At 69.3% G+C, this 115,343-nt stretch carries 93 protein-coding genes and 1 pseudogene (1 of these 94 running past the window's edge); 43 read left to right on the top strand and 51 right to left on the bottom strand.

The window, feature by feature from the left end:
- Nucleotides 1-71: 71 nt before the first annotated feature.
- Both ABZX02_RS08615 and ABZX02_RS08610 read left to right on the top strand, forming a co-directional pair.
- Entirely contained in the window at nt 72-656 is a 585-nt protein-coding gene (locus ABZX02_RS08615) for an NAD(P)-binding domain-containing protein (protein ID WP_355296200.1), read from the top strand.
- Nucleotides 653-1,678 (top strand): LLM class flavin-dependent oxidoreductase, encoded by a 1,026-nt coding sequence (locus ABZX02_RS08610; protein WP_355296198.1) that lies wholly within the window; start codon nt 653-655, stop codon nt 1,676-1,678. The genes ABZX02_RS08615 and ABZX02_RS08610 overlap by 4 nt, the downstream gene beginning before the upstream one ends.
- Nucleotides 1,679-1,711: 33 nt before the next feature.
- Here ABZX02_RS08610 and ABZX02_RS08605 read toward each other — a convergent pair whose 3' ends face one another.
- From ABZX02_RS08605 to ABZX02_RS08590, 4 genes are read right to left on the bottom strand one after another with little or no spacing between them, the layout of a single operon-like run.
- Nucleotides 1,712-2,248 carry a hypothetical protein gene (locus tag ABZX02_RS08605; RefSeq protein WP_355296197.1) on the bottom strand — a complete coding sequence of 179 codons (537 nt, stop codon included), beginning with the start codon at nt 2,246-2,248 and terminating at the stop codon, nt 1,712-1,714.
- Nucleotides 2,249-2,264: 16 nt separating this feature from the next.
- Nucleotides 2,265-3,434 carry an ABC transporter permease gene (locus tag ABZX02_RS08600; RefSeq protein ID WP_355296195.1) on the bottom strand — a complete coding sequence of 390 codons (1,170 nt, stop codon included), beginning with the start codon at nt 3,432-3,434 and terminating at the stop codon, nt 2,265-2,267.
- A complete protein-coding gene (locus ABZX02_RS08595; RefSeq protein ID WP_355296193.1) occupies nt 3,431-4,222 on the bottom strand; it encodes an ABC transporter ATP-binding protein in 792 nt (263 codons plus the stop codon). The genes ABZX02_RS08600 and ABZX02_RS08595 overlap by 4 nt, the downstream gene beginning before the upstream one ends.
- Nucleotides 4,219-5,253: a peptidoglycan-binding protein gene (locus ABZX02_RS08590; protein WP_355296192.1), complete on the bottom strand. Its 1,035-nt coding sequence runs from the start codon at nt 5,251-5,253 to the stop codon at nt 4,219-4,221. Before ABZX02_RS08590 ends, ABZX02_RS08595 begins: the two co-directional genes overlap by 4 nt.
- Nucleotides 5,254-5,332: 79 nt before the next feature.
- Here ABZX02_RS08590 and ABZX02_RS08585 point away from each other — a divergent pair, with 79 nt between their 5' ends.
- From ABZX02_RS08585 to ABZX02_RS08565, 5 genes are all read left to right on the top strand, one after another.
- Nucleotides 5,333-6,028, top strand: a complete 696-nt coding sequence (locus ABZX02_RS08585; protein WP_355296190.1) for a response regulator transcription factor — start codon at nt 5,333-5,335, stop codon at nt 6,026-6,028.
- Nucleotides 6,018-7,727 (top strand): HAMP domain-containing sensor histidine kinase, encoded by a 1,710-nt coding sequence (locus ABZX02_RS08580; RefSeq protein WP_355296189.1) that lies wholly within the window; start codon nt 6,018-6,020, stop codon nt 7,725-7,727. Before ABZX02_RS08585 ends, ABZX02_RS08580 begins: the two co-directional genes overlap by 11 nt.
- Before the next feature lie 35 nt (nt 7,728-7,762).
- A complete protein-coding gene (locus ABZX02_RS08575) occupies nt 7,763-8,554 on the top strand; it encodes a glycoside hydrolase family 20 zincin-like fold domain-containing protein (protein ID WP_355296187.1) in 792 nt (263 codons plus the stop codon).
- Between the two features lie 201 nt (nt 8,555-8,755).
- Nucleotides 8,756-9,403: a response regulator transcription factor gene (locus ABZX02_RS08570; protein ID WP_355296726.1), complete on the top strand. Its 648-nt coding sequence runs from the start codon at nt 8,756-8,758 to the stop codon at nt 9,401-9,403.
- Entirely contained in the window at nt 9,400-10,632 is a 1,233-nt protein-coding gene (locus tag ABZX02_RS08565) for a HAMP domain-containing sensor histidine kinase (RefSeq protein WP_355296186.1), read from the top strand. Before ABZX02_RS08570 ends, ABZX02_RS08565 begins: the two co-directional genes overlap by 4 nt.
- 299 nt (nt 10,633-10,931) lie before the next feature.
- Here ABZX02_RS08565 and ABZX02_RS08560 read toward each other — a convergent pair whose 3' ends face one another.
- Nucleotides 10,932-12,428, bottom strand: a complete 1,497-nt coding sequence (locus ABZX02_RS08560; protein ID WP_355296184.1) for an aromatic amino acid ammonia-lyase — start codon at nt 12,426-12,428, stop codon at nt 10,932-10,934.
- A gap of 63 nt (nt 12,429-12,491) precedes the next feature.
- Here ABZX02_RS08560 and ABZX02_RS08555 point away from each other — a divergent pair, with 63 nt between their 5' ends.
- Genes ABZX02_RS08555 through ABZX02_RS08530 form a run of 6 tightly spaced genes read left to right on the top strand, consistent with a single transcriptional unit; the run spans nt 12,492 to nt 20,539 of the window.
- The gene (locus ABZX02_RS08555; protein WP_355296182.1) at nt 12,492-14,036 is read left to right on the top strand and encodes an NAD(P)-binding domain-containing protein; all 1,545 of its coding nucleotides are present in this window, start codon (nt 12,492-12,494) and stop codon (nt 14,034-14,036) included.
- Nucleotides 14,023-15,441: a fatty acid--CoA ligase family protein gene (locus tag ABZX02_RS08550; RefSeq protein ID WP_355296180.1), complete on the top strand. Its 1,419-nt coding sequence runs from the start codon at nt 14,023-14,025 to the stop codon at nt 15,439-15,441. Before ABZX02_RS08555 ends, ABZX02_RS08550 begins: the two co-directional genes overlap by 14 nt.
- Entirely contained in the window at nt 15,426-16,964 is a 1,539-nt protein-coding gene (locus ABZX02_RS08545; protein ID WP_355296179.1) for an NAD(P)-binding domain-containing protein, read from the top strand. Before ABZX02_RS08550 ends, ABZX02_RS08545 begins: the two co-directional genes overlap by 16 nt.
- The gene (locus tag ABZX02_RS08540; RefSeq protein WP_355296177.1) at nt 16,961-17,956 is read left to right on the top strand and encodes an alpha-hydroxy acid oxidase; all 996 of its coding nucleotides are present in this window, start codon (nt 16,961-16,963) and stop codon (nt 17,954-17,956) included. Before ABZX02_RS08545 ends, ABZX02_RS08540 begins: the two co-directional genes overlap by 4 nt.
- Nucleotides 17,950-19,245 (top strand): cytochrome P450, encoded by a 1,296-nt coding sequence (locus ABZX02_RS08535; RefSeq protein ID WP_355296175.1) that lies wholly within the window; start codon nt 17,950-17,952, stop codon nt 19,243-19,245. The genes ABZX02_RS08540 and ABZX02_RS08535 overlap by 7 nt, the downstream gene beginning before the upstream one ends.
- 16 nt (nt 19,246-19,261) lie before the next feature.
- Nucleotides 19,262-20,539 carry a cation:proton antiporter gene (locus ABZX02_RS08530; RefSeq protein WP_355296173.1) on the top strand — a complete coding sequence of 426 codons (1,278 nt, stop codon included), beginning with the start codon at nt 19,262-19,264 and terminating at the stop codon, nt 20,537-20,539.
- Here the strand turns inward: ABZX02_RS08530 and ABZX02_RS08525 are convergent.
- The 3 genes from ABZX02_RS08525 to ABZX02_RS08515 form a co-directional block, all read right to left on the bottom strand.
- Entirely contained in the window at nt 20,511-21,629 is a 1,119-nt protein-coding gene (locus tag ABZX02_RS08525) for a glycosyltransferase (RefSeq protein ID WP_355296171.1), read from the bottom strand. The genes ABZX02_RS08530 and ABZX02_RS08525 overlap by 29 nt on opposite strands.
- A 65-nt stretch (nt 21,630-21,694) precedes the next feature.
- The gene (locus ABZX02_RS08520) at nt 21,695-22,558 is read right to left on the bottom strand and encodes a hypothetical protein (protein WP_355296169.1); all 864 of its coding nucleotides are present in this window, start codon (nt 22,556-22,558) and stop codon (nt 21,695-21,697) included.
- 52 nt (nt 22,559-22,610) lie between these two features.
- Nucleotides 22,611-24,263, bottom strand: a complete 1,653-nt coding sequence (locus ABZX02_RS08515) for a choice-of-anchor B family protein (RefSeq protein ID WP_355296167.1) — start codon at nt 24,261-24,263, stop codon at nt 22,611-22,613.
- Nucleotides 24,264-24,399: 136 nt separating this feature from the next.
- Between ABZX02_RS08515 and ABZX02_RS08510 the strand changes: the two genes are divergently transcribed.
- From ABZX02_RS08510 to ABZX02_RS08500, 3 genes are all read left to right on the top strand, one after another.
- The gene (locus ABZX02_RS08510) at nt 24,400-25,845 is read left to right on the top strand and encodes a phenylacetate--CoA ligase family protein (RefSeq protein ID WP_355296165.1); all 1,446 of its coding nucleotides are present in this window, start codon (nt 24,400-24,402) and stop codon (nt 25,843-25,845) included.
- A 133-nt stretch (nt 25,846-25,978) separates the two neighbouring features.
- On the top strand, nt 25,979-26,404 hold the full coding sequence (locus ABZX02_RS08505; RefSeq protein ID WP_355296164.1) for a peptidase inhibitor family I36 protein: 426 nt from the start codon (nt 25,979-25,981) through the stop codon (nt 26,402-26,404).
- A 180-nt stretch (nt 26,405-26,584) separates the two neighbouring features.
- The gene (locus ABZX02_RS08500; protein ID WP_355296162.1) at nt 26,585-27,508 is read left to right on the top strand and encodes a helix-turn-helix domain-containing protein; all 924 of its coding nucleotides are present in this window, start codon (nt 26,585-26,587) and stop codon (nt 27,506-27,508) included.
- Here the strand turns inward: ABZX02_RS08500 and lnt are convergent.
- The 5 genes from lnt to ABZX02_RS08475 all read right to left on the bottom strand — a co-directional run bounded on the left by lnt (nt 27,485) and on the right by ABZX02_RS08475 (nt 33,567).
- A complete protein-coding gene (gene lnt / locus ABZX02_RS08495; RefSeq protein WP_355296160.1) occupies nt 27,485-28,954 on the bottom strand; it encodes an apolipoprotein N-acyltransferase in 1,470 nt (489 codons plus the stop codon). The two genes, ABZX02_RS08500 and lnt, sit on opposite strands and share 24 nt — an antisense overlap.
- Nucleotides 28,941-30,371, bottom strand: a complete 1,431-nt coding sequence (gene mptB / locus ABZX02_RS08490) for a polyprenol phosphomannose-dependent alpha 1,6 mannosyltransferase MptB (protein ID WP_355296159.1) — start codon at nt 30,369-30,371, stop codon at nt 28,941-28,943. The genes lnt and mptB overlap by 14 nt, the downstream gene beginning before the upstream one ends.
- A 100-nt stretch (nt 30,372-30,471) precedes the next feature.
- The gene (locus tag ABZX02_RS08485; protein ID WP_355296157.1) at nt 30,472-32,073 is read right to left on the bottom strand and encodes a sigma-70 family RNA polymerase sigma factor; all 1,602 of its coding nucleotides are present in this window, start codon (nt 32,071-32,073) and stop codon (nt 30,472-30,474) included.
- Between the two features lie 94 nt (nt 32,074-32,167).
- Nucleotides 32,168-32,938 carry a glucose 1-dehydrogenase gene (locus ABZX02_RS08480; protein WP_355296155.1) on the bottom strand — a complete coding sequence of 257 codons (771 nt, stop codon included), beginning with the start codon at nt 32,936-32,938 and terminating at the stop codon, nt 32,168-32,170.
- 47 nt (nt 32,939-32,985) lie between these two features.
- Complete coding sequence (locus tag ABZX02_RS08475) at nt 32,986-33,567, bottom strand: TetR/AcrR family transcriptional regulator (RefSeq protein WP_355296153.1); 582 nt, start codon at nt 33,565-33,567, stop codon at nt 32,986-32,988.
- Nucleotides 33,568-33,620: 53 nt separating this feature from the next.
- Between ABZX02_RS08475 and ABZX02_RS08470 the strand changes: the two genes are divergently transcribed.
- Nucleotides 33,621-34,643, top strand: a complete 1,023-nt coding sequence (locus ABZX02_RS08470; RefSeq protein ID WP_355296151.1) for an alpha/beta hydrolase-fold protein — start codon at nt 33,621-33,623, stop codon at nt 34,641-34,643.
- Entirely contained in the window at nt 34,640-35,116 is a 477-nt protein-coding gene (locus tag ABZX02_RS08465) for a GNAT family N-acetyltransferase (RefSeq protein ID WP_355296149.1), read from the top strand. Before ABZX02_RS08470 ends, ABZX02_RS08465 begins: the two co-directional genes overlap by 4 nt.
- Here the strand turns inward: ABZX02_RS08465 and ABZX02_RS08460 are convergent.
- Nucleotides 35,109-35,948, bottom strand: a complete 840-nt coding sequence (locus ABZX02_RS08460; RefSeq protein ID WP_355296147.1) for a helix-turn-helix transcriptional regulator — start codon at nt 35,946-35,948, stop codon at nt 35,109-35,111. The two genes, ABZX02_RS08465 and ABZX02_RS08460, sit on opposite strands and share 8 nt — an antisense overlap.
- Nucleotides 35,949-36,049: 101 nt before the next feature.
- Between ABZX02_RS08460 and ABZX02_RS08455 the strand changes: the two genes are divergently transcribed.
- Nucleotides 36,050-36,796 carry an SDR family NAD(P)-dependent oxidoreductase gene (locus tag ABZX02_RS08455; protein WP_355296145.1) on the top strand — a complete coding sequence of 249 codons (747 nt, stop codon included), beginning with the start codon at nt 36,050-36,052 and terminating at the stop codon, nt 36,794-36,796.
- Nucleotides 36,797-36,806: 10 nt separating this feature from the next.
- Here the strand turns inward: ABZX02_RS08455 and ABZX02_RS08450 are convergent, their stop codons facing one another.
- Genes ABZX02_RS08450 through ABZX02_RS08440 form a run of 3 tightly spaced genes read right to left on the bottom strand, consistent with a single transcriptional unit; the run spans nt 36,807 to nt 38,484 of the window.
- Nucleotides 36,807-37,697 carry an NmrA family NAD(P)-binding protein gene (locus ABZX02_RS08450; protein ID WP_355296143.1) on the bottom strand — a complete coding sequence of 297 codons (891 nt, stop codon included), beginning with the start codon at nt 37,695-37,697 and terminating at the stop codon, nt 36,807-36,809.
- The gene (locus ABZX02_RS08445) at nt 37,694-38,194 is read right to left on the bottom strand and encodes a PaaI family thioesterase (RefSeq protein WP_355296141.1); all 501 of its coding nucleotides are present in this window, start codon (nt 38,192-38,194) and stop codon (nt 37,694-37,696) included. The genes ABZX02_RS08450 and ABZX02_RS08445 overlap by 4 nt, the downstream gene beginning before the upstream one ends.
- On the bottom strand, nt 38,194-38,484 hold the full coding sequence (locus tag ABZX02_RS08440) for a putative quinol monooxygenase (RefSeq protein ID WP_355296139.1): 291 nt from the start codon (nt 38,482-38,484) through the stop codon (nt 38,194-38,196). The genes ABZX02_RS08445 and ABZX02_RS08440 overlap by 1 nt, the downstream gene beginning before the upstream one ends.
- Nucleotides 38,485-38,572: 88 nt before the next feature.
- Here ABZX02_RS08440 and ABZX02_RS08435 point away from each other — a divergent pair, with 88 nt between their 5' ends.
- Genes ABZX02_RS08435 through ABZX02_RS08425 form a run of 3 tightly spaced genes read left to right on the top strand, consistent with a single transcriptional unit; the run spans nt 38,573 to nt 40,096 of the window.
- Nucleotides 38,573-39,076 (top strand): helix-turn-helix domain-containing protein, encoded by a 504-nt coding sequence (locus ABZX02_RS08435; RefSeq protein ID WP_355296138.1) that lies wholly within the window; start codon nt 38,573-38,575, stop codon nt 39,074-39,076.
- Nucleotides 39,073-39,735: a GNAT family N-acetyltransferase gene (locus tag ABZX02_RS08430; RefSeq protein WP_355296136.1), complete on the top strand. Its 663-nt coding sequence runs from the start codon at nt 39,073-39,075 to the stop codon at nt 39,733-39,735. The genes ABZX02_RS08435 and ABZX02_RS08430 overlap by 4 nt, the downstream gene beginning before the upstream one ends.
- A gap of 4 nt (nt 39,736-39,739) precedes the next feature.
- Complete coding sequence (locus tag ABZX02_RS08425) at nt 39,740-40,096, top strand: hypothetical protein (RefSeq protein WP_355296134.1); 357 nt, start codon at nt 39,740-39,742, stop codon at nt 40,094-40,096.
- On the opposite strand, the gene ABZX02_RS08420 is transcribed toward ABZX02_RS08425, so the two are convergent.
- The 7 genes from ABZX02_RS08420 to ABZX02_RS08390 all read right to left on the bottom strand — a co-directional run bounded on the left by ABZX02_RS08420 (nt 40,093) and on the right by ABZX02_RS08390 (nt 48,417).
- On the bottom strand, nt 40,093-41,016 hold the full coding sequence (locus tag ABZX02_RS08420; protein ID WP_355296132.1) for an SDR family NAD(P)-dependent oxidoreductase: 924 nt from the start codon (nt 41,014-41,016) through the stop codon (nt 40,093-40,095). The two genes, ABZX02_RS08425 and ABZX02_RS08420, sit on opposite strands and share 4 nt — an antisense overlap.
- 21 nt (nt 41,017-41,037) lie before the next feature.
- Entirely contained in the window at nt 41,038-41,646 is a 609-nt protein-coding gene (locus ABZX02_RS08415; RefSeq protein ID WP_355296130.1) for a TetR family transcriptional regulator, read from the bottom strand.
- A gap of 10 nt (nt 41,647-41,656) precedes the next feature.
- Complete coding sequence (locus ABZX02_RS08410) at nt 41,657-43,057, bottom strand: fatty acid desaturase (RefSeq protein WP_355296128.1); 1,401 nt, start codon at nt 43,055-43,057, stop codon at nt 41,657-41,659.
- Between the two features lie 63 nt (nt 43,058-43,120).
- Nucleotides 43,121-43,489, bottom strand: coding sequence for a hypothetical protein (locus ABZX02_RS08405; RefSeq protein ID WP_355296126.1), 369 nt, complete (start codon nt 43,487-43,489; stop codon nt 43,121-43,123).
- Complete coding sequence (locus tag ABZX02_RS08400; protein ID WP_355296124.1) at nt 43,476-45,470, bottom strand: hypothetical protein; 1,995 nt, start codon at nt 45,468-45,470, stop codon at nt 43,476-43,478. Before ABZX02_RS08400 ends, ABZX02_RS08405 begins: the two co-directional genes overlap by 14 nt.
- Nucleotides 45,471-45,514: 44 nt before the next feature.
- Nucleotides 45,515-47,812, bottom strand: a complete 2,298-nt coding sequence (locus ABZX02_RS08395; protein WP_355296122.1) for a VIT domain-containing protein — start codon at nt 47,810-47,812, stop codon at nt 45,515-45,517.
- Nucleotides 47,809-48,417 carry a MerR family transcriptional regulator gene (locus ABZX02_RS08390; RefSeq protein WP_355296120.1) on the bottom strand — a complete coding sequence of 203 codons (609 nt, stop codon included), beginning with the start codon at nt 48,415-48,417 and terminating at the stop codon, nt 47,809-47,811. Before ABZX02_RS08390 ends, ABZX02_RS08395 begins: the two co-directional genes overlap by 4 nt.
- A gap of 132 nt (nt 48,418-48,549) precedes the next feature.
- Between ABZX02_RS08390 and ABZX02_RS08385 the strand changes: the two genes are divergently transcribed.
- The 3 genes from ABZX02_RS08385 to ABZX02_RS08375 all read left to right on the top strand — a co-directional run bounded on the left by ABZX02_RS08385 (nt 48,550) and on the right by ABZX02_RS08375 (nt 51,330).
- Nucleotides 48,550-49,599 carry a hypothetical protein gene (locus tag ABZX02_RS08385; protein ID WP_355296119.1) on the top strand — a complete coding sequence of 350 codons (1,050 nt, stop codon included), beginning with the start codon at nt 48,550-48,552 and terminating at the stop codon, nt 49,597-49,599.
- On the top strand, nt 49,596-50,120 hold the full coding sequence (locus ABZX02_RS08380; RefSeq protein ID WP_355296117.1) for a GNAT family N-acetyltransferase: 525 nt from the start codon (nt 49,596-49,598) through the stop codon (nt 50,118-50,120). The genes ABZX02_RS08385 and ABZX02_RS08380 overlap by 4 nt, the downstream gene beginning before the upstream one ends.
- Nucleotides 50,121-50,202: 82 nt before the next feature.
- On the top strand, nt 50,203-51,330 hold the full coding sequence (locus ABZX02_RS08375; protein WP_355296724.1) for a BMP family ABC transporter substrate-binding protein: 1,128 nt from the start codon (nt 50,203-50,205) through the stop codon (nt 51,328-51,330).
- 472 nt (nt 51,331-51,802) lie between these two features.
- Here the strand turns inward: ABZX02_RS08375 and ABZX02_RS08370 are convergent, their stop codons facing one another.
- Both ABZX02_RS08370 and ABZX02_RS08365 read right to left on the bottom strand, forming a co-directional pair.
- The gene (locus ABZX02_RS08370) at nt 51,803-52,369 is read right to left on the bottom strand and encodes a hypothetical protein (protein WP_355296115.1); all 567 of its coding nucleotides are present in this window, start codon (nt 52,367-52,369) and stop codon (nt 51,803-51,805) included.
- A 57-nt stretch (nt 52,370-52,426) separates the two neighbouring features.
- A complete protein-coding gene (locus tag ABZX02_RS08365; protein ID WP_355296113.1) occupies nt 52,427-52,756 on the bottom strand; it encodes an integrase core domain-containing protein in 330 nt (109 codons plus the stop codon).
- Between ABZX02_RS08365 and ABZX02_RS08360 the strand changes: the two genes are divergently transcribed.
- The 3 genes from ABZX02_RS08360 to ABZX02_RS08350 all read left to right on the top strand — a co-directional run bounded on the left by ABZX02_RS08360 (nt 52,736) and on the right by ABZX02_RS08350 (nt 55,412).
- Entirely contained in the window at nt 52,736-54,028 is a 1,293-nt protein-coding gene (locus ABZX02_RS08360) for a hypothetical protein (RefSeq protein WP_355296112.1), read from the top strand. The genes ABZX02_RS08365 and ABZX02_RS08360 overlap by 21 nt on opposite strands.
- A gap of 146 nt (nt 54,029-54,174) precedes the next feature.
- On the top strand, nt 54,175-54,654 hold the full coding sequence (locus tag ABZX02_RS08355; protein WP_355296111.1) for a hypothetical protein: 480 nt from the start codon (nt 54,175-54,177) through the stop codon (nt 54,652-54,654).
- Between the two features lie 251 nt (nt 54,655-54,905).
- Nucleotides 54,906-55,412 (top strand): NUDIX hydrolase, encoded by a 507-nt coding sequence (locus tag ABZX02_RS08350; protein WP_355296109.1) that lies wholly within the window; start codon nt 54,906-54,908, stop codon nt 55,410-55,412.
- Nucleotides 55,413-55,444: 32 nt separating this feature from the next.
- Here the strand turns inward: ABZX02_RS08350 and ABZX02_RS08345 are convergent, their stop codons facing one another.
- The 12 genes from ABZX02_RS08345 to ABZX02_RS08290 all read right to left on the bottom strand — a co-directional run bounded on the left by ABZX02_RS08345 (nt 55,445) and on the right by ABZX02_RS08290 (nt 72,807).
- Entirely contained in the window at nt 55,445-55,849 is a 405-nt protein-coding gene (locus ABZX02_RS08345; protein WP_355296107.1) for a hypothetical protein, read from the bottom strand.
- A 54-nt stretch (nt 55,850-55,903) separates the two neighbouring features.
- On the bottom strand, nt 55,904-56,197 hold the full coding sequence (locus tag ABZX02_RS08340) for an acyl-CoA dehydrogenase family protein (RefSeq protein WP_355296105.1): 294 nt from the start codon (nt 56,195-56,197) through the stop codon (nt 55,904-55,906).
- Nucleotides 56,194-56,748, bottom strand: a complete 555-nt coding sequence (locus tag ABZX02_RS08335) for an integrase core domain-containing protein (protein WP_355296103.1) — start codon at nt 56,746-56,748, stop codon at nt 56,194-56,196. Before ABZX02_RS08335 ends, ABZX02_RS08340 begins: the two co-directional genes overlap by 4 nt.
- A gap of 12 nt (nt 56,749-56,760) precedes the next feature.
- On the bottom strand, nt 56,761-57,096 hold the full coding sequence (locus ABZX02_RS08330) for a hypothetical protein (RefSeq protein ID WP_355296101.1): 336 nt from the start codon (nt 57,094-57,096) through the stop codon (nt 56,761-56,763).
- Nucleotides 57,097-57,440: 344 nt separating this feature from the next.
- Nucleotides 57,441-58,424: a hypothetical protein gene (locus ABZX02_RS08325; protein ID WP_355296099.1), complete on the bottom strand. Its 984-nt coding sequence runs from the start codon at nt 58,422-58,424 to the stop codon at nt 57,441-57,443.
- Complete coding sequence (locus tag ABZX02_RS08320) at nt 58,421-61,777, bottom strand: SMC family ATPase (RefSeq protein ID WP_355296097.1); 3,357 nt, start codon at nt 61,775-61,777, stop codon at nt 58,421-58,423. The genes ABZX02_RS08325 and ABZX02_RS08320 overlap by 4 nt, the downstream gene beginning before the upstream one ends.
- Nucleotides 61,778-61,794: 17 nt before the next feature.
- Nucleotides 61,795-62,955 (bottom strand): exonuclease subunit SbcD, encoded by a 1,161-nt coding sequence (sbcD, locus tag ABZX02_RS08315; RefSeq protein ID WP_355296095.1) that lies wholly within the window; start codon nt 62,953-62,955, stop codon nt 61,795-61,797.
- 18 nt (nt 62,956-62,973) lie between these two features.
- Entirely contained in the window at nt 62,974-64,725 is a 1,752-nt protein-coding gene (locus ABZX02_RS08310; RefSeq protein WP_355296093.1) for an ATP-binding protein, read from the bottom strand.
- A 15-nt stretch (nt 64,726-64,740) separates the two neighbouring features.
- Nucleotides 64,741-67,554 (bottom strand): DEAD/DEAH box helicase, encoded by a 2,814-nt coding sequence (locus tag ABZX02_RS08305; protein ID WP_355296091.1) that lies wholly within the window; start codon nt 67,552-67,554, stop codon nt 64,741-64,743.
- Nucleotides 67,529-68,836, bottom strand: coding sequence for an ATP-binding protein (locus ABZX02_RS08300; RefSeq protein ID WP_355296089.1), 1,308 nt, complete (start codon nt 68,834-68,836; stop codon nt 67,529-67,531). Before ABZX02_RS08300 ends, ABZX02_RS08305 begins: the two co-directional genes overlap by 26 nt.
- On the bottom strand, nt 68,833-70,947 hold the full coding sequence (locus ABZX02_RS08295; RefSeq protein WP_355296087.1) for a TerB N-terminal domain-containing protein: 2,115 nt from the start codon (nt 70,945-70,947) through the stop codon (nt 68,833-68,835). The genes ABZX02_RS08300 and ABZX02_RS08295 overlap by 4 nt, the downstream gene beginning before the upstream one ends.
- 483 nt (nt 70,948-71,430) lie before the next feature.
- Complete coding sequence (locus ABZX02_RS08290) at nt 71,431-72,807, bottom strand: hypothetical protein (protein ID WP_355296085.1); 1,377 nt, start codon at nt 72,805-72,807, stop codon at nt 71,431-71,433.
- Nucleotides 72,808-72,984: 177 nt separating this feature from the next.
- Between ABZX02_RS08290 and ABZX02_RS08285 the strand changes: the two genes are divergently transcribed.
- The 3 genes from ABZX02_RS08285 (at nt 72,985) to ABZX02_RS08275 (ending at nt 78,074) form a co-directional block, all read left to right on the top strand.
- Entirely contained in the window at nt 72,985-73,425 is a 441-nt protein-coding gene (locus tag ABZX02_RS08285; RefSeq protein WP_355296084.1) for a hypothetical protein, read from the top strand.
- A 2-nt stretch (nt 73,426-73,427) separates the two neighbouring features.
- Nucleotides 73,428-74,006, top strand: coding sequence for a hypothetical protein (locus ABZX02_RS08280; protein WP_355296082.1), 579 nt, complete (start codon nt 73,428-73,430; stop codon nt 74,004-74,006).
- A 144-nt stretch (nt 74,007-74,150) separates the two neighbouring features.
- A complete protein-coding gene (locus ABZX02_RS08275; RefSeq protein WP_355296080.1) occupies nt 74,151-78,074 on the top strand; it encodes an AAA family ATPase in 3,924 nt (1,307 codons plus the stop codon).
- A 20-nt stretch (nt 78,075-78,094) separates the two neighbouring features.
- Here ABZX02_RS08275 and ABZX02_RS08270 read toward each other — a convergent pair whose 3' ends face one another.
- On the bottom strand, nt 78,095-79,054 hold the full coding sequence (locus ABZX02_RS08270) for a recombinase family protein (RefSeq protein WP_355296079.1): 960 nt from the start codon (nt 79,052-79,054) through the stop codon (nt 78,095-78,097).
- 297 nt (nt 79,055-79,351) lie between these two features.
- Between ABZX02_RS08270 and ABZX02_RS08265 the strand changes: the two genes are divergently transcribed.
- The 3 genes from ABZX02_RS08265 to ABZX02_RS08255 all read left to right on the top strand — a co-directional run bounded on the left by ABZX02_RS08265 (nt 79,352) and on the right by ABZX02_RS08255 (nt 86,519).
- A protein-coding gene (locus tag ABZX02_RS08265; protein WP_355296078.1) for an IS3 family transposase occupies nt 79,352-80,517 on the top strand; the annotation gives its coding sequence in 2 pieces (ribosomal slippage) (nt 79,352-79,636 and nt 79,639-80,517; 1,164 coding nt in all).
- A gap of 39 nt (nt 80,518-80,556) precedes the next feature.
- Nucleotides 80,557-82,290, top strand: coding sequence for a 3'-5' exonuclease (locus tag ABZX02_RS08260; protein WP_355296076.1), 1,734 nt, complete (start codon nt 80,557-80,559; stop codon nt 82,288-82,290).
- Nucleotides 82,291-82,745: 455 nt separating this feature from the next.
- Complete coding sequence (locus tag ABZX02_RS08255; protein WP_355296074.1) at nt 82,746-86,519, top strand: hypothetical protein; 3,774 nt, start codon at nt 82,746-82,748, stop codon at nt 86,517-86,519.
- 230 nt (nt 86,520-86,749) lie between these two features.
- Here ABZX02_RS08255 and ABZX02_RS08250 read toward each other — a convergent pair whose 3' ends face one another.
- From ABZX02_RS08250 to ABZX02_RS08240, 3 genes are all read right to left on the bottom strand, one after another.
- On the bottom strand, nt 86,750-88,057 hold the full coding sequence (locus tag ABZX02_RS08250) for a hypothetical protein (RefSeq protein WP_355296072.1): 1,308 nt from the start codon (nt 88,055-88,057) through the stop codon (nt 86,750-86,752).
- Nucleotides 88,045-90,318 carry a Piwi domain-containing protein gene (locus ABZX02_RS08245; protein ID WP_355296070.1) on the bottom strand — a complete coding sequence of 758 codons (2,274 nt, stop codon included), beginning with the start codon at nt 90,316-90,318 and terminating at the stop codon, nt 88,045-88,047. The genes ABZX02_RS08250 and ABZX02_RS08245 overlap by 13 nt, the downstream gene beginning before the upstream one ends.
- 890 nt (nt 90,319-91,208) lie before the next feature.
- Nucleotides 91,209-91,391: a hypothetical protein gene (locus ABZX02_RS08240; protein WP_355296068.1), complete on the bottom strand. Its 183-nt coding sequence runs from the start codon at nt 91,389-91,391 to the stop codon at nt 91,209-91,211.
- 142 nt (nt 91,392-91,533) lie between these two features.
- Between ABZX02_RS08240 and ABZX02_RS08235 the strand changes: the two genes are divergently transcribed.
- A complete protein-coding gene (locus ABZX02_RS08235) occupies nt 91,534-94,290 on the top strand; it encodes a BTAD domain-containing putative transcriptional regulator (protein WP_355296722.1) in 2,757 nt (918 codons plus the stop codon).
- 295 nt (nt 94,291-94,585) lie between these two features.
- On the opposite strand, the gene ABZX02_RS08230 is transcribed toward ABZX02_RS08235, so the two are convergent.
- Nucleotides 94,586-94,978, bottom strand: coding sequence for an integrase core domain-containing protein (locus ABZX02_RS08230; RefSeq protein ID WP_355296721.1), 393 nt, complete (start codon nt 94,976-94,978; stop codon nt 94,586-94,588).
- A gap of 330 nt (nt 94,979-95,308) precedes the next feature.
- Nucleotides 95,309-96,025 (bottom strand): integrase core domain-containing protein, encoded by a 717-nt coding sequence (locus ABZX02_RS08225; RefSeq protein WP_355296066.1) that lies wholly within the window; start codon nt 96,023-96,025, stop codon nt 95,309-95,311.
- Nucleotides 96,026-96,522: 497 nt separating this feature from the next.
- Between ABZX02_RS08225 and ABZX02_RS08220 the strand changes: the two genes are divergently transcribed.
- Nucleotides 96,523-96,810, top strand: coding sequence for a hypothetical protein (locus ABZX02_RS08220; RefSeq protein WP_355296065.1), 288 nt, complete (start codon nt 96,523-96,525; stop codon nt 96,808-96,810).
- A 6-nt stretch (nt 96,811-96,816) separates the two neighbouring features.
- On the opposite strand, the gene ABZX02_RS08215 is transcribed toward ABZX02_RS08220, so the two are convergent.
- From ABZX02_RS08215 to ABZX02_RS08205, 3 genes are all read right to left on the bottom strand, one after another.
- Complete coding sequence (locus ABZX02_RS08215) at nt 96,817-101,484, bottom strand: hypothetical protein (RefSeq protein WP_355296063.1); 4,668 nt, start codon at nt 101,482-101,484, stop codon at nt 96,817-96,819.
- A gap of 228 nt (nt 101,485-101,712) precedes the next feature.
- Nucleotides 101,713-102,291, bottom strand: a complete 579-nt coding sequence (locus tag ABZX02_RS08210) for a hypothetical protein (protein ID WP_355296061.1) — start codon at nt 102,289-102,291, stop codon at nt 101,713-101,715.
- A gap of 2 nt (nt 102,292-102,293) precedes the next feature.
- A complete protein-coding gene (locus ABZX02_RS08205; protein ID WP_355296060.1) occupies nt 102,294-102,734 on the bottom strand; it encodes a hypothetical protein in 441 nt (146 codons plus the stop codon).
- 357 nt (nt 102,735-103,091) lie between these two features.
- Here ABZX02_RS08205 and ABZX02_RS08200 point away from each other — a divergent pair, with 357 nt between their 5' ends.
- The gene (locus tag ABZX02_RS08200) at nt 103,092-103,343 is read left to right on the top strand and encodes a hypothetical protein (protein ID WP_355296058.1); all 252 of its coding nucleotides are present in this window, start codon (nt 103,092-103,094) and stop codon (nt 103,341-103,343) included.
- A gap of 281 nt (nt 103,344-103,624) precedes the next feature.
- A complete protein-coding gene (locus ABZX02_RS08195; RefSeq protein ID WP_355296056.1) occupies nt 103,625-105,628 on the top strand; it encodes a tetratricopeptide repeat protein in 2,004 nt (667 codons plus the stop codon).
- A gap of 236 nt (nt 105,629-105,864) precedes the next feature.
- Here ABZX02_RS08195 and ABZX02_RS08190 read toward each other — a convergent pair whose 3' ends face one another.
- Together ABZX02_RS08190 and ABZX02_RS08185 are read right to left on the bottom strand one after the other, a co-directional pair.
- Complete coding sequence (locus ABZX02_RS08190; RefSeq protein ID WP_355296054.1) at nt 105,865-106,575, bottom strand: integrase core domain-containing protein; 711 nt, start codon at nt 106,573-106,575, stop codon at nt 105,865-105,867.
- 454 nt (nt 106,576-107,029) lie between these two features.
- A complete protein-coding gene (locus ABZX02_RS08185) occupies nt 107,030-108,244 on the bottom strand; it encodes a saccharopine dehydrogenase NADP-binding domain-containing protein (protein ID WP_355296052.1) in 1,215 nt (404 codons plus the stop codon).
- A gap of 811 nt (nt 108,245-109,055) precedes the next feature.
- Here ABZX02_RS08185 and ABZX02_RS08180 point away from each other — a divergent pair.
- Nucleotides 109,056-110,012, top strand: a complete 957-nt coding sequence (locus tag ABZX02_RS08180; protein WP_355296050.1) for a hypothetical protein — start codon at nt 109,056-109,058, stop codon at nt 110,010-110,012.
- Between the two features lie 181 nt (nt 110,013-110,193).
- Entirely contained in the window at nt 110,194-110,583 is a 390-nt protein-coding gene (locus tag ABZX02_RS08175) for a hypothetical protein (protein ID WP_355296048.1), read from the top strand.
- A gap of 263 nt (nt 110,584-110,846) precedes the next feature.
- Here ABZX02_RS08175 and ABZX02_RS08170 read toward each other — a convergent pair whose 3' ends face one another.
- The gene (locus ABZX02_RS08170; protein ID WP_355296046.1) at nt 110,847-111,677 is read right to left on the bottom strand and encodes a serine protease; all 831 of its coding nucleotides are present in this window, start codon (nt 111,675-111,677) and stop codon (nt 110,847-110,849) included.
- Nucleotides 111,678-111,926: 249 nt separating this feature from the next.
- On the opposite strand from ABZX02_RS08170, the gene ABZX02_RS08165 reads away from it, so the two are divergent.
- From ABZX02_RS08165 to ABZX02_RS08155, 3 genes and pseudogenes are all read left to right on the top strand, one after another.
- The gene (locus tag ABZX02_RS08165) at nt 111,927-112,667 is read left to right on the top strand and encodes a transporter substrate-binding domain-containing protein (RefSeq protein WP_355296044.1); all 741 of its coding nucleotides are present in this window, start codon (nt 111,927-111,929) and stop codon (nt 112,665-112,667) included.
- Nucleotide 112,668: 1 nt separating this feature from the next.
- Nucleotides 112,669-113,622, top strand: coding sequence for a cation diffusion facilitator family transporter (locus ABZX02_RS08160; RefSeq protein WP_355296042.1), 954 nt, complete (start codon nt 112,669-112,671; stop codon nt 113,620-113,622).
- A 171-nt stretch (nt 113,623-113,793) separates the two neighbouring features.
- Nucleotides 113,794-114,342, top strand: a pseudogene (locus ABZX02_RS08155) (winged helix-turn-helix domain-containing protein); the annotation flags it as partial.
- A gap of 211 nt (nt 114,343-114,553) precedes the next feature.
- On the opposite strand, the gene ABZX02_RS08150 reads toward ABZX02_RS08155, so the two are convergent.
- Nucleotides 114,554-115,343 carry the 3' portion of a PP2C family protein-serine/threonine phosphatase gene (locus ABZX02_RS08150; RefSeq protein WP_355296040.1) on the bottom strand. 425 nt of this gene lie beyond the right edge of the window, so only the last 790 of its 1,215 coding nucleotides appear in the window; the start codon falls outside the window, past its right edge; it ends in the stop codon at nt 114,554-114,556.

Below are 115,343 nucleotides of genomic sequence, written 5' to 3'. Positions count from 1 at the left end.
CCCCGCGGAATAAACGGGGGCTGGTCCGGTTAAGCTAGGTGACACATCAACTAGCGAGACCGGGTGGGGTTGTGAAGATCGCAGTTCTCGGCGCGGGCCACGTGGGCCCCGTCCTCGCGCGCCTCGCCCTCGCGGCGGGTCACGAGGTGGCCATCGCGGGCTCCGGCGATCCCGCGCGGATCGAGATGATCACCGAGTTCCTGGCGCCCGGCGCCGTCGCGCGGACGGCCGCCGACGCGGTCGCGGACGCCGAGCTCGTGGTGCTCGCGATCCCGTGGCACCGCTTCCCCGCACTCGACCCGGGCCTGTTCGCGGGCAAGGTCGTCGTCGACGCGATGAACCACTGGCCGCCCGCCGACGCGCCGCTCGGCACGAGCGAGCAGGTCGCGCGCCGGCTCGTGGGCGCCGACGTCGTCAAGACGCTCAACCACGTCGCCTACCAGGACATGGAGCCCGCCGCCGGACGTGCCGTCGGCCTGGCCGGGGACGCGCCCGCCGCGGTGAAGGCGGTCGCGGAGTTCCTGGAGAGCACCGGGTTCGACCCGGTGCCGATGGGGTCCCTGGCCGCGGGACGGCTGCTCGAACCCGGCAGCCCGCTGTTCGGTGTCGCGGCCCGCAGGTACGAGTTCGAGACCTTCCTCAAGGAGCAGTCATGACCACCACCACGTTCGGCCTCGACACGTTCGGCGACGTCACGCACGACGCCTCCGGGGCCCCGCTGACGCACGCGCAGACCATCCGCGACCTCGTCGAGCAGGGCGTGCTCGCCGACCAGGTGGGGTTGCAGTTCTTCGGCATCGGCGAGCACCACACCCCGGACATGCCGCTGTCGGCCGCCGACGTCGTGCTCGCCGCGATCGCCGCCCGCACGTCGTCGATCCACCTCGGCTCGGCGGTGACGGTCCTCAGCTCGGACGACCCGGTCCGCGTGTTCCAGCGGTTCTCGACCCTGAACGCCGTCTCGGACGGCCGCGCCGAGATCATCCTCGGCCGCGGGTCCAGTGTGGACTCGTTCCCGCTGTTCGGCTACGACCTCGCGGACTACGAGGACCTGTTCGAGGAGAAGACGCACCTCTTCGCGGAGCTGCTCAAGGGCGGCAAGATCACGTGGGAGGGCAAGACCCGTGCGGCGCTGCACGAGCAGGACGTCGTGCCGTACACCGAGCCGTTCCCGACGTGGATCGGCGTGGGCGGCAGCCCGCAGTCGGTGGTGCGCGCGGCCTCGTACGGGTTCAACCTGATGCTGGCGATCATCGGCGGGCACCCCGGCCGGTTCGCGCCGTTCTCGGAGCTCTACCGGCACGCGCTGGAGAAGTTCGGGCACGGGCCGCTGCCGATCGGCATCCACTCCCCCGGCCACGTCGCCGACACCGACGAGCAGGCGCGCGAGGAGTTCTGGCCGCACTACCTCGACGTGATCGGCCGGCTGGGCAAGACGCGCGGGTTCGCCACGCCGACGCCGGAGTCGTACGCGCACGAGGTGGGGCCGCACGGCGCGTTGTTCGTCGGGTCGCCGGAGACGGTGGCGGAGAAGATGGCGCGCACGATGAAGAAGCTCGACGCGAGCCGGTTCGACCTGAAGTACGGGATCGGCGGGCTGTCGCACGGGTCGCTGATGCGCACGATCGAGCTGTACGGCACGAAGGTCGTGCCATTGGTGAAAGACATGCTGGCGTGACGGAGCGGGGCCGCGCGTGCGGCCCCGTCCCGGTCACTTCTTCGACGCGGCGATCTCGCACGACTTGGCGTGTTCGAGCCCGAGCGAGATCGACGCGGCGTCGTTGTTCGGCCCGCCCAGCGCGTAGCTGATGATCTCCGCGCCCGGCTCGTTGTGCACCTCGACGTAACGGACGCCCTTGTCCCGCAGGCATTGCACGACCCGGTTGGCGAAGTCGAGCGCCTCCGGGTTGGCCGGGTCCTTCTCCCACGGCGGCAGCGGCGTCTTCGACTCGCACGCCTGCAGCGCCTTGTCGAGCTCCTCCTTGGTGGGCTGGGGCTGCCCGCTCCCCTCGGCCGCGCGGCCTTTCTTGTCCAGCCCGAAGCCCGCCATGCAGCGGTCGTACGGCGCGTTGAGGGCCTCGAGGTCCGCGTCGGTCATATCAAGCCGCTCGCGGGGTCGTTGTTCCTGGGGTGCCGAGGCCGGGGCGGTGCTGCTCGGCGGCGTCGAGATCGACGCGACCTGGGGCGGTGCCTCGGGCTTCGAGCACGCGGCGAGGAGCAGCAGGAGCGCGGGAAGCGCCTTCTTCATCGGGGGTTTCCTTTCGTCACGCGGCGAGCGCCTGCGTCGGCGTGAGCCGGGCGGCGCGGATGGAGGGGTAGAGGCCGGCGGCGGCGCCCACGACGAACGCGGCGAGCACACCGGCGGCCAGGACTTCGAGCGGGATGACGAGGGGCCAGCGGTGCAGGGTCGCGTACCCCGCGACCCCCAGCGCCCCCAGGGCCGTGCCCGCCAGGCCGCCCAGTCCGGAGAGCAGGACGGCCTCGGTGAGGAACTGCGCGCGGATGTGCCCGCGGGTCGCGCCGAGCGCACGGCGCAGGCCGATCTCGCTGCGGCGTTCGAGCACGGAGATCACCATCGTGTTCGCCACGCCGACCCCGCCCACCAGCAACGCGACCCCCGCGAGCCCGAGGAACAGGGCACTGTAGGAGTTCTGCGTGGCGCGCTTGGCCGCCAGCGCGTCCGACGGCCGGCTCACCTGCACCAGGCCGGGGATCTCGCCGAAGAGGGTCGCGGGCAGGACCGCCCGCACGTCCTCGATGGACTCCTCACGCGCCTTCACGTACACGACGGTCGGATGGCCGTCGAAGCCGAGCTGCGAGCGGGCCGCCTCCCAGCCGACGAGCACCGAGCGTTCGAGGTCGGGCGCGAGCGGCATGGGCGCCAGTACGCCGGTGACGGTGAACCACCTCTCCCCCACGAACACGGCGGGCTGCTCGCCGACGTCCGGGATGCCGAGCCGCTGGGCCGCGACGTGCCCGAGCACGACGTTCGGGAAGTCCGGCCGCGCCAGGAAGTCGCCGCTGCGGACGTGTCCGTTGACCGTCTCCAGCAGGCCCGGGGTGGCGGCGAGGACGGTGATGTCGGAGCTGTGGCCGGGGTCGAGGAGGTCGTTGCGGCGGACCCGGGTGTGCGTGTTCGCGACGGCCGCGGCGGCGGTGACCGGGCCGATCCGCCCGACCATGGCGACTGCTGACTCGGGCAGCCGGACCGGGTCGTCCTGACGCGGGGAGGGTTGGGCGCGCAGGAGGTTGGTGCCGAGGGCCGTGAGCTCGTCGAGCAGGGCCTGCTGGCTAGAGGCGGGGATGCCGGTGACGACCACGACGGTGGCGATGCCCAGGGCGATGCCGAGTGCGGAGAGGGCGGCGCGGAGGCGGCGGGTGCGCATGCCCTGGGAGCCGACGGAGAGGAGATCGAGCGGGGAGAGGCGGGTCATCGGTCGCCTCCGGTGTGGATGCGCGGGAGTTGCACGGTGCCGGCAGGGTCGGAAGCGAGTGAAGGGGTGGCGGGACCATGGTTGGCTGGGCTGCTTGCGGCTCTCGCCGCCCCACCGCGTCCCGTGTCCGCCACGATTCGCCCGTCCCGCAATTCCACTCGGCGTGGCAACGATGCGGCGATGTCCCGGTCGTGCGTGATCAGCGCGATCGTCGTCCCCTGCCGGTTGAGCTCCCGCAGCAGCTCCAGCACCGCGTGCCCGGTCGCCGTGTCCAGCGCCCCGGTCGGTTCGTCCGCCAGCACCAGGGCAGGGTTGTTCACCACCGCGCGGGCGATCGCCACGCGCTGGCGTTCGCCGCCGGACAGCTCGGCCGGGCGGTGGTCGGTCCGGTGGGCCAGGCCCACGCGGTGTAGTGCATCCTCGGCGAGGGCGCGGCGGTCCTTGCGGCGCACGCCGGCGTAGAGCAGGCCGGTCGCGACGTTCTCCACGGCGGTGAGGGCGTCGGACAGGTGGAACTGCTGGAACACGAACCCGATCCGGCTGCCTCGCAGCGCGGACAGGCGGCGGTCGGGCAGGCGCGAGACGTCCTGGCCGTCCACCTCGACCGTGCCGGACGACGGGAGGTCGAGGGTGCCCACGAGGTGCAGCAGCGTCGACTTGCCGGAGCCGGACGGGCCCACGATCGCGACCAGCTCGCCCGCGTCCACCTGCAGCGACACGTCGTCCAGGGCCGTGACGCCGCCGGGATAGCTCTTGGTCACCGAGCGCAGCGCCAGTACCGGGGTCACTGGGCCGTCACCACTTCCAGGCCGTCGACCACGCCGTCGCCGGTGATCTCGACCTTGTCCTGCGAGTACAGGCCCGTCCGCACGGCCTTCAAGGTGCCCGACGGCAGCTGCACGGCGTAGCCGCCCTCCTTCAGGGCGACGAGCGCTGCCAGCGGCACGGTCAGCACGCCGGTGCGGCTCTCGGTGGTGATCGTCAGGCGGACGGGGGCGGTGTCGAGGTCGCTGACGGACGCCGGGTCGTCGGGGGTGATCACGACGTCGAGCTTCGCGGCGCCGCCGTTCTCCGGGGGAACGGGTGACGGCGTCAACGTCGTGACCTTGGCCGGTACCGGGCGGTTGTCCGGGCGGACGATCTGCACCGGCATGCCCGCCTTGAGCGCGCCCGCCTCGGTCACCGGCACCTGCAGCGTGACCAGGCGCGTGGTCGGCGTGATTTCGAACAGCTCCTCCGCGGCCGGGGCGCCGAGCTGGGCCTTCACCGTGCCGACGCGCATCGGGCGGTCGAGGACGAGCACGCGGCCGGGGGCGAGGGTGCCGGTCTGCTCCACGCCGAGGGTCTTCTGCCACTTCTTCAGCGCGTCGGCGACGCGCTGGGTGAACTCGGCCTTCGCCGGGTCCTTCGGGCGGGTGCCGACGGCGTGACCGAGGGCGGCGAGGTTGTCCATGACCACCGCGACGTCGGACCCCTTGAGGCCGGGGGCGTCCAGGGTGCGGAACAGCGGTGTCGTGCCGAAGAACACGACCACGGGCTGGTCGTCGACGCGGTAGAGCTCCTTGCCCAGTTCGGTGGTCTGGCCGGGGGCGGGCAGCTTCGTGACGGTGCCGGCGGCGCCCTTGACCGGGCGGGCGGCGCCGAAGCCGAGCTGGCCCGGGAGCGTGCGGGTGTTCGCGAGGTCTCCTCGTTGCACCGTGGTGGTCTTCACCGCGGGAGGCGGGGCCGCGGCGGGCTCGGCCGGCCTGCCGCGCACGACCAGCACGACCGCGAGGACGACCACGACGAGCACCGTGGCCGCGATGACTGTCTTGCGCATGCCGTGGATCTTCGGAGGCACTTGTGAGGATCCTGTGACGAACCGGTGAGAGCGGCGAGGGCGTCCCTATGATCGGCCGGTGAGCGCTCTCATCCTGGTCGCGGAGGACGACGAGAACCAGGCCGAGCTGGTGCGCCGCTACCTGGAGCAGGACCACCACCGGGTGCTGGTCGTCCACGACGGACGCGACGCGCTCGACGTCGCCCGCGCGCACCGCCCCGCCCTGGTCGTGCTCGACCTGATGCTGCCGGGCCTCGGCGGCCTCGACGTGTGCCGGGCGTTGCGCGCGGACTCGGACGTGCTGGTGCTGATGCTGACGGCGAGGTCCACTGAGGACGACCTGCTGCACGGGCTCGGGATCGGCGCCGACGACTACATGACCAAGCCGTTCAGCCCGCGCGAGCTGGTGGCGCGGGTGCGGACGCTGCTGCGGCGCGTGCCGGCCGCCAAGCCGAAGCCCGTGCTGAGGGTCGGGCCGATCGTCGTGGACCAGCTGCGGCACGAGGTGACCGTGCGCGGGGACGTGGTGGAGTGCACGCCCGGCGAGTTCGGGTTGCTGGAGGTGCTCGCGTCCGAAGTGGACCGGGTGTTCAGCCGGGAGCAGCTGCTCGAGCGGATGCACGGCCTCGACAGCTTCCTGACCGCCCGCACGATCGACACCCACGTGAAGAACCTGCGCCGCAAGATCGAGACCGACGCGCGCTCCCCCGCGCACCTCGTGACGGTGTACGGGATCGGCTACAAGCTCACGGCCGGACGCCTCCATGCGCCGTAGCGTCTTCACGCGGCTGCTCGTCGTCGTGGTGCTGATCGCGCTGTGCTCCATCGCCGCGACGGCCTGGCTCGCGACGCAGCTGACCCGCGCGTCGATCGAGCGCGAGCAGGGCCGCGAGCTCGCCTCCGACAACCGGATCTACTCGACGCTGCTCGGCTACGCCACCTCCCACCGCGACTGGTCCGAAGTGGACGGCTACCTCGACTCGCTGCTGTCCGAGCACCCCGGCCGGCGGATCGTGCTCGTCACCAAGGACGGCCGCACGGTCGCCGACCGCGGCGGGGACGGCGGGCCGCTGCCGGCCAGGGCCGCGGCCGTGGTGGACGCCCTGGCCGTCGACCCCGTCCTGGTGCCCGGCGCGCCCGCCGACCGGATCGACAAGCGGGTGCTGGGGCCGTTCCGCACGCCGATCGACTTCCGCGACCGCGAGGACCCGACCGGGGCGCTGTACTGCCTGCGGCTGGTGCGCGAGGAGCAGGCGCGGCTCGACTGCCGGGAGCGGGACCTGCCCTTCGACACCGCCGCCGACTTCCCCGCGCTGCTGGAACTGGAGGACCTGGTCGACGCGTGCCTGGACCGCCGGTCGCTGCCGCCGGTGGACCTCGATCCCGACTACACGCCCGCGCGCAAGCAACGCAGCGGTGCGCCGCCGCCGGACGAGCCGGCCGTCGCCGAGTGCGTGGCCGCTTCGCGCAAGGAGCAGCTCACGCCGTACGTGGCGCCGCCGGTGCTGCTGTACCTGACGAACCCGACGGGCCGGCCGACCGCGGCGATCTCGTTGGCGGGCAACGGCTGGCAGGTCGTGGGCGCCGCGACGGCGGTGCTGCTGGCGGCGATCGGGGTGGCGGCGTTCGCCGGGGCGCGGATCACCCGGCCGCTGCGGGCATTGACGGCGGCGGCCCAGCACATGTCCGGAGGCGGCGACATCCCGCCGGTGCCCGTGCGCGGACAGGACGAGATCGCGGCGCTGACCAGGGCGTTCAACACCATGGCCGCGAACAGGGCGCAGCTGGAGCAGGCGCGCAAAGCGATGGTCAGCGACGTGGCGCACGAACTGCGGACGCCGTTGAGCACCATCCGCGGCTGGCTGGAGGCGGCCGAGGACGGCGTGAGCGACCTCGACCCCGCGCTGATCACGCTGCTGCTCAAGGAGGCGCTCGTGCTCCAGCACGTCGTGGACGACCTCCAGGACCTCGCCGTCGCCGACGCGGGCTCGTTGCGCCTGACACTCGAACGGCTGAACGTCGCCGCGACGTTGGACCAGCTCCAAGCCGCGCACGAGGCCAGGGCGGCGCAGACCGGCGTCACCCTGACGGTGGCCGCCGACCCCGCGCTGGCCGTGCGCGCTGACGCGCTGCGGTTGCGGCAGATCCTCGACAACCTCGTCTCGAACGCGCTGCGTCACGTGCCGACGGGCGGGTCGGTGGCGGTCACGGCCACGGCCACGGCCACGGCGGAGGACGGCGCGGTCGTGATCACCGTGACCGACACCGGATCGGGCATCGCGCCGGAGGACCTGCCGCACGTGTTCGACCGGTTCTGGCGGGCCGACAAGTCCCGCAGCCGCGCCACGGGCGGCAGCGGGCTGGGCCTCGCGATCGTCCGCAAGCTCGTCGAGGCGCACTCCGGCACCGTCGATGTGATCAGCACAACAGGCGTCGGAACCACGTTCCGCGTCCGATTGCCGGAACTCACCTGATACACCCAGCGTTAGGTTCGCTGGAGGAGAAACCGGTGATTGTTCCCATGCCCACGAGCGCGCCCCGTCGCACGGGCTCGTTCGTCCTGACCGAAGACGTGACCGTCCGGGTGACCGGGCAGGCGCGCACCGCGGCCGCGATGCTGCGCGAGCACGTCTTCCGGGAGACCGGCTACCTGCTGGCGGAGTCGTCCGACGGCATGGTGATGGTGCAGCACGACCCCGCGATGCGCGGACTCGGCCAGGAGGGGTACGCCCTGCTGGTCACGACCAACGCGATCATGCTGCGCGCGGGCACGCAGGCGGGGCTGCGGCACGGCGTGCAGTCGTTCCGGCAGCTGATGACCCGCGAGGGCACGGTCCGCGCGGCCGACGTCCGCGACTCCCCCGCGTTCGCGTGGCGCGGCGTGTCGAGCGCGCTGCTGCCGCCCGCCGAGATGCGCAAGGCGATCGACCGGATGGCCGCCTACAAGCTCAACGTGCTGCACGTGTTCCCCGACGGCGACCCGGACGCGCTGCGCGAGCTCGTCGAGTACGGCCGCGACCACGGCATCACCGTCGTGCCCGAGCTGAGCCCGGCGACGGTCGAGCTGCTGGAGCTGTTCCCGAGCCGCTGGGTCCACATCGGTACCGCCAAGCTGACCACCCGCTTCGCCGATCTGCTGCACCGCCACGGCAAACTGCCGGTGCGCTGGCACGACGGCGACGCGACGGTGCTGGGCCCGCACGGCAAGCTCGCCGAGGGCGACGACGGCCTGCGCGCGGTCGCGACGGCGGGCTGGGTCGGCGAGCTGCGCACCGCCTCGGCCGTGGCGCCCGCCTGGTAAGCGCGTTCCCGGTCGGTCCCCAAGGCGTTCACAGCCGGCGCGGGATCGCAGGTCACGCGCCGGCCGCGGTTCACATGTTTATCTTTGAGGGCGCGGGCGGCTGTCCGTTGGCTGTCGGCTCCTGGTTCGGCGCCGTGATCGCGTGCCATCGTGATCTCCGTGCGGGTTTCTTCGAAGTCGCGGCCGGTTCACACCTTCCGGCTGCTGCTCGTGGACGACGACCGGGAACTGGTGGAGCTGCTCGCCGCGGTGCTGCGCGGTGAGGGCTACGACGTCGACGTGGCGTTCGACGGCCAGCGCGGACTGCACCTCGCGCTCACCCGGCCCTACGACGTGGTGGTGATCGACCGCGTCCTGCCGGTGCTCGACGGGCTGGACCTGTTGTCCCGGTTGCGTTCCCGGTCCGTGCGGACGCAGGCGCTGCTGCTCACCGCGATGGGGTCGGTGCACGACCGGATCGGCGGTCTCGACGCGGGTGCCGACGACTACCTCGCGAAGCCGTTCGACCTGGGCGAGCTGACCGCGCGGTTGCGCGCGCTGTGCCGGCGGGCCGCGGAACTGGCCGCCGTGCTGCGCATCGGCGCCGGCCGCCTGGAGCTCGAACAGCACCAGGTCGTGCTGCCCGACGGCGAGACGGTCCCTTTGACGACACGGGAGTTCGCGCTGCTGCGGGTGCTCGCCACGCACCCGGAGACGGTGCACACGCGGGCGGCGTTGCGGCGCACGGTGTTCGGCGACGCACCCTCGCAGTCCATTGTGGACACGTACGTGCACTACCTGCGGACGAAGGTGGGGCGGTCGGTCGTGCAGACCGTGCAGGGCATCGGCTACCGGTTGGGGGCGCTGTGAGGTCGTGGGCCGAGGCGGAGCGAGCGGAGGTCCGCCGGGCGCGGTTGCGGGTCAGCGTACTGGTGGGCGTGGCGATCACGCTGATGATCGCGTTCGTCGGCGCCATCGCGTACGTCGTCATGGTGCACGCGCAGCAGACCGAGGTCTCGCGCGAGCTCCGCTACAACGCGACCTACGGCGTGCCGGGCATCGCGCCCCGCTGCGCGTGGGTGTTCGTGCTGGAGGACGGCGTGCTGCACCTCGGCCCGCTGGAGGTGCCGCGCGGTTTCCCGCTGCGCGACGACATCGACGCCGTGCGCGCGTCAGGCACCTCCCTGTCGCGCGACGTCTCCGCGAACGGCACGGAGTACATGGTCCTCACCTCGCCCGGAGCCGACGGCACGACGGTGCAGGCGGTGTTCGACCTGCGCTACCAGCTCGCCGACCGCGCCCACCTGCTGCAGGCACTGATCATCGCCTTGGGCTGCGGCCTGCTGGTGGCGGCGCTGATCGGCCTGGGCGTCGGTCGCCGCACCCTGGCCCCGCTCGCGGACGCGCTGGCCCGCCAGCGCAGGTTCGTCACGGACGCGAGCCACGAGCTGCGCACCCCGATCGCCCGCGCCTACCTGCGCGCCCAACTGCTGGCCGCGGGCGTGCCGGCCGACCAGCGCACCGATCTCGACGCGCTGGCGAAGTCGATCCGGGGCCTCGCGGACGTGGTGGACGACCTGCTCGCCTCCGCGCAACTTGACCAGCGCGACGGCCGGCCGGTGGACCTGGCCGACATCGCGGAAGCGGCCGTGGTGGGCGAGACCGAGCGCGCGGCCGAGCGGCGGATCGCCTTGACGTTGGAGCACCCCGGGCGGCCGGTGGTGGTGCACGGGATCGAGACCGGGTTGCGGCGGGCGGTGGACGAGCTGCTGGCGAACGCGGTGCGGCACACCGGTGAGGGCGGGCGGATCTCGGTGCGCGTGCGGGCGGTCGGCGGGGTGGCGGAACTCGTGGTGGCGGATGACGGGGAGGGGTTCGAGGCGGCGGAGGCGGAGAGGTTGTTCGAGCGGTTCCACCGCGGGGACGGGGGGCGGTTCGGGGTGGGGCTCGCGTTGGTGCGGGAGATCGTGGCGGGGCACGGGGGGACGGTGTCGGCGGTGGGGCGGGTCGGGGCGGGGGCTCGGTTCACCGTGCGGCTTCCGGTGGGTGGGGCGGGGGTTGGTGGGGTGCGGGAGCGGATCGGGAGCGGCCGGTTGTGAGGCGGGTGGGGCAGGCGGCCGGTGAGGAGGGGCCGGTGACGCGGCGGGCGGTGGGGCTGCGGTCGGCGTGAGAGCCGGTGGCGCGCGGAGGACGGAGGCGCGGGCCGGTGGGGTGGGCGGGCGCGGCGGCTGAGATGAGCGCGGTGGGCTGGGCGCGCTGCCTGGGCGGGGCGGGCTGTGCGCTGCTGGCTGGCTGGGCGGGGGGCTGTGCGCTGCTGGGCTCGGTAGACATGGCAGGCGCGGCCGGGACTGGGCTGGCCGTGGGCGGAGGCGCGTAGGGCGTCACACCCCGGCGGCCCTCACCACTCGCCGGTGAGCACCACCCGTGCCGCCACCCGCACGTCCTCGTCCAGCGGACGGTCCGGGTCCACCGGCTCGATCGCCTCGGCCAGCGCGTCCAGCAACGCGGCGCACCGGGGCGCGGTCGGGCGGCGGCCGCCCACGTGCACCGCCTGCCGCAGGCCCAGCGCGAGCGAGCCGCACAGCAGGGACAACAGGTCGGCCAGCTCGTGGGCGCGCAGGGCTGCCTGGGTGCCGAACGGGACCACGTCCTGGTTGTGCAGGTTGGTCGGCAGGCTCTGGGTGCTGGCGGGCAGGACGCCGCGGCGGATCTCGGCGACGAACGCGGTCGTGGCGAGTTGGACGCCCTGCAAGCCGTGTTGGCGGCCGGGGCCTGCGGCGAGCATCGGTGGGAGGCCGGTGTTGCGGGTGGGGTCGACCAGGAGGTCGAGCTGGCGTTCGGCGAGGTTGCCCAGGGAGGCGGTGACCATGGCCAGGACGTCTGCCGCGAAGGCGGCGGGCTGGCCGAAGAAGTTGCCGCCGTGGGCGATCAGGTCGTCGTCGGGGAAGAAGAGCGGGTTGTCGCTGACGCCGCCGAGGTCCGCCTGCACGACGCTGTCGACGTAGCGGAGCGCGTCCTCGGCGGCGCCGAGGAGCTGGGGTGCGCAGCGGATGCTGTACGGCTCCTGCAGTGCGCGCTTTCCGGTCGGGGTGGTGCCGGTGAGCGTGGAGCGCATCCACGACGCCACCGTCACGGCACCGGAGTGGCCGAAGGCGGAGATCAGGCGCGGGTCGGTGAAGCCGGGGTCGGCACCGAGGACGTCCACCAGCAGGCAGGTGAGGTCGGCCAGGGCGCGGTGGGACGCGCGGACGGACGACAGGGCCAGCGCGGTGGCGGCCGTGGTGACGGAGGTGCCGTTGACCAGGGCGAGGGCGTCGCGGCCGTCCAGTTGCAGCGGTGAGAGGCCGGCGGACAACAGCGCTTCCTCGGCGGGCAGGCGGACGCCGTCGACGTAGGCGTGGCCGCGGCCGCGCAACGCCTGGGCGGCGTAGGCGAGCGGGATGAGGTCGCCGCTCGCGCCGACGGAGCCGTAGCGGGGGACGGCGGGCACGAAGGTCGTCGCGAACATCGCGGACAGGCCTGAGACGACGTGCGCGGACACTCCGGACAGGCCCTGGGCGAGCGACCACGTGCGGACCAGGAGCGCGGCACGGGTGATGTCGAGGGGGAGGTCGGGACCCTGGCCCGCGCCGAGGTGTGCCAGGGTGTTGTCGCACTGGTCCGCTTCGGTGGACCGGCCCGCGAAGCCCACCAGGGCGCCGAAGCCGGTCTTGGCGCCGTAGACGGGTCGTTCGTCGTCGGCGAGGACGGTGCGCAGGTAGGCGCGGCCCCGTTCGACCCGGTCGAGCACGCCGGCTCCGACCAGCACGTGCAACGGCTCCGCGGCCCGCGCGAGCCGCGCGACGGTCAGGGGCGAACCCAGGTCCACGGACGTGTCTGAAGCGGTCGTCGTCACGGCACGGACGGTAGGCAGCCGATCTCAGAAAGTTCTGAGATCGCGTGGGTAGCTTCCCCGTCCATGGCCCACGACTACCTGATCATCGGCGCGGGACCGGCCGGTTTGCAGCTCGCCGCACTGCTCGACCGGGACGGTCGCGACTACGCGGTCCTCGAACGCGGCAGCGGGGCCGGCACGTTCTTCACCCGCTACCCGCGGCACCGCAAGCTCATCTCCATCAACAAGGTCCACACCGGCACCACCGACCCCGAGCGGCGGATGCGGATGGACTGGAACTCGCTGCTGCTCGACGACCCCGAGCTGCTGTTCACCCGCTACACGCCCCGCTACTTCCCGGACGCCGACGACATCGTCCGCTACCTCCAGGACTGCGCGGCCGGCCTGAGCGTCCACTACGACGTCGAGGTCACCCGGATCTCCCGCGACGACACCGGGTTCGCGGTCGAGGACGGCACCGGGCGCACCTGGCACGCGAAGAACCTCGTGATGGCCACCGGCGTCTCGCAGCTCTACGTGCCGCCGATCCCCGGCATCGAGCACGCCGAGCGCTACGACACCTTCGACACCGACCCGGAGTCGTTCACCGGGCAGCGGGTGCTCGTCATCGGCAAGGGCAACTCCGGTTTCGAGACCGCCGACGCCCTGGTCGAGAACGCGGCCGTCATCCACGTCGCCGGGCCGCACTCGGTGAAGCTCGCCTGGCAGACCCACTACGTCGGGCACCTGCGGGCGGTGAACAACAACTTCCTCGACACCTACCAGCTCAAGTCCGAGAACGCGGTCATCGACGGCACCATCGAACGCATCGAGCCACGGCCCGAGGGCGGCTTCCGCATCCAGTTCCGCTACGCGCGCACGGTCGAGAAGGTTCGTGAACTCGACTACGACCGCATCATCGCGTGCACCGGCTTCCGGTTCGACGCCTCCATCTTCGCCGAGAACTGCGCGCCCGCCCTGATCATCAAGGACCGCTTCCCGCAGCTCACCTCGGCGTTCGAGTCGGTGAACGTCCCCGGCCTCTACTTCGCCGGCACGATCACGCAGTCGCGCGACTTCAAGAAGTCCACCAGCGGCTTCATCCACGGCTTCCGCTACGGCGCCCGCGCGCTGCACCGCGTCCTGAGCGCCCGCAACCACGGAACCCAGTGGCACGGCGCCGACCTCGACCTGTCCCCCGAGGCGATCAGCGACGCCGTCATCGCCCGCGTCAACACGTCCTCGTGCCTGTGGCAGCAGTTCACGGTCATCGGCGACGTCGTGAGCGTGGACGGCACGACCGCGCGCTACACCGAGGAGGTGCCGGTCGCGCACGTCGCGGACGGCGGACTCGGCCCGGCCGAGCACCGGTTCGTCGCGACGCTCGAGTACGGCCCAGACCACGACACCGTCGACCCGTTCGACATCAGCATCCCGCGCGTGGCGGAGAACGACGCCGCCAACGCCGCCGACGCGAGCTACCTGCACCCGGTGGTCCGCTACTACCGGCACGGCGTGCTCGCGGCGACGCACCACCTGGCCGAGAACCTGGAGAACCACTGGGACCTGCCGGAGGTGCACCAGCAGCCGCTCGTGGTGTTCGTGAAGGAATGCCTTGCCGGCGCGTGAGCCGTTCCCGCGCGCGGTGCTCGACGTGCTCGCCGCCGCGGACCGGCCGGTGTTCGAGCACGGGGACCGCGTCGTGACCGGCGCCGGGATGCTCGACCTGGTGGCGCGGGCCGCGGCCGGGATGCGGGCCGGCGGGGTCTCGCGCGGCGACGGGCTCGCGCTGCTGCTCGGGGTGAACGCCGAGGCGTTCGCGGTGATCCTGGCCGGGCACGTGGTGGGGGCGCGGGTCGTGGGGGTGCGGCCGGGGCTGACCGAGGGGCAGGTGCGGCACCTGCTGGGGTTGGACATCAAGGCCGTGGTGACGGACGGGGGCGGAGCGGGAGCCGCCGGCACCCCGTCCGCCCTCACCGTCGCCGGCCTCCTCCGCCACTCCCCCGGCCCCCTGCACTGCGACGGCGACCCGCACGGCATCGCCCGCCTCATCCACACCAGCGGCAGCACCGGCGCTCCCAAGGCCTGCGCCCAGACCTACCAGGCCATGACCGACGCCTGGGCCGCCCACCCCGACGCCTGGCCGCCCGCGATCCGGGAGCTGGCGGCGCGGCTCGACCGCTACCTCGTGTTCGGATCGCTGTCGAGCCAGGTCATGTTCGAGTACGCGACCGTCACCCTGGCCGCGGGCGGCACGGTCGTGGTCGCCGACGACCCGGCCACCGCGATCACCGGCCTCAAGGCGACCGCGCGCGTCATCACCGTGCCGGGGCTCGCGAAGCTCGTCGCGGCGCAGAAACGCGACCCCGCCGACCTGTCCACCCTCAAGGCGCTCCTGGTGTCCGGGTCTCCCCTCACCCCCGAACGCCACCGCGAGGCCCTCGACGTGCTGGGGCCGGTGCTGTTCCACGGCTACGGGCAGACCGAGACCGGCATGATCTCGATGGCCACGCCCGACGATCCGCCCGGCACGGTGGGGATTCCCCCCACGCACGTCCAGGTGCGCGGCGGTGAGCTCTTCGTGCGCACGCCCGGCCAGGCGAGCGGGTACTGGGGCGATGCCGAGGAGTCCGCGGAGGTCTTCACCGACGGCTGGGTGCGCACCCGCGACCTCGGCCGGTTCGACGGCTTCGGGTACCTGCGGCTGACCGGGCGGGCCCGCGACGTCGTCATCGTCAACGCGAACCTGCACTACCTCGGACCGGTCGAGCAGGTCGTCGCCGAGCACCCGGACATCGCCGAGGCCTACGCGGTCGCGGTGCCCGACGACGAGACCGGCGAGGCGGTGCACGTGTTCGTGGTGCCCAAGGCCGATCGCGTCCCGCCCCACCAGGAGATCCGCGACCTCGTGTCCGCACGGCTGGGCGCGGCCTGCGCCCCGGCCGCGATCACGGCGATCCCCGAACCTCCCGTCGCCCCCAGCGGCAAACCCGACAAGCGCGAGCTAAGGAGAATGGCGTGTCCAGCGAGGTAACGACCGACTGTCTCGTCATCGGCGCGGGCCCGGCCGGGCTGCAGGCCTCCTACCTGCTCAAGCAGGCCGGGCGGGAGCACCTGGTGCTGGAGGCCGGCCAGGCGGCGGGGACGTTCTTCACGCGCTTCCCGCGGCACCGGCAGCTCATCTCCATCAACAAGATCCACACCGGCTGGGACGACCCCGAGCTGAACCTGCGCGTCGACTGGAACTCGTTGCTCTCCGACGATCCCGACCTGCTGTTCACCGGCTACACCCCGCGCTACTTCCCCGACGCCGACGACATGGTGCGCTACCTCGGCGACTTCGCCGTCAAGAACGACCTGCCCGTCCGCTACGACACGCGCGTCGTGTCGGTGACGCGCCCGGACGACTTCGTGGTGAGCGACCAGCACGGCGGCACCTACCGGGCGAAACGGGTCATCGTCGCCACCGGTGTCTCGCAGCCGTACGTGCCCGACATCGACGGCGTGGAGCACGCCGAGCACTACTACGACGTCTCCGTCGACCCGCAGGACTTCACGAACAAGAAGGTGCTGATCATCGGGCGCGGCAACTCCGCGTTCGAGACCGCCGACGCCCTGGTCGAGACCGCGTCGGTCATCCACGTCGCCGGGCCCGGCTCGCTGAAGCTGGCCTGGCAGACGCACTTCGTCGGCCACCTGCGCGCGGTGAACAACAACTTCCTCGACACCTACCAGCTCAAGTCGCAGAACGCCGTGCTGGACGGGCACATCGCGGGCATCCGGCGCGACGACGAGGGCTTCCACGTCAAGGTGTCCTTCCAACGCGTCAACGAGGTCGTCAAGGAGATCCGCTACGACCGGGTGATCCTCGCGACCGGGTTCCGGTTCGACGCCTCGATCTTCGCCCCCGAGTGCCGCCCGCAGCTCACCATCAGGTCCCGCTTCCCCGACCAGACGGCGGCCTGGGAGTCGGTGAACGTCCCGGACCTGTTCTTCGCGGGCACGATCACGCAGATGCGCGACTTCAAGAAGTCGACCAGCGGGTTCATCCACGGCTTCCGCTACGGCGTGCGCGCCCTGCACCGCATCACCGAGCAGCGCTACCACGGCGTCGACTGGCCCAGCCGGTCCGTGCAGGACCTCACCGACGCGATCATCGAGCGGGTCAACCGGACCTCCGCGCTGTGGCAGCTCTTCGCCTTCCTCGCCGACGCCGTGCTGATCAGCGGCGACGGCTCCGCGCGGTACGTCGAGGAGGTGCCCGTCGCGCACCTGCACGAGGCGGTCGCGCGCGGCGAGTTCGGCGACGTCGAGTCCTACCTGACCGTCACGCTGGAGTACGGCGCGGACCACGACAAGGTCAACCCGTTCGACATCACCGCCGGCCGCACCGCGCAGGACGACACCAGCGGGCTCGACGGCCGCTACCTGCACCCCGTCGTGCGGCGGTTCCGCGGCGGCGAGCTCGTGGACGAGCACCACATCACCGAGAACCTCGAGAACGAGTGGGACAGCGAGACCGTCCACAAAGCACCGTTGCGGGAGTACCTGCGGTGAACCCCGTGCTCGCGGAGCTGCACGACAAGGCGCGTGCGGTCCTCGACCCCGTCCACCACGACTTCTTCGCGGGCGGGGCCGGGGACGAGGTCGCGCTCGCGGCGAACGAGGCCGCGTTCCGGCGCCTGGCCCTGCTGCCGAGGGTGTTGCGGGGCAAGGAGATCGGCGACGACTTCCCGGTGCTGCTCGCGCCGACCGCGTTCCACCGGCTCGCCCACCCCGACGGGGAACGGGCGACCGCGCGGGGAGCGGCCGGCACGGCACTGGTGTCGAGCATGGCCTCGACCACGCCGATCGCCGACGTCGTGGCCGCCGCGACCGGGCCCGTGTGGTTCCAGCTCTACGTCCAGCCCGACATGAACGTCACCGAAGCACTGGTGCGCCGCGCGGAACGGGCGGGCTGCACGGCGCTGATGGTCACGGCCGACTCCCCCGTCTTCGGCCGCCACCGCCGCGACATCGCCCACGGCTTCCACGACCTGCCCGCCGGACTGGCCGCGGAGAACATGCGCGACCTCGCCGGGGTCCCGTTGCGCAACATCGAGATGTCACCGGCGATCTCGTGGGACCACCTCGACCGGCTCCGGGACATGACCTCGCTCCCGTTGTGGGTCAAGGGCGTCCTGCACCCGCGCGACGCCGAGATCGCCGTCGCGCACGACGTCGCGGGCATCGTCGTCTCCAACCACGGCGGCCGCCAGCTCGACCTCGCCCCGGCCTCGCTCGACGCCCTGCCCGCCGTCGTGGACGCGGTGGCCGGACGCGTGCCCGTCGTGCTCGACGGCGGAGTCCGCAGCGGCGGTGACATCGCGTTGGCGATCGCGCTCGGGGCGAGCGCCGTCGGCATCGGCAGGCCCGTGCTCTGGGGCCTCGCCGCCGACGGCGAGCAGGGCGTGCGCCGCGTCCTCGACGTGCTGCGCGACGAGTTCCGGCACGTCCTGACGCTGTGCGGCGGCGAGCTCACCCGCGACATGGTGGTGACGCGGTGCTGAACCGGCTGCCCGCCCACGTCGTCGCGTTGCGCGCCAAGGTCTTCGAGAAGGTCAACGGCGACAACGCCCTCACCTTCCCCAACGACCAGGTCGGCCCCGACCGCTTCCAGGAGCTCTACAGCCACCCCGCCGCGAACGGCCGCAGCAAGGGCGCCGGGCTGTCGGACCTGTTCTGGTACTGGCTCTCCCCCGGTCCCGAGGTCCACCAGGAACACCTGGAGGCCGGACCCCGCTACGACGACGTCGCCCGAGCGACCCGGACGTTCCTCGCCGGACCCGCCGACGCCCTCGCCGCGACCGCGACCCGCTGCACCGCGAAGGTCCTCGACGAGGTGCTCACCGGCCGCGTCACCGCCGTCCGCCTGCGCGAGCTGATGATGCCGGTGTGGGCCGAGTACTTCTACGAACTGGTCTTCGGCGAACCCTGCCCACGCGACGCCCGTGACCTCATCGTCGCGCACGCCACCGACGTCGTCACCTCGCTCAAGTGCACGGGACTGCGCCACCCGGCCCGCCGCGCCCGCCTCACCCGCTACCTCGCCACCCGGCTCGCCGACGTGCGGCACCCGCTGCCGACGACGTTGTCGGAGACCGAGCAGGTGCACTACCTGCAGGGCACCTACTTCAACACCGCCGTCGTCCAGATGTCCGAGGCGATGGCGCACCTGCTGCTCGCCCTCGCCCAGCACCCCGAAGCAGCCCGGGGAATCGACGACGACCGGCACTTCGCCCACGTCCTCGACGAGACCTTCCGCCTCTACCCACTCTTCGGCATCGCCCACCGCATCACGACCGCCGACATCGTGCTGGACGAGCACACCTCGTTCCCGGCGGGCTCGGTGCTGTGCTTCGACTACCCCGCCTACCACGCCACCGGCTACGCGAACCCCGACGAGTTCGACCCCGGCCGCTGGGAGAACACCGCCGCCCGCAACGAGCACCACATCCCGTTCGGCGTCGCCGCCAACCGCCCCTGCCCGGCCTGGCGCCTGTCGCCCATCGCGCTGCGCGCGTCCGCGCGGGAGGTCCTGCGCCGCGTCACCCCGCACTCCTCGGTGGCGCACACCCGCTCGCTCCCCAGCCGCGGCCCGTGCCTGCTCGTCCGCGACGGCCCGGTGCCCCGCGCCCGGCTCGCGCTGATGCGCGTGCGCGACCGCGCCGAGGACGTCGGGCGCAGCGTCGTCCAGCTCGTGCTCGGCACCGCGATGGTGCTGCACGCCCACCGGCTCCGCCCCGCGGGCCGCTACTTCGACACCCACGACACGCAGGGTTGCCCGGTCCGGCACTGATCCCAGGAGATGCCCGGTGAACCAGATCCACTTCGCGTTGCAGGTCTTCGCCGCGCTGGCGGTCGTGCTCACGGCGACCACCGTCTGCGGGCGGCTCGCCCTGCTCGTCCGACAACCCAGGGTCGTCGGCGAGATGATCGCCGGCGTCCTGCTCGGCCCGGCGCTGTTCGGCGCCCTCGCCCCCGGCCTGCAGGCCCAGCTCTTCCCCGCCGACGTCAAGAGCACGCTCTACGTGCTCAGCACCATCGGGCTCACCTTCTACATGTTCCTCGTCGGGTCCTCTTTGGACCACGGCCTCACCACGGGGTCCAACGCGCGCAAGGCGGGCGTGCTGGCCGTGTCCGGCATCGTCCCCACGTTCCTGCTCGGGGCGGGCGCGGCGGTGCTCTTCTACGACTCGCTCAGCCCCGACGGGGCGAGCCTGTGGATCTTCATGCTGTTCGTCGGCGGCGCCCTGTCGATCACCGCCTTCCCCATGCTGGCGCGGATCCTGCAGGAACGCGGGATCGCCAACACCCCCATCGGCGGCCTCACGCTGGTCGCGGCCGCGATCGACGACGCCGTGGCGTGGGGCTTCCTCGCGCTGATCATCGCCGTCGGGGCGTCCGGCAGCCCGGCCGGTGCCGTGCGCACCATCCTCGGCGCGGCGATCTTCGCGGTGCTCATGCTGACGCTCGGCCGCAAGTGGCTCGCCAAGCTCGGCGAACGCGCCGAGCGCGACGGCAAGCTCAGCCGTGACATGGTGGCCGTCATCCTGCTGATCGTCCTGCTCGCCGGCTGGTACACCGACCTCATCGGCGTGTTCTCGGTGTTCGGCGGCTTCATCACCGGACTCGCCATGCCGAACTCGAAGGTCGTGCGGCAGGAGCTCGACGCCAAGCTCTCCGACCTCAACTCGATCCTGCTGCTGCCGGTCTTCTTCGCGTTCAGCGGCCTCAACACGCGCGTCGACGGGTTCGGCTCCGGCGGTGCGCTCTGGTTCCCGCTCGCGGTGATCATGCTGGCGGCGTTCGCGGGCAAGTACCTCGGCTGCGGGCTCGTGGTCCGCGCGCAGGGCTACTCGTGGCGGTACGCCTCGGCGGTCGGCGGCCTGATGAACGCGCGCGGCCTGATGATCCTCATCTTCATCAACATCGGTCTCGCCTACGACCTGGTGACGCCGGAGATGTTCGCGATCCTCGTCGCCGTCGCGATCGTCACCACCGCCGCCGCGATGCCGATCTACCGCGCGTCGCTGCCCGACCACCTGGAGGCCCAGGCCGACGTCAAACCGTCCCCCGCACCAGTGCCGTGAGCCGCTCGGCGACGGCGGCCGGGTCCGGCATCCCCGCGATCTCGGCCGCCGCCGTCGCGGCGACCGCCCGTGCGGACGGGTCGTCGAGCAGGTGCGCGGCCGCGGCCGTGACGGCGTCCGCGGTCACGGCCTCCCCCACGAGCTGAGTGCCCGCGCCCGCCGCCGCGAGCACGTCGCCGTTGACGAACTGGTCGGCGCCCTGCGGCAGCACGAGCTGCGGCAGACCGGCGGCGAGCGCGCCGAGCACCGTGCCGGTGCCGCCGTGGTGCACCACGAGCTCCGCCCGCCTCAGCACCTCCGCCTGCGGCACGAACCCGGCCACGTGGACGTTGCCCGGTACCGGGCCGAGGGCGGCCGGATCACCGGGGCCGAGCGCGACGAGCACGGTCACGGGCAGGCGGGCGAGCCCGTCGAGCGCGGCCCGCAGCACCTCCGTCCGTCCGAAGGAGACGGTGCCGAGCGTCAGGTACACCAACGGTTTCGCGGTGTCGATGGCCGGCAGCGGCACGTCCAGGTCGAACGCGGTGGGCCGTTGCCGCAGCACCGTCGGCAGCGCGGCGACGACGGGGTCCCGCACGACGTCCGGCCACAGGTCGACCACGACGTCGCCCAGCATCAGGTCGGCGGGCGCGGCGCCGTCCCACAGCCACGCCATCTCCGGGGCCGCCAGCCGCTGGATCTCCGGCGGCATCGACCGCCCGATCACGTGCGACGCGAACGGGATCCCGGCGTCGCGGGCGGCTTTCGCGGCTCCGACGTCGCTCTGCTCGTAGACGACGAGGTCGGGTTCGAGCCGCGGCAACAGCGCGGCGAGGTCGGTGACCGTCGCGCGCGGCAGCACGTCGGCGAACATGGTGATCAGCAACGTGGGGACGTCCGCGTCGCCGTGCCGCCGGCGGGCCTCGGTCTCGGCCTCCCCCACCGAGATCCCGGCCGCGTGCGCCTCGAAACCCAGCCCCCGCACCACGTCCAGGAAGCCCGCGCCGGTCGCGAACACCACCTCGTGACCGGCCGCCTGGAACGCCCTGGCGAGCGGGACCAGCGGGAACACGTGGCCGTGGGCGGGGCGGCACGAGAAGAGGATGCGCACCCCGTCGAGGCTAACGATCTTCCGACCACCGAGGACGAGTTTTAGTCAACACTGAAGCTATAGAGTCAAGCGACTCCGACGGTGAACGCGGCGCGGCGCAGCTTGCCGCCGTGCACGAACTCCAGGAACAGCCGGTACTCCCCGCGGTCGGCGAACACCGCCTGGAAGCTCAGTTCGCCGTTGTTCAAAGGAATTCCGGCCAGTTCCACCGGGTGCAGGTGCGTGGCCGACAGCAGCATGGTGTGGAAGCCGGTCATGTGGCCGTTGGCACCGAGGTGGGGCTCCAGCGAGCTCACGGGCGTGCCGTCCGGCGCGCGGATCGACAGCCGCAACTCGTGTGCGCTCAGGGGCTTGAGCTCGCCTCGGTCCACGCGCTGCACGGTGTAGCCGTCGGTGGCCGTGACGCCGTCCGCCGGGGCCGGCACCGCGGCGATCGTCGTGTCGCCGGGGACGCTGAACGGCAGCCCCAGGACCACCGGGTGGCGGGGGTCCGCCGTGTCGAGCGGCACGAACTCCGCGAACAGCCGGTAGACGCCGCCGTCGGGCAACGACACGGCGGTGTGCCAGGTGTCCCCTTCCAGCACCGGGTGCAGGTGTTCGAAGACGGCCATGTCCTCGCGGACCGAGAAGAAGTGCATCTGCTTGGTCTGGTTGTCGAGGAACCTGGTGACGGGCTTGCCGGTGCTGTCGAGGATGCGGAACGCCACCGGCACGGCCGCACCCCGCGCACCGGGCGTGGTGACCGGCTCCAGGCGGTAGCCGCTCTCCGTGTCGGACAGTCCGTCGCTGTGCGCGGCGGGCACGACCGCGCCCATGTTCTGGTGCTGCATCGGTGGTGCGGACTTGGCGAACACCATGATCCCGCCGCCCGCCACCACGGCGACGGCGAGCAGGACGAAGAACCAGTCGGTGATGCTCAGCTTGCGCATGACACTCCTCGCGGCGCGGGTGGGCGGCACGAGGCCGCCCACCCGCGTCAGGTCAGAACTGGAGGCTCCAGGCGTCGATGTAGCCGACGTCGGAGCTCGCGACGTCCTGCACCTTGAGCTGCCAGGTGCCTGCGGAGTCCTCGGCGGAGGCGTTCACCTCGTAGGTGGTCACCACGTTGTCGCCCGAGTCGTTGCCGGAACCCTTGAGGCGGAACGAGGTGCCGTCGGGCGCGACGAGGTCGATCACCAGGTCGCCGCGGTACGGGTGCTTGATGTCGACGTTCACCTTCAGCGCCGCCGGGGCCTTGCCGGACACACCGGAGACCGCGACGGGCGACGTCACCGCGGCACCGCGGTCCGGGATCTGCACGTCGGCCGTGTTCTCGAACTTCCCGCCGGCGGGCGGCGGCTCGACGGCGCCGAGGTTCGGCTTGACCACGACGAGGCCCTGCTCGATGCCGTTGACGAGGACGATGCCGCTCGCGAAGTACGGGTAGTTGCTCCACGCCCCGTTGAACTTCGCCTCGTTCGCCGCCGGGTAGATGTCGAAGTACCCCGCCTCGGTCAGCTGCGCCGACGCCACGCCGCTCACGTCGAGGATGCGCAGGCCCGCCTGGTAGTTGGCCTGGTAGGAGTACTTGCCCTTGATGTACTGGTTGTGGTCGATCGCCGTGGCCGGGGAGTTGTAGACGCCGGTGTGCACGGGGTTCGCGAGCGACTGCAGGTCCCAGATGTAGGTCTTGGTGCGCTTGTCGGTGCCGCGCGACTCGTCCAGCTCGTCGTCGAGCAGGAAGTAGCGCTGGTCCTCGGTCAGCCAGCCCTGGTGCGAGTACTGCGCGCCGGAGTAGGCCTTGCGCACGATCTGCTTCGGGTTGGCCTTGTCGGTCACGTCGACGATCGTCAGCGTGTCCTCGTTGGAGTTGAAGCAGATCTCCCGGCCCCGGTAGGTCGCGTCCGGACCGCGGTAGATCACGCACTGGTTGTCGTGCGTGTACCCGTCCTGCGCGACGCAGCCCGCGTTCTTGGGCGACTTGGGCGTGCGGATGTCGACCATGTGCGGGCCGCCGCTGCAGGTGTTGGAGCCGATCGCGTAGGCGTAGCCGGTCTCCTCGTTGATGGCGATGTTGTGCGCCGGGCCGAACTCCTTGTACAGGGTGTCGGCGGTGAAGGTCTGCGGCGTGGTGACGGTCCGCAGGCGCGTCAGGTCGAACACCTGCATGCCGTGGCCGGTGATGAAGTCGGCGACGATGAACGCGTGGTCCTTGTAGACCTTCATGTCGCGCCACGAGCTGCTGCCGCCGTTGGACGGCAGGTTGCCGAGGAACTTCGGCGAGGTGGGCGTGCTGACGTCGACGAACGCGGTGCCGTTGGTACGGCCGACGATCGCGTACTCCTTGCCGGAGGACGGGTCGGTCCAGCCCCAGATGTCGTTGCCGTTGCCGCCGCCCATCGCGGACAGCGGCAGCACGCTGAGCAGGTCCACGTTCTTGCAGGGGTAGACGTCGGCCTTGCCGTTCACGCACGGCACACCGGCAGCGGTCCCGCTCACGGTGTGGCGGTCGGCCGGCAGGTGGTCGGCGAGGAAGGTCCGGGCGGCGGCCTGGCCCTCGGCGGTGTTCGGGTCGTGGGCGGAGGCGCCCGTCATCGAGAGGGCGACCGCTGAGACCGTCAAGACGGCCAGCGCGCCCATGCGCAGGGATTTCATGAAGTTGGACTCCTCATCACCGGAAGTGCAGGGGTGTTCCGGTCAACCACAGACCGTAGAAGCAGCAGGTACTCGCCGTGAACCGTCGTTCGTCTGGTTCGGCCGGACCGTCGATCGACTCGATACGCTCCGTCTCATGGACACCAGTCGGCAGGGGCGCGTGCGCCAGGCGTTCGACGACTTCTTCGCACCGCGCGAACCCCGGTCGGACAGCTGGGTGCTGGACCTGTTCGAGCGGACGGCGCGGACCGTGCCCGCCTACCGGGACCTGCTGCGCGCCAACGGGATCGAGCCGGACGCGGTCACGACGTTCGAGGACTTCCGGCGGCTGCCACTGCTCGACAAGGCGAGCTACCACGAGCGCTACCCGCTGCCGCAGCTGTGCCGCGACGGGAGGCTCGAGAACTGCGACATGATCGCGGTGTCGTCGGGCTCCAGCGGCCGTCCCACGATCTGGCCGCGCGGCGTCGAGGACGAGCTGCACGTGGCGCGGCGGTTCGAGCAGGTGCTCGTCGACGGGTTCCACGCGGACGAGCGCACGACGCTGGCCGTGGTGTGCTTCCCGCTCGGCACCTGGGTGGGCGGGCTGTTCACGCAGGCGTGCGTGCGGCACCTGGCGGCCAAGGGGTGCCCGATCACCGTGGTGGCGCCGGGTAACAACAAGGCCGAGATCCTGCGCGTGCTGCCGGAGCTGGCGCCGCACTTCGAACAGGTGGTGCTGCTGGGCTACCCGCCGTTCGTGAAGGACGTGGTCGACACCGGTCTGGCCGGAGGGGTCGACTGGGCCGCGCACCGGATCAAGCTCGTGCTGGCCGGCGAGGTGTTCAGCGAGCAGTGGCGGGACCTCGTGGCACGACGGGCGGGGATCGCGAACCCCGTCACCGACATCGCTTCCCTCTACGGCACCGCGGATTCCGGCGTGCTGGGCAACGAGACCGCGCGGTCGGCGAGCATCCGCCGGTTCTTCGCCGAACGGCCGGAGCGGGCGCGCGAGGTCTTCGGCGACTCCCGGTTGCCGACGCTCGTGCAGTACGACCCCGCGAGCCGGTTCTTCGAGGTGCACGACGGCACGCTGGTGTTCACCGCGGACGGCGGGATCCCGCTGGTCCGCTACCGGATCGCCGACGAGGGCGGGATCCTCGGGCACGACGAGCTGCTCGCGTACTGCGCGGAGCACGGCTTCACGCCGGAGCCGGGACCGGACCTGCCGTTCGTGTTCCTCTTCGGACGGTCGCTGTTCACGGTGTCGTTCTTCGGTGCCAACGTGTACCCGGAGAACGTGACCGTGGGTCTCGAACAACCCGGTGTCAGCGACTCGGTCACCGGGAAGTTCGTGATCGAGTCCGTCGAGGACGCCGAGCGCGACCGGTCGTTGCGGATCACCGTCGAGACCGCGCCGGGCGCGACGGCGGACGCGGCCGGGATCGCCGAGGCGATCAAGGTCCAGCTGCTGCGGCTCAACAGCGAGTACGCGCACTACGTGCCCGCCGAGCGGCAGCTGCCCGAGGTGGTGCTGAGGCCGCACGGGGACCCGGACTACTTCCCCGTCGGCGTGAAACACAGGTACACCCGACGGGCCTGAAAAGCGCTATTGCACCACGACGAAAAGGCTTTTCGGAACTCCCCCGTCCTCCCTAAAGTGGCGTCGTCCGAAATCACGGCAGGACTGGGGAGGAATTACTTTGAGTTTCGTTCGGCGCATTGTTCTGGCATTGATGCCGCTCGCCATGCTGTTCTCGGTCGCCCTCGCGGCGCCGAGCGCGCAGGCGCAGGCCCCGGTCGCCGAGACCGCCGCCGTGGGGGCGGCGTACGACTCCGAGACCGGTCAGGCGCTGGCCGCCTGGGACTGCAACCTCGGCAACGTGTGCTTCTGGGACGGCTTCGGCGGCAAGGGCAACCGCTGCATGTGGGACGTCGCCGACACCGACTGGACCTCGGGTACCTACAAGTGCTCCTGGGCCACGGAGCGGCCGGTCAAGTCGGTCTACAACCGGGGGACGTCCTCCGCCACGGGCGTCCGGTACTACCTGAACACCGGTCACAACAACTCGATCGGCTGCACGAAGCAGGGCAAGAAGGGTGACCTCGCGGGCACCTACGAGCTGCGCTCGCACAAGTGGGTCAGCACGAGCTGCGGCTGATCCCACATAGCACGGGAAACTGGACGTGGGACCTGGTCCTCCGTCCAGTTTCGCGTTGCTCGGAATGGCGGATCGACACGCTCGGTATCGTTGTGCGCGGTGACCTGGACTGGGGAGGTTGCTGTGTTGCGCATCCATTTTTCCACTGGTGATCTGGAGCGAACGCAGGTAGCAGAAAGGGTGGATCCGCTCTGGGAAATGGTGTTCAGCTGGCTTCGGCTGACCGAGTTGGACAGCGGGGTGATGCTGCAGCCGTGGCTGCGTCACCTCCGCCGCAACGGGGACCGGCAGGTGATCACGTCGGGCGTCCGCATGTTGTCCGTGCTGGCGCCGAAAGGGCCGTACTTCCCGGACTTCCTGACACCGCCCGAGGGCGCGCAGGGTCTGGGCAGCGCGCTGGCCGCCATCCGGTCCACACCCCGGCACCGGTTGCGCGAGGAGTTCCGCCTGCTGGAGGGCGTGCGGCCGACCCCGGAGTGGACGCGTCCGCTGGCCGCGGGCGACGGTGAGTCCCTGCTGGGGCTCGCCGAGGCGCTCACCCGGTACCACCGCGTGGTCGTCGAGCCGTACGGCGACCTGATCGAGGAGGCGGTCGAGACCGATCGCGTGCACCGCACCGGGCTCGCGTCCGACGTGGAGGGTCTGCTGCGGGGCATGTGGCCGCTGATGAACTGGCGGGCGCCGGTGCTGGAGGTCCAGTACGCGAACGACCGCGACCTGCACCTCAACGGGCGCGGGCTGCGGCTGGTGCCGTCGTACTTCTGCCGCCGCACCCCGGTCGCGTTCGCCGATCCGGGACTGCCGCCGACGCTGGTGTACCCGCTGCACCACGACTGGACGTGGCAGCGGCAGCTCGCGAGCGGGCGGCGGGAGCAGGGCGCGCTCGCGGCGTTGCTCGGCACCACCAGGTCGGCGGTGCTCGCGGCGGTCGGGGCCGGGGCCACGACGACCGAGCTGGCGGAGCGCCTCGGGGCGTCCCCGTCGTCGGTCAGCCGGCACACGACGGTGCTGCGGGAGGCGGGGCTGCTCACGACGGAGAGGCAGGGGCTCTCGGTGCTGCACCAGCGCACGCTGCTGGGGTCAGCCCTGCTCGGCAAGAACTGAGGGGCGGCGGCGCCTCCACACCCCGATCGCGCACGCGGCCAGTGCCGCGGCCGTGAGCAGGACGTGGACCGCGCCGCCGAACCTCGTCGCGAACGTCAGGTCCGTGCGCAGCGGCACGGTGTCCACCATCAGGTCGTCGGTGAACATCCCGGTCGACTTCACGACGCTGCCGTCGGGTCGCACGACCGCGCTCACCCCGCTGATCGCCGCGACGACGACCGCGCGGCCGTGCTCGATCGCGCGCAGGCGGGCCATGCCGAGCTGCTGGTAGGTCATCTCGCCGGGACCGTACCAGGCGTTGTTCGTCGGCACGACCAGGAGCTGGGCGCCGTCGGCCGCGCTCTCGCGCAGCACGTAGTCGTACGCGACCTCGTAGCAGATGCCGACGCCCACGCGGGTGCCCGCGATGTCGAGCACGCCGGGTCGCGTGCCCGCGTCGAGGTCGGGCTGGTCGGCGAACGGGGTGAAGATCCGGGCGAGCGGGCGCAGCGGGATGTGCTCGGCGAACGGCACGAGCTCCTGCTTCGCGTACGACTCGCCCGCCCCGGTCGCCGGGTCCCAGGCGATGACGGCGTTCTGGTTGTCGCGCAGCGCGCTGACGAGGGTCGGCACGCCGAGGTCGGCGATGGCGGCGTCGAGCACCGGGTCGCGGTCGCGGGTGCGGGTCGCGCTTTCCGGCCACACCGCCAGGTCCGGCTTCGGCAGGGCGCCGCCGCGGACCAGCGCGGCCAGCTCCGCGGTCTTGCGCAGGTGGTTCTCCCGCAGGGTGGCGCCTTCGGAGAGCAGGCCGAGGCCGACGTCCGGCGCGTTGCCCTGCACGACCGCGACGGTCTTCTGCCCGGTCTGCGGCTCGATCGCGATCAGCAGGCCGACGGCGAGCGCGGCGACGACCGGCACGAGCGCCCAGGCGCGGGTCCAGCGCGGGAACCAGGCGGCCAGGCCGAACCCGGTGAACACCACCGCGAACGTCACCAGCGGCGCTCCCCCGAGCACGGCCAGGCGCGCGAACGGCCCGTCGACCTGCCCGAACGCGACCCGGCCCCACGGGAAGCCGTTGAACGGGATCAGTCCCCGCAGGGTCTCCTGCAGCACGAACAGCAGCGCCGCCCACACCGGAGCCGCCGGCAGCCGGCCGACCAGTGGGAACAACGCGCAGACACCGCAGATGAACAACGCCATCAACGCACTGAGCACGAGCCACGGCCACGGCCCGAAGTCGTCGCCCAGGAAGTGCTGGATCCACCACAGGTGCGGCAGGAAGAACGCGAGCCCGAACGTGAACCCGAGGCCTGCCGACCGCCGGGCGCCCGCGCCCTTCAGCGCCAGCCAGAACACCACGAACGCGGGCACGGCGAGCCACCAGAGCGTTCGCGGCGGGAAGCTCAGGGCCAGTGCGCCACCGGCCAGCGCGGCGGCGCCGTACCGCGCGAGATCAGGCCGCCGCAACGGACACCCTCGCCCGGCGCAGGACGAGGTGCGCGCCGGCCACGAGGCCGATCCCCACGACGTAAGCCGCGACCAGCTCGGGCACCCGGCCCGCGAAGTTGCCCGCGAGCGGCGGCACCAGCAGCGCGAACACCCCGGCGAGCACGGCGACGCGGGTGCGCCACGTCCCCACCGGCAGGCACGCGGCCAGCGGCAGCACGGCCCACAGCAGGTACCACGGCTGGATCACCGGCCCCAGCACCACGATCAGGCTCATCATCAACCCCAGCGACATCACCTCGGAGACCCCGCCGCGCAGCTGCCGGTGCACCACCGCCGCCACGCCGCACAGGATCAGCACGAGCCCCGCGATCCGTGCCGAGGAAATCATCGCCTGCCCGGTCTCCGGCCCGAACACCGCACCCGCCAGGTAGCCCGGCCAGTTGGTCGGCGCCATCCAGCTGTTCACCTTGGACGGTGTGCCGAGCGCCCGCACCCAGCCGAAGCCCGACCCGCCGGCGAGCGACGTCACGACCGCCACCACCGCGGCGGCCACGACCATGGCGCACCCGGAGGCGACGAACCGGAACCAGCCGCCGCCGAGCCTGCGGGCCAGCGCCGTGCCGACGACCGCGAGCGCCACCAGGGCGGGCAGCTTCACCTGCGCGCCCAGCCCGATCAGCACCACACCGGCCGTGTACTGCCACCACTTCAGCTCGGGAAGTGCCTGCAGCGCGACGACAGTGCCCGAGAGCATGAGGCCGAGCATCAGTGCGTCGTTGTGGACACCGCCGACGAGGTGCCACAGCACCAACGGGTTCATCACGCCGAGCCACAACGCCGTGCGCTCCTCGACGCCCGCCATCGCCGCCAGCTTCGGCACCGCCCACACGACGAGCAGCAGGCCGAGCACGGCGGTGAACCGGTGCAGCCCGATGCCCAGCGCCGGGTTGCCGCCGGTGATCTCCGTGATCGCCCGTTCGACGGTGCTGAACAACGGCCCGTACGGCGACGGCGTCTCCCGCCAGTACACGCCGACGCGGGCCACGGCCTCCGCGCTCGCGCCCACGGCGGGGCTGACCGCGTTGGGGTCGAGGCCGTTCGCGGCTACCTCGCCCTGGGCCAGGTAGCTGTAGACGTCCATGCTGAACAGCGGAGGGGCCACCAGCAGCGGCGCGCACCACCAGGCCAGCGTCCGGCGCAGCCAGTGCGGGTCCGCCCCGGTGCGGCCGAGCAGCGCCCACGTCAGCACGACGAGTCCCGCCCCCGCGATCGCCGCGCCCAGCGCCACCGCGCCACCGGTTCTGACCTGCACGGCCCACGCCCCGGCGGTGAGCAGGAGCGCACCGCCGAAACCCGTCCAGCGCACCAGGTCCGGGGTTCCGGCGGCCGTGGGGGTCTCGACCGCGGTCGGCCAGCGGTAGGTGACGGTCTGCACGGGAGAGACAGTGCTTTCCGGACGGATCGTCACGCGTCCGACCGTGGTCGCGTTCTCCCGTACTACTTCAGGATGATCTTTTGAATTCCGGCCGCGCGACTCAACTTCCGGCGAAGTCGTGCGTCATCCACACGGTGCCCTTGGCGTCGCGGATCACCACGATGCCGATGCGGGTGGACGACTTGCTCAGGATGTTCTTGCGGTGGCCGTCGTTGGGCGGCTTCTCGTCGATCATGCCCTGGGTGAGGCCGAGAGCCATCTTGGAGATCGCCTCGACGTTGTCCTTGACCGGGCCGCCCATGCCGACGTTCTCCGCGACCGAGCTCCACTTCACGCCCGCGGCGGTGCTGCGCTCCCCCAGCCCGCTCTCGCCGGGGCACTGGTGCGACAGGCCGCAGCCGTTGCTCATCATCGCCCTGGTGTGCCGGTCGGCGGCGGTGACGAGCGCGGGGTCGACCGTCAGCGGCGGCAGGCCCTCGCGGGCCCTGGTCTCGTTGATCAGCGCGAGGACGCGTTCTTCCGGCGTGGCGACCTTCGGGGGTTCGGGCGTCGTCGTGGTGGTCGTCGTCGTGGTCGTGCTGCTGGGAGCCGAGGACGGCGCGCTCGACGACGCGGACGTGGACTCGGGCGCCTGCGACGAGGAGGTGGAGAGCGCGAGGCCCTGGGTGGTGGGCGGCCCCGCGACGGCGGCCGGCGGGTCGGAGGGCAGCAGCACGACCGCGCCCACCACCCCGACCAGCGCGCACACCGCGACCGCGCCCGCTGCCACGAGCACCGGCTTGGCGGCGAGCTTCGCGAACACGCCGGCGGGTTCGGCGAGGTGGCTCGCGGGGCCGGCGGGGTCGGCCAGGTGGCCCGCGGGTGCCAGTTCGGCCGCGTGCGCCACGAGGTCGGGGGTGACGTCGGCGAGGCTCTCCAGCAACCGGGGCAGGTAGGCGGCCGGGACCACGAGCAACGCGGCGCCGGTCAGGATGCGCTCGACCGGCATCGCGTCGTCCACGCCGCGCCCGCAGCGGCCGCAGTCGTCGACGTGCCGCAGGAGCCGCTTGCGCCACAACGGGCTCGGCTCGCCGTTCCAGCCCTGCGCGGCCCGGTCGAGGCCCGCGCAGCGCGGTTCCATCGACAACGCCCGCACGAGGTGGCGGATCGTCTCCAGCCTGCCCTTGAGCCGGCTGACCCGGACGGTCACCGCGTGCGCGCCGAGGTCGAGCGCGTCGGTGACCTCGGAGCGGGTGAGCTGCCCGACGCGTTCGAGCGTCCACAGCGCGAGCAGTTCGCGGTCGGCCGGGTCGAGCCAGCGCGCGGCCTCGTCGACCTCCCGGCGCTGCTGGGCGAAGTGCAGCCGCGACAGCGCGGTCTCGACGAACTCGGCGCCGGGGTCGGCCCGGTCGTACTCCTCGAGCGGTGCCGGCGCCAGGTCGCGGCGGCGGTAGTGCTCGCGGACCTGGTTGATCGTGACGGCGACCAGCCACGAGCGGAACCGGTCGGGTTCCCGCAGCGCGTCGATGCCGCGGATCACGCGGACCATCGTCTCCTGCACGACGTCGTCGACGTCGGAATCGGCGTGCAGCGCCCGACCGGCGACGTTGTAGACCAGGGGTAGGGAACCCGTGACCACGGCGTCGAGCGCCGTCCGATCACCGGTCCGCGCGGCCTGCACCTGCTCCGCGTCCACCTGCCCCAGCCACTCCCGACCCGTCACTTCCGCACCCTTCGCCGACCGAGTTCCTCTACGCCATGGGAGACCGGCGAGTCTCACGTCAGGTCACAGAAACCGGGTCGGAAGGTGACCGGGGTCACACGGCGACGACCGCCACTCCGGTGCGTCCGCCGTCGACGTCCAGCACGACGCCGTGCACGAACTCCGCGTCGTCGGAGGCCAGGTAGACGGCCGCGGCGGCGATGGCGTCCGGGTGCCCGGACCGGCCGGCGGGCGTGCCGCGCATCATCACGTCGGCCTGCGCGCGGATGGTCTCGTCCCAGTCCGCCGAGGCGATGACGCCGGGCGAGATGGCGTTGACCCGGATGCCCTGCGGGCCGAACTCCGAGGCCCAGGCGCGGGTGAGCGTCTCCATCGCGCCCTTGCTGGTGCTGTAGATCGACCCGCTCGGGACACCGAGCCGGGTGATCCACGAGCCGAGGTTGAGGACCACGCCGCCGCCCGCGTCGATCATGGCCGGGGCGAGGGCCTGGGTGAGGAAGAAGGGCGCCTTGACGTTCACGCCGAAGACGCGGTCGAACGTCTCCTCGTCCGTGGTCGGGGTCGTGGACGGCGGGTAGATGCCCGCGTTGTTCACGAGGACGTCGACGCGGCCGCCCAGCAGCTCGGAGGCCTCGGTGGCGAGCGCGCGGCTCGCGGCGGGCGAGCCGTCGAGGTCGGCGCGGACGAAGTCGGCCTTGCCGCCGTTCGCGCGGATCTGCTCGACCACCTCCGCTCCCCTGGCCTCGTCGCGCCCGGAGACCACGACGTGCGCGCCCTCCCGCCCGTAGGCGAGCGCGATCGAGCGGCCGATGTTGCTGGTGGAACCGGTGATGAGAGCGGTCTTGCCCTGCAGTCGCTGTGTCATGTCCTCGAAGCTACGAGCACTTTTTTGGACCAGCAAGTCCAGAAAACCTAGCCCCGCAGGTGGTCGATCAGCGTGTCGAGCACCGCCTCCAGGTGCGTGACGCTGCCGGTGTTCAGCAGCACCAGGACCCCGCCCTGGACGCCCGCGATGAACGCGGCGGAGACCCGGTCGGGGTCGAGGGACGCGCGCACCAGGCCGGAGGCCTGCATGTCGGCGATCCCCTTGCGCACGTGGGCCTGCCACTGGCCGAGCAGCGTGGCGATCACCTCCTGCGCGCCGGGCGTGCCGCCGACCTGCCCCATCAGCGTGCCGAGCGGGCAGTGGCGCCCCTGCGCGCGGTACCGGGCCACGACGGAGTCGCGCCACCGCTCCCAGGCCGCCCACGAGGTGAGCGCGCCGAGGTGGGGTTGCTGGTCGTCGAGCACGCGGTCGGCCTCGTGGCGGGCCACGGCGAGGAAGAGCTCCTCCTTGCCGTCCGGGAAGTAGTGGAAGATCTGGCTCTTGCTGGTGCCGGTGATCGCCCGGATGTCGTCCAGCGTCACGCCCGCGGGCTCGTCGCTGCGCAGGTGGGCCGCGGCGCCCTCGATGATCCGCTGCCGGGTCGCGCGCCCCTTCGTCGTCAGTGCCATGCGCCCAGAGTAGGTTTTCTGGACCAGCGGGTCCACTGTGGTTGACTGGGGCCATGCTGCCTTGGGAGGGACCGCTCGCCGGCCGGCTGGACCGGCGCACCGTCGAGTCGGCGCTGCTGCGCGACAACCCACTGGGCGACCCGCACGAGCGGCCGGTGTGGGTGTACGTGCCGCCGGGCTACGACTCCGGCGCCGAGCGCTACCCCGCCGTGTACGTGATCCAGGGCTACACCGGGCACGTGGCGATGTGGGCGAACCGCACGCCGTTCCGCCAGCCGTTCCTCGAGACGGCCGACGCGGTGTTCGCGGGCGGCGCCCCCGGCTGCGTCGTCGTCTACGTCGACGCGTGGACCTCGTACGGCGGCTCGCAGTTCGTCGACTCCCCCGGCACCGGCCGCTACCACTCCTACCTGTGCGACGAGGTCGTGCCGTGGGTCGACGCGCACTACCGCACGATCCCGGACCGCGAGTCGCGGGCGATCGCCGGCAAGTCGTCGGGCGGGTTCGGCGCGATGATCACGCCGATGCTGCGGCCGGACCTGTTCGGCGCGCTGGCCACGCACGCGGGCGACGCGCTGTACGAGCTCTGCTACCTCGCGGACTTCGGCAAGGCCGCGAGAGCGTTGCGCGGCTACGACCACGACGTCCAGGCGTGGTGGGCGGACTTCCGGTCCCGGACGGCGTTCACCAAGCCGGAGGACGTGGACCTGCTCGGGCTGCTGGGCGTGGCCGCGTGCTTCTCGGCCGACGACGACGGCACGCCGCGACTGCCGTTCGACCCGCTCACCGGCGCACCCGTTCCCGAGCTGTGGCAGCGCTGGCTCGACTGGGACCCGGTCCTGATGGTCGCCGGCCACGCCGACGCGGTCCGGTCGCTGCGGGCCGTGTGGATCGACGCGGGCACCAGGGACGAGTACTACCTCGACCTCGGCGCCCAGGCGTTCCGCCGGGAGATCGCGGCGGCCGGGCTGCGGGACGAGCGGGTGCACTTCGAGCTGTTCGACGCGGGCCACGGCGGGATCGACTTCCGCTATCCGCTCTCGCTGGAGTGGCTCGCGGCTAGGCTGGCTCGATGATCCGTGAAGTCATGCTCCGGCCCGTCGAGGACGCCGATTTCGACGCCCTCTTCGAGTTCATGAGAGACCCGGAATCCGTTGCCATGGCGGCGTTCACGGCCGAGAACCCGGACGACCGGCCGGCGTTCGACGCGTGGCTGAGCCGCAACCTCGCGAACCCGGAGACCACGAACCGGGCGATCGTCGGGGACGGGCGGGTCGTCGGCCTGATCGCGAGCTTCGTGATCGAGGGCGACACGGAGATCACCTACTGGGTCGACCGGGAGGTGTGGGGGCAGGGCGTGGCCGGGCGGGCGGTCGCGTTGCTGCTGCGGGAGGTCACGGTGCGGCCGCTGCACGCCCGTGCCGCGAGCGACAACGCGGGCTCGCTGCGGGTGCTGACCAGGGCGGGGTTCCAGGTCGTGGGCACCGACAGCGGCTACGCGGCGGGACGGAAGGCCGAGGTCGAGGAGACCGTCCTCGTCCTCAGCTGACGAACTTCTCCGTGCCCAGCACGCCGAGCAGCTGGATCTTCTCGAACGCCTCGGTGCGCGGCGGCGCGGTCAGCACCAGCAGCGCCTGCGACTGGTCCTCGGTGAACAGCGCCTGGCAGTCCACCTCGATCTCGCCGAGCTGCGGGTGGATCAGCACCTTGTGGTCCTCGTAGCGCTTCGCGACCTCGTGCCGTTCCCAGAGCTCGGCGAACTCCGCACTCTCCTTGCGCAGCGCGCGGACCAGCTCGCCCGCGCGGGACCGCTCGCCCATCGAGGCGTAGGCGGCGCGCAGGTTCGCGACCTGGGTGCGGCTCTGCCGGTCGCGGTCGTGCTCGGGGTACATCAGCCGTTCGTCCGGGTTCGTGAACCAGCGGTAGATCCCGCTGCGCGCCAGGCCCGTGAAGCGCGAGGAGTCGCCGTAGAGCGCCTCGGCGAACCTGTTCTGCACCAGCACCTCGCCGAGGTTCGACAGGACCAGCGCGGGGGTGTCGTCGAGCCGGTCGAGCACCCGTTGCAGCGCCGGGGCCACGTGCGTCGAGGTGGCCCGGGGCGAGGGGGCGTTGCGCCCGGCGACGCGGAACAGGTAGTCGCGTTCGTCGTCGCTCAGCCGCAGGGCGCGGGCCAGGGCGGCCAGCATCTGCTCGCTCGGCTGCGGGCCGCGTTGCTGCTCCAGGCGCGTGTAGTAGTCGGTCGACATGGCGGCGAGCGCCGCGACCTCCTCGCGCCGCAACCCCGGCGCCCGCCTGCGCGCGCCGACCGGCAGGCCGACGTCCTCCGGCCTGAGCTCCTCCCGGCGGCGCCGGAGGAATCCCGCGAGTTCCACCCGATCCATGCACCCCAGTATCCGGGGTCTCGCGGCGGGAACCAGGGATCGCCGATCCCCCGACAAGAGCTCTCTGCCGCAACTCCGCGCGACGGCAGAAGCTCGGTGCCATGGACATCACCGGAAACACCGTCTTCATCCCCGGCGCCACCAGCGGCATCGGCCTGGCGCTCGCCCTCGCGCTGCGGGAGCGCGGCAACACCGTGGTCGTGGGCGGCCGGCGCACCGAGCTGCTCGAGCAGATCGCCGCCGAGCACCCCGGTGTCGAGACCGTCCGGATCGACACCGCCGACCCCGCGAGCATCGAGGCCGCCGCCAAGGACGTCATCGCGCGCTTCCCGTCGATCAACGTGCTGATCACGATGGCGGGCGTCATGCGCGCCGAGGACTGGCACCGCCCCGAGTCGTTCCTGGACTCCGCCGAGGGCATCGTCACGACCAACGTGCTGGGCCCGGTCCGGCTGATCGCCGCGTTCGTCGAGCACTTCCAGACGCTGCCGGACGCCACGATCATGACCGTCTCGTCCGGACTCGCGTTCACGCCGTTGAAGATCACGCCGAGCTACAACGCGTCCAAGGCCTTCGTCCACATGCTCAGCGAGACCCTGCGCCTGCAGCTCGCCGACACGGCGGTGAAGGTCGTGGAGCTGGAGCCGCCGGCCGTGCGGACCGACCTGATGCCGGGCCACGCCGAGAACGAGCACGCCATGCCGCTCGACGAGTACATCGCCGAGGTCGTGGGCATCATCGAGACGCAGCCCGACGTCCGCGAGATCCAGGTCGAGCGGGTGAAGTTCCTGCGCTACGGCGAGGCGCGCGGCGACTACGACCAGGTCGTCGCCGCGCTCAACGGCTGATCCCGGACCGTCAGAGGGTCTGCGCGAACTCCCGGAAGGTCACCGGTTCGCGGCCGATCAGCAGCGCCAGCGCCGCCCGGTCCGCCGCCATCGTCGACCCGTGCTCCGCGACCCGCCGGGCGACCGACGTGATGTGCCCGGCCATGTCCGGGTTCACCACGTCGTCCACTTCGGACAGCGCCACCAGTTCGCGGTGCCACCGCTCGGCCGAGACCGGTTCGAACCGCACGGGCCGGCCGAACCGCTCGGCGAGCACCGCCGCGATCTCGTGGTGGCTCAGCTCCTCCGCGCCGACCGGGTAGCAGACCGGCGCGGTGAACCGGTCCGGGTGCAGCAGCGCCGCCACGGCCAGCTCCGCCGCGTCCGCGCCGTTGATCCACGCGACCGGGCCGTCGCCGAAGCAGTTGCGGATCACGCCCTCCTCGCGGACCGACCTCCCGTGCAGGGCCGGGACGTTCTCGTGGAACGCCGCCGCGACGCGCAGCACCAGCACGTCGAGCCCGGCCCACTGCAGGACCTCCTCGGCGAGCCACTGGTCCCGCCCGCGCGGGCTGGGGTGGCCGGGGTGCGCCGGTCCCATCGACATCACGACCGTGCGTGGTGCCGTGCCGGATTCCCTTGCGGCGGCGGCGAAGTTGGCCGCCGCCGCGATCACCCCGGCGTCGATCGGGTAGGTGAAGTAGACCTGCTCGACGTCCCGCAACGCCGGCACGATGCTCCGGCGGTCCCGCAGGTCGCCGAGCACCACCTCCGCGCCGAGCGCTTCGAGGGCCTCGGTGCGACCGCTGCGCGAGCGGGCGAGCACGCGGACGTCCCCGCCCTCCTCGCGCAGCCTCCGCACCACGTGCGCGCCGGTGCCGCCGTGTCGTCCGGTGGCACCGGTGACGAGAATCTTGTTCAACTCTTCTCCTCCGCGAGGATCAGGCAGGTGCTCGTCGCGGTGGCCAGCAGGCGTCCGGCTCCGTCGACGAGGCGTGCTTCGGCGAGCGCGGTCCGCCTGCCCTGCTGGACAACGGATCCGACGCAGGTGACGGTGCCGGTGTCCGTCGTGATCGGACGGAGGAACCGCACGGCGAGGTCGAGGCTCGTGTAGCCGGTGCCGGCGGGCAGCGTCGAGTGCACCGCGCACCCCGCCGCCGTGTCGAGCATGGTCGCGTGCACGCCGCCGTGCACCGAGCCGATCGGGTTGTAGTGGAACTCGGCGGGTTCGAAGGTGAACACGACCGAGCCCTTGTCCGCGGACACCATCCGCGCGCCGATCAGCTCGGCGATCGGCGGCGGTGGGATCTCGCCGGACGCGATGGCGCGCAGGAGGTCGAGCCCCGGCGTGGTCCGGGCGAGCGTGGCGGTCTGGCCTGGATCCGCCCAGGTGACGGTGCGCTGGCGTTCGGTCGTCATCAGGCGGCCACGGTGCCCTTCATCAGCCAGTGCGGACCCTCGGCGTACGCGCTCGCCTCGGCGAAGAACGCGCCGAAGTGCGGACCGCCCGCGTGGGCCTGGAACGCCTCGACGTCGGCGTAGGTCTCGTTGAGGTAGAAGAGGTTCGGGTCGTCCTCGTCCACGATCACCTCGAACCGCAGCGAGCCCGGTTCGGTCGCGAGGGAGTCCTCGGCGGTCCTGCGGGCGATCTTCACGAAGTCCTCCCGGTGCGCAGGCTGGACGGTGAACGACACCAGGAACTGGTACATGGCGGAGACCTCTCTCGTCGGGTAGTTCATTCACTGAACTAGCCGTACGGTAGCACGCCAGTTCAGTGAATGAACTACAGTGGGAGCCATGGCACTGCCCAGCACCTACGCGGACCGCAACTGCTCGCTGGCGCGCTCGCTGGAGATCGTCGGCGAGCGCTGGACGCTGCTGATCGTCCGCGACGCGTTCTTCGGGATCCGCCGGTTCGGCGACTTCGCGACCCAGCTCGGCATCCCGCGCGCCGTCCTGACCACCCGCCTGAGGTTCCTCGTGCAGGAGGGCGTGCTCGACCACACCGACGGCGAGTACGTGTTGACCGCCAAGGGGATCGGGCTCTGGCCGGTGATGCGCGCGATGATGGCGTGGGGCGACGAGCACTATTCCCCCGGCGGCGACAAGCGCACGTTCCGGCACGAGGCCGACGGCGGCCGCCTCGACGGTGCGAGCCGCTGCTCGGTCTGCGGCGAGGTCGTCCCGCCCGCCGACGTCACCATCGAACCGGGCCCGGGCTACGACCCCGACACCGCGAACGCCGATCCGGTGTCGGCCTCGCTGACCACCCCGCACCGTCTGCTGGAGCCGCTGTCGTGAACCCGCTCGACCACGTCGTCCGCTCGGCGCTGACCGGACCGCACGCGCACTTCGCCGAGCGCAAGGGCGAGGTGCTGCGCTACCCGGCCGACATGTCGCCGTTCGTCGCACTGCCGGACGAACCGACCGGGGCGGACTGGCTCGACCTCGCGGCACTCGCCCCGCGCGCCCTGGTCACGGGCCTCACCCCGCCCGACGGGTGGCAGGTCGAGAACCGCCTGCCGCTGCTGCAGCACGTCGGCGACGACGTCGTGGCGGCACCGGAACCCGCGGCGGTCCGCCTGACCACCGCGGACGTGCCGGAGATGATCGCGCTGGCCGAGCTCACCCGCCCCGGTCCGTTCCTGGCCCGCACCATCGAGATGGGCACGTACCTCGGCGTGCGCCACGAGGGCCGGCTGGTCGCGATGGCGGGCGAGCGGATGCGCGTCCCCGGCCACACCGAGATCAGCGCCGTCTGCACGCATCCGGACGCGCGTGGCCAGGCGCTGGGCACGCGGTTGCTGCTGGCCGTCGCGCACGGCATCCGGGAGCGCGGCGAGACGCCGTTCCTGCACGTGCTCGCGTCCAACACCGGTGCGATCCGGCTGTACGAGAAACTGGGGTTCCGCCTACGCCTCGAGACGGAACTCCTCGTCGCCGTCGCGCCGGTAGGTTGAGCACATGCCACAGATCACCGTCGAGTACTCCGCCGAACTGGGCGACGGCTTCGACCGCCGCGGTTTCGCGCTCGCCCTGCACCGGACCGTCGGGCCACTGGTGAGCGCGGAGGTGGCGGCGTTCAAGACGCGGTTCCGCCGGATCGAGGAGTCGGTCATCGGCGACGGCTCCCCCGCAGCGATGGTCCACATCCGGGTCGGGCTGCTCCAGGGTCGGCCGGTCGAGCTCAAGCAGGAGGTCGGGCAGGTGGTGATCGGGCTCGCGCGCGACCACCTCAAGCCCGTGGAGGGACTGCCGACCCAGGTGTCGCTGGAGGTCCACGACATGGACCGCGAGCAGTACCAGAAGATCGTCCTCTAAGGCAGGATCCCGGCCGCGCTGGTGCAGTACTGCCAGAACGCGACCACGTCCTCGGGCTTCTCGCCGGTGGTGGGCAGCACGTGGGTGGGGCGTTCCCGGCGGTCGTGCCAGAAGCGTCCGGGTGCGGGGTTGGTCGCGGCCAGCCAGACGACCGTGTCGGCGCCTTCCTCCGGGGTGCGGAGGAAGGCCCTGGTCAGGCGGTGGAACCCCGGCAGCGACCCGGCGACGCCCGGCGTGTCGGCCCAGCCGGGGTGCATGCCGTGCACCTTGATGCCGTCCTGGGCGTAGCGCTCGGTCAGCAACGGCACGAGCACGACCTGCATGCGTTTCGTGCGCGCGTAGGCGGTCGCGCCCTTGTAGGTGCCCTCGCGGTACTCGGGGTCGTCGGCGCGCAGGCGCTGCGTGTACATGCCGCCGGACGAGACGAACACGACGCGCGGGTCCGGCGCGGCCGCGAGCTTCGCGCGCAGCAGGTCGGTCAGCAGCAGCGGGCCGAGGACGTGCGTGGCGAACGTGAGCTCGTGGCCGGCGCCGGTCTCGATCCGCTTCTCCGGCAGGACCCCGGCGTTGTGCACCAGGACGTCCAGCCGGTCGATCTCGGCGGCGAACCGGCGCACGGAGTCCAGGTCCGACAGGTCGCAGAGCCGCACCTCGACGGTCGCCCCCGGCACCGCCGCCGTGATCTCGGCGCGCGCCGCCTCGCCCTTGCGCTCGTCGCGCACCACCAGCACGACGTCCGCGCCGAGCTGCGCGAGCCCCAGCGCCGTGGCCTGGCCGATGCCGGAGCCGGCGCCGGTCACGACGGCCCTGGCGCCGCGCAGCGCGTCCGGCGCGGGGTCGGTCCAGCTCCCGCGCCGCAGGCGGTAGCCCAGCCTCGAGTAGCCGGGTACGACGAGCCGGTCCGCGATGGTGTCGAGCACGGTGGTCACCTCTGGTGTTCGTCAGCCGTACCGCAGCGGTTTCCTCGCGGGCTCCGCGAGCACACGTGACGCGAGCCACGCGAGGCCGTCGGCGGTGGCGGCGGGGGTGCCGGTCGGCTGGACGACGTGGCTGAGCACCGTGCGGGTCATGAGGTCGATCAGCACGTCGATCTGCTCGCCGCTCAGGCCGGTCCGGTACGCCTCGACGCGGGCCGCGAGCATCGCCTTCACCTCAACCAGCAGGGTCTCGGCCTGGGTGGTGAGCAGCGGGACCAGCTCGGTGTCGGCGCCGTGCGTCGCGGAGGCGATGGCGCGGACCAGGAGGTTGCCCTTCGCGAGGTCGAGGACGTCGCGGACGGCGTCGTGGATCGCCTCGACCAGGTCGGCGGGGTGGCGGTCGAACGCGGCGCCGATCGCCGTGAGGAACCGGCCGAGCTCGTGCGCGAGCATGGCGTCGGCGAGCGCGTTCTTCGAGCCGATCTCGTTGTAGACGGTCTGACGGCTGACGCCGACCTGCTCGGCGAGCCGCGTCATGGTGACCGCGGCCCAGCCGTCGCGGGCGGTCATCTCGATCGCCGTCTCGACGATCGGCTGCCGGCGACCGGCCGCCGCTTCCGATGTCCCGCCCATGCCCGTGATCCTAGGCGGACGTCACGCGGCCCGGCGCGACGAAGTCGATCTTTTCGCGCACGCCGCAGTCCGGGCAGCACCACGAGTCGGGGATGTCCGCCCACGCCGTGCCGGCCGGGAAGCCCTCACGCGGATCGCCGGTCCTCTCGTCGTAGACGTACCCGCAGCCGGGGCACATGCCGCCCGCGGTCGCATCGCCCCGGCTGTCCGCCTCGACGATCTCGGTGGTGCCGGTACCGCCGTGACGGGCGAGCACCTTCGCGCGCTTGGCCGGCTGGATGTTGGCGAGGCCGATGTCGCCGCCGAAGTGGGCCTTCACCCTCGGGTCCATGACGCGCCGCCACACGGGCGGCACCAGGGCCAGCAGGATCATGCCCGCGTAGCCGGTCGGCAGCACCGGGGACTCCGCGAAGTCGCGCAGCGTCTGGTAGCGCCGGGTCGGGTTGGCGTGGTGGTCGCTGTGCCGCTGCAGGTGGTAGAGCAGGACGTTCGTGGCGATGTTGTTGGAGTTCCAGCTGTGGCTGGGGTCGACGCGCTCGTACCGGCGGCGTCCGGGCGCCCCGACCATCTGCCGCAGCATCCCGTAGTGCTCCATGTAGTTCACGACCTCCAGCAGCGAGAAGCCGATCACCGCCTGCACCAGCAGGTAGGGCAGGATCCCCCAGCCGAGCCACGCGATCATGGCCGTCCACAGCACCGCCGACATGAGCCACGCGTTGAGCACGTCGTTGCCCAGCCGGTACGGATGCCGGTCGCGCCGGGCGTACCGCTTGCGCTCGAGCCGCCACGCCGACGCGACCGACCCGGCGACCGTGCGCGGCCAGAACCGGTAGAAGCTCTCCCCCACACGACTGCTCGCCGGGTCCTCGGGCGTCGCGACCCGCACGTGATGACCGCGGTTGTGCTCGATGTAGAAGTGGCCGTAGAAGCTCTGCGCCAGCGCGATCTTCGACAGCCACCGCTCGTGGCTCTCCTTCTTGTGCCCCAGCTCGTGCGCCGTGTTGATGCCGATGCCGCCGATGCACCCGATCGACACCGCGAGCCCGATCTTGTCGACCACGGCCAGGTCGCCGCGCGCGATCAGCCAGAACGCCGCCACGAACCCGGCGTACTGGATCGGCAGGAACAGGTAGGTGATCCACCGGTAGTAGCGGTCGTTCTCCAGCCGCTCGATCACGTCGTCGGGCGGGTTGGCGCGGTCGAGCCCGGCGACGAGGTCGATCGCCGGGACGATGACCAGCACCACGATCGGGCCGATCCAGAACCACACGCCCCAGCCCGTGGCCGCGTGCAGCCCGATCGCGAGGAACGCCAGGGACGGCACGACCAGCCCCAGCAACCACAGGTACCGCTTGCCGTCCGTCCACTGCTCGGTTGAGCCGACGGGCACCGTTGCCTTCTTGTCGCTCATGCCAACTCCTCCGGGAGGTTGACAGAACGGTAGGACATGTAAAGCGGGTTTGACAACAGCCGCCTATTTGTAAACCGAGTAGAGCACGGTCGCCCGCCGCTTGTAGGCGACGCCCGCGACGCTCACGCACACGGCGACGTCCGGGCACACGGCGTCGAGCGCCGCGGCGATGTCGTGCACGACCCGCTGCGGCGAACTCCCGCGCCACACCACCACCTCGGCCCGGATCTCGGCACCGGGCTCGATCTCGACGGCCTGCACGGCGGGGTGGCACAGGACGGTCTGCTCGACGAGCGAGAGCCGCTCGTCCTCGGACAGGGGCGTGCGCAACTGGACGACTCGATGGCTGCGGCTGGACAACGTGGTGCGCTCCTCGGTGCGGGGTTGTCCACTCAGGACGGTCGCGGGCGCGCGTTCGTCACGCCCGTTCACCGGAAAGTGGTACGCGCGGTTCGATCCCCTGCAACCTCAGGTAGGCGAGCAACGGCTGGGAGTGGCTGTGCAGGTTCGCGACGGGGTAGGCCTGCATCGCGGTGCCGAACTCGGGCAGCGCCCACGTCTCCCCCGGTCTGTCGCTCTCCGGCGCGAGGTAGCAGTCCGGTCCAGACAGAGTGCCGCTCCACACGTCCGGATAGGCGGCCGTGTGCGCGTGCAGCGTCATGCGCCGCCACTCGTCCCACGCCAAGTCCGGGTCGTATCTGGAGGCCGCCCACACGAGGGTCATGTTGACGGAGAACCACACCTGGCCGTCCTCGCGGTGCCGCGCGCCCAGCGGCGAGCCGGCCCGGCAGGTCTCGTCGATCGTGCGCAGCAACGCGCGTGCTTGGTCTCCAGTCGCGGCGCCGCAGAGGATCGCCCACGGCTGCACCTCCAGCCACAGGTCGTGGTCACCGACGACGGCGCCCGGCCCGTACGCGCGCCGGAACCACCGGCCGTTCCACTCGTCCGCGACCCTCCGCCGCAGGTCTTCGGCCTTGGCGCGCGCTTCGTTCGCGGTGGCGCCGTCGCCCAGCCGCTCGGCAAGTGCCGCGTAGACCGGGAGGACCCAGGCGGCCATGGCGGAGTTCAGCACCGACTCGCCCCGGTCGATCATCACGTCGCGGTCCACTCCGGACTCGGTGATCGCCAGGTCGTTCCAGTCGGCGTTGAGGATGCGGACGTGCCCGTGGTCACCCGTGCCGACGACGTCGGTGAGGAACCTGAATTGGCGCCGCAGGTTTTCGGCCAGCGGGACCGGTTCGGCGCCGTGACACGGGTGGTACGGCACGGGTTCGGCGAACGCGGCCACGTCGCCGGTGGCCGCGGCGTACTCCGCAGCGAGCCAGAGGGCCCAGAGGTTCTGGTCGGAGGGGCGGAAGAGCGTGGTCCACGGCTGCTTGCGGCCGTCGAGCGCGTAGGGCAGGTCGCCGTCCGGGCTGCCCCAGGCGCAGGTGTTGCGCAGGACCGACAGCGCGAGGTCGGGTTCGAGGTGGGCCAGCGGGAGGGCGTGTTGCAGGGGGTCTCTCGCGGCGCCGTTGAAGCCGTGGCGGAAGGAGTAGGCCGAGCCCTGGTCGAGGGTGTGGCCGCCGAGGAGGCCGTCCTGGCAGGCACCGCCGGTGAGGAGGGCCAGGTGCCAGGGGAGTTCGGTGGCCACCTCGGGTGGGGTGGTGGGTGGGAGGGGGTGGATCGGGGTGAGGAGGCGGGCGCGCTGGGCCGCGAGGGTGGAGGCGTAGAGGGTGGCGGGGTCGGTGGGTGCGGTGGCGGGCGATGCCGCGGTGGCCGGGTCCCAGGCGGGGCCGTCCAGCAGCCCGAACCGGAACCACACCACCTCCCGCTCCCCCGGCCCCAACTCCAGCCAGGCCCCCACCCGCAGCACCCCTGCGGTGGTCTCCACCCGCAGCGGCCCGCCTGCGGTCCCCACCCGCTCCCCACCCCACCGCTGCAGCCCCACCACGTCCGGATCCGGCGGCGCCTCCCCCCGCACCGGACCGAACTCCAGGTTCACCTCGCGGGGCCGCACCTCCCACTCCTCGCTGAGCTCCCCGCGCAGCACCTCGTCACCCTGGTTGGTCACGCGGACCCGGATCAGCACCCACGGCACGTCCCCCTCCGGGCACAGCACCGTCCGCTCCACCCCTCCGACGGAGAGCCGGAAGAACGTGGGGCCGAACAGCTTCACCGCCGCCGCGTCCGTCGACACCGCACCGAACCGCGCGATGCCCGTGTGCTCGGCCAGCCACCGGCAGCCCAGGTGCTCGTCCCACACCCCGCAGAGCCCGTCGCTCCCGACGGCCAGGGTCAGGCGGCGGTTGCCGACGTGCACCTGGTGCCGCGACGTCGGCGGGTCGATGATCCGGTCCCACGGCCGGGGGCCTGCCCGGTACTCGAACGCGGGCAGGCCCTCGGCCGTCGTCCACTCCCCGAACGCGCTCACCGGGAAAGCGTTGCGGGAGAAGGGTCACGCGGGCAATCGGCCGATCAGCGCCAGAACCTCCGCCGGCGCTCGGGCTCGGGCGCGTCGCCCACGAACTCGCGCAGCACCTCCAGAGCACGCGCCCACAGGCGGTCCACGTCCCCACCCGCCGTGATCTCCGCCAGCAGGCCGCGCAGGCGGTCGTGCCCGGCGCCGGTGCGGGCGCCGACGAGGATGCCGAGGCGGCTGGCCAGGTCGGCGAGCAGGTCGCGGCGTTCCCACTCGGGCAGTGCCGCGTCCTGTTCCAGGCGCTGGATCTCGCGCGTCACGACGTCGCGCAGGTCGCCCGTGTCCGCGGGCGGCGGCATCTCCGCGGGAGCGGAGACGCGCATGCGCTTCGGTGCGCCGCCGCGCATCATCGGCGCGCCGCCCGGTGCCATCGGCGCGGGAGGCGGCGGGGCACCGAACGCGCCCGCCGGGGCGGCGGCGAAGCTCACCATCGGGGCCGCCATCGGGATGCCCGGCATCTCCCAGCCCGCGGGCTGTTCGACCGGCTGGACGACCCGGTGCACGGTGCCGTCGCCGACGACCCGTTCGTCCACCGCCACGAACGCGGTGAAGCGGCAGAGCACGCCGAACCTCAGCGAGGTCTGCACGATCTGCTGCTCCAGCGTGCGATCGCCTGCGGCGTAACGGTCTTCGAGGTCGCGCAGCGCGGCGCGCGCCCACTGCGCACGGACGGCCGGCGTGTCCTGTGTGAGCACCGGCACCGTCTCCTGCCAGTCCGCGCCGTCGCGGGTGCGGCCGCGCACGACGTACTGCTCCGGCGCGGTGCCGCGGTACCGGCCGGACGCCACCAGCGGCACCCCGGGGTAGATCGCGGTGGGCAGGCGGGGCAGGTCGGAGCCGGGCGAGACCACGACGTCGGTGACGACCGGCGCGCCGATGCGGCGCTGGATGTGCGTCATCGCCTCGTCGAGGCGGTCCTCGCTCTCGACGAGCTCGCAGCGGCCCGCGCCGGCGGCGGCCAGCCTGCCGAGGAAGCCCGCGTTGACGGCGGAGTCGACGCCGACCGCGTGGATCCGCGTGCGGTTGATCAACGGGCTGATGTCGCGCAGCATCTGGTCCTCGTTGCCGACCTGGCCGTCGGTGACGAGCACGAGGACGGGATCGCGGTCCGAGGCGGCGTCGGCGAGCAGTGCGAAGCCCTGGCGCAGTGGTTCGTACATCTCGGTGCCGCCGCGCGCCTGCACCCCCGCGAGGTGCTCGACGGCGCGGAAGCGGTGCCGGTCGGTGCCCGTGACCAGGGCGGAACCGAGGTCTCCCGGCCGTTCCACGCGGTCGTCGAAGGTGATCACGGAGAACGTGTCGTCCGCGGTCAGCGTGTCGACGATGCGGGCGGCGGCGCGCCGGGCCGCGACCATCTTCCAGCCCGACATGCTGCCGGAGCGGTCGAGCAGCAACACGACGTCGCGCGGCCGGACCGGCGACGACGGCTCGGGAGGCAGCACGGTCAGCTGGTAGGTGCCCTCGTCGCCGTCCTCGTCCGGCACGCAGACGACCGCGGACGTGCCACCCTCGTACGCCAGGCGCAGCACGAAGTCGCGGTCGACCCGCTCCCCCGGCCGGATCGACACGGTGGTGCCATCGGTGACCACGGTGTGCAGGCTCGACCGAACCTCGCCCAGCGTGAGCCCGGCCGGGTCGACGGCCACGGTGATCCCCAGCCGCACGGGGTTCGGGAAACCGGGCAGCAGCACCGGCGGCGTGATCCGCGAGGCGTCCGGCACCAGGTCCGTGTCCTGCGCGTGCCCGTCGCCGACGGACGGCCCCGGCAGCGCCGTGCCCGGCACGTACCGGGGCGCCACCACGAGCGGGAACCGGAACGTGGCCGCGCCGTCCTCGAACACCAGCGGCCCGACCGTGGTGAGCTCGACCGTCACCCGCTCGCCCGCGGGGATGTTGCCCACGCGCATGGTGAAGACGTCCGACCGCTCCTCCTCCACGATCGACGCCCGCTTGCCCGCCGCGATCGCGTCGTCGTAGGTCTGCCGGGCCTGCGCGCGCTCCTGCAGGTCGGCCTCCACGGTGCGGTCGCCGGCCGTCATCTTCATGCCGGTGACGGCGGCGCGGTCCGGCAGCGGGAACACGTAGGTGGCTTCGAGCGCGGTGTCGAAGGTGTTGACGAACCCGGCCGTCAGCACGGTTCTGCCGACCAGACCGGTGACCGAGGCGCGCACGTCGAGGCGCTCGAGCGGCAGGTTGCCGCGTTCGGTGCGCAGCGCGCCGACACCCGCGTCCTCGGTCGTCCGGCCGATGCGGTCGGCTTCGACGGCCTTCATCGGGGCGACGGAGAAGGTCATGGGGTTTCCCTTTCGTTGAGCAGGCCGCGGGCGGCGAGCAGGTCGAGCAGTGGCCGGGCGGCGGCGGCGATGGCCGCGCGGTCGGCGTCGGTCGGTGTCCCCGGCACGAGGACGACGGCGCCGCCGCCAAGCGCGACGCCGTTGAGCGCGAACGCCTCGGCAGGTGGGGCGGGTGGGGCGACTGCTGGTGGGGCGGGTGCGTCCACTGGCACCGGCGCTGCCGCAGGTGCCGCGGGCGCGGCCCAGAACCTCGGCCGTACAGCCTCCGGCGGCGGCGCCTCACCCGACGCGAGCAGGTGCTCCGGCACGCGGGCGATCGTCGCGAGCGCCGTCTCGGTGGCGCCCGCCAGTTCGGTCTGGATCTCGGCCAGCGTCCTCCCCTGCGACTGGAGCCTCTTGACCGCCACCAGCTGGAGCAGGTGGCGCTTCTCGTACAACGCGGTGCGGCCGCGCATGGCCGACGGTCTGTCGACCAGGCCCGTCGTCGCGTACCAGCGGACGGCCCGCCGATCGGGCACGTCCCGGACGCGGCCGTTGGGCGCGCCCGAGTACTCCGCCGTCAACGCGGCGGAGACGCGGTCCAGCAGTTCGTCGAGCGTCCACACCACTCGATAGTGACACTGCAACCGTGACAGTGTCAACGTCGAAAACCTGATGATGTTCACGCCCGGTAGCCGGGTAGGGTCCTGCGGGTCCGCGTGCCCCCTGTACACCCCCGACGAAGACGGAGAGCACGAGTGATCACGGACGAGGCCGGCGGCAAGACCGGCCACGACGCCGAGTTGGCACGTCTCAAGACCAAGAAGGCGCAGATCGTGTACGCGCTGGAGCACCTGCCGCGTGGCAGCACGGTCGAAGACGTCCGCCGCTGGTTGAGCAAGCAGGGCCAGGTCGTGCCGAGCCGGCAGCACGCCACCCCGATCGTGAACGACTGGCGCGCCCGCAACGGCGTGACGGACACGGCGGGTCACGTGCTGCTGACGCCCGAGCTGATCGCGAAGCTCGACGAGGCCGAGAACGCCTCCGCCGGCACCGTCGTAACGGCTCCCGTCACCTCCCAGACTCCGGCCGCTCCCCCGGCTCCGGTCGCTCCCCCAGTTCCCGAGGCGGCTCAGCCGACGAAGCCCGCCGGCGCCAAGGGCTTCTACCTCGTCGCCCTCATGAGCATCGGCGTCAGCGTCGACACCTCGTGGCGCTTCTTCGAGCAGCGCCTCGGCATCACCGACGTCGTCGAACGCGTCATCCTGTTCTCCGTCATGGAGGCGGCCCTGGTCGCGTGCGGCTGGGCCATGCGCGGCGGCGTGCGGCAGAACGGCAGTCCCGGCCCCGCGCGCCTCGTCGCCTGGGCGCTGACGGCGTTCGCCGCCTTCGCGGCCTTCAGCCTGTCCGGCCCGGTCGCCGGGTTCGCGCGCGTCCTGCTCGGCCCGGTCCTGGGTCTCGTGATGCTGCACCTCGCGCTCGGCATCGAGATCCGCGCGACCCGTCAGCGCACCACCACGTGGGCGCGCATCGGCCGTGAGCTGCGCGAGCGGCTGCTGTCGCTGCTGAACCTCGGCGACGACGGCCGCGACGCCCTCGCGCGCACCCGCGACAAGGCCGCCCTGCGCGCCGCGAGGCTGTCCGTCGCGAGCAGGTGGACGCCGCGGCGGAAAGCCAGGCTGCGCAGGGCTTTGCACGCCTCGCACGTCGCGCACGACCCCGTGCAGCGCGACCGGATGCTGCGCGAGCTCGGGGTGCTCCAGCACGCCGACGAGCTCGCGAAGACCTCCCAGCCGTCGCCGTGGTGACGCCGGTCCTGATCTCCGACGTCACCCTGGCGGCGGAGATCACCGCCCTGATCAACCGCGTGTACGCCGACGCCGAGAAGGGGATCTGGCTCGAGAACAAGGCCAGGACCACCGAGGCCGAGGTCGCGGGCCTGATCAGGGCGGGCGAGATCGCGGTTGTCCGCGCGGGCGGCCGTGTCGTGGGGTCCGTGCGCGTGCACGAGATCGAGGACGGCGTGGGCGAGTTCGGCATGCTCGTCGCCGCTCCCGAGGAACGCGGCACGGGCATCGGCCGGGACCTGGTGACGTTCGCCGAGGACTGGGGCCGCGGGCGCGGGTTCGCGCAGATGCAGCTGGAACTGCTGGTGCCGCAGACGTGGGAGCACCCGGTGAAGGAGTTCCTGCGCGGCTGGTACACGCGGATCGGCTACGTGCCCGTGCGCAAGGACCGGCTGGAGGACGCCTACCCGTTCCTGGCGCCGCACCTCGCGTGCCCGTGCGACTTCCTCGTGTTCCGTAAACAGCTTGATCCCAGTACGTGAACTCTCAACCGGTTTGGTCGGCGTGCGAGGTAGCGTCCGCCCATCCAAGCCGAGTTTGAGGAGACGAACCGTGCGTCGTCGTATGCGTGGCACCGCCGTGGCCGCGATCGCGCTGACCAGCCTCATGGTGGTGAGCGCCTGTGCCAAGGACTCGGGCGGCGGTACCCAGCCCGCCGCGTCGGGCGGCGGCTGTGAGTTCTCGACGCCCCCGACCGCGCCCGCCACGTCCAGCACCACCGCGGCGAGCGGGGACAAGGTCGACGGCAGCGCGTTGAAGATCGGTCTGGCCTACGACATCGGCGGCCGGGGCGACGCGTCGTTCAACGACCTCGCCGCCGCCGGGTTCGACCAGGCGATCAAGGACATGGGCGTCAAGAAGGAGAACACCCGCGAGCTCTCCGCCGCGCCCAACGAGGACGAGTCCGCGAAGCAGACCCGCCTGCGCCAGCTCGCGTCCGAGGGCTTCAACCCGATCGTCGGCGTCGGCTTCGCCTACACCGAGTCGCTCAAGGTCGTCGCCCCCGAGTTCCCGAACGTCAAGTTCGGCCTGGTCGACTCCGCCGTCGAAGGCGCCGCGAACGTCACGCCGCTGGTCTTCGCCGAGCACGAGGGCGCGTTCCTCGCGGGTGTCGTCGCCGCGTACCAGAGCAAGAAGTGCCACGTCGGCTTCGTCGGCGGCGTGGACATCCCGCTGATCCAGAAGTTCGAGGCGGGCTACAACCAGGGCGCGAAGGCCGCCGCGCCGAAGGTGCAGATCGACAAGAAGTACATCACCCCGGCCGGCGACTTCACCGGCTTCCAGGACCCGCCCAAGGGCCAGGAGGCGGCGAAGGGCCTGATCGACAAGGGCGCCGACGTCGTCTACCCGGCGGCGGGAGCGTCCGGCATCGGCGTGTTCGCCGCGGTGAAGCAGGCGGGCGTGCTGGCGATCGGCTGCGACGCCGACCAGTACAACCAGCCCGCGGTCGCGGCGAACCGCGACGTGATCGTGGCGTCGAGCCTCAAGCGCGTGGACGTCGCCGTGTACGACTTCTTCCACGCGGCCGCGAAGAACGACCTCGCGTCGCTGCCCAAGGTCTTCGACCTCAAGTCCAACGGCATGGGTTACGCGACGTCGGGCGGCAAGATCGACGCGAAGTTGCAGGGCATCCTCGAGGGCTACAAGCAGCAGATCGTCGAGGGCAAGATCAAGGTCGCCGACACCCTCTAGCGGCCGAACGGGCGAACGGAAGGGCACGGAGATCAACTCGATAGGTTGATCTTCGTGTTCCCGAGTGGTCGCCTGCGCGTCCTGGTCGACGCCCCGTGGTTCAGCTATGGCATCTCACCGTGCTGACCTGCGGAAATGCAACTCTTGCAGGTCAGCCCGGGTCGGTTTAGCCACGTTGAGGACCGTTGGGGCACGTTCAACGCACGGTTCTGCTCCCCAACGCTTGCCGATGTGCGCTCCCAACCAGCGGCAAGCTCCTACGTCGCCCGCTGCAACCGGCCTCTGAGGACGATGAGAGAACAGCGGAGGTGCGGGAGCGCCTTTGAAGATGCTTTCGTGCCAACGGTCATACTCGCCAAAAAAGCAGGCTCCCCAATCACGACCTGCGATTGCCGAGGAAGGGGCACCTCGACGGCCGAGCCCGCCTGGCAGTACCTAGCCGTCCTCTCTCGCAGCAGCGCCAAGCCGCTACTCACAGGTGGTCCGAGTAGCAATAGCGCAAGTCGTACGCTCCAGCGGAGCCCATGTGCGGCAGTAGCCAGCGCAGCTCACCGTCGTCATAGGCTGCGGTGAATCCGTCGAAGAGCGCGCCGTCCTGGAGCGCCGCGAGCAGTCGCTGGACCACCTCGTCGAATGAGGTGGCCAGGTGGTGGACGAACTCACCCGCCTCGGGCGTTGCGAGAAAGACGTTCTCGTCGTGATCACAGACGAGGACGCCGCCGGTTCCGTTAACTCCGATGATGATCCAATCTGGTCTCCACGGCCCGTGCGGGAAGTTGACTTTCGCTTCGCGCCACAGGTTCCAGTAGCGAATGGCTGAACCAACGTCAAGAAACACGAACTGCGGCACGACTTCCAGCGCCCCCACAGCTGCTGTGCCGTCGTGCCACTCCCAGAGGGCAGCGACGTCCGCGGGGATGTCCACGCGTGACCGCAGAGCGTCGAACACTTCTGGCCGGGCGGCTGGTCTCAACGACTTGTGCGTCACCGGTGCCTTCGCACGCAGGATCTCCTCGATCTGTGACAGAGCAGCCTTCACGTCGCCCACCTTCCCTCACGTCGCAGCAATCAGCACGCCCGACCCGAAGAATCGATCTCATCGATCATGGTCCAGGCGGTACCTCCGTCGACACGGACCCTGACGTAGCGGGCCTGCGCGTTCAGATCGTGTACCGCACGAAAAGTCGTCGCTGCATCTCAAGCTGCATATTGGCACTCGTTGGTCGCGAGCCTGGTGAGGCCGGTGCTCGTTGTAGTGCGTTTGGTAGGCCGCAATTACATGGCGCGCGTGACCTTCTCCCGTGACGAGGACGTGGTCGAGGGTCTCGCGGCGGATGCTGCCTGGTGCAGCAGAGCCCTGAGTGCTTCTGGGATATTCCGGATCCCATTGCCTACAGTCTCTGGAATGGGGGACATCACAAACCACATCGTCTGGTCTGAACTGACCCACAACTACGGTGACGCCTCGGACATCCCGGACCTGCTGCGGGCATGCGCCGATCCTGACCCTGAGACGGCGTGCGACGCACTCGACGACCTGTCCAACAAGCTCTACCACCAAGGTGGCTGGGTCTGCTCCGCCGCGTCGGCCGCGCTGCCGCTGCTGGCCGACCTCGCCTGCGACCGTGCTGTGCACCATCGGCACGAGGTGGTCAATCTGATCGGCTCAGTGGCCCGCGAGGCTGTCACCGTGTCCGGCAGGTTCGTCGATCGCGGGTGGCTGCCCGCGCTGGAAGCCACCAGACCTCGGCTACTCCCGTTGCTGGACGACTCGGACGTACTCGTGCGTCGCGAAGCGACTTTGCTCGTGGCGGACGGCATCCGGCACCGCGAGTCGGTGACTGCGCTGCGCCGTCGTTGGGCGGTAGAGACCGACCACGTCACCCAGGCCGATCTCCTGCTCGCATTGGGCACCGCGTGCGCCTGGACGTCGGACGAGACACTGCGCGCCGAATTGACCGCGTTGCTGACCGATGACGATCTCCAGCTGCGCCTGGCCGCCGTGCACGCGTTGGCCAAATCCGATCCGACAGTTGCGGCACACCAGGTCGAAACCCTGATCCGGGCAGTGCTGAACCCCGACGCCGCGCTGTGGCGGGACTCCGCGTGGATCGGCGGCACACCTGCCACGATCGTGCACGCTACCGGCGCTCTGCTTGCCGCTGATCCGGTCGCGGCCACCGCTTTCGCCATCGGGGCGGCCCGCGACGACGACCCGCAACGACGTACGGCCGCCCTCGGGCACGCACAACAGGTGCTCGCCCAGTGGCGCACCGCCACCGACGGGCTCCTGCCGCTACTGACAAGGAGTCTCGACGACGACACACCCGAGGTCCGATACCGCGCGGCGGCCCTGCTCGCGTGCCTGGGCTCCGACGCTGCCGATCATGCTGATGAGCTGGTCGCCCGCACCACGGATTCGGCGCTACGAGACACCCGCGTCCAGACCACCGTCGGCGACGCGGCGGTGTGGGCGCTGGCCCGCCAAAACCATCCAGCCTGTCTGCCCGGCCTGGTGGAACGACTGTCCGGCGATCGCCTGGGTTTCAGCACGACGCGCAGCTACTTCGGCCGGGACATCCTCATGCTGGCTCAGCCGGCCATCTGTGAGGTGCTGATCCCGCTGCGCCGCCATGCCGACGTTCTGCTCGGCCCGCTCGCCGCCCGACAGGACCTCGCCCGGACCTGTGTCAAGTAGTCGAGGTCTAAGGCCCCGACGCTGCCGCGGCGCTTCCCGCCCTCGTGGACGCGGCAGCCGACGAGAAGCTCCGCGCTCAGGCAGCGAAAGCGATCGGAGCCATTGGCCCGGCGGCCGCGGACGCAGCGCGAACGTTGCTTCGTGACGTGGACATTCCGGCTGTGGCGTGGACGCTGTGGCGCACCGGCGCCGACCCCGACCTCGGCCTCACCGCCTTGACCCGCCACCTGACCCGACCCGAGCCCCGGCACACCACCATCGCGTTGGTCGCCGATCTCGGCCACGACGCCGCCGCGTGCGCCGACGCCCTGCGGGGGTTGACCCGCTCCGCTGACCCCTGGATGCAGGCCGAGGCGGCTCACGCCTTGTGGCGGGTCACCGGCGATCCAGCCGAAGCCACAGCTGTTCTCACCGAACTGTCGCAGCCTCTGGCACAGGCCGACTGCCTACCTGCCCGCATCGCCGCCCTGTGCCACCTGGTCGACATCGGAGTGGTCGATGCACGTATCCGTTCAATGGCGGAGTCCATCATCGCCAACCCGCAGCGGATCGCCTACTCCGGAGGATGGCGTTCCTTCACCGAAGACGAGCAGGTCAGAGCTGCCGCGTCCGCACTACTGCGTTGACCGCCTGGCCAAGTACAGAACGATGAACTCGTCGCCGCTGGAGCCATGGACGCGGATGATGTCGACGATCTGGCGCGATCACATAACCGAGGACCGCTGACCTGCGCCAGCTCAAGAATCTGGCATCGATCTGGCACGAATCTCGCAATCACGGCCTCTACCTGCGACCAAGCGCTGATCGTCGACGGATTCACGATCGGGTGATTGCCCCCGCTGAGAACACCGTGACTGTGCTGGCTAGGGTGCCACGAGTGACCACATCGGAGTCTTCGGACAAGGTGCTGCCTGTCGAGCAGTACGTGGCCGGCTTGGCCCGCAAGCGCATGGCCGCCGGGGTGTTGTTCCGCGACAAGGCGGGCAGGGTGCTGTTGCTCGAGCCGTCCTACAAACCGAACTGGGAGATTCCCGGCGGCGCGGTTGAAGCGGACGAGTCGCCGTGGGCGGCGGCGACCCGTGAGCTCGCCGAAGAGGTGGGGTGGGAACGGCCGCTGGGCCGGCTGCTCGTGGTGGACTACGTGCGGCCTCAGGACTCCCGCCCTGAGGGTGTGGTGTTCGTCTTCGACGGTGGTGTGCTGGACGAAACCGATCTGGTCGGCATGGTCTTCACGGACGGCGAGATCCTCTCCGCCGGCTTCCACAGCCTGGACGAAGCTCGCAGCAAGGTGAAGCCAATGATGGCCGACCGTCTGGCAGTCGCGTTGCAGGCCGCTGAGCAGAACGCGACAGCGTTGTGCGAGCAGGGCCAGCGGGTCGCGTAGTCAGGCTGATCAGGCCATCAGCGAGACCGGGTTCAGTTGATCTCGCGGCGCCGAACCGCGTTCGTACCGTCCTTTGTGGTCGAGTGCTGCTTGCCCGCTGTCCGGTACAGGCTGTCGTGGATGCCGTCGGCGTAGAGCAGCCCGCTCAAGTCCCGGCGCGTCTTGGCGGTCTGGCAGTCCGCACGGAAACCTGACGCCCCGAGCAGGAGCGCGAGTTCCGCGGTGGCGAAGTTGGCGGTGTCGATGCCATGAGCCTTCGTCGCCGCGCCCCACAGCTCCGCGTCAGCGTGTACGCCTTCCGCCAGTTGACCGGCCATGACGGCTCCCAGAAGTGCAGTCGCCAGCTGGACGTGGGTGCAGCCAAGGGTGATCAGCGCTGAGTCACGCAGCCTGCGCAAGTCGCCGGTGGCTATTCGCTCGGAAAGCCGGGCGCTCACGGTGTCGAAGACTGCGGCCGCGCCGCCGAGCGCGGCGACGGTGACCAGCGGTCGTTAGCTGGCGAAGTGCTCGCGCAGCAGAGCCATACCGTCTCCGTGCAGGACATCTTCTGGCCGGACCTTCACCGCGTCGAGGCCCAAGACGCCCCAGGTCCATCCGGCGAGCCCGGTCGGCGGAATCGGCTGTCGGAGCAGGCCCGGCTCGTCCGCGTCGACCGCTGCGGCGACGAGTCGACCGTCCGGAGCGCGGAAGAACAGCACGAACACGGCGGCTTCGGCCAGGCGGCTTATCCAGGTCTTCCGGCCGGTCACCCTGTGCGTGCCGAAAATTACGTCCACACAGGTCAAGCAGCAGGCCGATACTCGTGGAGGACTCCACCGAGACGGTCCCGTCGAAGTACCGCAAGGCGTTCGATCCGGTCAGGTCCAAGGGGCTGGCGCCGGGCTCGCAAGGGTGCTGCTGCGGCGAGGGATCGGTGGGTGCGGTGCTGGTTGTAGTGCCGCTCGTACTCACGCAGCGCGTGCCGAAGATGAGCCTCGTTCCAGATCAGGGTGCGGTCCAAAAGCTCGCCGCGCAGCGACTTGACCCAACGTTCCATGATCGCGTTCATGCGAGGCACCCGCACACCGGTCAGAATTGTCGCGATCCCGGCGCCGCTGAGGATCTCGTCGATCAGTGCCGGGTACTTGCCGTCGCGGTCGCGAATAAGGAACCTGATCCGCGCGACGTATCCGGTGTCCTCGAGGTCCATGAGCAAGTTGCGGATCGCCTGGGTGACCCAGACATGGGTGGGGTGCGCGGTCGTGCCGACTATCCATACACGCCGGCTGGCGTGGTGGACGGCGGCGAAAATGTACTGGCGCTGACCGGCCAGCGTGACCGTCTCAACAAAATCCATCGCCAGGATCGCCTACGCCTGCGAACGCACGAACTCCGCCCAGGTAACGGTCGTCCGACGCGGGCCCAGATCGATACCGGCAGTCCTGAGGATCTCCCACACCGTCGACGCGGCGACCACGACACCGAGAAGCGCGAGCTCACCGTGGATACGTCGATATCCCCACGACGGGTTCTCGGCCGCCAGCCGCAGGACAAGACGGCGGATCGAAGCGACCGCGCGCGGACGCCCAGGCCGACGGTTCACGCTCAAGCGGGCATGGCGACGCTTGATCAGGTCGCGATGCCACCTCAGCACCGCATCCGGGCTCACCAGCAGCCGGAGCCGGCGTAACGACGCGCGAGCCAAGGCACGAGCAAGGCCGCGAGCAACGCCCTGTCCTCTGACCGCAATCGTGGACGCTGATCACCGAGCTGCCGACGCAGGACCCGAGTTGGTGGCGCAACGCGAGGATCTAGACATCCTTCTCCCGCTCGGTCCTACGCAGCAGCCACAACGTTGCCAAGACCTGAGAGACGGCAAGGTAGGCGAAGCGACCAGCACGGCCGCGACCATGCCCGATGACGACCGCTACCCACCGACGCCTACCGACCTGCACGGACGTATTTCTCGGCACGCACACGTTCGGGCAGGGAAACGTGCACGCACGGGCAACCGGTCGTCAGCCGTGCAGGACGCTTGCCTGAGAACTTCTAAGTGAAGTGCGCGGCGGCACGCAGCCCGCGGTACAGCAGCTGTTGGTCGCCGAGCCGGTGGCGCAGGTTCTTCTCCAGGCCGGCGATCGGGTAGAGGTTCTGCGGCGCACGGGCGTCCTTATACTCGGCCGACGCGTACCGTCCCAGCACCGACTGCGTCAGGTTCGCCAGAGCCACCACGTCCGCGGGGCTGAGACCTTCGTTGGCCTCCACCCGAACGACGCCCGCCCACGGTGATCCAGAACCGTGTGGCAGCCGCAGGTACCAGGAGTACCGTTCCCAGGTGGTGCCCATCCGGAACACGGGTGTGCGATGTCCCGCGGCCATGGCCGGGACCATCGCGTTGAGCCGGTCGGGCAGGTAGAACTTGTTGTGGCTCTTGATGTAGCCGACCGCACGTTCCAGGTGCTCGCGGCCGCGCAGCTGACCGTCGACGACGAGCAGGTCGTTGGCGGCGTTCAGCGTCTCCCGTGCCCGCGCTGCGGTCTCGATCTCCAGGAGCGTCAGCTTCTCCTGCAACGCCGAGGACAGCACGACCTGCAGGCTCAGCTGCGGCTTCTCCCGCACCACCACAGCCTCGTAGGCGTCGAACGGCGTCTCGATGTTCTGCACGTGCACGGAGGTGCTGAACACTCCTCTCGCGTGCTTCGGGTGGACGACCTCGGCGCGGCTGTCCTGACACACCACCACGCCGGCCGCGTAGGAAGCGCAGATGCCGAGCGCCGCGGTGTCGTCGCCCTCGTCGATCCAGACTTGCGCGTCGATGCGCCGCACCCCGTCGACGAACAGCACCGCGTCGGGTTCGGTGATCCCCGTGGTGGGGCCGACGGGGCGCCACGACGCCTCCGGCACCTCGACGCCGAGGTCGAGCTCCGCCTTGGACTGGCTCAGCTCCTCGTCGACGTCCAGGGAGGAGCCGTAGCCGATCTCCCAGCCCTCGACGTTGAACCGCATCGGCGGAGCGACCGGTGGTGCGTTCACAAGGACTCCCTGACGATGCGTGAGCTGGCAGCGTCCCTGACGACGCGGAACCGGACGGGTACGCGTTCGGCGAGCGCGCCGACGTGGGTGATGATGCCGACCATCCGCGATCCCGAGTTGGCGAGGTTCTCCAGCGTTGAGGCGACGGTGTCGAGCGTGTCCTCGTCCAGGGTGCCGAAGCCCTCGTCGAGGAAGATCGAGTCCAGTCGCGCCGCGCCTTCCGCCGCCAGCGCGCCCATCTGCGACGACAGTGCGAGCGCGAGGGCCAGCGACGCCTGGAACGTCTCACCGCCGGACAGCGTCTTGACCGGCCGGTCGGCATCGGCCTCGTTGTGGTCGACGACGTGGAACTCGCTCTTGCTGTAGGTGAGGTCGAACTGGCCACCGGACAGCTCGAACAGCAACGCCGACGCTTCCTTGACGAGCGTGTCGATCGCGCTGTCCACAAGCCACCGCTGGAACTTGTCGGACCGCAGGTGGTCGGCGAGCAGCCGGGCGACCTGGGACTGCTCCTCGGCGTCGCGGATGTCAGCGCGCAAGCCGGCCCGCTCCGCGAGACGTTCTGCCATGCGCCGGTGCTCGCTCCGGGCTTGGGTGAGCGCGGTGGCCACGGCGACCGCAGCCTTCTCCCCCACCGGTTGACCAGCCGAGACTTCCGCCGCCTGCAGGTCGGTCGTGAGCTCCTGTTCGAGCCGGTCGAGAAGCGTCCGGGTGTCATTCACAGCGGCGGTGGCGGTATCGAGCCGCGCGGCGCTCTGTTCGGCTTTCTCCTGTGCCCACTGCACCAGCGACGTCCAGGCGGTGTGGAGGTCGCTCGGATCCAGTTCGGGAGCGCCCAGTGCGGCGAGCGGATCGCGGGCTCGGCCGAGACCCTGCCTCGCTCGTGCGACCACCTGGTCCACCTCGCGGACGGCAGTGTCAGCGGTGCCGAGGTGCGCGCGGGCCTCCGTCAGGCCGCTGTGCGTCCGCTCGACCGTGTTCTCCAGGATGGCGATGCGGGCGAGCTCTCGCTCGACATCCATGGCGGGCTGCGCGCCGTCCAGGAGTCTTTCCAGTTCGGCGCGGCGTTTTCCGCGTTCGTCGAGCTGGGTCGTCAACCCCTGCAGGCTGAGCTTCGCTTCCACAGCGAGCTTCTGGCACATCTCGAGATCCGCGCTCGCAACGGTGAGAGCCTGTTCTGCCGCTTCGTGAACGGATTGGGCCGACGCGGCCGATTCGGAGAGAACGGGAAGATCGGCGGCGCGAGCGGCCAGAGCGTCCCCCACCCATGCCGTGAACTGGTCCCAGGCCGTTCGAACGTCGGCCTCGTCGAGGTGCGGTGCGCCCAGTGTCACCAGAGGATCGCGGTGCCGTCGCAAAGTCGTGCGCATGACATCCAGCGCTGTCGAGACATCAGCGGTGGCCTGGTGCGCTGCTTCGCGTTCCTCCCTGGCCTCGGTCAGCTCGCGGTGCAGGTCGGTCACGCGCTGCTCGGCCTTCGCGCGAACGTTGAGATCGGCCTCGAACCGCGTCACGATCGCGGACGCCCGGTGCACCACCTCACCGAGAACGTCGTCCGTGAGCGGAACGTCCGCGTCGATCACGGCGAGCACCTGCCGCGCCTTGGCGAGTTCGGCAGCGCGGGTGTCGAGAGTGCGCTCCACGACGCTCTGCAGTCGGCGGAGCACCTCGGCCGCACCTTCCTGGCCTCGTGTGGCGGCCGCTCGGTCGGCACGCGCGGCGGTCAGGGAGGCGACTTCGTGTGGAGGCGGCACTGTGTGCACGTCCTGGTCGCAGACCGGGCACGGTTCGCCGGGGACCAACTGCTCCCGGAGAACGGCCGCGCGGTTGGCCACCTCGGCGGCCGCGACCGCCTGCTCGGCCTCCGCGAGCACCTTGACAGCCGCATCGTGTTCCGCGGTGACTCGTGCGAGGTCGGCCTGCTGTGTGGCGAGCCTCGGAACGTCGGCCAGTTGTGCGGTGCAGATGTCGCGGACCGTGCGAGCGTGGTTCAGCACCTCGCTCAGTGACGAGGCGGACGGCAGCCCGGCCACAGCGGCGCGGGCCTCGGCATCTGCTCGTTCCGCAGCCGCCACGCGGAGCTCAGCGGCCGCTGTCAGGTCACGGGCCTGCTCACCGGCGGCGACCACGGCGGCCAGGTCCGCGGGTGCTTCCACAGCGGCCAGGAGATCGTGTTCCCGTCGCACGCCAAGGACCTGGGCGGCTGTCTCGGCTGCGGTCCGGCCGGCCGCGTCACGGTGTTCGAGGGCAAGACCGGCCTTCACCGTGGCCTGGGCGACATGCTCGTCCTTGCCACGGACGACTTCGGCGGAGATCTCCTGCAAACTCTGCAGCTCGGGCAACGCCGAGGTCGTCTCGGCGAGCTCCGCCCACCGCCTGCGCGTCTCCTCCAACGCGCTGCGGTCCGGCGCGTTGCGAAGCTCGGCCCGCGCCACGTCGTCGGCCTTCTGCGCGGCGTCGCACGCGGTCTTGGCGGCGGTCTGCACCGTCAAGGCCGCGCGCAGGTCGCGGTGGAGACCGGCAACCTCCGCGGGAACCTCGATCCCGGTGAGGTGGGCGCGTTCTGCTTCCAGCGTCCGCACCTGCCCCTGTGCCGCGTCGTGCTCGGTGGCGACCGCGGCCATCTCCGGCAGCGCACTGTCGACGCGGTCGGTCAGCTTCTCCAGCACTCCGACACGGGCGGCCAGCAGCTCTACGGCGGCCTCGGTGACCTCCGTGTAGGCCCCGAGCCGACCGCTCAGCACGTCGGCGCGCTGGCGTTGGTCGGTCGCCCTGGTGCCCGCGCTCTGGGCGATCTTCTTGTAGACCTCCCACCCCAGCAGCTTGACCAGGATCTCCTGCCGATCCCCCGCTTTCGCCCGGAGGAACTTGGCGAACTCACCCTGTGGCAGCGCCACGCAGGCGCAGAAGTGCTTGAAGTTCAGGCCCAGCAACCGTTCCACCGCGGCTGTGACCTCGCCGTCGGACGCCAGCACCTCGGTCTCGTCCTCGGCATCACCGACTGCGGTGGGTTCCGCGAACCGCTCGAGCCGGACGCTCCTCACGCTGACACCGGCGTTCTTGCCCCGGGAGCGGCGCACCTCGCGCACAACGCTGTAGCGGGCACCACCGACGTCGAACACCAACCGCACCACGCCCCGGTTGACAGTAGCGGCCAGCGCGGACTGCACCTTCGTCTCGTGCTCCCAGCGCGCGACCGTGCCGTACAGGGCGAACGTCATCGCGTCGATGACCGTGCTCTTGCCCGCGCCGGTCGAGCCGACCAGCACGAAGTAGTCGGTGTCGTCGAACCGCACCTCGGCACGTTCGCGGAACGACGCGAACCCTTCCATCTGCAGCAACACGGGCCGCATGAGCCGATCCCCTCTCGTCAGGCGTCCGCGGTGGTCACTTCGTCGTGCAACCGGGCGAACAGCTCCTCGACCCGCTGGTCGGCGACACCGCGTTCCGCGCAATAGGCGGCGAACAGCTCACCGGGCGCACGTTGCTCGGCGGCCGCGGCGGCCCTGGGCGCATCGGTACCGGCGAACTCCGGGTCGATGCGCACCTGCAGCCCGTTCGGCAACGCCGCGTGCACATCCTCGAACAATCCCGCCCTGGCCGGTTCGCGCAGGTAGAGCCGCAGGTAGTCATCGCCGAACTCCTCGGCTCGCTCGCGCAGCTCGGCAAGCGTGCCGGTCTCGGTCCGCAGCCGACGTCCCGCAGTGAGCGGCACGTCGGTGACCTTCGCCGGGGTGGTCGGCGTGGCCTCGACGAGCACGACCACGTTCTCGTTGTCTTGCTCGCCGAAGTCCACCGCGATCGGCGATCCCGAGTAGTGCACCGGGCACGGTGCCGGGAGCTCCTGGCGGCGGTGCAGGTGGCCGAGCGCGACGTAGTGCGGTTCGCTGCCGAACGCTGCGGCGGGCACGTGGTACTCGAAGATCGACTGGGCGGGCCGTTCTCCACCGCCGAACGCGCCACCGGTGACGGTCAGGTGCGCCATCACGAGGTTGACAGCGTCCGAGGTGAACCCGGCCTTGAGTCGATCCAGCGCGATCCTGACCTGCTCGTCGTACCGGGCGGAGTTGTCTGCCGGTGTGCCGCTGAGCAGTTCGGCCGCCCTGACGGCGTACCGCTGCGACAGGAACGGCAGCACGGCGACGTTTACGCGTTCGCCGGTCGACCGCGCCGGGAACGTCACGACGCCACCGTGCTCCGCCGGGCGAGGCCGCCCGGCCAGGTGGATCCCCGCCGCCTTCATCAGCGGCCGGTACGCCTCGAACGTGGCCGCGTGGTCGTGGTTTCCCGCGATCGCGATCACCTCGGCACCGGTCGCGCGCATCGCCAGCAGCGCGTTGACGACGAGCTGCTGAGCCTCGGCGGTCGGCGCGGACGTCTCGTACAGGTCACCGGCGACGAGCACGGCGTCGACCTGGTGCGCGCGGACGACGCCTAGCATCTCGCGCAGCACCGCGGCCTGTTCGTCGAGCCGGCCACGACCCTTCAGCGTCTTGCCGATGTGCCAGTCGGAGGTGTGCAGGAACTTCACGGGCGGTCCTCACGTGGTTCAGAACGGGGCGGGGTCGTCCTGGTCGAAGTCGTAGGCGCCGGGCTTCCAGTTCGCGAACGGGTCGCGCGCCCGATGGCCGTTCGCCGCGGCCGTGTCGGGGAGCCCGCCGGCCTCGGACGCGCGGGTTGCCCAGGCGGGGAACGGGAACTCGACGGCGATCGGCACCGGGATCTCCGGCTGGCTCACGAACATCGTGCCGGGCTTGGCGAGCGTGGCGCGGACCCGTTGGCTCGCCGGGAGGAACCCGTACTCGGGCCGCGATGCCTCCGCCGCGTCGAGCCTGCCGACGATGCGCACCGAGCTGTTGCTGACGATCCGCCGTTCGACCTCGCTCGCGGTCTGCTGGGCGCCGAGCAGGATCACGCCGAGGGATCTCCCCCGTTCGGCGATGTCGAGCAGCACCTCCTTGATCGGGCTGGAGCCCTCGCGCGGCGCGTACTTGTTCAGCTCGTCGAGCATGGTGAACAGCAGCCCGCCCGGCCCCGCCTGCTCCTTGCGCGCGGTCTCCGCGGCGAGCACGACACCGACGACGAAGCGCTGCGCCCGTTCGACGAGGTTGTGCAGGTCGACAACGGTCACCTGCTGCCCGGTGGTGGAGATCCGGCGGGCCGCCGTACCGGTGAGGTCACCGCGGATCAGCTCGCTCAACGCCCGCTGGCTCGACCTCAGCCGGCGCACGAACGCGTTGACCGTGCCGGCGCCGATCGCCGGACCCGCCCACTCGGCGCGCGTGTCCTCCTCGGTCACCAGGTCCACGACGACGTCGACGAGGTCCTCGTACGTGCGGCAGAGCTTGCCGTTGAGCTTGACCGCGCCGTCGTCCCCGGCCGGCTGCGCGTCCCGCCGCAACCGGTTCGCGACCTGGTGCACGACCATCGTGTACTGGTTGCGCTCGTCCTCGGCGTCCGCGAAGACGTACGGCAGCAGCTCCTCCGCGCAGAACTCGGCGAGCGTCCACCAGAACGACGCCACCCCCTGCGTCCTGCCCACGACGTGCGGCCGCCCGGTCAGGTCACCGGGCGTCGGCGGGGCGTAGAAGCCGACCGACTCGAACGGCTTGGCGGGCAGCTCGAGCCGGATGTACTTCTCACGCTGCTCGTCGTCGAGCTGCGAGTTGGCGTTGTCGAGGAACAACAAATCCTCGCCCTTGACCGAGAACACCAGCGCCTTGACCGTGTTGTGCGCGTTCGCGACGACCTGGCTCTGCAGGATCGAGTGCAGCAGGAACAACGCGAACGACGTCTTGGTCGCCACACCGCTGATGCCGCTGATGTTGACGTGCGCGCCCCTCGTGCCGTCGAGGAACTCCATGTTCACGTAGATCGGCTCGCCATCACGCCCGATGCCCACCGGCACCTTGCGCCGCATCTGGTCGAAGTACAACGCCATGGCCCGCTCGGTCCCGGTGGCCCGCCGCGCGATCTCCCCAGGTCGCGGCGGCACGTAGCACTCGGGCTCGACGCGGGTGGTGGCGATCTCGGCGATCTCCTGCACCGCCGCGGGCAGCACGCCATCGGAGATCAGGAAGACGTCGCTGCCGAAGGTCGCCCCCTCGTGCCGCGCGATCACCTGGGTGACAACGCCGCAGGTCATGACCGGTTCACGCCCCGCGACCGCACGTGTGGTGACCACGACGTCGTCCAGCTGCAGGTACGAGTCGGGGGCGATCGCCACGTGAAAGGTGAGCGGCGTGGCGTCCGCGGTGCCCGCCACACGTCCCACGACGTTGGTCAGTTCCTCTTGCGGCAAGGTGTCCCTCTCCGATCAGCCGACTGCGACCAACCACTCCTGGCCACGTCCCGCCCACTCAGGTGGCGGGTTGCGCAGGTGGTGGCGCAGCAGTTCCGCGGTCCGGCGCGCATCGGCGAGTGCGCGGTGGTCCTGCTCCGCGTCCACGACGCCGACCGCGGCACAGCAGTCACGGAGCTTCCTCCTGCCCTCGTCGTGGACGATCCGGTCCACTTCGAGCGTGCACACACCCGCGCCCACCGGCATCGAAAGGCCCGCCCTGGCGAACTCGGCCTCGAGGAAGCGGCGCTCGAACGGCAGATTGTGCGCCACCAGAACGGCTCCGTCGAGCTGCCGCGCCAGCACGTCCGCGACTTCCGCGAACCGGGGCGCACCGTCCACGTCGGCGTCCGTGATGCCATGCACCCAGGACGCCCCGACCTGACGATCAGGCTGCACGAGGGTGCTCCACTCCCCCAGCGGCTCGCCGTCGTGGCGGAGGCGGACCACACCGATCTCGATGATCCGGTCCCGGCGGCCAGGCGCGAACCCGGTCGTCTCGACGTCGACCACCGCGAACGGTGCCGGCGTGAAGTGCTCACGCACGACGACGACCGGTTTCCCGGCGATCGGGTCGACGTCCAAGACCGGCAGCAACTCGCTCAGCGACTCCAGCACCCCGCGGGCACCGGCCAGGTCGAGGTGGCCCCGCGCGTACGCCTGCGCCCTCAGTCCCGCACTCAGGTGTACGTCGTGCTTGTCGACCACCGTGTTCGGCACCGCCTCCGCCAGTTCGACGGCGGTGGGACCGGGACTCGCGAGCATCTGCCGGACGGCGTGGCCGAACTGAGCGGGCGTGCATCGCGAGACGGTGAGAGCAACGCCGTCCCTGCTCGTCTCGAAGCCGCCGAGGCTCAGCCACACGGCCAGTGTGTCCAGTACCCGGTCACCGAGCCACGGAAAGACGACGGTGTCGTCTCCCCTGGCCAGCACCGGCGAGGCCGCCAGTTCCAGGCGGCGGTACCAGTCACGCCCCTCGGCCAGCAGCTCCTGGGCCGTGCGGTCGAGGTAGGGCGGCACGACGTCGGACTCGTACCAGCAGCGCATCCGCCGCCGGATCTCGTCGCAGATCTCCGCCGAGCCACCCGCAAACGACGGCGCCCGCCCACCCCGTGCAGGCGCCAGCTCGATGAGCTTGGCCTTCGAATCCACCTCGACGACCTGCCACCGGCGCCCGGCGAAGATCAGCAGCTGACCCGGCATGATCGGGTTCACCACGGGGATCGTGCCCAGCGTGCGATTGCCGCTGACCAGCCGGTACTCGTCGCCGCCGGTGAACGCCGCGTAGAAGCTGTAGTGGTTGACGATCACCTCGCCGACGCCGCCGAGCAGCAGGAGACCGTCCGGTTCCTGCTGGATCAGGCCCGCCTCACCAAGGTCGCGCATTAGCTGCAGGAACACCGGCTGCTCGATCCGCGCGAACGGGCCGTTGACGCACAACGCCTTGAACAGCTGGGAAGCGGAGGCGCCCTGGTGCTGCGCGATCACCGAGAGGATCTGCTGGACCAGGGTGGACAGGTGCCAGGCGGTCAGGTCCGGTGGTTCGTACCAGTGTTCGCCGAGCAGGTCGAACATCGCCACCGTCTGGAACAGCTCGGCCCTCAGCTGGTCGGACGGGGAGCTGGTGCCGGCGATCTCCGGTTCGGTGATGTACACGCGCAACACGGCCTGCTCGCCACGGCGGCCGGACCGGCCGAGCCGCTGCCGCAGCCCCGACACCGTGGGCGGGGCACCGATCTGCGCCACCGACTTCACAGCGCCGATGTCGATGCCCATTTCCAAGGTGGAGGTGCAGATCGCGGTGGTGGGCCGGGAGCTCTTGAGCATCCGCTCGACGTGCTCGCGGACGTCCTTGGAGAGGTTGCCGTGGTGCGGCAGGAACTCGTTGGGCACGTTCTGGGCGTAGCTGATCGCGCGGAGCCGGTCGGCGTAGTACTCGACAGCACCCCTGCGGTTCGCGAACACGAGGTTGTTGGTGCCGCGCAACGCCTTGAACAGGTGCGAGGCGATCGCCAGACTACTGGCCGGGTCCTCCGCCGGTTCCCCGTCCGGCGCATTCTCCACGTATCCGCGCACCTGGAGCAGGAACTCACCGCCCTTGGAGCTGTCCTCGACAACTCGCACTGCGCTGCCCGCGCCCGGCCGCAGGAACTCCGCGGCCGATCCCATGTCGCTCAGGGTCGCGGACAGGCCGACCCGAGGTACGGTCCGACGCAGCGAGAGTTCCAGCCGGTGCAGCAAGGACTGCAGCTGCGCGCCGCGCTGGGTGCCGATGAACGAGTGCATCTCGTCGATCACGACCCAGCCCAGCGACCCGAAGATCCGCGTCAGGTCCGGTCCGCGCAGGACGAACATCGCCTCCAGCGACTCCGGGGTGATCAGCAGGATGCCCTCGGGCTTCGTCAGCACCGCGGATTTCGCCGTCCCCGCCACGTCGCCGTGCCAGCGGTGCACCGGCACCTCGAGCTGGTCGCACAGATCGTCCAGCCGCCGGTGCTGGTCGTTGATCAGCGCCTTGAGCGGTGACACGTACAACGCCCGGATGCCAGGACCTTCCGCGTCCAGCACGGCAGAGCAGATCGGTAGGAACGCGGCCTCCGTCTTGCCCGCCGCGGTGGCGGCCGCGATGATCACGTCCCGATGGCCCGGCAACACCTCGGGAATCGAGCGTTCCTGGACGGGTCGCAGCTCCGGCCACTCCTGCCGCCACACCCAGCGCTGCACCTTCGGGTGCAGGCGGGTGAAGCCGACCGAGCCGACCCGTTCAGAGCTTGAAGCCGACGAGCTCATCGTCGTCCGCCGTGGCGTCGAGGGGCTCCAGATCCGGGTTGACGTCCTGTTCGAACCGGACGCTGCCGAGCAGCACCCGCCAGTCCGCGCCGGGGTTGTTCTCCAACACCGACAACAGGTTCAGGAACTCCTTGATCGTCGTGCGCGGCGTGCGGAAGTACGCGTCACCGATGCGTTCCGAGCAGTGCTGCATGAACGCCTGCAGTGCCTCGTCCGGCAGCAGGTAGGCGACGGGATCGCCACTCGCGAACACGTGCCGCAGTTTGCTCAGTAGGACGAAGAAGTCCTCCTGCGTCAGGCTCGACAGCCGCAGCACCGGCCCGGAGTAGTCGGTCAGACCGTTGGTGGCGAACGAGTTCTCGGCCAGCCGCGACTGGAGGGCCTCGTAGGAGTAGAGGCCGCGGCGGGTGTCCATCAGGAACTCCGGCGTGCCGCCGAACAGGAACCCGACATGGGCCGCGGTTCCCTGAAGGCTGTCGTTGACGATGCGCAGGACCTGCTCGTAGTTCGCCGAGCGGGCCTGCGAGGAAGTCAGCTTGTAGAGGTTCACCATCTCGTCGAGGCAGACGAGCAGTCCGCTGTACCCGGCCATGCGCACGAACCGCGAGAGCAGCTTGAGCTGGTCGTAGAAGCTCGCGTCGTCGACAATCGTGCGCACGCCAAGGGCCGAGCGCGCGTCGGTCTTCGTCGTGAACTCGCCCCGCAGCCAGCGCACGGCGTCGGACTTTAGCTGCTCGTTGCCGGTGTCGTGACCACGCCAGTACGCCGCGATGACCTCGGCGAAGTCGTAGCCGCCGACGAGTTCGGACAGCTCGGCCATCCGCTCCCGGATGACGGTCTCCGGGCTGGCTCCGCGATCCCTGGCCGTGGTCATGGCCTGCGTGACGAACCGCTCCACGACCGCGCCGAGCGCGCCGCCGTCCGGCTTTGCCTGCGTCGCGGTGTTGCGGGCGAGTTCGGCGTACAGGCCGCGCGCCTGGCCGCCGGTGGCGTGCAGCCGCCGGTCCGGTGCCAGGTCGGCGTGCATCGTGACGAGCTTCTGCTTCAGCGCGATCGACCGGACGAGGTGCAGGAAGAAGGTCTTGCCCGCGCCGTACTCGCCGATCACGAACCGCGAGGTGGAGCCCCCGTCCGCAATCCGTTCGATGTCGCGCACCAGCGAGGTCACCTCGTGCTGGCGGCCGACCTGGACGTGCTGCTGGCCCGCCCGCGGCACCACACCCGCGCGCAGGGACTGAACGATCGTGTCGCGGTCACGGGGACGGATTCGGTCAGCGGTCATGCGAACATTTCTCCTCGTGCGTAGTCGTTGATGCTGAGCTCGTCGCCGTCGCCTTCGACGAGCGGTTCGTCGGCGATCTCCAGCGCCGCCTCGTTCACCGCGTCGAGCGCGCCGTCGGGCATCAGACCCAGTTCCTCACAGAGATCTTCGAGTTGGCCGCGGGTCCACATCGCACGGTCGACGAGCCTCAGCACCAGCGCCGAGTGTGCGCTGTCCAAACCGCCGACCCGCGGACCGTCTTGCACGGGCGGCTTCACCGGCGGTGCCTCCTCGGCCTCGTCGGCGAAGATGTCGGCCAGCAACGCGGACACCGCGGCGCTCTCCGCCAGCCGTGCCTCCACGAGGCGCCGGTCCAGCACGACCGACCCCTGCGCATGCTTCGCTTCCGGACGCGGAGGGATCGCAAACCCGGCGGCGGCCGGTTCGGGAGTGCCCACCCTGACCGGTTCAGTGGCGGGTGGTGGTGTGGCAGCGGAAGCGTGCAGTCTTCCGTAGACCGAGTCGGGGTCCAACTCCAGCAGTGTGTAGATCTTGCGGAGCGTCTTGACCTCGCCCGGCGAGACGTGGCCGTCGATTGCCGCGACCAAGGTCAGGAAGTCGGCCACGTGGTGGCGCTGAGCCGTGGTCAGCGCGGCCAGGCGCTTCTTCAGCCCGGTCAGCTTGGTGTCCCCGGCCAGCAGCCAGGTCAGGTGGGCGACCAGCCGTTCGCGTTCACCTGCCTGCAACCCCAGTGCGGACTCCAGGTGGCGCACCAGGTGGTCGCGCTCGGCGTCGGACACGTCGTCGTCGGCCGCGCTGACCACTGCGGCGAGGTGCAGCAGCATGGTTGCCGCCGAGTACTCATGGCTCGCCGTGGTCGGCTGGTCGTGCCGGATCCGGAAGAGCACGGCAGGCCCCGCGGACAGCACCTGACCACCCATGCGCACGTCGGGTTCCATGCCAACGCCGAGCCGGTCGAGCACCTGCGCGAGGCCGACCGCGTCCGCCTTCACGAACTTCCCTGGCGTGCGGGAGGGCCACAGCGTCATAAGCTCGGCGCCGTCCAGCACCGCGATGTCCTGCGCACCTAGCAGTCGTTCGACGAGGTCCTGCGTCGGCCGCAACGCCTCGTGGCCCGCCTGCACCAGTTCCGGCGGCAGCACCGCCGCGGCGGCCAGCGAACCGGCCGCCTCCGGCTGCCTGCCGATCAACCGGCTGTACGGGTCGAGAACGGTCGCGCACTCCTCGATCAGGCTCGCCAGCTTCCGAGTGGGCGCCGCGGCGGTCGTCACGTCCGGGAGGTCGAGGGTCAGCGACCTGTCGTCGAGACCGCTGCTCGCGGGCCGGTACGACAGCGACACCTGCTGTTTCAGCGGCCGCACCTGGAGCCCGTCGCCGTGCAGATCGCGGTAGCGCAGCAGGAACAGCCGGCGGAACTCGTCTGGGCATCGTTGAGCTGGCGTCCTGGCGTACATCTCCGGATGCAGCAGCGCCCAGCTGAACGCCCACTCGGCCGGCACCGGCAGACCGTCGCGGGCGAACCTGCCCAGACCGATCCGCAGCTCGATCGGGACGGGGTACCGGTCCGTCGTAGTGGGGTCGGGCGCCGCGACGGTCACGTTCGGGTCCTCGGCCATCAGCAACACCTGGGCACATTGGAGGAACTCCGTCACGTAAGATCCGAAAGACCTGTTGTGACCGTAGACCCGTTGCAGCCGAAGGCACTCGGCGAAGATCCTCCGCAGGTCAGCGCGCGCGGCGGCGTCCACCCGCGAGTCGACCAGCACGCGCCGTTCGAGGCCGTAGAAGTACAGGAAGACGTGTCCGATGTACGCGTTCGGGTCCTGTCGCCCACCGGCCAGCCAGGCCAGGTAGCCGCTCCGGCTCTCGGGCGGAATCGAGTGGTAGGCGGGCCAGTAGTCCATGCCGTGGCCCGCGTGGTCAGGCCGACGGTCCTCGAGCGGCAACCCCGGATCAATGCACTCAGGACGCTGCCTCGTGCCGACCAGGCGCGACGGGACCTGGCCGACGTAGAGCATGCCACCCGGGAGCACGTGCCGTCCGATGCGGACTGTCTCACCCGGCGGCACCCACCTGGGCTCGACCGGCCGCAGCAAGCTGGGCGGCGGCAACCGAGGTGCCTGGCGAACAGGAGCTTCCACGTAGGCGCGAATGTCCGGCGCGGTCTTCGTACGCCGAAAGTAGTCCAAGAGCCCCAACTCGCCGCACCCCTCGCACAGTCCCCTGACGTCCGGTCGGCAACTACGTCGTTCGCCCAAGAGGGGGCGTTACCGCCCGATCGGGTGAAACAGCGCGCCTACCGTCCATTGAGGACTCACCGGCGGAACCAGGGCGCGAAGTCCTCGAAGTCCATGTTGCCCAGCGAGAGGTTGCAGTGAACGTCGTGGGGCGCCTGCCTCGGCTCGATGCGGAACTCGCGCACCGCCGAGGCTCTCCCTGCGACCGTCCCGCCAGACCTGCAGAGGACCCAGTACCCGCACGCTCACCCCGCTGATGGCTCCTCCGCTCCCAGGACCTGCTCGGGGGTTCGTCCGATCGGACGCAGGGGGAGCCCATCGCGTTCCCGCCGGCCGGCCCTGCGCTCCTGCCGAACGTCATCTCGCGGTCGTCGACCCGGTCTGGCAGTCCAGCGGTTCGTGCTTGTGCAACATCGCGCACACGCTCTCGACCTGGTCCGATGGCAACGGCCCGAACCAGACGAACACCTCCGCTTCCGGACGCTTCGAGCCGCGGAACGGACTGCACGCGTCGTCCCACCTGCTCACCTGCACCCGCGGGTGGTGGAGGTCCAGCAGCTGACCGACGAATCTCGCGTCTTCACCAGGCAGTCGTTGCAGGCGCCTCGACTCGTACTCGATGAGCCATGCGGCGTGCGCGCCGGCTTCAGCTTCGGTCATGCCCCACAGGTTGATCGCCGACGTACCTGGCGCACAGGGCATGACGCTGTACGGGGGTGCAGGTACCGAGGTCGCGGGCGGGCCGGTGCTCGAGGTGGTCGTGCCCGCCGCCGAGCCGGCTGGCGTGGTGGGCTCGCCGCTGAGGCCGGCCGTCACGACGGAGGTCAGCACGACCGCAACGCCGGCGACGGTCAACAGCACACCCCTGCGCGTAGCAGGCTTTTCACCGCACCACGAGACGAACTCGCCCAGTCGGACCCTCGCTGCGGCGAACGCGGCAGCCAAGAAGGCCGGCATCTGCGCGAGCCAGCCGATCTGGGTGACGGTGACCTCCTGCGTGAAGCTGTCAAGGCCGCCACGTGCTACCGAGATCTCGAACTGCGGACTCCACGACGTCGTGAGCGGCGCTTGCGTGGACAGACGTAGCTCCAGGTCCAGCAGAGCGGAGTCACCCGGCGCGAGGTCGAAGGAGCCGGACCCGACCAGATCCAAGTGGTGTGCCGGAGCCTCACCGAACTCTCCGGGCGCCTGGATGGTTCCCTGCAAAGGCTTGTTGCCGGTGTTCGTCAGCTCGACGACGCCCTCGTAGGTCCCCGGCTCGGACAGGTCTCCGGGAAGAGCGAGGCTCGCCGTGAGGTTCGGCCGGCTCACGATCGTCACGGTCTCGCTGGTCTCGGCCAGTCTCCGGCCCGACGGGTCCTCCGCGTGCACCGAGACGCGACGTCTGCCGGCCTCGGGGGAGGTCGGCGAGGTGCGCAGGACCAGCTTGACCTTCTCCGTTCGTCTCGGCGCGATGGTCACCTTGTCGGGGACGACCTCGCTCGAAGTGCCCGGCATGCCGTTCAAATGCAGGACCACGTCGTGCGGCTGGTCTTTGAGGTTGCTGACTTCCAGCGTCAAAGACACCTGGTCGCCAGGATTCAGTTCGAGCTCCGCATCGCAGATGAGCATCAGGGCGATGTCCTCGCTCGACTTGCTTCCGCGGAAGTGGACGGCACCGATGTTCCCCGCCTGCAAGACGGTCTCCGCCGACCCGGAGAACTCGTTGCGAGTCTCGCCGTCCTCGGTTGACAACGCTTTCTCCTCTCGCCGCTCATCGCTTGTCGCACGGACCAGGTCCGGCGTTTCTCCTCCCGCCCCCAAGGCTGATTTTTCTACGTCGCATGGCATTTTCGGCAGGTAACGGCATGAACGAAACCGACGACAGCACTAGGAAGCGATCAACGCCATGAGCAAGGAAACGGTGGTCAAGTGACGGACATCGAGATCGCGGTCAGGGTCCTGATCGCTCAGTTGACGCTTCCCGCGCATCTCGAACACGAGCACCCTGGCGCTGATCGGGACGGAACGTCCGAACCGGCGTTCCAGCTCGTGTACGAGATGGTCAGAACGAAACTGAGCGGAGATTCCGCACTGGAGAGACTCGAACTCGAGGCGAACCAAGCCGGCCAGATTCGCCCGCGGACACGGGCAAGGCTGGTCATGGCCTTGGAAGACGCCGCCGAGGACGATGCTCACTTCGCCCAGGAGCTGCGAGCCGCCGTCGCAGAGGCGAGGAAGTCGGAACGACTCGACGTGGAAAGCCGTGGCAGCGTCACCAACCAGATCACCGGCAACGTCAGCGGGCGCGTGGTGCAGGCCCGTGACATCCACGGCGGCGTGACCTTCCACAACGGCAGCAAAGGAAGCTGACGATGTCGTTGGCCGCCGTCATCGTCGCCGGCCTGGCGCTGATCGTGTCGTGCCTCTCGCTCGGCTGGCAGATGTTCACCTTCAGCCGTTCAGGCCGCCGCGCGAAGGTCTACGTGTCGATCGGGTGGCGGGGCAATGACACGCAGCTGCTGCTGCAATCGATCAAGCGCCGCGACGATCCCCTCGACGTCCTCTCCCGCTTGTCCGGCAACGGCCCGTCCACGCCGGTGCTCGGGGTGACGGTGCACAACGTGGGCAGATCAGACCTCTACGTCTCCGCGGTCTTCATCACGGGCAAGTCCCGTGCGAGCAACCACCTGCCCTCGTCCGGGACCACCTGGCCCGCCCTGCCCCACCTGCTGAAGGCGGGCGACAGCGAGAACTGGTACCTGGACGTCTTCGAGTTCGTGTCGATCTGCAAGACCTTGGGCGACGGAAACCTCAAGGACGTGCGCCACATCGGCATGCGGATCGCCCTGAAGGACGGGCAGACGATTCCCGTTCGGCGGCGAGTGAAGCTCGAAGAGCTGCAACGGATATGGAACATCTCCAGCAACACGAACGGGTCGTCGGTCAATTAGTCTCGGGGAAGACGTTGGTCGACGCCGACGATCTGCTTCGTCCTGATCCACGACATTCGGTGATTCGGCACCGCGGCGATCGCCTGATGACTACGATCTGCCGTTCGCGCATGTGCACTAGGTGGGCAACGACGGTGTTTGCCCTTGGGAGCCGCTTTGCCGAACGTGTCCAACGACGTCCACAACGAGATTTCCGGGTCCGTGTCCGGATCGGTCGTGCAGGCCGGCCACATAAGTGTCCAGTTCGTCCTGCGGTTGATCGATCTCGCCGGGGGAGAGAGCTACCTGGCGGACAGCGGCTCGAATGGTGACCGCGGTCGCTCGCCGGAGCAGCGCGAGGCGCTGGCGGACCGTCTTCTGCGGTTCGTGCTCGACAATCCCGAGCAACTCAGTGCGGCCATCTCGGCTCAGACGCCGGCGAGATCAGGCGCACCCGCCGAGAGGTGGGTCAACGACGAAATAGCGCAGATCCTGGGACTTCTGGAACGTGGACTCGCCGAGCGACGCATCGCGGACCATGCTCAAGCCCAGCTCATCGGCGGCATCGCCGTGCAGCTCTCCCAGTTGCACCAGTCGTTGCCGCTCGGCCACGAGCCGCAGAAGCCGGGGCCGTGTCCTTATCCCGGGCTCGCGTCGTTCACCTCAGACCAATCCGAGCTGTTCGTAGGTCGCGAAGAAACCGTTGCCCGACTTTGTCATCGTTTGGTGGAACAGCACGCCCAAGGTGCACCTCTGCTGGTGACAGGTGTGTCCGGTGCGGGCAAGTCGTCCTTGTTGAGCGCGGGACTGGTTCCCGCGTTCAAGCGAGGTCTTGTGCCGTTGGACGGCTGCGCGTCCTGGCCGGTCGTCAGGTTGCGTCCGGGTGCGCAGCCGCTGCAATCGTTGATCGCGAGGGTCGCCGGCATCGCGGGGGAGGCGGCAGGGCTCGCGGTCAAGGAAGTGCGCGGCGAACCAGCGGCGTTCGCTGCTCTGGCTCGTCGCGCCGCTCGGTCTGCGGCGAAGGAATCGCCCGGCGAAGCACGTCTGGTGCTGATCGTCGATCAGTTCGAGGAGATCTACCTGCCGTCGTCGGACGCGGCCGAGCGCGCCGCTTTCCTGGCGGCTCTGCTGGCAGCCGCGCGAACTGCCGACGGCGGGCCGGCGCCCGCGATCATCGTTCTCGGCCTGCGATCGGACTTCCTGTCGCGGTGCGCCGAAGACCCCCTGCTGTCCGCTGTGGTGGAGAACGGTCAGTTCCTCCTGGGCCCGATGAGCCCGCAGGACCTGCGCAGGGCAGTCGCCGAACCCGCGGCACGCGCCGGCCTCGCGCTCGAGGACGGTCTGACGTCGCAGGTGCTCGCCGATCTGGACGCCTACGACTCGACCGCGCACAGGTACCAGGCGGGCGCGCTCCCGCTGCTGGGGTATGCGCTCGAGGAGACGTGGCACCGCCGCCGGGGCAGGACCCTGACTTTGGCGGGCTACGTCGAGGCGGGCCGGGTCGGTGGTGCGGTCTCGAAGGCGGCGGAGAAGCTCTACCTGGGACTCGACGACACCGACCGGCGATCGTTGCGCTTGATCTTGCTCGCGCTGGTCGCGGTGTCCGAAGGCGTGGAGGACACGCGTCGAAGGGTCAGGAAGGACGTGATCCTGAGTCTCGGGACGCACACGCTCCTCGACCGCCTCCTGAAGGCGCGTCTCGTCCAGGTCGACCAGACGGACGTCGAGATCACGCATGACGCGTTGCTCAAAGCCTGGCCGAGACTGACGAACTGGCTCACGTCCGACCGCGACTACCTGATCGTGCAAAGGCGTGTCACCGACGCCGCGAGGACCTGGGTCGCCCTGGATCGCAACACCGACGTCCTGTTCCGCGGCCTGCAACTCGACACGGCCGCAGCCTGGGTCACGACCGTGGAACAGCGTGGCGAGACCGTCGTCAGCGACGTCGCGGAGTTCGTCCAGGCGAGCCTCGACGCACAGGACGCCGCTCACCGGGCGGAAGTCACCCGCGGCCGGCACCGCAAGTACCTGATCAGAGCGCTTGCGGCGCTGTCCGTCGTGGCGTTGGGTGCCGCGGCGACCGCGGTGGTATACGGCGCGGACGCTGATCGCCAGCACGACCTCGCGCTCTCCCGGCAGCTGGCCGCCCAGAGCCTGAGCGTCAAGGACACCGACCCGTTGCTGGCACGTCGTCTCGCCCTCGCGGCCTGGCACACGGAGCAGACCGCCGAGGCACGCGAGGTGGTGAGCGCCCTCCTCACCCCGCAACGAGGCGTCCTCGTCGGGTCGACGGAGGTGGTCGACGGAGCGTCGTTCAGTCCGGACGGGAAGCTGCTCGTCACCGCGGGCACGACCTCGGGCGCGCGGCTGTGGGACGTCGTGACCGGTCGTGGTCTCGGAAGACTCGAGCCCGAAGGCAAACCGGTGGTGGACGTGACGTTCAGCCCGGACGGCAAGGTCATCGCGGGCACCGAGGACGGCAGCGGCACGGTCGGCCTGTGGGATTCGCAGACCCGCCAGCGCATCGCGCAGGTTCGGGACAGCTACACCGGTGGGCCCGTCGCGGCGCTCGCGTTCAGCGCGGACAGCTCGGTCGTCGCCGTCTCGGACTCCAACGGGGCGGTCCAACTCGCCGATGCACGTACGGGCACGCCGACCATACGGCTGACGGGGCACCACGGAAACGTCGTGGCGCTGGCGTTCAGCCCGGACGGCAAGGTGCTCGTCACCGCGAGCCGGGACCAGACCCTGCGGGTGTGGGACGCGCAGACCGGGAACCTCCGCACCAACATCACCGATTTCCGTGGCTGGTGGACGAAGGTGGTGTTCGGCCGTGACGGCACGACGTTCCTCGCCGCCGGGCCGACCGGCTCGGCGAGCATCTGGGACGTGAAGACCGGCGCCCGTCGCGGCGGGCTCTCGTTCGACCCGGCTGACACCGTCTCGCTGTCCGAAGGCCTGATCGTCACCGCGGGTGAGGACTTCACTGTGCGGCTCTGGGCCGTGGAGTCGGGAAAACTGGTCCGCACCATCGCCACGGGCCACACCGGCAAGATCACCGACGTGGCCGTGGGCCGAGATGACTCGACCATCGCGACGACGAGCGTCGACGGCAGCGTGCGGCTGTGGAACACGTCGACAGGGCAGCTCCACACCGCGGAACTGCGGGAGAACCTGGAGCCCGGCGAGTACCGGCACCGGCTTGACTCCATCGCGTTCAGCCCGGACGGAAAGCGGTTGGTATCCGCCACCACCAGGAGAGAAGCGGGTGTGTCTCGTGGCGGAACCGCTGTCGCCACCCTGTGGGAACCGTCGACCGGTGTTCGGACAGAGGCTCTGAGCCTGAACATCGATCGCATCGCGGCTGTCGGATTCCGCGACGACCGCACAGTCGCGATCGTCAACAGTGATACGAACGACATCCAGTTCTGGAACCTCGAGACCGGCCGGCACGTGGAGAATCTCAAGCTCGTCAGGAGCAACAAGGAGGGACACCCCGTCATCCAGGAGCCGATGACGTTCAGTCAGGACGGCAAGTCCATCTTCGCCACGGACGGCGGCCCTCCCGCGTTGTACGACTCCACGACCGGGGCTCTGCTGGGGGTGGCCCATTCGCTGGAGAGCCTCGAGGTGCGGACGGCCACCTTCAACTCCGCCAAGAGCCTGCTGGTCAACTCGCCGAGCAAGCGCAGTTCCGGCCAGATGATCGAGCTGGACTTCTCGGCCGGCGATGCGACGCTCCGTTCCCTCTCGGGCGTCTACGAGCGGGTAGCGGTCGCCGCGAGCAGAGGGGATCGCAAGATCGTCGCCACCGCGAACGGCAAGGACATCCAGCTGTGGGACCCCGCGACCGGCGCCCGGCTCGGCGCACTGCTGACGGGGCACACCGGCGACGTCAGCCACCTGATGTTCAGCCCGGACGGCAGAATCCTCGCTTCGGCGAGCGTCGATGGCAGCGTCCGGTTGTGGGATCCGGAGGGCTACACCGATCCGGTCAAGACCCTGTGCGCTCAGGCCGGTGCCATCTCGCGGGACGAGTGGGTTCGCTTCGCCCCGGACGAACCGATTCCGCGGCTGTGTTACTGAACCGGGCGCACCAGCACACGTCACCCGGCCGCTGAGTCCAGCCGGAACCCCGAACCCGCGTACTGCCGCGTGTCGCCGTCGGCTGCGCCGGAATCGTCGAGTGCGACCGCGTGGTGGACCACCGCGAGATCGACCAGGTCGAGATCGCGCGTCTTGGTCACGGTGCCCAGCACGGTCGCACCGCCCCACCGGGCGAGCTGTGCGGCCAGCGATCCGACACCGCCGAGCACGCCGTGCACCAGCACGGTCAGCCCGTCGACGGATCCGTCGGCGAACACGGTGCGATGCGCCGTGATCCCGGGGATGCCGAGGCTCGCGCCCAGCTCGTCCGTCAGGTGGTCCGGCAACGGCACGGCCAGGTGCTCGGGCACCACGACGTGCTGCGCGGCGGTCCCGAACGCCCGATAGGACTGCGCGCCGTAGACCCACACGCGCTGCCCGATCCGCCCTTCGTCGACGCCTTCTCCCACGGCGTGAACCCAGTGCCCGTCCATCCGACGACCACACAGCCCGCACACCACGAGCCCGGCGAGCAGGTAGCGCCGAACCTCCCCGTCTTTGGCAGGCGTCGCCACCCGCAAGCCCTGCACCGCGACGAACGTCTCGTCATCGACGAGAGGCTCTTGCACGATCCGCTCGGATACTTCCCACTCACTGACCGGGTTGTACCGCAGCGCACCCGAGCCCCGGCCGCCGGCACGTCCGCCTGACCCGTGACCGGTTGTGCTGCACCGGTTCCACACCTGCCGACCGGTATACCGCGGATTCTCCAGAATCATCGCCACCGTCCGCACGATCCACCGCTCCCCCGACCTATGCGCGTTCCGCTCAGGGTCGGCGCCCGACGGGCACACCACGCCACGCTCGTTGAGCTCCCGCGCCAACGACGCCACCGTCCGCCCCTGGGCACGTTCAGAGAACATCCACCGCACCCAAGGCTGTGCGTGCCGAAAACTACGTCCATGCAGGTTAAGCGGCATGGACATACTCGTGGATGACTCGCCAAGCCGCTTCGTCGATCCACAATGAGACGTTCGATCTGATCGCCACGCCACGCCACGCCACGCCACGCCACGCCACGCCACGCCACGCCACGATCATGCCTGCAGAACGATGGAACCTGATCACCGCAAATCAGGGTATAAGTGCGGAGTTCCGGCAACCCACAGGTATGCGTCGGACCTTGGCCGTGCGACATGTGAGGCGGAGGGGTCTGCTGCACCGTTAGGTGACATCTGAGTTGGCTTGCCGTGATGGTGAGCTGGGAGGATGTCTCTGTGCCCAAGCCCTACCCCCAGGAGTTCCGCGACGATGTCGTGCGGGTCGCCCGTGACCGCGAGCCCGGCGTGACGGTCGAGCAGATCGCGAAGGACTTCGGGGTCCACCCGATGACGTTGTTCAAGTGGCTGCGCCAGGCCGAGGTCGAGGAGGGCGCCAAGCCCGGTGCGAGCCGGGCCGAGTCGGCGGAGCTGCGTGAGGCGCGTAAGCGGATCAAGCTGCTCGAGCAGGAGAACGAGGTCCTGCGCCGGGCGACCGCGTACTTGTCGCAGGCGAACCTGCCGGGAAAAGGCTCTACCCGCTCGTGAACGAGCTCGCCGCGGACGGGATTCCGGTCGCGGTGACGTGCCGGGTGTTGAACATCGCTCGACAGCCGTACTACCGGTGGCTGGCCGCGCCGGTCACCGCGGACGAGCTCGAGCGGGCTCAGCGGGCGAACGCGTTGTTCGACGCGCACCGCGACGATCCGGAGTTCGGCTACCGGTTCCTGGCCGACGAAGCCCGCGACGCCGGCTGGTCGATGGCGGATCGGACCGCGTGGCGGATCTGCTCGTCGATGGGCTGGTGGAGCGCGTTCGGCAAGAAACGCGGCCGCACTGGCAAGAAGGCCGGTCCGCCGGTGCACGACGACCTGGTCCGTCGTGACTTCACCGCCGCGGCGCAGAACCGGCTGTGGCTGGCTGACATCACCGAACACCGCACCGCGCAAGGAAAGCTCTATCTCTGCGCGGTCAAGGACGTCTGTTCCAACCGGATCATCGGCTACTCCATCGACTCCCGGATGAAGTCCCGCCTCGCCGTCACCGCGCTCATCAACGCCCTCGCCCGCCGCGGTGAGGTCGTCGGCTGCGTGGTCCACACCGACCGCGGATCGCAATTCCGATCAAGGAAATTCGTCCGCACGCTCGCGCACAACGGCCTGACCGGATCGATGGGCCGAGTCGGCGCCGCTGGTGACAACGCCGCGATGGAAAGCTTCTTCGCGTTACTGCAGAACAACGTTCTCAACCGACGCACCTGGCCTACGCGCGAGGAACTGCGAATCGCGATCGTGACCTGGATCGAGCGCACTTACCACCGTCGCAGGCGCCAGGCAGCTCTCGGCAGGTTGACCCCGATCGAGTACGAAGCAATCATGTCCACGCCAGCCAGTCAGGCTGCGTGACTACCACTGTCACCTACTCGTGCAGCAGACCCAACAGGCTTGGACCCTCAGCGCGACCGCATAACGTGGATCGCAGCAGCAGTTCTCGCAGATGGAGAGATCAAACAGCGCTGGTCAGCGCACCTCGCCGACGCCAGCGCCGGCACCAACGGCGGAGTATCGACGTTCGCTGATGCCGCGCCGGCTCTCTTCGATCTTCTTCAGGGCAGTGTGCTGGTCGCGCACAACGCTGCATTCGACGCTGCCTTCCTGAGAGAAGAGTGCCGGCGCGCGGGACTCAAGATGCCCAAAGTACCGACGTTGTGCACCATGCGGCTGGTCCGGCGTCTTGAACTCGCAGTCGGGTCGTTCAGCCTGGTGGATTGCTGCGCCCACTTCTCCGTCGCACACCAGCGGAACCACCGCGCCGATGACGATGTGGAGGCAACTGCGGCGTTGCTTGCCCAGCTGCTCCCGCTAGCTGCGCAGCGCGGTTGGGACACCGTTGACGCGCTACTCGATGCCTCCGCCCCACTGCGACGGACTGGACGCGACGACGGCGAACTCAGGTTCGATTTCAATCTCGACAGCGTCATCAGCGAGACGCTGATCAACGAGGCCGGCTGGCGTCCGGACGAGGAATCTTTCGAGGACGCGCTGCGTCGGTACGGGGCACAGCTACGCGCTGACCGGGATGCGGCTTACCTGAAGCTGACGCCGGACCATCGAGCTGCACATGAGCTGAAAGATGAATTGGACCTCGGAGAGAAGCGCGCATCCGCGTGGCTCCCGGTGCTCGAGGCCGTCGAAGCCGCCAACTGCCCAGAAGCCGCGAGCACATGGATCGAGTACGGCCGCACCATCCAGGGTCCCAAGTCCACCGCGACCCGAGCACTGAAAGCATTTCGGCGTGGGCTTGAACTCGCTCTGGACGCCTCGAAGCCCAGTCGGGCCGACGTCGATGAGGCCGTCGGCTGGATCGCGTCGACCGCCAGGCAGGCTCACCGACCTGACATGCTGATCGAGATCTACCTTGCCTTCGGTGCCCAGCTGCGGGTGCTTCCACCCTGCGGGGATTGCGGCGACCTCGCGAGTGGATGTCGTGGTGGAAAGCTCTGCACCAGGGCCGAACTGGCCTCACACGTGGCCAGGGCTCCGTTCCCGGACCAGTTCGGCTGGGATTCAGCCAAGGACGACGAACTGGTCGAGGCCCGCGCGCGAAAGATCCTTCCGCTGCTGGCCGAGGAGCCGGAGCTCTCTCCGTACGCTCGCTCCTCAGCCCGTTTGAGCCGACACCTCGTGAAACTCCGGCGAGTCGACGAAGCCTTGGCAATCTGGAAAGACATGCTGGCCATGACGTCCGGGCGCGCTGCCCCAGTTGTCGCTAGCGAGGCCCACCACTTCGCCCGCGACCTCGCGGCGGCCAAGCAGCACGCCGACGCGATCAACATCCTCGAGGCGGCCACCGACCTCGCCCTCTCACAACAGCAGCCCGACGCCTACTCGTCCCTGAGCACACTGCTGGGCCGGTACCTCAAAACCGTCGGGCGCATCGACGACGCCATCAACCGGTGGCACAACGCGATCCGCTCAGGATGCACCGACTCAGACACCTTCGAACGGCTCTCTCACACGCTGGAGCAGAGCGGAAGTCACGCTCAAGCAGCTGATGTCTGTGAAATCGCTTGGAGTCGGTTCACACCTGAGATCCGCCAGTACAGCTACGCGAAGAAGATTCAGCAACGTGGCATGCGGTGCCGGGCGTTAGCCAGCACCGCAACCACATCAGGCTGATCACTGTCCACGGCGGCGCCCCTTGCACCGAACGCGCGTTTGAGACAGAAGCACAAGTTCGCACTCGTCGGAGGCACTGAGCCTATTGACCTGCGCGGACGCAGTTATCGGCACGCACAGGATGACAGCGAGAATGACTGGCGCTGCCTGGTTTGCGTGACCGTCTCGACGAAGTCCATCGGCAGGACGCCTCCACGTAAGCATGTGGCTACAGAGCACTTGTCCAGGTCTGCATTCCGGCTACGAATCCGACCACACCCGCGGCCTGCTCGTGATCGAGCAAGCCCGCAGCTGGTCGTCTCGACCTCGATGTCGGCCAACGCAGTCACGAGCGCACTGCTCGCCTCGGATCGCCGATCCGGGGCGTCAGGCGATCGGGTACCTGATGAGCCCTAGTCTTGAGGTCCGCAGCTCGACGGGAGCATCGCCCGAGCATTCGTAGACCGAGGAGCCAGGTGACGACAGACGTGTCGAGGTACGTGCTTCCCGTCGGCGACCCGGTCCTGTTCGACGATGACAACTTCCTGTTGCCTCCTACGCATTCGCGGTGGCTGGCGAAGCCGCCCGCTCCCGTTTCGGACGCGGTGAAGGACCACCGGCGGCTCGTGCTCCTCGCCGCTGGCGGCGCGGGCAAGTCTGATACCTGCCGGATGCTGGCCGACGCGGAGAACGCGACTTTCGTCGAAGCCGGGTGCCTGGACCGCGCCGACTTCAGGGCGTTGATCCCGAGCGTCACCGGGACCGTCTACCTCACCGACCTCGATCGGGCCGCAGTGCCGGACGCCGAACTGCTGCCGTGGCTCGCCACCACGCTCACGACCGGGACCGCCGCGTCGGTGTCGTGGCGGCTGACCTGCCGGACGACGGCCTGGAGCCCGGCGCTCGGCAGAGCCGGTTTCACCCCTCTGACACTGCTGCCGCTCGACCGGGCCTCGGCGGAGTCCCTCGTCGCGCAGCACGGCTACGACGGCCCGGGATTCGTGCGCGCGCTGGTGGAAGCGGGGCGCGGCGGCCTGTCCGCCTGCGCCGACCAACTGCTGGCGGAAGCTCGCTACTGGCACGACAAAGGTGCTCTGCCCGCGCACTCCCACGACGCGCTGAGCTACGTGATCCAGGCGCTGTTGCAGGAGACCGACGAGGAACGGCCTCTCCCCCGCACCCCTGCCGATCGTCTCTTCCGCCTGGCGAAACGACTTGGTGCGTTCACCGTGTTCAGCGGCGCCCAGCAGGTCGCCGCGGCGCCGGCCAGCGGTAAAGACGCGCTGCGCGCCGACCTGCTGCCCTCGGATCCGGAGCCACCGGAGCAGACCCGGACCGTGGAACCTGCGGACTACCGCGAGGTCATGAGCACCTCGTTGTTCTCCGGCGCGGCCGAGGGCACGCTGTCCTTCCTCCAGCAGCGCCACGCTGAGTACCTCGCCGCCTCCTACCTCGTGGACCGGAACGTCTCGGCTGGCCAGGTGCCCGCGTTGCTCGGTGTGCACGAGTCAGGGGTGCTGCCGCCCGCACGGGTCGAACTGGCCACCTGGCTGTGCGCCCTCGCACCCGGCCTCGTCGAACCGCTGCTCGCGACGAACGCGGTGTGGTTCGCCGACACCTCGGCCGTGGTGGAGCTGCCACCAGGCCTCCCCCGTTCGCTGGTCTGTGCGGGACTCCTGGAGTCCGCGCGCCGCAACGCCCAGGAACCGCGCTGGGACCTCAACCTCACCGGACTGTCCCATCCAGGCCTGGAAGAGTTGATCCTCCGTCACCTCTCCGACATCCGGACGGGTGACGAACTCTGGTGGGCGGCCCGGCTGGCTCTGGCGGCCAAGTGCACGGCCGCCGCCCGACTCCTCGCCGTGGCGGCGTTGGACAACAAGTGGCCGGTCTACGCACGGCGGGCCGCGGCAGTCGCGGTCGCCGGTGTCGGCGACGAGGTCGACCAGCTGCACCTGCTCGCGCTGTTGCACGCCGATGCCACCGACGACTATGGAAACGAGTTGCTGGCGACCGCGATAGACATCCTCTACCCGGAGCAGATCAGTACGCGGCGCCTTACCGAAGTCCTGCGGCCGCACCGCGATCTGCTCATCGGGCGCTACCTGCTGCACACCCTGCCCGGTCTGGCCGATCGCATCCCGCTCGGCGACCTCCCAGAGTTCCTGACGTGGTTCGCCCTGCAGCAGAACGACTTCCACGACTACGGCGACCTCTTCGACGGCCTGCTTCGCCGTGCGTGGCCGCACTTCGAGATACCGGCCGTCCGCCAGGCGACAGCTCAGCTCGTCGCCGCCGGCTTCTTGAGCGGACGGCTGCTGACCAGCACCGACCAGCCCGACGATCTCCGGCGGGCCTTCACCGTCGACATCGCCGCGACCAGCGGGCACGGGTGGCTCGTCATTATCAACCTTGGCCTGCTCACCACCGCCGACCTGGAGTGGTTGCGCGAGACCCTCCCGACGGCCGATGAGGACGTGCGGCTCTCGCTCACGAACTGCCTCCGGCGGCTGGAGTCCGGCCCGAGCGAGCTGCCACTGGTCGAGTTCGAGCTCGACCAGCCGGAACCGGCCCCGCCACACAGCGTGGACATGATCCGCGCGACTCTGGAGCAGCTCGACACGACCCCGCTGGTATGGCCGGACATGCTGGCATCACTCGACCAGGACGTTCAGGTCCTCTTCACCCACGACCTGTTCGCCAGGCCTGGGTGGGTACAACTCAACGACGAGCAGCGACGCGCTCTCCTGCAGGCCGGAGTCCGCTACCTGTTCGAGCACGACCCCTCGGTGTCGTCGTGGAGCACGTCGACAACTCTCGTGCTGGCGCAGGTGGCACCGGACTGGGCGGGAATTCATCTCCTGGCAACGCTGCAACACCACGCTCTCAAGGAGTTCGTCGCGCTCCCCGACGAGGTCTGGCGGCGTTGGGTGCACTGCCTTGTCGCGATCCCGTTGTCCGGGGACCACAGGGACCTCCGGCTCAGGCGCAGCCTGCTGCGAGCCGGACTCGACCGGGTTCCTCACGATCTGCGCGAGGCCGCGCTCCTGCACCTCGACGACCTTCAGAACGCCGGCCGGCAGCTGCAGCCCCACATCACGTACAAACACCTCGCCGCCGACTTGGCGAACGAGATCTCCGCGCGTCTCCTCGCGGGCCGATACACCGGCGAACTCGCCGGTGGACTGCTCGACGCGCTCGCATCCGGTGCGGGTGACGCCGCCGCCACGGTGTGCCGTCAGCTGGTCGAGGCCGGCTCCGCGCTCGCCCCGCGGGCACGGGAACACCTGGTGTCGGTGGACCCCAACTACGTGATCGACCACTTGGGTGCCGACACGATCCTGTCCGTCACGGACGACCTCAACGTCGCCCGGCTCGACGCCTACCACCTAGCCACAGCGGCCAGGCTCCTGCTGGACGCCCTCCCGTTCGAAGCCGACGAGCCGCTGCCGCTCGACGGAAGCGTCACGCCCGCGTTCGACGGCTACGCGACTCGCGGGCAGGTGCTGCAAAGGCTCGCTGACAACGGACAGGTCGAGGTCCTGTCGTCCCTCGCCGCCGGGCGTCCGGAACTCACCCGAATGATCATCGGCCACTACCTGCGCCAGGCCACGACTCGCCAGGCCGAGCTCGACCTGCGACCGATCACGCCCTCCTCCCTGTTTCAGGTCCTGCGTCGCGGAGACGCCCGCCTGGTCCGCAACGACCGCGATCTCGTGGACGTGACCGTCAGGCTGTACGACGACCTTCAGCACTACCTGCACCACAAGAACGGCTGGCGCGAGATCTGGTTCCAGGACAGGCCTCAGGGCGAGGACAACATCTCTGACTGGGTGTGCCGCAGGTTCGACGAACACCTCAACGACGGGCGCGTCGTGTTCGACCGGGAGAACCAGGTGGCCAGGCCGAAGGACGGCGGCATCGGCACCCGCGTTGACGTGACCCCCACGTCGTGCACCGTCGGCGGAGAGCTGGCCCGGATCTGCATCGAGGCGAAACGCTGGGACAACGCGGAGCTCGACACCGCGATGCACGAACAACTCATCGCCACGTACCTCGGTCCGTTGCAGAACAAGCACGGCATCTACGTCGTCTACTGGGTGGCGCCGCAGCACCGGCCGAAGGGCTCGTCGAAGACCAGGTACGCCGACCCCACAGCCCTACTCTCCGAACTGCGGCAGCAGGCGGGACAGGCGGAGGAACTCGGGTTCCACATCGTCCCGTACGTCCTCGACCTGCGCCCGGTGTGACCGGACTCCGAAGAGTCCGGAAGGCAGCCGTCCGACAGACGGCATCCGGCACACCGCTTCCCCGCCAGGCCCGCGTCTTACCGTCCCAACGCTGGCGGTCCCGCATCCCGCAGGACGGCCACCGCCGGGAACGTCAGCGTCCAGCTCAAGGGAAGCTTCTCCTTGACGGTCAGCAAGTCGACCCTCGACGACGATGCAAATCCCATTTAGTCCTCAGAGGACGCCACTGGTCAGCGCCGCCTAGGCGCACGGCGCTGTGCCGCCGGCCTCTCTTCGATCGGGACATGACTTGGACGGCACGCAATGATCACATCGGTGATGTTCTCCAACGGGACGAGCGCGTTGCGCGTGGTGCCGTGCTCCTGCACCGAAGCCGACTCGTCGTAGATGAACACGAGCATCTTGCGGTAAGGGCCGTTGTCCATGAAGTAAGCACCGTGGTCTTGGAGAATTTCCTTCTCGAAGATCTTGAAGTCGCCGGCCTTGCGCGCGTACTTGACCTCTATCAGCAGGCCGAGCGATGGGATCCCGAAATCAGCTCGATACGTGCTGTGGCCGACCTTGCGCAGGGTTTCCTCATCCACGAGGTCATTGAAGACGGGGCGAAGCATGATCCAAAGAATGTCCTGGACGTGATACTCGTTGGTGACCTTCCACCGAGTTGGACGCTCGACGTCGTCTCCGTCGTACCGCCATCGGCGCATCGCGTCGGCAAAGCGGCTCAGGATGAGAGCTACATGACTCTGTCCCAAGACGAGCTCGTCAACGCTTGCGGTGACAAGCTGAGAAGCCACCTCCAACAGCAGCGCCGCTCGGGGAACCGAAACCTGTCCTGCCTTACCCAGCACGAGCTCGGTCAGCAACCTGGACTGCAACGCACGCATCTCGTCGGCCGTCTCAACAACGGGCCGTTCCGACGACATGGCGAGCCACTGCAGGCCGGCAAGCACGGAGAGATCATCCACAGCACGATGGTCAGCGCCCAGATGTGACTCCAGTCCGAGTAGGTAACGCGCATGCTCCTGGAAAACGACGAGTAGACCGGGCGGCTGGAGCCGCGCATCCTGGAGTACAGCGGCCAACCACTCGCGGGCCCGGGGTAGTTCGTCGCGCACAAGGTTCACAGCGAGCGCAACTCCTACGATCTGCCCAGGATCGTTGACGAAGGTGACGCCATCGTCTGCTCGAAAGGGATCTCGTCGTTGGAGGATCCGAAGTCCCTCCACGAGGTGCTGTCGGGCCGCAGGCGAGGTGGTTGACGGGAACGCGGTCAGACCGTAGCCGAGGATCGCGACGCCGGGCCCATGTTCGAGGCGATGCTCGTTCTCCGCCAACCACTCCAGCGTCATGGGGTTGACGTCCCAGTGGAACGCGACATGGCGATCGCCGAGGATATGGTGCGCGAGCAACCCGTCGAGGTTGCCAGGTCGATTCGAAGTCAGGATCACTGCTTCGAGGGCTGCCAGTTGCCCGGCGAGCAACTGGCCCGTCGGATCGCTCTGGCCCCGCGGATCTCCATAAGCTGTCACAAGAACCACTTGCTGGAATGCAACCGGGTGGCGACGGAGTCAGCATTCCAGTTCTTGACGTGACGAAGGTTGCCGAGAAGATCGGCGATGAGGTCGGAGTAGAGGATCGTGACCGGGAGGTGTGATGGGTAGATGTTGCGCCACGACATCGACGTGAAGCTGAACACTTGCCCTGTCAGAAAGTCCATGTCGGTGAAGGTCGACTTGCGGTGCAGCTTGAGCGACAGCGGTTTCGGGGCACCGTGCAGGTCGCTTTTGAGGTCCATCGGCCCTCTGACCGCGAGCAGGACTTCGCGGTCGCCGATAGGCACCGCGTATCCGCGATCTGCGACGTACTGGCCCTTGGACTTGGCAGCCCCGCCCCAGTTCGCGACTCCCGCGCCCGCACGGTCGAACATCCTCCACTCGTGCTCAGTGCTCACGTGCAGGAAGGCGAACTCGACCTCGATGTGCTCGCTGGTAAGACGCTCGACGAGCTCCTTGACTGCGGTCGCTTCGACGTCCTTGATCGGCTTGAAGACGTGGAAGACGAGGCGGACCTTGTCGCCGCTCCTCCAGATGTTGCGGTCCCTGACGGCGTTGACGGCGTCCGTCAGTGAACGCAGGAGTTCCTGCGGGTAATCGTCATAGTCGGCTTCGCGGGAAGTGTTGGAGAGCAGGTAGTTGCCGTCAGCGCTGAACACCGTCGTGATGCCGACGACTCGTTCCGCGGGCGCCATCCGGCTCGCCCTGATCTCCGCGCTGCCGATGCCGATCACGAGTTCGTGGACCTGCTCGGACCCGGCCGTCGCGATCAGGAAAGGGATTCCCCCGAGCTTGGCGTACGAGGCGAGAGCGATGCTGTTCAGCGGGTAAGCGAGCTTGCTCAACCGCACCGTCTCGACTTTGACGTCCTGGACGGGAACGCCATGTCCCATGAAGATCGACTTCGAGACGAAGTACGGGCTGGCGTCGCCTGCCAGATGACGCTGCGCCTCGGAAGTGATGACGATCGCGAGGTCGACGTTCCCGGCCTTCAACGCGCTGCGGCACGCCTCTCGATATGCGCTCGCGTCAGTCGGCTGGCCGTCGAACGGGTGCATCGCCACCTCGTGACCGGCGAGCCGGTACTTGCGGAGGAAGCCCTTTTGAAAGACCTTCGCGCCCTCCACGCCGTTCAAGAACTTGGCCATGAAGTTCTTGACTTCGCTCATGTACTGCCGCGGAGCGACTACCACGATCTTCGGCTTCTTCCTCTGGAAGAACTCCGAGTCGAACGGGCCGTGGTCATCCAAGCCGCGGTCGGCGGACCGGTTGTACCGGTCTCCAGCCTGGTCGAACCGAAGGGTCGGAGAGTCATAGCGGCGAAACGACGGCTTACGCCCGTTGCTCGATCCGACCAACGGCTCGACTGTTGCCGACAGGTCGGCAGCGATCTCCAAGGCACCACGGCGCGCAAGCCTGGAGGCGATGTCCACGGTCCGCTCGAACCGACCGAAGGCACCGAGCAGGTCGAACGTCGCCCTCTCCAATTCCCTGTTGATCCGTACCGCGTCCACGCCGGCGAAGGTCGTGATCAAGTCGTGGAACGTCTCGCGGCGAGGTTCGAGCCACGCGGCCGCGGCCTCGATCTGGGTCACCCCCACCGCGTCACGCAGCATCAACTGCCCCTCGTCGACGCGGTCCACCGCGCCGACGATCTCGCGTGCCGCGTAGTGATCCATTTCGGGGCCGGCCGCGGCTGTCGAATCCTCGCCCAACACGTAGAGGCCTTCGACATCGACACCACGCTGAATCAGTTCCGCCACGGTCATGTCGATTTCGAGCCGGGTCCGCAGCCCGACCACGACACCGGGGCAGTTGGCCGGCCCAATGGTCTTGCTGTCCAGCAGGAACCTCGGGTAGACGTGCAGCTTTCGCAAAGCATCCTGACCGTGTCTGCCGATCAGCGGCGCCAACAGGTCTTTGCCTTGCAACCGTGACACGAACTCCACCGGGTAGCGGCGGCGCAGCTTGTACCCCCACCCGAGCACCGCCCGAACGAGGGCTTCCCGTACCAACAGCATGGTGAGCGTTTGGTAGTCCCGCGTCGAGAACGTCGTCGGGGCGCCGTGCACGCCCACGCCAGGAGCCAGTGGAACACAGGCGATGCCGTCCCGCGTCCTGGCGACCACGTGTGTGCCGTCGAGCTTCGAACGGAGATCGACGAGTTGGTCACGCGACTCGAACGGGACCAGACCTCCTTCGAACTTCTCTGCCGAGAACCTCACCGGCATGAAGTTGAAGGCCAAGTGCGGCTCGTTCGACCTGCGCTTCGGCTCCAACCGTCGACCACTCCCCCGACCATCTACAACAGCAATTGGCGACACGTTACGCCGAATGCCGAGCCAAATGAGATAGCGACGCGAGATTGAGTCAACAACATGAGTGCGGTCCTGTGCCCCTCCGAGCGACCAGAGGGTCTAGACGCTGCCCGGACGCAGACGAGCGAAAGCACGGCGACGATGCAGGTCAAACCACGATGATCAGGCCTGTCTAACCCACCGGTCCGTCAAGCAACTACTGCCGTCCCTGTCAGCGCACCTGTCCGGCAGAGCCCGGTGTTCCGGCGCCAGGTGCAAGTGCTGCGCCGGCGGTCAGCCCGCGCCGAAGACGGTGAACGAGTCCCAGTTCGCGGGTTCGGCGAACGGGCGGACCAGGTACTCCGGCCGGCGCGCGATCTTGCTCGAAGTGCACCCATGCGGTCTCGCCTGGGTGACTACCCCGGCGGCTTCTGATCACTGCGTCATGCCAGGCGACGTATGCGTCGGCGTCACCGGCAGCGCGGTGGGCGGCCGCGGTGACCCGACAGGCCAAGGTCGTGCGAGCGTCGTCGTGAGGGGATCGGGCGGCCCAGGCGATCAAGTCGGCCGCTGTCGCGTCCCGCGGGCGCTACTGAGCCGCGGACATGAGGTCGAGGGTGTCGAGGTGTTCGTGGAACCAGGTCATCAGCAGGGCGGTCGCCAGGTCGGGGACGCTGCGCACGAGGGATCGATCTCAGCGAACTGTACCGGTCCACGGTAGGTATCGACATTGATGACCTTGTGGCCTTTGCCACGGTTCTGTGGGCGATGAGCACCCAAGGATCTCCGGTGATGTGGCGCGGGCTGGTTCCTCACGTCCTGTCTAGGACATCGGTTGATCACGACGGCCTGTCCTGCTTGCGCTCGTGTGCACCGCGCCCGCGCAGCTCTGCCCACAGATCGCGACATGCCCGGACGAGGGGCATGAGAGCACGGATGAAGCGCGTGGCCGCAGCGGGCAGACGGGCGAGAATGCCGATCGTCACCGCGATGGTAGCCGCCCATGCCATCAGGTCCGCCATCGTGGATTCCTCCGCTCGTTAGTGCATGTGGTCAGTGATCCGTACTGTTGCGGCTCGTCGCTGATCACGCTCTTGTCCGAGCTGGCAATGTGGTTCAACGCGGACAACTGCCGGTTGTCCGCGGACACGGTGTGAGGTGAAGATGCGGTCAGGCCGCCCATGGGGCGCTCTCAAAGGTGACGATCCGGCCCGCCACGACCTGGCTCGGTACATGCGCGGCCTCGTTGATCACTCCGAGTTGACGCTGAAAGCGATCGGCAGGCACTGCGGGTGCAGCGACACGACCGTGTCGAAGCAGTTAGCCGGGGAAGACTTGCCACCGTGGAAGTTCGTGGCAGCAGTGGTTCAGGCCTGCACACCCGGCCAGCGTCAGCAGACGGATCGCGAGCGTGTGGCGAGGCAGCTATGGCAGCGCGCCGTGAACAGCGGACGACCGGCTCCCCCTCCAGCAGAACCGATACTGACCGATGCACACACGAGGCTGGTGCGTGCGCAGGAAGAGACCATCGCGACACAGCGCCGCTTGATTGAAGTCACTGATGAGTTGAGTACCGCACGCCGGCAGATGCTCGACAGTGTGCAGGTCGAGCACCGCTCATCCCAGGCGATCATGGTGCTGCAGGTCGTGCTCATCCGGCTGTCGGGGTTGATCGTCCACTTGACTGCCGAACGGAATCGCTACCTCGACCAAGTAGCCGACTACCAGCTTGAACTCGACCAGACGCACCGCAAACTGTCCGACGCCGAGCGCGAACGCGACAGGGCGAAGGGGCAAATCGGACAAGCGAAACAGGAACGGGAGCGGGCATCGGCGCTGACCGAAGTGCTGCACGACAAGATCACCTGGCTGGAAGAGCACATCCGGCAATTGGGTGTCAGCCCACCCGACCCTGGGGAGAGCGACGTCGTCATTCAGGGGCTCAGGTCGTCAACGGCCGAGGAGATCCTGATCGACACCACGGCCGGCCTGGATCGGTTACAGCGCCTGCTCGACGCGCACGAGGAGGACCTAGCCGAGCTGGAATCCGCGACCGTCAACGACGCCCGTCTATCGCGCGAGGCGGCTCAAGATCGCCTCGCCAGCTTGCTCAACGATATCTCCTTGCACAGCCCGAGCGCGCCCGGAACAAACGCCGATACACGCAACAGTGGTGGTGCCGACGACGACAAGTGGCGGTTAGTCGCCGAATGCGTCCGGCAGCAACTCGATGCCAAGCGCGTGGTGCTGTGGTTGCATGCCGAGCCACAGGAAGCGCCGCGCGGCCTGATCGCCGGCTCGCCGTTGCCGCCGCGAACGTGTCATGACGACCTGGGCGACGACGTAATCTTGCTACCACCTGATACGCAGGTGCGGTACATCCGCTTCCTGGACGCAGATAAAGAAACTGCCGACGCCTTGGCGGCGCGTGACGCGCAGGAAGTGCTCGTCGCGCTGTTGCGCGGCGCAACAACGTCCCTCGGCGTCCTTGAAGTACACGACCGAATCTCGGGTGCGAGTTTCGACGCGACCCACATCAACTTCCTAGGCACTGTGGCCAGCCGCGTGTCGACGGTGATGGACAATCGTCAGCTGATGGCTCGGCTGCGCCACGACGCGTACCACGACCCACTGACCGGCCTGCTCAACCGGCCCGGCTTCCGCGAAGCGGTCTCCGAGCCGATGCTGCGGGCTGAGACAGCGGTTGTCTTGCGCATCGATCTCGAACTGCCATCCCCCGCTGCCAACGACCTAGGGCAGAGCTGGAGTGATCAGGTGGTCGTCATCGCTGGCCGCAGGCTGCGCGACGAACTGGGCCGAGGCGTGCCACTGGCGCGTTTTGAGGGCGGTGCTTTCGCCGTGTTGCTACTGGATGCGCAGGCCGAACGCGCCCAGCAGGTCGCCGAACACCTGCGCGCGGCGTTGGCCGCGCCATACCCGGCTGACCAGCTCTCGATCGAGGTCAACGTCGTGATGGGTTGGGCCACTACCACAAATGGGGAGAGCAACGAGCATGACCCTGACACGCTACTGAAACGTGCGGACATCGCGGTGCGAGCGACCACAGTCGGTGGACCGGTCGCCACACACCAGCGACCGTCGGCTTCTGCGTCAGACAGCCGGGACGAGTTAGAGAATGCCAGCAGGATCGTTCCGTCCAGCGCCCGCCCCCGGAGCAAAGCCGGTCTGGAGTTCGGCGTGCTCGGTCCACTCCAGGTGATCGCGGACGGACGGCTCGTCCAGCTGGGCCGCCGTGGCATGCGCGGGTTGCTAGCCATGCTGGTCGTCGAGGCGAACCGACTCGTCCCGATCGACCAGATCGTCAACGCTCTGTGGACGGACACGCCTCCGGCCACCGCGCGGACGATCGTGCACGGTTACGTCTCGCGGTTGCGCAGGGTGCTGGAGGAGGCCGATCCCTCGGGCTCGGCGACCATCTGCACCACGCCGACCGGGTATCAGCTGGCCGTGGATCCGTGGCGTCTCGACCTGCACCGCGCCCGGCAGCTCGTGGCGTCGTCGCGCGGCAAGCCCGCCGCCATCAGGGCGGGCTTGCTGCGCGAGGCGCTGGGGTTGTGGCGTGGGCCGGTGCTCGCGGACGTGCCGGGCGACCCGATGACGTCCGATCTGGAAGAGCTGCGGTTGTCCGCGCTGGAGGAACGCATGGAGGCCGAGCTCGAGCTCGGCCGCCACCTGGAGCTGGTGGGCGAACTGCGCGGGCTGCGCACCGAGTACCCGTTCCGCGAACGGCTGATCGCCCAGAGCATGCGGGCGCTCTACCGGTCCGGGCAGCGGGCCGACGCTCTCGAGGTGTACCAACGGTTCCAGCGCCGTGCCGTCGAGGAGCTGGGCATCGATCCCGGCCCGCAGTTGCGGTCGCTGCACGAGCAAATGCTGCGCGACGACCCGACGCTGAGCTGATCGAACTGGTCGAGTCGCGTCGCGCCCCCAGGCTTGGATCGTGGCACCGGCGTCGCTGCCTGCCTCCGCGTCGTCGAGGTTCGGTCGTGACGACGACAAGGCGTTACTCGAAGAAGAGCCCAGCCCTCGAGCTCCGCATCGACGAGCTGCTCTCGGCTACGCCGATCGCGGAAGCTGTGTGTGCCGAATAGTACGTCCGTGCAGGTCAACGGGCATCGTTGGGTATCGGTCATCGTTCTGCATGATCACTGCCTGTGGGGTGCCAAAACACGACCCAACGGGCCTGACCTGCGGATCAAGCAGCTTCAGGTTCGTACTCGTTGATCAAGCCGCCAAGCACTCGCCAACGACGAACGGATCTACAACCTGGCTCTGCGATGGGGTGATCCGGTAGCGGCGGAGCGTGGTCCCGCGCTCTGTGTGGCCGTCGGTGGTTGTAGTGGGAGACGTAGCGGTTCAGCACTGACGTCAGGTGATGCTCGTTGATGATGAGCAGCCGGTCTGTGAGCTCTCGCCTTACGGTGCCAACGAACCGCTCGGCGTAGCAGTTGGCCCGTGGACATCGCGGGGGAATCTTCACAACCTCGATGTCGGCGTCAGCGAGAACAGAATCAAATGACCCCGCGAACTGACCCGCCCTGTCACGAACCAGGAATCGAAGGTCGTTCGCTCGATCATCAAGCTCCATAAGGAAGTTGCGAGCCTGCTGAGTGGTCCACAGACCGTCGGGGTTGGATGTGGTGCCGAGGATGTGGACGACCGGAATCGCGCCAATCCATCGAACATGTGCGCGATCGACATTTATCAGCGACCACACGTACCGCCGACCCCAGTCGCGCTAGCCCGGCAAGCCGACCGAAGACGTCGGACACTCAAAGATCCAGCAGCGGCACAACAGCCAGGGAAGCGCGATCGGGTGGTTCAGAAGATCGAACCTGCCGCGGGGGAACCGCCTGTCGCAGCTGCCGGACGATGTCGCGCGCGAAGCGTGTGCAGCTCGAAAAGTCATCGCTGCAGCTCAAGCGGCGTACCTGTACTCGTTGATCACCCCACCGAGGATCCGCCTGCGAAGCGGTGGGCAGCCAGGGCTATCAAGATCATGCGCCGATGCGGGGTGTTCGTGGATGTCTGGCGGTAGCTGGTCGCGAGCCTGGTGAGGCCGGTGCTCGTTGTAGTGAGTCTGGTAGGCCGCGAGTACTTGACGCGCATGACCTTCTCCCAGGACAAGGACATGGTCGAGCACCTCGCGGCGGATGCTGCCGATGATCCGTTCGCAATGCGCGTTCATCCGGGGAGCTCGCGGTGCAGTCGCAATCACGCGAAGTTCCTCTGCCTCGAAGACGGTGTCGAACGCGTCTCCGTATTTGCCGTCGCGATCACGCAGCAGGAAGCGCAGAGATTCCAGGCGCGCTCCGAGTTCGCTCGCCAGGTTCCTCGCCTGCTGCACCGTCCAGGCCCGTGTCGGATGCGCGGTGACGCCAAAGATGTGCAAACGCCTGGTGCCGTGCTCGAGAAACGCCAGCGCGTACAGACGTGTGCCGAGCACGGTGTCGATGTGGAAGAAGTCCGCCGCGATGATGCCCTCGGCCTGCGCGGTCAGAAACTCCCGCCAGGTCGGGCCGCATCGCCGCGGTGCCGGATCGATGCCGCTCGGCGCAAGATCTCCCAGACCGTCGAGGCGCCCAGGCGATGACCAAGCCCGACCAGCTCGCCATGGATACGCCGATGTCCCCACCGCGGATTCTCTCTGGCAAGCCGGAGTACGAGCGCCCTGACCACCACCTGGGTGGAGGGACGCCCGGTTCGCCGACGTGATGTGTAGTCCCACCTCGAGGCGATGAACCTGCGGTGCCAGCGCGAGCGATGCACCAGTCTCGACAGCGCGGCGAACCAGAACCGGTCTGCAGGCTCGTAACGAGCCGGCCTGGTCAACTGCCGACGAAAAACGACGTTCTCGTGCCGCAGCACGAGAAGCTCCGCATCCTTGGCTGGCTCACTGCAAAACAGCACCGCCGGAACAGACAGCAACTTGCAGACCACCTTGTACAACAGCGAGACGATCACCCAGGCATGCTCGCAGCCGGGAAGACCTCGCTACTCAGCAGCGATGACTTTCCGGGCGGCACAGCATGCGGCGCGCACCGTGGACGGGAGGCGTGGCGTGCGGTCGGACGGCATCGTCACGGACCGACCGATTAGTCTGGACCAACATCGGACGAGGGGAGGACGACGATGACCACTGGTGAGGGCTCGACGCAGAACTCCATCGAGGGAGACTTGGCAGCCGCCGTGCAGATGCGCGACGTGCACGGCGACGTCTACGTAGGTGGTGCAGGCAACACACCCCGCAAGCGGGTCGACGTCGACGTCGAAGCGGGAGACGTTGAAGGCCAGCTGGCCGGGCTCCGGGCGGGTAACGGACTCGGCGACGTCACCGACGTCGAAGCGAACGTCAAGGTGAAGCGAGTGTCCACCGGTGGTGAGGTCGTCGGTATCGACCTCACTACACGGGACAGCTGACCTCTTCTACTGCGGCGCAGGCGGCCGTTCCAGTTCGCGGATGACTGTGGTCAGGTTCGCCCGCACGGCTTGCGCGGCCTGCTCATCGGCTTCCTCCGACCCGTCCAGCAGCCAGGCTGCCCGCTCCAGCGCGCTCCTTGCGCTGTGTGCGTCACCGGCGTTGAGCAGCGCGACACCGTAGCTGTTTAGTGCGAACGCGGTGTCCATCGACTCCGGCCCATGCAGCGTCTCAGACACCGTGACGAGCTCCCCGGTCACCTCAGCCGCGCGCTCGGCGCCGCCGCAGTGGAACAACCGCTTGGTCAGTAACCCGAGCACGCTCAGAACCTGCTCGGAATTGGCGTCGTACACACGCCTGCTCACGGTGAGAGCACGCTCCGTCAGAACAAGCGCTTCCTCACCACCGTCCTCGGTTTGCTCCACGAGCCACGCGAGGTAGAGCAGGCTCTCTCGTGTCTGACGGTCGCCGCTCGGAGCACGTCGATCGTCGAGTGCCAGCGCTTGCCGCACGTAGAAGAAGGCGCCTTGCACGTCATCCCGGTAGAAGGACGCGGAAGCGGCGCGGTGGAGCGACTTGCTGAGCTCTTCGTGGTTGGCGCCGAACGCCAGCGTCAGCGCGGAAAGCGCTTGAGGCATCGTCGTCCGTGCTTCCTCCGGGCGGTCTGCCTCGATCAGCACTTCGACGACGCGGGTCAGCGTTTCCCCGAGGGGAGCCGCATGTGCGGAGCTGCCACGGTGGATGGCCGCGATCCGCCGCAGCGCTTCCAGTGAGGCACCAAGGTCTCCGGCGCGGCGGTGCACCGCCGCCGACAACCCGAGGATCTCGACCGCTTCCACCGCAGGCATGGCACACGCATCGGCCACCGTCAGCGCGTCGTTCAACGCTGACAGCGCGTCATCCGTCTTGTCCTCGTCGAGCAACTGGCGGGCGATTCGGATGAGCGCGCGGGCGACGTCGGGATGGTGCGGGCCGTGCCGCTCGATCGCCTCGTCCAGATAGCGCTGCAGGAGTACGAGCACCGAACCCGTGACGACGGCGGTGTGCCCGTAATCCTCAGCGATCCCCATCACGAGGTCCGTCCCGCGCGGGTCGAAGAGGTTTCCGTCGGTGCGCGCGGGGGTGGTCGCCTGGAGGTCCACCACGGTCGCGGTGCTGCGCTTGACCGCCCCGAAGTTCTGTGCCGTTAGGTCGATGCACGTCACGCCGTCGGCGGTGCCGATCGCCACCGCTCCCGACGGGTCCACGGCGACGTCGCGGACATCGCCGCTCATCCGGATCTCCTGTAGAACACCGGACATGCTCACGTGCACGTCCCGCGAGCCTGCCGACGTCGCCACGACGAGATCGGCGCCGACATAGGCAGCGGACATGGTCACCATCTCCACCGCATGCCCGGTGAACGAGGTGTGCCGGCCCGTTTCCTCGTCCCACGTCTCGACGTGGCCATCCGGATAGCCGAGTACGACCACCAACCGGCCGTCCTGGCCTGCCACGGCGAGTTGGGTGGCAGGCAACGCGCCGGCGTCGATTTGGAACACCGACCTGGATCCCGTGCCCCAGACCAGGAGAGTGTCCCCTTCGAGCACCACGACGAACGTGTCGGAGCTGGTCGAGAGGACCGCGACCGCGGTGAACCGGCTGGTCGGGAGTTGGAGCTCGTGAATCAGAGCACCGCTGCCGACGTCCACTCCGGCAATGCCGTCGCCGGTGACGAAGAACGCTACAGATCTGCCGCCGGCGTGTCCGATGCCGAGCCATTTGTTCAGGCAGCGGCGACCGGCGAAGCGGTGGACGAGCCCGCCGGTTCGCACATCCCACACCCGCACCTGCCCATCGTCGCCGGCCGCGACGAGCGCTGGGCCACGGTCGCTCACGGCTAGGGAGGACCTGTACACCTCGTTCGCGTTGCCCTGAAAACGGTGCAGTTCCTCACCGCTGACGAGATCATGGACGGTGACCGAACCGACGATGCTGCTGGCAGTCAGCACCGGACGCCCTTCGAGCTCGGCCCTGCTCAGCGCCCACACGTGAGTCATGGCTTCGACCGGTGCCGAGCCCGAGCCGATCCGCGGGTCCCAGATGCGGACCGAACGATCGGCGCCTCCGCTCACGATCACAGGGCGCCCGTCCGCGTCGACCGCCTCCATAGCCCCGATGGCGGAGTTGTGGCCGAAGAGGTCACGCACCTCGGCGGACTCGTCGATCCACACGCGGATTCGCCCGTCCGCCAATGCCCCGACCAGATGGGATCGGCCAGGTTCGGCCGCAGTTCCGGTGAGCTTGGTGACCGGGCTCGGGGCAGGCAACTCGCGGATCAACGCGCCAGTGCGAATGTTCCACAGCGCCGCGCCCGTGCCCTGGCCGGGCGTCAGCAGTGCGAGGTCATCGCCGACGCGGAGAAGGGCGAGCGTGCGAACGTTCGCCGGGAATGCCCGCGAGACGAGGTAGCCCTGGCGGGTCTTCAGATTCCACACTGAGACGTCCAGGTGGCTGGCCGTCGCGATGATCACCTCGTCCTGGACCGCGGCTACGTCCGCGGCCGCCACCTCCTGGGGAAACCCGCCGAACTCGAGAACTGCGTCCGTCGACTCCGCGTCCCACACGCGCACCGCGGCGTCTTCTCCGGCGGTGACGACCCAGGAGCGGTCCGGGGTCTGCACACCTCGCACCGCGGACATCGCGAACCGGTGCGCGACAGGACCTTCCGCCTCGCTGGTGACCGAATCGCGCATCAGCACGGTGCCGTCCGCGGTGAGCAGCGAGTCGCGGCTGTCCCCGGCCGAGACGTCGAGCTCCGAGGCAAACCTGCCGAGCAGTTGCAAGGTGTCGAGGTCCCACTTGCGCAAGGTGCAGTCCTTGGCACCGCTGATCAGGACCGGTCCCTCGTCGAGCAGGACGACAGAGAGGCCGACGATCGCGGCCTCGTGTGCCCGGCATCGGCGCAGAAGCGCTCCGCTGACCGGGTTCCAGACGAGGACGTGCCCGTCGTTGTCTCCGGACACGACGACGAGCGTGCCGGCGATATGGGCGGCCGTGACCGCGGTGACCGGGTGCTCGTGCCCGTGCAGCATCCGGCGGTGCAGGGACGGCCTGGCGCGGCTCCACCGGCAGGACCACTGCCGCCGGATCGCCAGGTCCGCGAGCCGCCCAAGGTGCTCATCGAGCGCATGGAGGTGCATCGCCAAGTCCAAATAGGACAGTCGCGTGCCGGCGTCGTCGTGTGCGAGGAGCTCGGGGAACACCTGCCGATAGGCCAACCCAGCGGCGGGGATCTCATCCAGTGACTCGATCGCCGTGACCAGTCCATGAGGTTCCGCGAACACGAGGAAACCTACCTCCGCCAGCAGGTCCACCAGCACGCCCGCCTGCCGCGCGTGCACGGCGAGGTAACGTCTGGTGTAGCTGTCCGCTCGCTCCCATCCGTCCGGCGCGGCTTGAACCGCAGCCAGTGCGGCCGTGGCAATCTTGTGGTGGGCAGCACGCGCATCGACGATTGGCAACTCTCCCCCGCGTCCGGAGGTGAGATGTTCGCGGAACGAGTTGTGGAAGACGCGCACGGCGGTGTCACCGAAATGCAGGAACTGGGACAGGTCTTCCAGTGCGTCGTTCAGCACGTCAGAGTCCAGGCCGGTGATCGCGTGAAGCTGCTGCCTGGTCAAGCCGTCGCCCTGGGCAACGGCGAGCAGAGCAAGCACCGGACGCAGGGCGGTGCGCCAACGTTGTTTCCTGCCGTCCGACCCGGTGATTGCAATACTCCGGCGCAAAAACCCGCGGTAGACCTGGCTGAGGTCGCCCGGCAACTCCGGCACGGCACAGGGGTGCGCGTGATCGCTTTCCAGCAGCTCATCGATCGCGTGGTGCGCGTAGAGGAAGTTCCCGTTGCTGGCCGCCGCCACGGAATCGGCTAGGAGGTCAAGGTCGCGGCTGGGCACCCTGGCAGCGAGACGCCACCGGGCGTACTCGCGCACGTCCGCCTGCCCGGAGGAGCAGCTGGCGTCGAGGTCGATCACCCGGACGTCGGTGGTGCGGTGGTAGCCAGCCGGCCGCGAGGTGAGCAGCAGCCTGACGGGAACGTCCTGGAACGTCGGCCCGGTGAGCAGGTCGGCGATCGTGACCTCGGTCGGGAACGCAGCCGTCTCGTCGATGCCGTCCACGAGGACGATCGGCCGGGCCGACAGGTTCAGCGACCGGAGTGCCTCGCCGAACAAACGACTGATCGTCTCCCCCGGCGTGTAGCCGTGCAGGTCCACCGCGGCACCGATGACCGTCGCACCATGCTGGACCTCGCCGATGGTCACGGACGCGGCCAGGTTCAGCGTCGGCCCGCCGGCGAGGTCGACTGCCGTGCTGCGGATGGCCTCGGCGAACCCCGGCACGCTGACCGAGAACTGGCGAATCACCGATCGCACGAACAAGGCCGGGTCCAGCGTCTCACTGCGGTAGGAGTCGCAGAAGTGCGTCGCGGCAAGCCAGCCTTCTGGCAGTCTCGTGCCGAGTGCGTGTGCCTGCCCGAGATTCGAGTGCGCAGCCTGCACCGCGATTGCCGACTTGCCGCTGCCGGGAACCCCCACGATCACCAGCGTGCGGTCCACTGATTCCACCCAGTCGAGAATTGCCTCGAACAGCCAGGATCTTCCGCTGAAACCTTCGGCGCGTTCCCACGGAACCCACAAGATCCTCGGCCTCCTTTATCTAGCTTGTGACGCTTCCCCGGCCATCTTCCTTCGAGCGGACCCAACATCCGCCCATCGTGGTGGGCTGCTTCAGTTCCCGCACGAAATGAGGTCGTCCTCGGCCACGTCCTGCACAGCCATGCCAGCCTCTTCCTCACGCACTCGCGGATCTCGCCAGAACCGTTCGCCTCGAGTTCGAGCCGCTCGAGCGCCGAATCCTCGTCGAGATTAATCCACCGACACCCCGTTCGTATTGGTGGAGACGTTCCATATCCGTTGCAGCTCTTCAAGCTTTATCAGCCGTCGAACGGTTATCGTCTGCCCATCCTTTAGAGTGATCCTCATGCCAAGGCGGCGAACGTCCTTGATGTTCCCGTCACCCAGGGTCTTGCAGATCGACATAAACTCGAAGATGTCCAAGTACCAGTTCTCGCTGTCGCCCGCCTTGAGCAGATGAGGCAGGGCCGGCCAGGTAGCCCCGGATGCAGGCAGGTGACTGCTGGCACGGGACTTGCCCATGATGAAGACCGCGGAGACGTAGAGATCGGATCTGCCCACGTTGTGCACCGTCACACCGAGTACAGGGGTGGAGGGACCATTTCCAGACAAGCGTGAAAGGACGTCCAGGGGGTCATCGCGGCGCTTAATCGATTGCAGCAGCAGCTGCGTGCCATTACCTCGCCATCCGATAGAGACGTAGACCTTCGCGCGGCGGCCGGAACGGTTGAAGCTGAAGATCTGCCAGCCGAGCGAGAGGCATGACACGATCAACGCCAGGCTGGCGACGATGACGGCGGCCAACGACATCGTCATTTTCCTTTGCTGCCGTCGTGGAAGGTCACACCTCCGTGGATGTCACGGGCCTGTATCACTCGCCCACTGACGTTGCCGGTTATCTGATTCGTGACGCTTCCACGGTTTTCAACTTCGAGACGGTCCAACTTCTGGGCCTCTTTGACGGCGGCTTCCAGCTCCTTTGCGAAGTGGAGATCGTCCTCGGCGGCGTCTTCCAACGCCATGGCCAGCCTTGCCCGTGTCCGCGGCCGGATCTGGCCGGACCCGTTGACCTCGAGTGCGAGTCGCTCTAGCGCGGGATCTCCGCTCAGTTTCGTTGTGATCATCTCGTACACGAGCTGGAGCGCCGGTTCGGACGTTCCGTCCCGATTCGTGCCCAGGTGCTCCCGCTCGAGGTGTGCGGGACGCGTCATCCGAGCGATCAAGAGCCCGACCGCGATCTCGATGTCCGTCACTTGACCACCGTTTCCTTGCTCATGGAACTGATCGCTTCCTACTACTGTCGCCAGCTTCGTTCATGCCGTTACTCGCCTGAACATGCCACGCGACATAGAAACTTCGGCCGCAAGCGGTGAGTCGCGAAACGCCGGCTCCGGTGCGTGCGACAACCTGTGAGCGGCGAAAGGAGAAAGCGTTCTCAAGCGAGGACGACGAGCCTCTCAACGAGTTCTCCGGCCCAGCGGAGACCGTCTTCCAGAGGGAAGCATCGGTGCCATCAACTTCCACGGAAGCGAGTCGAGCGGCGAGATCGCCCTGATGCTCGTCTGCGACGAAGATCTCGAACTAATCCCGGCGACCAGGTGTCTTTGACTGTGGAGATCAGCAACCTCAAGGACCAACCGTACGAGGTGTTCCTGCACGTGAACGGCATGCCGGATACTTCGAGCGCGATCGTCCTTGACGCTGTGACCATTACGCCGAGAGGAACGGACAAGGTCAAGCTAGTCCTGCTCACCTCGTCGACCGCACCCGAGGCGAGCAGGCGTCGCCTCTCGGTGCACGACTGGGAGAATTCGTCGCGTGATGCGGCGAACAGCCCACCACGCGCAGGGGCGTGCTGTTGACACTCGAACGTTGCAGTGGTGCTGACCTCCGTGGTGACGGCCGGATCCAGCGGCGATCCCACCACAGCAGCTGACTCGGCGGCGGGAATGACCGCCCCAAGCAGCGTCCCGTCCACGACCGCAGTACCTGCTCCTCCGTACAGCGTCATGACCTGTGCACCCGGAACGTCGGCGATAAACCTGTGGGGCATGACTGATGCCGAAGCTGGCGCACACCGCATGAGGGCGACGACCGGAGGTCTGGTTGAAGCTGTTCTTGGACTGGTAGCGATACTTCGATGGTGACAGGCAGCACGGACAACTCCTCCACTGGTGACGTCCACGGTCAAGTAGCACAGGCTCGCGACGTTGGGCAGATCGTGTTCAACGCTGGGCGTCTCCCTTTAACAGCATTGGCGGGCCTGCCACCGATCACCTCGCGGTTCGTCGGCCGAGAGAAGGAGCTTCAGGCTCTTCGAGCAGGCGTCTCTGTAGTCGTCTCAGGTCTTGCTGGCATCGGTAAGACCGAGTTGGTCCTGCATGCCGCCCACGATGCCGCGCCGCTTGGCGGCGTGTTGTTCATAGACCTGCAGGGATACGACGACGAGCGTCGCGTCACGCCCACGCGAGCCTTGGACGACTTTCTACGCGCTCTGGGCGTTAACGGGGATGAAATTCCTCCCGAGGAGGCCCAGCGCGCGGCCCTGTATCGCTCACTGCTCACCGAAGCTCCCCCGATGGTGATCGTGCTCGACAACGCGTCGTCAGCAGGACAGATTCGACCTCTGCTGCCAGGCGCAGCTCATCACCGGGTTCTGATCACCAGCAGGCACACGTTGTCAGGGTTGGACAACGCGCATCGGGTCGAGATCGGCCTTCTATCGAAGGACGATGCCACTGAGCTCGTCGGCGACCCCGAGATTGCGCGTCTGTGCGGCATGCTTCCTCTCGCACTAAGGATCATGGCCGCGCTGCGGGCCGACCATCCTGAGGTCGATTGGGCCGCGGAGCTGCGAGATGCGCAGGACCGACTGGAGATTATGGATGACGGCGACAGCCGTGCGGTACATGCGGCCTTCGCCCTCTCGTACAACTCGCTTGCCCCGGACCAACAACGACTCTTCCGTCTTCTGGCTTTGCATCCTGGGGACGACCTCGTACTCGAGGGCGCAGTTGCGCTGGCCTGCTTATCCGTCACTCAGACTCGGAGACTGGTTCGCGAACTCCGTCGGGCGCATCTATTGGACGAAGCCGATCTCGATTCGTACCAGTTCCACGATCTCGTGCGCTTGTACGCGCAGCGTTGTCTCGTGGATGAGACGACTGAAGAGCGAAGGGCAGCGCTGCTCCGAGTCCTCCGTCATTTCCTGTCTAGGGCCGAGGATGCGTGCAGCCACCTGGACGCGTCACCATCTGCGGTTCGTTCCAGCGAGTTCGAGGACGCGCAAGCAGCGATGTCTTGGTTGACCCGCCGCCGTTCAACGCTCGTGTCAGCTGTTACCGTTGCCAGCGAGGCCAGCGAACACGATGTCGTTCGCCGGTTCGCATGGGCCCTGTATCCCTTCTTCGACGCCTCTCGGCATAGTAATGACTGGGTCAAAGTCAGCGAGCATGCCATAAAGGCTGCCCAACATCTCGGCGAAAAGGAGCTGGAGTGCGTGTTCCGCGTGGACCTCGGACACGCACATAGGCAATTGCGGCACATCGACTTCGCGATGACATGCTATTCGGAGGCACGCGACCTAAGCGTCGCGATCGGAAACAGACATCAGGAGAAGCGAGCCTTGCACAGCATCGCGACTCTCCTGTACGACACCGGAAGTTTCCATGAGTCACTTGCGTTCGGCATGGACGCGCTAGTGATCCAGCAGGAACTAAACGACCAACAGGGGCTTGCCCACAACCTAGCCTCGCTCGGCGCGACCTATTGGCGCTTGCGTCGGTACGAAGATGCACTCTCTTCTCACCAACAGGCCATGGAAATTTTCAACCTTCTACAAGACAGGCACCGGAAAGCCCGCACGAAGTTCGACCTCGCCATGTGTTATGCAGCACTCGAACGGTTCGACGAGGCCATATCCGCCTTCGAGGATTCAATAGCAGAGCTGCGCCAGCTGGACGAAAGAGATCTCGAGGGCATCGCGTATCGAAACCTCGGCATCATCTACGAGCGTGTTGGAAATCTCGGCAAAGCCAAAGCAGTATGGAACATGGCTTTGGCTTGGTTTAACAAAATCGAGGCCGAAGTCGATTCCCGCCGAGTGCAGGACTGGATCGATGGACTTAACACAAAGCCGGCAGATTGACACCCAGTTCGCACACAGCGGCGTGAGTGCCGAAAACTACGTCCATGCAGGTCAAGGCGCATGGCGATACTCGTGGATGACTCAGCCCAGAAGATCATGTCGGTCTATGCTGATGCGTTCGCTCTGAGCGGGTTCTCCAGGCTGGGGCCAGCCCCGCAGGGGTGGCGCGCCGGCGAGCGGCCGGCGGGCTCGGTGCTCGCCGTAGTTGTGTGTGCCGAAAATTACGTCCGCACAGGTCAAGCGGCATGCCGATACTTGTGGAGGACTCCACCGAGACGGTCCCGTCGAAGTACCGCAAGGCGTTCGATCCGGTCAGGTCCAAGGGGCTGGTGCCAGGCTCGCAAGGGTGCTGCTGCGGCGAGGGATCGGTGGGTGCGGTGCTCGTTGTAGTGCTGCTCGTACTGACGCAGCGCGCGCCGAAGGTGGGCCTCGTTCCAGATCAGCGTGCGGTCCAGGAGCTCGCCGCGCAGCGTCTTGACCCAGCGTTCCATGATCGCGTTCATGCGGGGCACCCGCACGCCGGTCAGAATCGTCGCGATCCCGGCGCCGCCGAGGATCTCGTCGATCAGCGCGGGATACTTACCGTCACGATCACGGATGAGAAACCTGACTCGCGCGAGGCTGCCAGCGTCCACGAGGTCCATCAGGAGATTCCGGACGGCCTGCGTCACCCAGTCATGTGTCGGGTGCGCGGTTGTACCGAGAATGCGCACGGTCTCGATGAAATCCATCGCCAGGACCACCTCGGCATGGGAGCGCAGGAACTCAGCCCATGTCACAGTCGCTCGGTGTGGCGCCGGGTCGACGCCACCAACTTTGAGGATCTCCCACACGGTCGAAGGAGCAACCGTGACACCGAGGAGAGCGAGTTCCCCGTGGATGCGCCGATAGCCCCACGAGGAGTTCTCGGCCGCCAGACGCAGAACAAGGCGGCGGACCGATGCCACGGTCCGCGGACGCCCACGCCTTCGACGCCGGCTCGTCTCGGCGTGGCGACGCTTCACCAGGTCACGATGCCATCGCAGCACCGTATCCGGGCTGACCAGCAGTCGGAGTCGGCGCAGAGTGGCAGGAGCCAGCGGCGTCAGGAGCGCGGCGAGGAACGCCCTGTCCTCAGGTCGGCGTTGAGGACGTCGGTCGCCGAGTTGGCGCTGCAAGACGGTGAATTGGTGGCGAAGAGCAAGAATCTCAACGTCCTTCTCGCGGTCAGTCAGTGCAGTAGCCGCAGCGCAGCGAAGGCGTAGGTGACGGCAAGGTAAGCGAAGCGGACCAGTACGGGGCGCGATCATGCCCGACGACCACCTGCCACTCACCGAGGCCCGCGACTGCGCGGATGTACTTTTCGGCACGCACAACGCTTCCCGAGGCCGCAAGAAGCACCAAACCCCACGGCGGCGTGGGTCAGGCGGTCGTGACGCCGTAGGTGTGGCTGGCGAGCCGCAGGCGATCGATCAGCGGCCTGCCCATGGCCGTCGCAGGCGTGAGCGAGCCGGACCGCGGCGGGAGGTCGTCGAGGGCCAGGCACAGGGCGCTCTGCCCGAGCATGACGGCCGTGGCGGCGTAGCCGGGATCGCCTGGTCCGGCGACTGTGGCCCGGTAGCGGCGCCCCGAGCTGGTGGTGGCGTACAGCACCGAACGGAACCAGCCCTTCGCACGAGCCTGTTCGCTGGGCCCGGTACCGGGCGCGGGCAGCACCCGGTCGAGCAGGCCGCGGACCGGCTTGACCGACATCGCGCCGACCAGCCCGGCCAGCCCGCCGGTGATACCGGCCGCCACGAGCGCTCCGCTGACGCCTCGCCCCGCGCCCATCACCTCGCCGTAGCGCAGCTGCGGCCCGTAGGCCCAGTCGAGCAGGGCGTTGCTGCGCCGCACGATGCGGGTGTTGAACGGGGCCATCACGAACGGCGCCTGCCACGTTCCGTCGGCGGCGCGGGAGGGCATCGCCGCGTCACGGGGCTGGGCGGGCGTCGGCTCTGCTGCGCGGTCGGGACTGAGCGCATGCGGATCGGCGGCGACGCGCCGCAGGCCGGGATTGCTCTCGTAGGCCTCAATCTGCGCCCGCAGCGAGTCGATCGTGCCGCCGCTGAAACCGCCGCGGACCGTAGCCACCAACCGCACGTCGGTGAGCGGACCTGCGCCGTCGGCCACGGCCCGCTCGTGCAGCAACAACATGCCCAGGTCCGACGGGATCGAGTCGTAGCCGCAGGCGTGCACGATCCGGGCTCCGGACTCCAGGGCCAGCTCGTGCACGGCGTCGATCGCGGCCCGGACGAACAGCACCTCGCCGGTCAGATCCGCGTAGTGCGTGCCGGCCCGTGCGCACGCCTCGACGACCGGGAGCCCGTAACGGGCATACGGGCCGACGGTGGTGGCGAGTACCCGCGTCGACGCGGCCAGCGCCGCCAGCGCGACCGGGTCCCCCGAGTCGGCGACGACCAGCGGCCACTCCCGTGCCGCCGCAGGCAGCCCGGCCCTGGTGGCGGCGAGCTTGTCCGCAGACCGCCCGGCCAGCGCGATCCGCACGCCCTCGGGGGCGTGCCGGGCCAGGTATGCGGCGGTCAGCGTCCCAACGAACCCGGTGGCGCCGTAGACGACGACGTCGTGCTCACGATTCATGACCGTCAGCATGCCCCCAGGCTCCGGCCACCGTGCAGCGGTACAGCACTGACGTCAGGTGCCGCTGGTCGACGAACAGCAGCCGGTCGGTGCGCTCTCGTCTGACAGCGCCGACAAACCGTTCCGCGTGGCAGTCAGCCCGCGGACACCTCGGCCGGATCTTCACAACATCAATGCCGGCGTCCGCGAGAACCGAGCCGAGCAAAGACGAGATACAGCAGTCGCAGCGCCACACCCACGATCATGCCTGCAGGATGACAGAACTGATCACCGCAGGTCAGCGTGTGGCTGCAGAGTTCTGGCACCCCACAGGGGGCGAATGCTCGGCTGGCCGTCACAGTCCAGACAGATGTCGCCCTTGGTGCTGGCTTTGGCGGACGTCATCGCGCCGTTCCTTGTAGACGCGATCGCGGCGGCGATGACGGGGCATCGTCGCTGGAGACTTGCTCAGCCGCGCTTGCCTCTTGCACGACGCCCACATGGCCGATTACCAGCTGCTCCGATCCGGACTGCCACAAGGCGTGGCTGCTCACAGCAGTCAGTAGGTGATCAACTGCGTGCCGATCTGCTGCTCCCCCGCCGGGCGAACACCTCAATGCCCGTCCACTGGATCTCGGTGCGGCTACACGTAGATCAGCTGTGGAGGTTCATGGCTAGCGGTCCGGTCGGGCAGACTTGGACACATGACCTCTGGTCGATCCATAGCGCGCACCGCCGGAACGGCCGCCGGCGCCATATTCGCGTTCTCTGGTGTCACTCTCGCCCTGGAAGGCGTAACAAGACTCGCGATGCCGCACATCCGGGGAGAGCGATGAGCGACGGCATTCACGCCAGCGATGCCGACGAACAGCCCACATCAACGCGGAACACACACCACGGCACCGCACGACACGTGATCCAGGCCAACGTCGTTCGAGGTGACATCAACCTGGGCGCCAATCCCCCGCGCGCTTGGCTGCTTCCGGCCGCCATCGTGATCGCCGCAGTTCTGGTGGGTGCTGCGATCGTCGCGGTTCCCGGTGACGGACAGCGCACCTCGGCAGACGCGGCAGTTCAGGCGCCGTCGGAACTGCTGGTCACCGCGGATCTCTCGGCCAACGACATGGGCCCTTGGGGCTACGTGAGTGAATCGCCCGATTTTCCCGGTGCTGAACTCATCCGGAGGATGGCTCGCCCCATGGCCGGCGTCGACCCCGCGATCGCGAGGGACGTCCGGTTGTCACCCGGCGCTGTGAGCGTGCAGCACCAGCTCATCCGGTTGCATCTGGAAGGACCGAAAGGCCGCGAGGTTCGGGTCACCGACATCAGGCCGGTCATCCGCGCGACGAGACCACCGCTGAGCGGCAGTCTGGTGTCGTCGCCACCCCAAGGTGCGGAGCCGTCGTCCGAGGTTCTGCTCAAGCTGGACGATCCGTTTCCCGTGGTGCAGTCCTCCGTCGAGGACGAGGAAAAACGGCACCGGGTACCAACTGGCCCGTTCTTCCCAGCGCACACCATCAAGCTGAACGACGGTGAAACGCACGAGGTCGTGCTGACGGTGTCCACCGAACGCCACAGCTACGAGTACGACCTCGCGGTGAGCTACCAGTCAGGTGCCGAAATCAAGGAGGTGCGAGTGAACGACGGCGGACAGAGCTTCCGCATCTCGGGTTTCGCTTGCTCAGGACCGAACACCGCCTCGTACGCTTCGGTCCACCAGTCCACCGGCGACTTCAGCATGCCGTCCGTCCCAGATCCGGGCCACTTCTCCTCGATCCCAGACTGCTGACATGCGGAAGTACCGTTCACGTAGAAGAGACTTGGCTTGGAGCATCACGGCGGCGGTTCTGATCCTCGCCGCAGCAGTCGCGATTCGAGCCCATCGCGAATCTCGTCAGCCGCCGGCACCCGTCGCGGCGCCGGTCTCCGCCGGCACCACGGCTCCCTCCGAACCGCGGTGCTCTGCGGTCATGAAGACCGACTCGGCGGGGTCTCCCCTGGGGGACAACGCCTTCGTCACCGTCTCCGCTGTGCACGAAATGGCGTGTCGGCACGACTACGACGGCCTGCTGGACATGATGGAGAACCCGTTCGGGGACAAGGCGCCGTCCGAGGCACTTCGCGAACTCCGCGCCGACGGCGGTGCGCCGCTCGCCGCCCTCGCCCAGACTCTGGAAACGGCTCCCATCAGCGACCAGGGCGGCTTGATCTACTGCCATCCCCGTGGAGCCACAGCCGCCTTCGCGAGAGGTACGCAAGACCGGCCTGGGCGCTGGAGTCATTTCACCCTGACCGGCGCAAGCCCGATGGACGGGAAGTGCTCCGAGCTGCGTGCGGAGCAGCCGACGAGCAGCCCCTGACAGTGCACGGCGGACGCCGCCGCAGCGAGCCAGGCGACTGTCCTCGCTTCAGCCGCTAGGACGATGCAATGGTCATGTGTGTACGTCGCGAAAAGTCGCAGTGTGCAACACATCCGGCATAGGTGATGCCCTCGTGGGCCACGATCGCGCGCAAAGCGCCCACGCACCAACGACTTGACCCAGCAGTCCACTTTGGATCCGAGCGGGAAGTGGCCGCCAACGCCGACGCGGCACCCGGTCACGCCGAACGCTCCGGCGGGTGCTCAGCGGTTGGTGTTGATCGTCTTCTGGATCCAGCCGGTGTACGCGGTGGCATTGGTGTACAAGCCTGGACCGTTCGCGCAGGGCACGTCTTCGTCACCGGGACCGGAGGTGACGCCGATCAGCTCCCACCGGCCCCACTTCCCGCGCTGGACCTGCGGCCCGCCGGAGTCGCCGGAGCACGCCATGGCGCCCGCCTCCCGGCTCACCGTGCACAGCCGGGTCCGGTCCGCAAAGCCGGGTGCGCACTCGGACTCGGTGCCGCGACGGGTGTCGAGTTGCTGGAGCCGCTCGGCGAACTTCCACTCGTCGGGGCCTGCTCCCTCGACCGTGGTGCCGAATCCCAGCAGCCGGGTCGGCGTCCCGGGCGCACCGGCCTGCTCGGCGATCCGGATCGGCTGGTGGACGACCGGGCGGTCCAGTCGCACCAGCGCGATGTCGTTGCGGTTCGGCTGCGTGCCCGGCATCACCGAGTAGCCCGCGTGGCGCACCACGCGGTCGATGGCCCGTACGGTGCCGCCGGACGTCCGGCGATCACTGCCGATGCGCACGGTCCCGTCCAGCACCGCCCCGCCCTCGCCCTGGCCGACGCAGTGCGCCGCCGTCACCACCCACCGCGGGTGGATCAGCGATGCCCCGCACACCCCCTTCGCGTTGCCCGCGCTCGGCACGGTCAACGGGATCGAGGCCATGAACTCGTAGCGCTCGGTGGCGTCCTTTCCGTTGATGACGGCACCGGCGGTCCCGGTCATCGCCGTGGCGGCGAACGCACCCACCAGCACGACCCCGGCCGCTCGGGCCACTCCACAACGTACGGACTTCAGTCTCGACATGCTCTTCCCTCACAGTGGAACGCCGAACGAGATCAATCCTTTCCGTTCACTGTGGACAGAGCCATGCAGGCGACTCTCCTGTCGCTGTGGAGGACGCTCGACCGTTCACGGTGGAACCCGCTCCACCGAGCGGACCGACCAGGAGAATCATCACCTCATCGGGCGTTTTGTCCGGTTGCCCTGGCCAGAGCACGTCGTTCACCGGAGCATCGACGGTTTAGCGCGCCCGGTCTGGGCAACATCATCTGCATGGCCTCGGCTGTGTGCGCTCGACGCCCGTGGACGCGGATCCTCGCGGCGGCGCTCGTTGCGATGTCCCTCGGCGGCTGCCAGTGGCCGCGCGACGCCGACGGCACCCTGGACCGGGTACGGGCGGGGACAATCCGGGTCGGGGTGGCGCACAACCCGCCGTGGACCATCGTCGACGGCAGCAGTGCGGGTCAGACGCCGGGCGGCGTCGAGACGGTGCTGGTGCAACGCCTGGCCGACAGCCTCGGCGCACGCGTGCAGTGGGTGCCCGGCGGCGAGGCCGAGCTCATGGAGGCGCTGTCCGAGCGCGGCCTCGACCTCGTCGTCGCGGGCCTGGACGCCGAGTCGCCCTGGGAACAGGAAGTCGCGTTGACCACCGACTACCTCACGGTCGACATGGTCGTGGCGGTGCCGGCGGGAGCACCAGCCGACGTCGCCGGGCAGCGGGTGCTGGTGCGGACGGGCACCGCCGAAGCCGCGCTGCTGTCGGACCACGACGCGACCGCTGTTCCCGTCGCCACGCTTCCCCCGCGTCCTGACGGCGCCGCGGTCGTCCCGGACTGGCTGGTCGACGAGTCCGGACTGACCGACGCGGGCACCCACCTGTCGAGCGCCGACCACGTCCTGGCGGTGCCGCCCGGCGAGAACGCCTGGCAGAGCACGGTGGAGCGGTTCCTGCTCGCCTTGGAACCCGACGAGGTGCGTCGCCTGCTGCTCGACACCCACCGTGCGGGGTCGTGACGTGGTCGCGATCCACGGCAGGTACGAGTTGCCACCGGACAAGGCGGCGCTGCACCGCCGCGCCGTCCGGCTCGAGTGGTGGACCATCGCCTTCTTCGTCGTCGCCATCACCGCGCTGGCCGTCGTGCTCGGCCAGTCACAGGCCATGAAAGCGGCCTGGGTGGAGGACATCCTCGCCCTCGCGCCGCCCATCGCGTTCCTGATCGCCGACCGGTACCGCGACCGGCCCTCCGACGACGAACACCCCTACGGGCACCACCGTTCCGTCGCCATCGCGTTCCTGGCCTCCGCTCTGGCGTTGCTGACGCTGGGCGGTTACATCCTCGTCGAGTCCGTGCTGCGGCTCGTGCAGGGCGAACGCCCGCCGATCGGGTTGATCGAGATCTTCGGTCACACGCTGTGGCTGGGCTGGCCCATGATCGCCGTCCTCCTGGCCACCATGGTCCCCGCGATCCTCCTCGGCCGCGCCAAGACGAAACTGGCCGCACAGCTGCACGACAAGGTCCTGTACGCCGACGCCGAGATGAACCGCGCGGACTGGCTCACCGCCGGCGCGGCAGTCCTCGGGATCATCGGGATCGGGGCCGGGCTGTGGTGGGCCGACGCCGTGGCCGCGATCATCATCTCCGCCGACATCGTCCGCGACGGCGTGCGCACCACCCGCACCGCCGTCGCCGACCTCATGGACCGCCGGCCCCGCACCGTCACCGACAACCGGCCGCACCCCCTGCCCACCCAGCTCACCGAGCTCGCACTGGCCCAGCCCTGGGTGACCGACGCCTGGATCCGGCTGCGCGAGGAAGGGCACGTGTTCGTCGGCGAGATGCTGGTCGTGCCCGAAGCCGGCACCGACGACCTCGTCGAGCGACTCGACCGGCTCAGCCACCTGCTGCGCGACGCGGACTGGCGCATGCATGACGTGGCGGTCATGCCCGTACGCGAGATCCGCCGGTAACTGTGCTTGTCGGAGGACTCCCTCGCCGAACATGCGGTCGTCTTGCTAACTCGACAGGGTCGGAAACATCCGATTGATCGACTTGATGGTGGCGGCATCGTGGACACAGCGGGTAACTCTGGTTCCGGAGGCGCACGGAGACGTTGAGCGATATCGCACGAACGCTGCCAGATGTCGAGACGGCGTTGCGGGCGATCGTCGAGTCCGCCGTCGCCCCACCCGATTGAGACGGGTGCTCTCGGTATCTTCCAGGCGGGGGTGGTCCGCGTGGACTTTCGCGTGCTCGGGCCTTTGCAGGTGTGGAACGGGGGCACGAGGCTCGTACTGCCGGGCAGCAGGCACCAGAGGGTGCTGGCCGCGCTGCTGCTGACACCCAACGCCGTGGTGACGGTCGGCAGGCTGATCGAGGCGACCTGGGACGGCGAACCGCCCGCAACCGCGACGAAGCAGGTGCAGAACTGCGTCTCCGCGCTGCGTGACCGCCTCGGTGACACCGACCAGCGGATCATCGTGACCGACGGACCCGGCTACCGCGTGGCGGTCGGCGAGAACGAACTCGACCTGCTGCGTTTCACCGCCATGGTGACGCGGGCGCGACAGGCCGCCGGGCGCGGTGCGTCGCGCGAGGCCGTGACCGAGATGCGGGAGGCGTTGCGCCTGTGGCGCGGACCGGTGCTCAGCGGGCTGGGCGCGAGTGCGCTCGACGGCCGGGCAGCGCGCCTGGCCCAGGCAACCGCCCTCGGGGATGCGTTTCCCGCCGATCGACGTCGTGCCCTGGACCGTGTAGATCATCATCGCTTCGGGCGTGGCCTCCGGCCGGTTCTCCGGCTGCGGTGCGTGCGGGGGCGCCGCGCAACTTCACCCCTCGGAAAGGTAAGTCTTCCCGAAGGGTGGAAGGTGTTGACCGGGCACCGTTCCAGCACCGTCAGCCCTAGTCCTGGGAACGCGCTTCCTCTGCGGTGCCTTGGAAACGAAGACCGAGGAGCACGGTGTCGTCGGTGTAGAGGACGACGTCGTGCATGTCCTCCACGACGGCGGACAGCGCGGTCTCGAGGGGGTGGCGCGACCTCGCCTTGGCGGCGTCGGCCAGCCGGACCTCGCCCTCGTCGACGTCGCCGCGGCTCTCGACCAGCCCGTCGGTGTAGAGCAGCAGCAGGTCTCCCGGCGAGAGCGTGGTGTGGTGGATGTCGAAGCTGCCGGGATCGGGGAACCCCACCCCGCGGCCCTTGGCCGTCAGGTAGGCGGTCTCGCCGGTGGACGACACCAGCAGTGCGGGCGGGTGACCGCCGCCCGCCAGGCGCAGCACACCGGTCGCGGGGTCGAGCCTCGCGATCAGGACGGTCGCCATGAGGGTCTCGTTGATCTCGGCCGCGCGGCGCACCAGGTCCTCGAGCGGATAGCCGTCGAGGGTGAGGGTGCGGATGGTGTGCGTGACGTTGAGGGCGTTGCGGGTGCAGGTGACGCCGTGGCCCACGGCGTCGACGATCGTGATCTGCACGGTGCCGTCGGCGAGCACGAACCAGTCGTAGAGGTCGCCGCCGGTGGGCGCGTCCTGGTCCGCGGGCTTGTAGTGCACGCCGAACTCGAGGCCGGGCACGGTGGGAGGCGGCGGGCGCAGGGCGTCCTCCAGCTCGCGGAAGATCACGGCGTGCGCCGTCCGCAGCTGCTCGTCCCGTTCCTCCAGTTCGACGTACATCGCCACGACACCGCTGTTGGTCTCG

The organism is Lentzea sp. NPDC003310 (assembly GCF_040610935.1).
Lineage (GTDB): Bacteria > Actinomycetota > Actinomycetes > Mycobacteriales > Pseudonocardiaceae > Lentzea.
The sequence above is the reverse complement of the archived record's forward strand: the minus strand, read 5'-3'. Positions and strand labels throughout refer to the sequence as shown.

Excerpts from the sequence above, each read along its gene's own strand:
- ABZX02_RS08270 (WP_355296079.1), bottom strand. The coding sequence starts at position 79,054 with ATGCCGCTTAACCTGCATGGACGTAGTTTTCGGCACGCACAGCCTTGG.
- ABZX02_RS08375 (WP_355296724.1), top strand. The coding sequence starts at position 50,203 with ATGCGTGGCACCGCCGTGGCCGCGATCGCGCTGACCAGCCTCATGGTG.
- ABZX02_RS08580 (WP_355296189.1), top strand. The coding sequence starts at position 6,018 with ATGCGCCGTAGCGTCTTCACGCGGCTGCTCGTCGTCGTGGTGCTGATC.
- ABZX02_RS08185 (WP_355296052.1), bottom strand. The coding sequence starts at position 108,244 with ATGAATCGTGAGCACGACGTCGTCGTCTACGGCGCCACCGGGTTCGTT.
- ABZX02_RS08480 (WP_355296155.1), bottom strand. The coding sequence starts at position 32,938 with ATGACACAGCGACTGCAGGGCAAGACCGCTCTCATCACCGGTTCCACC.
- ABZX02_RS08395 (WP_355296122.1), bottom strand. The coding sequence starts at position 47,812 with ATGACCTTCTCCGTCGCCCCGATGAAGGCCGTCGAAGCCGACCGCATC.
- ABZX02_RS08590 (WP_355296192.1), bottom strand. The coding sequence starts at position 5,253 with ATGCGCAAGACAGTCATCGCGGCCACGGTGCTCGTCGTGGTCGTCCTC.
- ABZX02_RS08520 (WP_355296169.1), bottom strand. The coding sequence starts at position 22,558 with ATGCGCAAGCTGAGCATCACCGACTGGTTCTTCGTCCTGCTCGCCGTC.
- ABZX02_RS08280 (WP_355296082.1), top strand. The coding sequence starts at position 73,428 with ATGTCGTTGGCCGCCGTCATCGTCGCCGGCCTGGCGCTGATCGTGTCG.
- ABZX02_RS08165 (WP_355296044.1), top strand. The coding sequence starts at position 111,927 with ATGGCCTCGGCTGTGTGCGCTCGACGCCCGTGGACGCGGATCCTCGCG.
- ABZX02_RS08470 (WP_355296151.1), top strand. The coding sequence starts at position 33,621 with ATGCTGCCTTGGGAGGGACCGCTCGCCGGCCGGCTGGACCGGCGCACC.
- ABZX02_RS08460 (WP_355296147.1), bottom strand. The coding sequence starts at position 35,948 with ATGGATCGGGTGGAACTCGCGGGATTCCTCCGGCGCCGCCGGGAGGAG.
- ABZX02_RS08435 (WP_355296138.1), top strand. The coding sequence starts at position 38,573 with ATGGCACTGCCCAGCACCTACGCGGACCGCAACTGCTCGCTGGCGCGC.
- ABZX02_RS08230 (WP_355296721.1), bottom strand. The coding sequence starts at position 94,978 with ATGGAGCTTGATGATCGAGCGAACGACCTTCGATTCCTGGTTCGTGAC.
- ABZX02_RS08235 (WP_355296722.1), top strand. The coding sequence starts at position 91,534 with ATGCGGTCAGGCCGCCCATGGGGCGCTCTCAAAGGTGACGATCCGGCC.
- ABZX02_RS08465 (WP_355296149.1), top strand. The coding sequence starts at position 34,640 with ATGATCCGTGAAGTCATGCTCCGGCCCGTCGAGGACGCCGATTTCGAC.
- ABZX02_RS08605 (WP_355296197.1), bottom strand. The coding sequence starts at position 2,248 with ATGAAGAAGGCGCTTCCCGCGCTCCTGCTGCTCCTCGCCGCGTGCTCG.
- ABZX02_RS08445 (WP_355296141.1), bottom strand. The coding sequence starts at position 38,194 with ATGACGACCGAACGCCAGCGCACCGTCACCTGGGCGGATCCAGGCCAG.
- ABZX02_RS08505 (WP_355296164.1), top strand. The coding sequence starts at position 25,979 with ATGCCGCTCGCCATGCTGTTCTCGGTCGCCCTCGCGGCGCCGAGCGCG.
- ABZX02_RS08175 (WP_355296048.1), top strand. The coding sequence starts at position 110,194 with ATGAAGACCGACTCGGCGGGGTCTCCCCTGGGGGACAACGCCTTCGTC.
- ABZX02_RS08335 (WP_355296103.1), bottom strand. The coding sequence starts at position 56,748 with ATGGATTTTGTTGAGACGGTCACGCTGGCCGGTCAGCGCCAGTACATT.
- ABZX02_RS08600 (WP_355296195.1), bottom strand. The coding sequence starts at position 3,434 with ATGACCCGCCTCTCCCCGCTCGATCTCCTCTCCGTCGGCTCCCAGGGC.
- ABZX02_RS08180 (WP_355296050.1), top strand. The coding sequence starts at position 109,056 with ATGAGCGACGGCATTCACGCCAGCGATGCCGACGAACAGCCCACATCA.
- ABZX02_RS08210 (WP_355296061.1), bottom strand. The coding sequence starts at position 102,291 with ATGTCGTTGGCCGCCGTCATCGTCGCCAGCCTGGCGTTGATCGTGTCA.
- ABZX02_RS08515 (WP_355296167.1), bottom strand. The coding sequence starts at position 24,263 with ATGAAATCCCTGCGCATGGGCGCGCTGGCCGTCTTGACGGTCTCAGCG.
- ABZX02_RS08220 (WP_355296065.1), top strand. The coding sequence starts at position 96,523 with ATGACCACTGGTGAGGGCTCGACGCAGAACTCCATCGAGGGAGACTTG.
- ABZX02_RS08305 (WP_355296091.1), bottom strand. The coding sequence starts at position 67,554 with ATGAGCTCGTCGGCTTCAAGCTCTGAACGGGTCGGCTCGGTCGGCTTC.
- ABZX02_RS08425 (WP_355296134.1), top strand. The coding sequence starts at position 39,740 with ATGCCACAGATCACCGTCGAGTACTCCGCCGAACTGGGCGACGGCTTC.
- ABZX02_RS08360 (WP_355296112.1), top strand. The coding sequence starts at position 52,736 with ATGGGGGACATCACAAACCACATCGTCTGGTCTGAACTGACCCACAAC.
- ABZX02_RS08455 (WP_355296145.1), top strand. The coding sequence starts at position 36,050 with ATGGACATCACCGGAAACACCGTCTTCATCCCCGGCGCCACCAGCGGC.
- ABZX02_RS08320 (WP_355296097.1), bottom strand. The coding sequence starts at position 61,777 with ATGCGGCCCGTGTTGCTGCAGATGGAAGGGTTCGCGTCGTTCCGCGAA.
- ABZX02_RS08510 (WP_355296165.1), top strand. The coding sequence starts at position 24,400 with ATGGACACCAGTCGGCAGGGGCGCGTGCGCCAGGCGTTCGACGACTTC.
- ABZX02_RS08170 (WP_355296046.1), bottom strand. The coding sequence starts at position 111,677 with ATGTCGAGACTGAAGTCCGTACGTTGTGGAGTGGCCCGAGCGGCCGGG.
- ABZX02_RS08410 (WP_355296128.1), bottom strand. The coding sequence starts at position 43,057 with ATGAGCGACAAGAAGGCAACGGTGCCCGTCGGCTCAACCGAGCAGTGG.
- ABZX02_RS08240 (WP_355296068.1), bottom strand. The coding sequence starts at position 91,391 with ATGGCGGACCTGATGGCATGGGCGGCTACCATCGCGGTGACGATCGGC.
- ABZX02_RS08300 (WP_355296089.1), bottom strand. The coding sequence starts at position 68,836 with ATGACCGCTGACCGAATCCGTCCCCGTGACCGCGACACGATCGTTCAG.
- ABZX02_RS08475 (WP_355296153.1), bottom strand. The coding sequence starts at position 33,567 with ATGGCACTGACGACGAAGGGGCGCGCGACCCGGCAGCGGATCATCGAG.
- ABZX02_RS08610 (WP_355296198.1), top strand. The coding sequence starts at position 653 with ATGACCACCACCACGTTCGGCCTCGACACGTTCGGCGACGTCACGCAC.
- ABZX02_RS08415 (WP_355296130.1), bottom strand. The coding sequence starts at position 41,646 with ATGGGCGGGACATCGGAAGCGGCGGCCGGTCGCCGGCAGCCGATCGTC.
- ABZX02_RS08555 (WP_355296182.1), top strand. The coding sequence starts at position 12,492 with ATGGCCCACGACTACCTGATCATCGGCGCGGGACCGGCCGGTTTGCAG.
- ABZX02_RS08440 (WP_355296139.1), bottom strand. The coding sequence starts at position 38,484 with ATGTACCAGTTCCTGGTGTCGTTCACCGTCCAGCCTGCGCACCGGGAG.